Raw genomic sequence first — 88091 nt, 5'->3', positions numbered from 1 at the left:
CACCCGCTACGCCAAACGGGCATCCCTCTACCGAGCCAGCCTGGTCCTCGTCGCCGCTGTCATCTGGCTTCCATGATCGACAGGACAGGCCCTAGACGCTCGAGATAATCGCTCTTCGGGTCGCTCGGTCATTCATGTTCGTGTCCCTCCTGGTGGCGATCAGAACAGAAAGAAGCCGACGACGTACGGCACGAGGGAAGCAGCCAGGCACGCCACCCAGTACTGCACCGTGGACACGGCGGCGGTCCTGCGACGCATCCACACGTTCAGGAGGCCCCAGGCCAGGCCGAACACGCAGATCACCGGTGCGGCGACGATCACCCAGGGAAGCATGCCGTCGTTCTCATTCGGATCCGCCGGGTCCATCCCAAGGCTGCCATCGGGCCGTTCACGACGATGTACCAAACCAGGAACAGCGGCACTATCGCCGGGATACCTAGCAGCAGGTTCACGCCGACGGGCACCGGCAACTTCCACGTCCGCGTACGCGTCAAGTACGAATTCCCTTACTGCGCGGGGCTGTCTCGCTGACGGTGTTTCCGGCGATCTTGGTTAGTGGGTTTCAGCGGCGGGGAAGCGGTCGCTGAAGGTGATGGCGAAGGCGTTCAACGCGGGTTTCCAGCGCATCGTCCATCGGGTTCTGCCTGCTCCGGTGGGGTCCAGGGATCGGGTCACCAGGTGCAGACACTGCAACGCGGCCTGCTCGTTGGGGAAGTGGCCGCGGGCCTTGACCGCCCGCCGGTAGCGGGCGTTCAACGACTCGATCGCGTTGGTGGAGCAGATCACCCGGCGGATCTCGACGTCGTAGTCGAGGAACGGGATGAACTCCGTTCAGGCGTTGTCCCACAGCCGGATCACCGCCGGATACCGGCCGCCCCACTTGTCGGCCAGGTGATCGAACGCGGCCCGGGCGGCGGTGGCGTTGACGGCGGTTCAGATCGGTTTGATGTCGTGCTTCAACTCGTCCCCGTACGTGCGGGAGGTGAGCCGGAACGTGTTGCGGATCAGGTGGAGGATGCACGTCTGCACCATCGTGGCCGGCCACACATTCGTCACCACCTCCGGGATGCCTTTGAGGCCGTCGCAGACGAGGAAGAACACGTCCTTGACGCCCCGGTTACGCAGGTCGGTCAGCACGCTCATCCAGACGACAGCAGATCCCGGCGGAGCGACGAGGGCCGGCCGATGGGCCACACCGCATCGAGCGGCACCCACCCGGGCACCACCGCGTGTGGTGTGGTTCGTCGAGGATCAGCCGCCGTTGCCTCGGGCCGGCGGGACGGTCGGGAAGGGCAGGCCGCCACCGCCGCCGCCCGGCGTGCTCGGCGTCGCGTCGGGTGTGCCGCTCGGCGTCGCGCTGGGGGTCTCCTCGGGCAGCGGCACGTCGACCTCGATGGTCACCGTCTCACCCTTGGCCAGCTTCTTGCCGCCGGACGGCGACTGGCCGCTGACCTTCCCCGCCTGGGCCGGATCGACCTCCTCGCCGTCGACCACCTTGTACTTGTAGCCGGCGTTCGTGAGCTGCTTCTTCGCCTGGTCCTCGGTGAAGCCGCGGACGTCCGGCACCTCGCCGACGTTGCCCTTGGAGACCTCGAGCGTCACCTTGGTGTTCGGGGCCACCGTGCTGCCCTCGTCGGGCGACACCTTGACCACCTGCCCTTCCGGGGCGCTGTCGGCGATGTCCTTGCGGACCACGGTGAGCCCCAGGCCCTCCAGGGTCGCCTTCACGCTGGTGTAGGTGCCGCCCTTCAGGCCCTGCGGGATGGTGACGTCGTCCGGGCCGGCGCAGACCTGGACCGTGACCGCGGTGTTCTTCTCCACCCGCTGGCCGAACGGCGGGTTCTGCTCGACCACGGTGCCCTTCTTGCACTCCGCGTTCTTGACCGGGGCACCGGGGGCGAACCGCAACCCGGCCTGGCTGAGCGCGGTCTGCGCGTCGGCCTGCGTGCGGTCCACCAACTGCGGCACGGAGACCTTCTCCGCCCCGGACTGGTTGAGCCAGAGCGCGGTGCCCAACGCGATCACCGCGAGCACGCCGAGCGCGGCGAACGTGGCGATGACCCAGGAGGAACTGCGGCGCTTGCGCGGGTCACCGACCCGGGCCGGCGCCTGCTGCTGGGTCTGCGGGCCCATCATCTGGGTCTGCTGCGCCGCCTGGTAGCCACCCGCGGCGGCCGCCATCGGCATGGTCTCCTCGGCCGGCATCACCGGCGTGGCCAGCACCGGCCGGCCGGCGGCGGCGCGGAGCAGGTCCGCCCGCATCTCGCCGGCGCTCTGGTAGCGGTTGAGCGGGTTCTTGGAGAGCGCCTTCAGCACGATCGCGTCGACCGCGGGGTTGACGTCGGGGTTGATCGTGCTCGGCGTCGGCGGCTGCTCGCGGACGTGCTGGTAGGCGACGCTGACCGGGCTGTCCCCGACGAACGGCGGGTGACCGCAGAGCAGCTCGAACAGCACGCAGCCGGCCGCGTAGACGTCGGACCGGGCGTCGACCGCCTCACCGCGCGCCTGCTCCGGGGAGAGGTATTGCGCGGTGCCGATGACCGCGCTCGTCTGCGTCATCGTGGTGGCGCCGCTGGCGAGCGCCCGGGCGATGCCGAAGTCCATCACCTTGACCTGGCCGGTCTGGGTGAGCATCACGTTGCCGGGCTTGATGTCCCGGTGGATGATCCCGTGCCGGTGGCTGAACTCCAGCGCGGCGCACATGTCGGCGCAGATCTCCAGCGCCCGGCGCGGCTGGAGCCGCCCCTCGACGCCGAGGACCTCCTTCAGGGTCCGCCCGTTGACGAACTCCATCACGATGAACGGCAGTGTCTCGCCGGTCGGGGCGGTCTCCTCGCCGGTGTCGTAGACGGCGACGATGGCCGGGTGGTTGAGCGAGGCGGCGTTCTGCGCCTCCCGGCGGAACCGCATCTGGAACGTGGCGTCGCGGGCCAGGTCGGCACGGAGCATCTTGATCGCGACGTCTCGCCCGAGCCGGAGATCGCGACCGCGGTGCACCTCCGCCATGCCGCCGTAGCCCAGCAGCTCGCCGACCTGGTACCTGCCACCGAGCAGGCGGGCCTGCGCTGTCATCGCGTCTCTCGTCCTTCGCTCGTCGTCGAACCGCCGCCGGCCGGCTGGAGGCGTACCTCACGACGGTACGACGTGCGGACCGGATAGTCGCCCCCGTACGCCCGCACCGCGCCGGAGGTCACGGTCACACTCACCGAACCGGGTGCGCCGGCGGCACCGGCCCCGTACTTCCGGTACCAGAACGAGATCACCCCCGAGCAGAGGATGACCAGCACGGCCACCAGGATCGCGGTGGTCCAGAGCCCGGAACGGGAGCGGCGGGGCGGTGCCGGCGGCGGCGCGGCCGGCGGGCGACCGTACCCCATCGGGTTGGGGGTGTGCGGGGGGCGCGGTTGCGGCACCGGCGCCGCACCGCGCGGACCCACCGGTGGGCGGGCCTGCGGGGCGGGGTGCGCGACCATGGTCGGGCGCGGCCCCACCGGTGGGCGGGCCGGCGTCACGGGCGGGCGGGGCTGCGGGCGGGGTGCCGGGGTCGGCACCTGCGCCCGCGCGGAGGGCGCGGCCGGCGAGGCCGGTACGCCGGAGATCGGGCGACCGCCGCGCGCCTGCTGGGAGAGGGCCAGCTTCGCCTGCCGGGCGACGATGGCCAACGCGGCGGCGCTGGGCCAGCGGGCCGCCGGGTCCTTCGCCATGGCCCGCTCGACGATGGCCCGCACCTGCGGCGGGATGTCACCGGGAAGCGCCCGCGGATTGTCGCGTACGTGCTTCATGGCGATCTCGAGGGGATTCTCCCCCTCGAAGGGGCGCCGACCGGCCAGGCACTGGTAGGCGACCACGCCGAGCGCGTACACGTCCGAGGCGGGGGTGGCGACCGCGCCGGTGGCCTGCTCGGGCGAGATGTAGGAGGCGGTGCCGAGCACCGAGCCGGCGGCGGTGAGCTGGCCGACCAGCTCCGAACGGGCGATGCCGAAGTCGGTGAGCACCAGCGTGCCGTTCGGTCGGACCAGCAGGTTGCCGGGCTTCACGTCGCGGTGCACGATGCCCTTCTCGTGCGCCGCGTGCAACGCGTCCGCGGCCTGGGCCAGCAGCGCCATGGTGCGGGCCGGGGTGAGCCGGCCGACCCGGCCCAGGGTGGCGGAGAGCGCGTCGCCCTCCACGTATTCCATGACCAGGAACGCGATCTGCTGGTCGCTGCCGAAGTCGTAGACGTCGACCACGCCCGGGTGGTTGATGGTCGCCATGGTCCGCGCCTCGCCGCGGAACCGCTCGGCGAAGCCCGGCTCGTCGAGCAGCGCGGGAAGCAGGCTCTTGACCGCGACCGTCCGGCCCAGCACCTGGTCGGTGCCGCGCCACACGTCGCCCATGCCACCGCTGGCGATCCGTTCGTCGAGCCGGTAGCGGTTGCCGAGCTGCACCCCCGGGCTGAGCACGTCAGCGCCTCCCGGAGTCCGCGATGGCCGCCGCCATGATCCGACCGGCGATCCGGGCCGCCTCGGCGCTGCCGCCGCTGCCGGCCTGCTCCAGCTCCACGCAGACCGCGGAGAGCGGGGTGCCGTCCTTGTCCAGCGCGAAGCCGATGAACCAGCCGTGGTCCGGGGTGTCCGGGCCGGACTGGGCGGTGCCGGTCTTGCCACCGACCACGTAGCCGTCGATGTCGGCCCGGCGGCCGGTGCCTTCCTTCACCACGTTCTGCATCATCGAGCGCAGGTCTGCGGACACCTGGCTGCTGACCGGACGCCGCAGCTCGCGCGGCTTGGCGGCGTCGTAGACCGTGGTGCGGTCCGGCCCGAGGAGCTGCTTCACCAGGTAGGGACGCATCTGGCTGCCGCCGTTGGCCACCGCGGCGGCCATCATCGCGCCCTGCAACGGCGTCATCCGGACGTTGTTCTGGCCGATCGACGACTGCGCCAGCGCGGCCTGGTCGGTGCTGCCGTCCGGGTTCTGCATGTCGCCGGTGCGGCTGGCGGCCACCGACAGGCCACCCCCGCCGGTCTGGCCGACCGTCAGGTCCTCCTGCTCGAAGCCGAACTGCTTGGCCTTCTCCTTGACCTTGTCCGCGCCGAGCCGCACGCCGAGCTGGGCGAAGCCGGTGTTGCAGGACTCGGTCACCGCCTCCCGGAGCGTCACCTGCGACTCGGGGCAGATCGACGGCGCCGCGTTCTTGATCGGCTTGCCCGCGCCGGGCGCGGTGTAGCTCGACCCGGCCGGGATCTCGGTCTGCTGGCCGATGCCGTTCTCCAGCGCGGCGGCGGCCATGATGACCTTGAAGGTGGAGCCGGGCGGCAGCGTCTCGGCGAGCGCCCGGTTGGCCAGCGGACGGTCCTTGTCCTTCTCCAGCGCGTTGTAGGCCCGGTCGGCCTCCGTGCTGGAGTGGCTGGCCAGCGGGTTCGGGTCGAAGCTCGGCATGGAGACCAGCGCCTGCACCGCGCCGGTACGCGGGTCGATCGCGATCGCCGCGCCCTTCTTCGCCCCCACCTGGTTGTCGTTGAGCTGCTTGTAAGCAGCCTCCTGAGCGCGCTTGGAGAGGGTCAGCAGCACGTTGCCGCCACCGGTCTCGTCACCGGTGAACATGTCCTTGATCCGGTTGGCGATGAGCGCGTCGCTGGTGCCGGCGAGGAAGTCGTTCTCCACCCGCTCGATGCCGCTCGCGCTGCCGTTCACCGGCTTCCAGCCGAGCACGTGCGCGTACATCTCCCCCTCGGGGTAGGTGCGCAGGTACTTCAGCTCGCCACTGGTCTCCTTGCTCAGCGCGTACGCGGTGCCACCGACCTCGATGTTGCCGCGCTTGCGGTCGTACTCGGCGACCTGGACCCGGCCGTTGTAGTCGCTGGTGCGGTATTCGTCGGCCTTGTAGGCCTGGATCCAGTTGAGGTTCGCGAAGAGCAACCCGAAGAGGATCATCACGACCACACCGACGCGGCGCAGGGGTGCGTTCACGGCCGGATCACCTCCGTGGGGGCGCCGTGCAACTGCTCGGGCGGGCCACCGGCGGGCCGGGCGGTCGGACCGCCGCCGGTCACCGGTCGGCGCGCGCCGTCGGAGACCCGCAGCAGCACCGCGATCAGCAGCCAGTTCGCCATCAGCGACGAGCCACCGGCGGACAGGAACGGGGTGGTCTGGCCGGTCAGCGGGATGAGCTTGCTGATGCCGCCGACGATGACGAAGACCTGCAGGCCGAGGGTGAACGCCAGACCGCCGGCGAGCAGCTTGCCGAACGAGTCCCGCACCGCCAGCGCGGCGCGCAGGCCCCGCTCCACGATCAGCAGGTAGACCACCAGCAGCGCGGAGAGGCCGAACAGGCCGATCTCCTCGCCGATGCCGGCGAAGATGAAGTCGGTCTGCACCTCGGGCAGCAGCGTCGGCTGGCCGCCGCCCGGCCCGGCCCCGAAGAGGCCACCGGTGCCGAGCGTGAGCAGGCCCTGGACGAGTTGGTAACCCCTGTCGTACGGCTCCGCGAACGGGTCGAGCCAGATCTGCGCCCGGTCGTAGAAGTTGGCGAACGGTCCACCCACGGTGCTGCCCAGCACGTAGGCCAGGTAGGCGCCGCCGAAGAACAGGAGCAGACCGATGAGCAGCCAACTGACCCGTTCGGTGGCGATGTAGAGCGTCACCACGAACATGCCGAAGTAGAGCAGCGACGTGCCGAGGTCCTTCTCGAAGACCAGCACCATGAGGCTGATCAGCCAGACCACCAGGACCGGGCCCAGGTCGCGCCCGCGCGGGAAGTCGATGCCCAGCACCCGCCGGCTCGCCAGCGAGAGCACCTCGCGCTTGCGCACCAGGTAGTAGGCGAAGAAGGTGAGCAGCGCCAGCTTCGCGAACTCACCCGGCTGGATCTGCCCCAGCCCGGGCACGATGATCCAGAGCTTCGCGCCGTTGATCTCGGAGAACCGACCGGGCAGCACCGCCGGGATCATCACCAGCACGATGCCGGACAGCCCCAGCGTGTAGGCGTAGCGGGACAGCGTGCGGTGGTCCCGCAGGATCGCCAGCAGCCCCGCGGCGAGCACTACCGAGGCGAGCGTCCAGGCCAGTTGGCGACCGCCGGTGCCGGCGAAGATGGCCAGGTCGGCCCGCTCCGCGGGCGGTGCCTGGGCCAGGTCGAAGCGGCGCAGGAAGCCGACCCCGATGCCGTTGAGCAGTGCCACCGCCGGCAGCAGCGCCGGGTCGGCGAACGGCGCCAGCCACCGGATCACCAGGTGCAGGCCGAGGAAGACCAGGCCCAGCGCGGCGGCCGGGATCCAGAAGTCCGCGGTGATCGTGTCGAGCGCCTTCGCCTCGATCATGGCCGAGTAGGCCGCCACCAGCACCATGGCGAGCAGGAGCAGGGACAGCTCGGCGTTACGCCGGGACCGGGCCAGGCGTACGCCGGACTGCTCGCCCGTCGAGGCGGGCGAGGCTGCCGGTACGGCGGCTGCGGTCACGGATGCGTCCTCGGGATCGAGCCGGCGCTCACTCGGGCGACCGGCAACCGGCGGGGTCCGCCGGCGGAACGGTGTCGGAGGGTACGGCGTCGGCGGTGGTGGTCAACGTCGGCGCGGGCGTCGGCGTGCCCGCCACGCCGGTCGGCGCGACGGGAGTGCCGGTGGCCGCCGGGCTCAGCGCGCCGGCGGTCGCCACCGCTGTGGGACTGGGCACGCCCGGCGTCGGGCTCGGCGGGCAGAGCGGCTTGAGGTTCGGGTTGGCCGGGTCGTCGCTGGTCAACTCCGCCAGTCGGCGCTCGGCATCCGGTTCGCTCTTGGCCTGGATGCCCTGCTTCACCCGCTCCTGCGCGGCGAGCGTGAGGTCGTCGAGCCGCGACCCGCTGCGCTCGTGCACGTCCGACAGGTCGAGACCGGCCACCTGGCCGGGCACCCCGCGGAAGACCGCGAGCTGGCCGTCGTCGGTGGCGCCGACGTAGTACTGCCGCTGGGTGTACGTCCAGCCGCCGAAGACGCCACCGCCCACGATGACGGCCAGCGCGAGCGCCATGGCGATCGTCCGCAGCGGCCGACGCCGACGCTGGTCGACCTCGTCGTCGCGGTTGTCGGCCGGCTCCTCGGGAGCGGGCGGGCGCGGGGCGGACAGCGCCGAGGCGCGGGCCGCCGGCGTGGAGTCGTCGGCCGACGTGGCCATGCCCCGGTCCCGGGCGGCGGCGCCGCCGACGATCGGGGACGCCTCGACGATGTCCTGGTCGGTCGCGTCGGCGATGATCACGGTGATGTTGTCCGGCCCGCCGCCGCGCAGCGCGAGCTGCACCAGACGCTCGACGCACTGCTGCGGGTCGGGATATTCCCGCATGGTGTCGCCGATGGTGTCCGCGCTGACCACGCCGGAGAGGCCGTCGGAGCAGATCAGGTAGCGGTCGCCGGGCAGCACCTGGCGGACGCTGTACTCCGGGTCGACGTCGCGGCCGTCGAGCGCGCGGGTGAGCAGCGAACGCTGGGGGTGGCTGCTCGCCTCCTCGGCGCTGATCCGCCCCTCGTCCACGAGCATCTGGACGTAGGTGTCGTCCTTGGTGATCTGCGCGAACTCGCCGTTGCGCAGGAGGTAGGCCCGGGAGTCACCGATGTGGACCATGCCGAGCTTGCTGCCGGAGAAGAGGGTCGCGGTGAGCGTCGTGCCCATCCCCTCCAGCTGCGGGTTGGCGTCCACGGTGTCGCGGAGCTGCTGGTTGGCGGTGCCGACGGCGGATCGGAGCGCGTCGACCAGGGCGTCACCGGGGACGTCCTCGTCGAGTGGCGCCATGGCACCGATGACGATGTTGCTGGCGACGTCACCGGCGGCCATGCCGCCCATGCCGTCGGCAACGGCGAGCAGCCGCGGTCCGGCGTAGACGGAATCCTGGTTGCCGTCTCGGATCAGACCGCGGTCGCTGTGGGCCGCGTAGCGCAGGGTCAGAGTCATGGCCGTAATTCGAGGGAAGTGCGGCCGATCCGGATCGGCACGCCGAGGGGGACGGGGGTTGGTCCGGTGACCTTAGCGCGATCGAGGTAGGTGCCGTTAGTCGATCCGAGGTCCTCCACGTACCACTGCCCGTCACGCGGAACCAGCCGGGCGTGTCGCGCCGACGCGTAGTCGTCGGTGATCACCAGCGTCGAGTCCTCCGCCCGACCGATGGTGATCTGAGCCTCCCCGAGGGTGATCCGGGTGCCGGCCAACTGACCGGCGGTGACCACCATCTGATGGGCGGCGCGACCCCGCTTGGCCTTCGCCGGCTTGCCGGGTGGCGCGGGCTGGTTGGTGGACGCGCCGACCCCCCGTGGCGCGGCCACCAGCCGACCCGACCGGGCCCCCGCGAAGAGGTCCCGGCGGATCACGCCGACCACCGTGAAGACGAAGATCCACAGCAGGATGAGGAACCCGAACCGGGCGACGGTGATGACGAGCTCCGGCAACGGGGATCAGCCGTCCACGCGGAAGGTCAGCGTCGTGGTGCCGAGCTGGATCATGTCGCCGGGGTTGAGGGCCACCGCCGAGACCCGCTGGCCGTTGACCATCGTGCCGTTGGTGGAGCCCAGGTCGGTCAGCACCACCTGGCCGCCGTCGAAGTCCAGCCGGGCGTGCCGGCGGGAGATCCCGACGTCGGGCAGGCGCAGGTTGGCCTGGTCGCCGCGGCCGATCACGGTCGAGCCCATCTGCAGCGGGTAGGTCCGGCCGTCGCCGGAGACCAGCCGCACGTTGCGGCCGCCGCCGTGGCCGGGCGGCGGGCCGTAGCCGCCACCCTGGTCGTAGGCCGGGTACGCCGGGCCGGCGTCGTAGCCGCCGCCCTGGTCGTAGCCGCCGGGCGCGGAGACCGGCGCGACGTCGCCGCCGGTGTAGACCTCGGCGGTCACCCGGAACATGCCGGTGTCCAGTCCCTCACCACGCTCGACCTCGACGATCACGTCGCCGTAGACCGTCCAGGCCTGCTCGCCGATGAACTCCGCCTGCGACTGGGCCAGTTCCTGGGCCAGCGCGGCGGCGTACGGCGCCAACCGACTGTGGTCGTAGGGCGAGAGATCGATCACGTAGCGGTTGGGCACCAACGTGCGCCCACCGGCCAGGATCGCCTTGTGCGCCTCGGCCTCCCGCTGCATGGCGTTGAGGATCTCCACGGGGTGGACCACCCCTTTGAAGACCTTGGCGAAGGCCCCCTCGACCAGGCCTTCCAGACGCTTCTCGAAGCGTTGCAGCACGCTCACCGGCTCCTCCTCGGGTCCCGAGGCAATGATGGTATCCGGACACCGCCTCCGCAGCTCACACGCCGCTCGGCCGGCTACCGTCGACCCGTTCGTGACCAGGCCCGCGAGCGTGTTACAGTTTCGCCCGCCACGAGCGGTGATCGCTCGTGGCGTGACCAGTGGACAGCGTAGTATGTCCCGACACCTGCCGCAGATGGCGGGCGAGGGATGCGATATGGTGTTCCGGGTCGTGCCACGGGGATGTGGCGGAATGGCAGACGCGCACGGTTCAGGTCCGTGTGTCCGAAAGGACGTGGGGGTTCAACTCCCCCCATCCCCACCAGAACGAGGGCTCCGCAGGCTGCGGGGCCCTCACGCCGTATCGGGGCGTACCGGACGTCACGCTATGCTCCGATGGTTTCCCTGCCTCCCATGGACCAGGAGTGGCGTGTGAGTGTCGCGTTGGTGACCGGTTCCGGCGGTCTGATCGGCTCCGAGGCGGCCCGGCACTTCGCCGGCCTCGGCCTCGACGTGGTCGGCATCGACAACGACATGCGGCGGTACTTCTTCGGTGAGGACGGCTCGACCGCCTGGAGTCTCGACCGGCTCGCCGCCGACCTCGGGTCGGCCTACTCCCACCACGCCGTGGACATCCGTGACCGCGACGGCCTGGAGAAGGTGTTCGCCCGCTACGGCCGGGACATCGCCGTGGTGATCCACAGCGCCGCCCAGCCGAGCCACGACTGGGCCGCCAAGGAGCCCTACACCGACTTCGACGTGAACGCCGGCGGCACGCTCAACGTGTTGGAGAACACCCGGCGGCACGCGATCGACGCGCCGTTCATCCACTGTTCCACCAACAAGGTCTACGGCGACCGGCCGAACACGCTCCCGCTGATCGAGCTGGAGACCCGCTACGAGCTGCCCGAGGACCACCACTGGTACGGCGGCATCACCGAGGACATGTCGATCGACGAGTCGCTGCACTCGATCTTCGGCGCCTCGAAGGTCGCCGCGGACGTGATGGTCCAGGAGTACGGCCGCTACTTCGACATGAAGACCGCCTGCTTCCGGGGCGGCACGCTGACCGGCCCGGCGCACTCCGCGGCCGAGCTGCACGGCTTCCTGGCGTACCTGATGCGGTGCGTGATGGAGGGCCGGACCTACAACCTCTTCGGCTACAAGGGGAAGATGGTCCGCGACGCCATCCACTCCCACGACGTGCTCACCGCGTTCGAGGCGTTCTTCCGCGAGCCGCGCTCCGCCCAGGTCTACAACCTCGGCGGCGGCCGGCACTCGAACACCTCGCACATCGAGGCGTTCCGGATCGCCCAGGAGATCACCGGTCGCGAGGCGCGGATCAACTACGTCGAGCAGGCCCGCACCGGCGACCACCAGTGGTACGTCAGCAGCATGGCCCGGTTCGAGGAGCACTACCCGGCCTGGAAGATCACATACGACGTGCCGATGATCCTCCGCGAGATCCACGAGGCGAACGCCGACAAGTGGGTGCCGAAGGCATGACCGTCGACACCAAGCGCAACGTGCTCGGCGTCGGGGTCGACGCCACCGACTACGCCCGGGCCACCGAGGCGGTGGTCGACGCCGCCCGCGAGCGTCGCCCGCTGGCGCTGACCGCGCTCGCCGTGCACGGCGTGATGACAGGCGTGCTCGACCCGGCGCACAACGCCCGGCTCAACTCGTTCGACGTGGTCACCCCGGACGGGCAGCCGGTGCGCTGGGCGCTCAACCTGCTGCACGGCGCCAACCTCACCGACCGCGTCTACGGCCCGGAGCTGACCCTGCGGGTGCTGGCCCGGTTCGCCGACGAGGGGCTGCCGGTCTACCTCTACGGCTCCACCGAGGAGACCCTGGCCCGGCTGATCCCGGCGCTGGAGCGCAGGTTCCCGGCGCTGAAGATCGCCGGCGTGGAGCCGTCCAAGTTCCGGGCGGTCGCCCCCGGCGAGGACGCCGAGATCGCCGACCGGATCCGCGCCAGCGGCGCCCGTCTCGTCCTGGTCGGACTGGGCTGCCCCCGGCAGGAGGTCTTCGCGTACGCGATGCGGCCGCTGCTGGACATGCCGCTGATGGCCGTCGGCGCGGCGTTCGACTACCACGCCGGCCTGCTGCGCAATCCGCCGCCGTGGATGCAGCGCGCCGGGCTGGAGTGGTTCTGGCGGCTCGGGCTGGAGCCGAAGCGGCTGTGGCGCCGCTACGTCATCCTGAACCCCGCCTACCTGGCCCGGCTGGCGGCGCAGAAGACCGGCCTGTGGAAGGCCACCCCGCCGCCGCCGGCCACCGGGCGTCCGGCCACTTTCGACGTCTGACCCGACGTCCCCTACGGGAGAACGTTCCGGGTCGACCGGGGTGGCGTCCCGGATTCGCCGCGCGTCGAACTGGGCAACGCTGGGCCCATGGATGACCGTCTCGCCGTGCTGCTCCCCGTCGCCGCCGTCTGGCTGGCCGCCGCCCTGATGGCGGAGGGCCTGCCCGGGCTGGACCGCGCCCGGGCGCTGCGCCGGCGTACCGGATGGTTGTCCGCCCTGGTGCTGACCGGCCTCGCGGTCACCGTGGGGGCGCTCGCCGCGGGCCTGCAGAGCGCCGGTGACACCGCGCTGGACCGGGCCGCCGCCGGGCTCGCCGTCGCGGCGGTCCCGGCCACGCTCGTCGCGGTCTGCACGGTACGCCGGGTCCGCCGGCTGCGGGCCGGCGCGGGCGCCTTCGCCACCGCGCCGGGAACCCCGGCGCCGCACGGACTGCGGGCGGCCGCCGCCCACCCGCTGATCGCCCTGCCGTTGCACGCGACAACGCTCGCGGTGCTCGCGGCGATGCTCCCGGCCGTCGGGCTCGACCTGTTCGCCGCGCCGGGCGTGGCCGGACCGGCGATCACCGTCGCGGTGCTCGGTGTCGCCGCGATCGGGGTACGCCACGCGCTGCGGCACAACCGTCTCGCCGAGCGGGCGATGCCGCCGGCCGGCGGCGTGCCGGCGGTGTCAGCGCGTCCGGCTCGCGCCCTGCACGTATAGCAGTTCCAGGATCGCCCGGGTCGCCTCGAACCACCGGTCCAGCCAGCCGGGCGGGGGGATGCTGCCCTTGGGCGGCAACTCCAGCAGCAGGCCGCGCAGCAGGGGATGGTCCACCAGGGACTCCTGCTGCTCGACCGGCCATCCGCTGGGCGGGAAGGACGGCTCGGTGAGCGGGTTCGGGTCGAGCGACGGCAGGGAGAGCGCCGGTGCGGTCTGATCCGGCACGCCCGGCTCCCGGCCGGCGATCTCCTCGCCGTCACCGGAGACCACCTCGGTCAGCACGGTGTCCCGGCGCGCGCCGCGGTACTTGCCACCGAACCGCTCGGGCTTGCCCGGGCCGTTGGTGAGATTCTCTGAACCGATCGTCGTCATCCGTCTCGCCTGCCTCGTTCGGTTGCCGATCCGTGCGGTTCAACGAGGCGGAACGAAACTGGCGACGGGTGACGGGCACCTGTGGTACGGGGGACGAAACGGTCCCGCCCGGCGACGCTGCCGGGCGGGACCGTGCTCCGTCGGGCCGATCAGCTCCGGCCGAAGGCCTCGCCCCTGGCGCCGGCGACGAAGGCGTGCCAGTGCCCCGGGGCGAAGACCAGGGCCGGACCGGCCTTGTCCTTCGAGTCCCGGACACCGACCGCCCCGGTCACGTAAGCGACCTCAACGCAGTTGTCGCAGTTCGGCCCGCTCTTCGAGCTCTTGAACCACGACGCCTGCCTCAGGTCCACGGGGAACTCCTTGGTCGCCATTTCCACAGCGGCTCCTCTGCCAGTTTCGCGATGTGTGCGACGGACTCCTCCGGTCGTATGGCCGCTGCTCGAATGTGATCGAAGATGAAGCTGTACTTCTGCAGTTCGTCGCTCTTCTCCAGGAAGAGCCCACCCGTGGCGTTCTCCGCGTACACGACATCCGGATCACTCGGTTCGGGGAAGCTGAGGATCGTGAAGGTCCCGTCCATGCCGGCGTGCGCACCCACCTCGAAGGGCAGGACCTGCACCGTCACGTTCGGCAGTTCGGCCACCTCCACCAACCGCTTGAGCTGGCCACGCATGACCGCGTCGCCGCCAACCGGCCGGCTCAGCACCGCCTCATCGAGCACCACCCACAGATCGACCGGATCGTCCTGCGTCAACAACGACTGACGGCCCAGTCGGACACGCACCCGTTGTTCGATCTGTTCGGCGGTGAAGTCCGGCCGGGCGGCGCGGATCATCGCCCCGGCGTACTCCTCGGTCTCCAACAGGCCCGGCACGACCTGCTGCTCGTACGCCCGGATCTGGCTGGCCGCGGCCTCCAGGCCGACGTACGCGCCGACCAGCACCGTGCTGTACGGGTGCCACCAGCCCTTCTGTCGCGCCTCGCGGGCGATCTGCACCAGCTCGTCGCTCTCTGCGCCGACCACGCCGTAGATGCGGAGCATGTCCCGCACGTCGCGGGGCGTCGCGGTGGTGTGCCCGGTCTCGATCCGGGAGACCTTGGACGCCGAGCACTCCAACTGCTCGGCGACCACCTCGATGGTGATGCCGGCGGCTTCCCGCTGCCGGCGGAGTTCGGCCCCGAGGCGGCGCCGGCGGATGGTCGGGCTGCGCCGTTCGCTCACGAGCACTCCTCGATTCGCGGCTGCGGGGCCGGCGGGCAGGCGTTCGCGGCGGGGGTGGTGCCGGTCGTCGACCGGCCGCGTCGGGCGAAACCGGCGTCCAGTGTGCCGTCCCGACACCTGAGGCTTCAAGCGTCCCGTTCACGTGTCCCACTCACCTATCGGCAAAAGTCGACGTGCAACTTGCATGACGCACGTCGCTGATGCACTCTGTCCGTATGGCACGGGTTACTCACCGTCTTCGCTTGATCTCCGGGCGTGGTCGCACCACGGTTCGTGGGACGGCCGGAGGGGAGCCGTCCCGCGCCGTGAGACCTGCCCCGGAATGAAGACCCCGCCGCTGCATGCCGGCTCGGCTGCGGCGGCGGGAGCGGTAACCGGGAGCAGCCGGGTGATGGTCGGGTGGCGGTTCGCCACCGCGGGTACGGCCCGACCAGCACCGCCCCACCGACCGTCGGTCCACGAGGCAGAACCCCCGTCACCGGACCGCACCCGACCCCCGTTCAGCCTCGCCGGCCCCACCGCCGGCCGAACCTTCCCAGGAGCCCATGTGCTTCCCCGCTCCGGTGACGTACTGCACGTGACGCGCGCGGCGAGTGTCCAGTTCCTCCGACCGATCATGTTCCGGATGATCCGGGTGCTCGACTGGCCGACCTACGACGGTTGGCTCTGGCTCGACGGCTACGAGTTGAACGCGGCGGGGGACGCGGTCAACCGGCGGTCGATCTTCGTACAGCAGGAGGGGCTGCGGCAGGTCCAGGCCGCGCCGGTCCCTCGTCAGCACACCGTCCGCACGGCCCGCCGGCCGATCGCCCGGACCCCGGTCCGGGTGGGCTGACCTCACGATTCCCGGCCGGGTGGGCGTGCCGACGCCATAGAATCGGTACGCCCACCCCGGCACGTTCCACCCCGCGCGCCCCGGACCCTGAACCAGGGATGGTCATGGTCAAACTGCCCGCCGCGCGGCGGCACCACCGGTCCCGCATCGGCTACGCCCTCGGGCTCTTCGTGTTCCTCGGGGTCGCCACCGTGCTCGCGCTCGTGGTCCGACACCCGGCCTTCTCCGCCACCCAGCAACTGGCCGAGCCGGTGCCCGCCCCGGAGATCACCGTCGCCGAGGGGGACGCGGGGTCGGCCGACGAGCCGACGCCGGACGAACCGGACGAGGACGAGCCGGTGGCGCCCACGCCCGATGCGGCAGGCGCCGGCGCCGGGGAGGTGGCGCTGGCCGACCCTCCCGCCGAACCGGCCGAGCCCGGCCGGTCGCTGTTCTACACCGGCCTGCTCGGGCTCGGCATCTCACTGGCTGGGCTCGGTCTGGTCGGCACCCGCCGCCGACAGTGGTGACCGTCAGGGCGTGGCGGTGGCGGACGGCGTGGCACCCGAGGTGGTCCGCGTGGTGGTCGGCGCGGCGGTGGTGGACGCCGGCGGCGCGGCCACCACGAGCGTGACCCGCTCACCCTCGCCCACCGAGTAGCCGGCCTCCGGATCCGTGGCGATCACCGTGCCGGCCGGCCGGTCCGACGGCCGGCGCTGCACCCGGTAGTCGATGTCGAGCCGGTCCAGCGCCGCCCGGGCGGCCGCCTCGGGCAGCCCCACCAGCGGCGGCATCGGCACCTCCACCGCCGCGCTCGTGGTCGGCGGCGCGCTCGACGGCGAACTGCTCGGCGACTCGCTTGTCGGCGTGGCGCTCGTCTGCGCGGAGGTGGCCGGCGCTGCCGACGGGGACGTCCCCGAACCGGAGTCGCGGTCCGCGGCACGCAGCGCGAGCCAGACGCCGGCCGCGATGAGCCCGATCAGGACCAGCGCGACGATGCCCAGCAGGATCGGCATCCACCAACGGCGACCGGACTGCTCGTCGCCGTACCACTCGGCGCCGGGCTCCGGGTAGCCGGCCGGCCGTGGTGGCGGCACCCCGGCCCGACCGGACCAGGCCGCGCCGCCGACCGGCTCCTGCCGGCTGGTGGCGTCGAGCGGCCGGGACGCCCCGCCCGGCAGCGGCCGGGTGGCGTCGGCGGCCGGCTCGACCCGCGTCGCGTCCGCGCCACGGTCCCGTGGCATCGCGCGCGTCGCGTCCGGGTCCTCCGTTCCGGCCGCGTCGCGGGGCATCGCGCGCGTCGCGTCCGGGTCGGCGGCGTGGTCGGGGCGCGCGGTGGGGGTGGCGTCGGCGCGACGGTCCGGCGGGAGCGCCCGGGTCGCGTCCGCGTCACCGGCCGGTGGCTCCTGACGGTCGTCGCTCATGACACACGTCCTTCCCCACCCGGGACGGGGCACGCGGCCCTCGAACGTCCACGGTAACGGGCCACGGCCACGCCGGCCGGGATCAGCGCGCCGGCCCGGCCGGTCGGCGTACCGTCAGGGGGTCGGCGGATCGATGCCGGACGGCGCGGCGCCGCAGGTCAGCGTGACCTGGTCGTTCCAATGGACGGCGCCCCCGGCGAGCGGATCCTGCCCGCCGACCGGCCCCTGCCTGCCGGTGCGGTAGCGGGGGTAGAGCCCCGCCTCCACCAGCTCGTCGGCGGCGTCCGAACAGGACCGCCCTGCCAGGTCGGGCACGGTGACTGCCGGCGCCGGCCCGGCGACCCAGACGGTGACGGTGACACCGCGCCGGACCGTTGCGCCGGGGCTCGGTGACGTGCGCTCCACCGCCCGGCCCGAGCCGCTCCCGAACACCAGTCGCCAGCCGAGTCGTCGGTCGCGCAGCTCCCGCCGGGCCTGCTCGAAGTCGGTGCCCACCAGCTCCGGCACGGTGAGCCCGGCCGGGGTGGTCGACCGGGAACCGGTCGGGCGATCGTCGGCGGAGCGGGTCGCGGTGGGCGTGACCGGGGTGGACGTGACCGGAGTGAGGCCCGACGGCACCGCGGCCGGCGGCGGCGCGGCCTCGGGCGATGCGGTCGAGCGGTCGGGGTCGCCGGCCAGCACCCAGCCCCCGCTGGCACCGATCACCGCCAGCAGGACAGCCGCCAGGCCGCCGCCGACCACCAGCCGGGTCCGGCCCGGACCGGTCTCGTCGCGTACCGGATGCCGATCGTCCGTCATCGCGCTCCCCGCCTCAGTCACCGGCGACCGTAGCCGGTGCCGCCAAGCCGGTCACGCCCGGTCGGCCGCTCCCACGACTCGCCGGGCCGACCTCGGGACGCTACGCTGCCCGGCATGGCCAGACGGGGCTGGGGAGGATCGACCGCCGCCGCGCTCGGCGTGGCTGCCGGCGCGGGGGCCGCGCAGCTCGGCTTCGGCTACGGGCTGGGCATCATCAACTGGGCGCCCACCGGCAGCGTACGGATCGAGTCGGCCTGGGTGGCGAGCCTCGCCTGGGCCACCTGGATCGCCGCGACCTCGGTCGTCGTCGGTGCCGTCTGCGCCCAGCGCCTGCGCGGCGGCGGGGACGAACCGGTCGGTGCGTTGCCCCGGCTCGGTCTCGCGCTCGCCGCCGGTGTCGGCGCGCTGGTCACCGTGCTCCTGGTGGCCGTGCCGGCCCGGTCGGCCCGGGTGCCCGACACCTCCTCGCCGCAGACCGTCGCCGCCGCGTACGCCGCCGCCGGCCTGGTGCTCGGCGTGCTGCTGGCGGCCTGGGCGCTGACCACCCGCGCCGCCGCTACCAACCTGATCGCCACCACCGGCTGGCTCTGGCTGCTCGCCGTGGTGTCGGTGGTGGACGGAGTGCTCTCCGGCCGCGGGCTGACCACCGCCCAACTGGGCATCTGGCAGATCAGCGCGGACCGGGCCGGGTTCTGGATCCGTGACTACTTCTACTGGCCCGGCGCGCTGCTCTCGCTCGGCTCCGCCCTGCTGATCGGCGTGCTGGCCGCCCGACGTGCGACCCGCTCGCCGCAGGCACGTGTCGGCGCGGCCGCCTCCGGGGCGGCCGGTCCGCTGCTTGTCGCGCTGGCCTACCTGCTGGCCGTACCCCGGCTGGCCGGGATCGCCGCCGAGCAGTTGTCGGCCCACCTAATCGCCCCGTACGCGGTGATCGCCGGCGTGGGTGGCTCGGTCCTGGTGGCCGCGCTGGCCCAGCGCGCCGACCGCCGGGCCGCGGACCGCACGCCGACGGTGGTGCCGGAGCAGCGCCACGGCGAGCCGGATTCGACCGGCCCGCGACCGGACGTCGACGGGCAGCCGAGGGTCGACGGACGGCCGCAGACGACTGCCGACGGACCGCCGCGCCCGGGGATCGACGGACAGCTCCGGCCGACGGCCGACGGGGAACAGCCGTTGACGACTGCCGACGCGCAGGCGGGGGCGCCGAAGCCGGGGCGGCGGTTCTTCGGACGGCGGGCCGGTCGCGCCGAGGCGGACTCCGGCGCCGACGCCGAGACGACCGCTGCCGTGGAGCACATCGTCATGCCGACGGAGGCGCCGGCCGGCGGCGAGACGCGCGCGACCGACCGCGACGCCACGCCACGGGCGGGCCGCGTGACGACGCCGGATCGCGACCCGGCATCCGGTCCAGGCCCCGACGTGGCGGCGGACCCCGAGGTGACGAGCCGTGCCGGCCGGGCGGCAGGCGCACAGGCGGGGTCGGCCGGCGCCGCGCGGACGAGCGCCGGTCGCCGCAACCGGGCCGTGCCCCAGCAGCGGCAACCCGGGGGCGACTCGTCGAGCGGCGAGCCCGCCGACTCGCCCGACGTCGACGAGCCGGCCGCCGAGCCCAAGCCCCGCCGCCGCACGCGCTGATCGCGGTGGCAGTTGTTAAGAAGGGGCCCCGCCTCTACCGGAGGCGTTAACAAGGGGCCCTTCCTTACCTCTCAGTCGACGGGCCAGGTGTGGACGGGCTCGTTGGTGCGCTGGAGTTCGGCGTAGCGCTGGACCATGTGGTGCAGCGCGGCCTTCCGGTCCAGGCCACGGTGCCGCTCGGCCGCCCACACCGCCTCGGTCTGCCAGACCGCGCCGTTGCGACCGGTGCGGCAGCGTCCCTCGATCACGCCGAGGAGGCGGTCGCGCTCGGCCGGGTCGACGCCGAATCCGTCCAACCCCTGCGCGGCCACCGGCAGCAGCGTGTCGAGCACGAGCGTGGTGACCGGCACGTCGCCGAGCCGGGGCCAGTGCAGCACCGCGTCGATGCCGCGCCGGGCGGCGGCGTGGAAGTTCTCCTCGGCCGAGCTGAACGTGAGCTGGCTCCAGATCGGGCGTTCCGCCTCGGCCAGCCCCCGGGCGAGACCGAAGTAGAGCGCGGCGTTGGCGAGCATGTCCACCACGGTCGGGCCGGCGGGCAGCACCCGGTTCTCCACCCGCAGGTGCGGGCGGCCGTTCATGATGTCGTAGACCGGGCGGTTCCAGCGGTAGACGGTCCCGTTGTGCAGCCGCAGCTCACCGAGTTGGGGCACGCCGCCGGCGTGCAGCACCTCGACCGGGTCCTCCTCCTCGCAGATCGGCAGCAGCGGCGGGAAGTAGCGGACGTTCTCCTCGAAAAGGTCGAAGATCGAGGTGATCCAGCGCTCGCCGAACCAGACCCTGGGGCGTACGCCCTGGGCCTTCAGCTCGTCCGGCCGGGTGTCGGTGGCCTGCTCGAACAGGGCGATCCGGGTCTCCGCCCAGAGCTGGCGGCCGTAGAGGAACGGCGAGTTGGCGCCGAGCGCCACCTGGACCCCGGCGATCGCCTGGGAGGCGTTCCAGTGGTCGGCGAAGCTGTCCGGCGCGACCTGGAGGTGGAACTGGAGGCTGGTGCAGGCCGCCTCCGGCGCGATCGAGTCGGTGTGCGTACGCAGCCGCTCGACGCCGTTGATGTCCAGCTCGATGTCCTCGCCCCGGGCGCCGACGATCTGGTCGTTGAGCACCCGGTAACGCTCGTCCGTGGAGAGGTTGTCGGCGACCAGGTGACGCTCGGTGAGGGTGGGCAGGATGCCGACCATCACGATTGTGGCGTCGGACTTGGCGGCCCGCTCGTCGGCGCGGCTGAGGCTGCTGCGCAGATCCTGCTCGTAGTCGGTGAACCCGGTGCCCTCGATCAACCGGGGTGACGCGTTGAGTTCGAGGTTGAACCGGCCCAGCTCGGTCTGGAAGAGCGGATCGGCGATGTCGGCCAGGATCTGGTCGTTGCGCATGGCCGGCTCGGCAGCGGCGTCGACGAGGTTCAGCTCGATCTCCAGCCCGGTCATCGGCCGGTCGGCGTCGAAGCCGAAGTCGTCAAGCATCAGCGCGAAGACGTCCAGGCACCGACGGACCTTCTGCCGGTAGCGGACCCGATCCTCGCGGGAGAAGGCGCCCTGCTCGACGTCTCTGCCCATGTGTCCTCCCGGCGCCGGCGCTGCGGAACCGTTGGCGTTCCGCAACGCATTGTGAACCATCCACGTGATCTGCGTAAGTGCGTCCGACCCTGGTGGGGCGCGGGTCGGAGGTAGGTCTGCACCTGTACCCCGTCGCCACCTCGCGCAGCGCGTGTAACCAGCGAACAACACGTGACAATCCGCACGACCCCGGGTACGGCGACGGGCCCGCCCCGTCGGATGCGACGGTGCGGGCCCGTGGGGCCGTGGCGACGGGTCAGCCCTGGCGGATGGCCTCGCCCTCGATCTCGATCTTGACCTTGCGGCCGACCAGGACGCCACCGGTCTCCAGGGCGACGTTCCAGGTCAGGCCGAAGTCCTCCCGGTCGATCTCGGTGTGCGCGGAGAAGCCGAAGATGTCCTGACCGAACGGGCTGCGACCGACGCCCTCGAACTCGACCTGGAGGTCGACCGGACGGGTCACGCCCTTGACGGTCAGCTCGCCGGCGAGCACGAACTCGTTGCCCTCGCGGGACTTCACGCCGGTGCTGCGGAACTCCAGCGTCGGGAACTGCTCGGCGTCGAGGAACTCCGGGCTGCGCAGGTGCGCGTCGCGGTCCGCCTGCGCGGTGTTGATGCTGGCGGCCTGGATGCTGGCGGTGACCGTGGACTGCAGCGGGTCCTCGCTGACGGTGATGGTGGCCGTGGCGTCGGCGAACTCACCGCGTACCTTGCTGACCATCATGTGCCGCGCGACGAAGCCGACCCGCTTGTGCGCGGCGTCCAGGAGGTAGGTGCCGGGGGCCGGGATGGTGAGGCCCTCCCAGTCGCGGGTAGTCGCCTCGGTGCTGCTGGTCATGATGCTGTCCTCCGGAGAAGATTGTTTAGTAGCCCAACGACTGACTGAGCAACTATAACTACGGCAATATTCCCTCTGTCAAGTGCTGCTAGGATGGTGCCGTGGACCAGAACGTGTTCGACGACCCCCGGATCACCGCCGTCGGCCTCCTCTACGAGGCGCACGCCGGGCTCTCCGCCCGGTTCGCCGCCCAGTTCGAGGAGCACGGGCTCTCCCCGGTCGAGTTCGAGGTGCTCACCCGGCTCGCCCGGTCGCCCCAGAACCAACTGCGGATGACCGACCTCGCGGCGCAGACCTCGCTCTCCACCAGCGGCGCCACCCGGGTGGTCGACCGGATGGAGCGGGACGGGCTGATCCGCCGCCGCGCCTGCCCCTCGGATCGGCGCAGCTCCTTCGCGGTCGTCACCGCCGCCGGTCTCGGCCGGCTGGACGAGATCCTCCCCGGGCACCTGAAGATCATCGAGCAGTGGTTCACCGGCCAGCTCGCCCCGGCCGAACTGGCCGGCCTCCTGGACGGGCTGCGCCGGGTGCGCGACGCCGTCCACCCGGGCGCCACCGCCGGCAGCACCGAACCGGCCGGCAGCACCACCTGCTGAGCCGCCCACTACCCGCGGGTCACCGGCAGAACGACCGGCAGAACCGCTCCTCCGTGGGGATAAATGCGACAAGCACCGCCGAACCGCTCGACGCGCCTGGATAGGCTGCCGAAAGCGGGGGGCACCGGGGGGTGCTGGCGCGAGCGTGGAGCGAGGGGCAGCACCAGGGGGCTACTTCGCTCGCGCCACCCCCGCGCCCTCCTGGATCCCCCGGTCCCACTCACGCCCGCCGCGCGCGTTCCCGCTGCGCCGCAAGCGAATAGAGCAGTTCCTCCTCCCGAGGCAGCAGGCTGACGCCGGTGACCTGCCGCGCCCGGTCCAGCCGGTCCAGCACGGCCACGTCGCCGGTGCTGGCCGCCAACCCCACCAACGCCTCGACCAGATCCCGCCGGTCCGCGCCGCCGGCCGCCGCCTCGGCCGCCGCGGCGAACCACTCGGCCGCCAGCTCCCGGTCACCCCGGTTCAACGCCACCTGGCCCTCGATCAGCGCGCGGAGCGGGTCCTCGGTGCGAATGTCCCGGCCCGCCACCGGCGGATCCCACCGCTCGGCAGCAGGCGGGCGACGCGGACGCGGCACCCGACCCGACGGCCACAGCTCGGCCACCACCGCCAGCGCCTCGTCGTCCCGTCCGTGCAGCGCGAGCGCCAGCCCGACGCCGCCGATCGTCCGGCGGCGCCGCCCCGGGTCACCCAGCTCGACGAGTGCGGTCGCCGCCCGTCGCCCCTGCTCGGCCGCCTCGGCGTAGCGGCCCTCCAGCCGGGTCAGCTCGGCCAGGTCCGCCCGCGCCAGCAGGCGGAGTCGCTGGTCGCCGCACTGCGCGGCCAACCGGTCGACCGTGGCCAGCCGCCGGCGGCCGCCGGCCAGCTCCCCCACGCGTACGTCGTGCCAGGTCAGGTGGTGCTGGGCGACCGCCATCTCGCGTACCCGGCCGTGGCGGGTGGCCAGCGCCAACGCCGCCTCGGCCTGCTCCCGGGCCTCGTCGTGCGCGCCGAGCCCTCGCAGCACCGCGCAGAGCACCGACCGGGCGGACAACTCCCCGGTCACGTCGCCGACCTCGGCGAAGACGGCAAGCGCCGCGCGGGCCGACGGCAGCTCCTCCGGCCCCGCCCCGTGCTCGGCGGCCAGCCGGGCCGAGCCGAGCAACGCCCACGCCCGCAGCACCGGCGGCGCGCCGGCGGTACGCGGATCGGCAAGCAGCCGGCGCAGCCACGCCCGACCCGCGACGTCCCGCCCCCGCAACCGCCACCACCGGGGCAATGCGGCGGCCAGCAGCAACGCGATCGCGGGCGCGTCCTCGGCGGCGTACGCCAGCGCGGCGCTGATGTCGCCGGTGGCCTCGTCGAGCAGGTGCACGGTGCCGGGCAGCTCCGCGCCGACCAGGCCGGGCGCGGTCCGGCGGACCAGGCCGGCGATCACCGTGGCGTGCCGCAGCCGGATGCCCGCCGTCTCGAACTCCAGATCGGCCTGCTCGGCGGCGAAGTCCCGGACCGCGTCCAACAGCCGGAACCGGAACGGGCCGGTGCCCCGGACACTCAGCAGGCCCAACTCGCGGAGGCGGTCCAGCAGCGGCACCGCGTCCCAACGGTGGCCGCCGTCGGCGAGCAACTCCTCGGCCAACTCGACCGACCAGCGGTTGCGGAACGCGGAGAGGCGGCGCAACGCGGCGCGATCGGCGGCGGCGAGCAGGTGATAACTGGTCGCCACCGCCTCGCGCAACGTGACCGTGCCGGCGGCCGGGTCGACCGGCTCCCAGCCGGGGCGCACGCCGGCCAGGTCGAGGACCCGGTCGCCGTACCGGTCAAGCAGTTCGGTGACGTCGAGGATGCGCCCCCGCGCGGCCATCAGCTCGACGGCCAGCGGCAGCCCACCGAGCCGGCGGACCAGCGCGGCGAGCGCCGGCAGCTCGGCCCGGGTGGGTGGCGCGTGCCGGGCCTGGGTGAACCGGGCGGCGAACAGCGCCGCGGCGGGCCAGCGGTCCAGCTCGGCCCGATCCGCCGGCTGCACGCCGGCCGGCGGCACGTCCAGCGGCGCCACCGGCCGAACCAGCTCGCCGGGCAGCCCGACCGGCCGGCGGCCGGTCACCAGCACCCGCAGGCCCGGTGTGGCGTCGGTGAGCGACCGCAGCGCGTCGGCCACCGACCCGGGCGCCCGGTCGACGGCGTCGACGAGCAGCAGCGCCGGTCGGCCGGCGAATCGGCACGCGAGGTCGGCGAGCCGGCTCACGCCGAACACCGACGTCGAGGCGGCGAGCACGTCGGCGGCGTCCGAGCCCTCGCCGACCAGCACCCCGGCCACGCCGCCCGGGTGCCGGGCCGCAACCGCGTGGGCGACGGTGAGCGCGAGCGCGGTCTTGCCGACGCCGGCCAGCCCGACCAGGCTGACCACCGGGTACGCGTCGAGCAGCGCGGACACCTCGGCCACGTCGCGCTCCCGGCCGAGCAGCGGCACGGGCTGGGGCAGCGCGACAGGCGTACCCGGATCGGGCGCGGCCTCGACCGGCGCGGATGCCGGCGCGGCGGGCGGCGTCGGTCGGGCGGTGGCGACGAACTCCCGCCGGGCGGCGCCGGTCAGGTCGAGCGCGTCGGCGAGCAGGTCGACCGTGGTGCGTTGGGGCCGGGTCGCCCGGCCCCGCTCCAGATCGCGCACGGTCCGCACGCCGACGCCCGCCCGGTCGGCCAGCTCGGCCTGGGTCAGGCCGGCGGCGAGCCGGTGCCCGCGCAACAGATCGGACAGCGGCGGCCGACTGTCCGACCTCCGCGAACGATCATGGTCGGGAGTCATGGGCTCGAAGAGTACGGACGGGATCCGACGCTCCACAGCCGATCGTCAACCACCCGACCGTATGACGCCGATATCCGACAGACGGCCTATGCGGGTCCGGTTCACATGCCGAGGTCGCGCGCGATGATCATGCGCTGCACCTCGCTGGTGCCCTCGCCGATCTCCAGGATCTTGGAGTCGCGCCAGAAGCGGGCGACCGGGTATTCGTTCATGAAGCCGTAGCCGCCGTGGATCTGGGTCGCCTCCCGGGCGTTGTCCACCGCGACAGTGCTGGCGTGCAGCTTGGCGATCGCCGCCTGGCGCTTGAACGGCTCGCCGGCGAGCATCCGGGCAGCCGCGTCGTAGTAGGCCAGCCGGGCGGTGTGCGCCTTCATCTCCATGTCGGCGATCTTGAACTGGATCGCCTGGTAGTTGCCGATCGGCTGGCCGAACGCCTGACGCTCCTTGGCGTACTTGATCGACTCGTCCACGCAGCCCTGGGCCAGGCCGACGGCGAGCGCCGCGATGGCGATCCGGCCCTCGTCCAGGATGCGCAGGAACTGGGCGAAGCCCCGACCGCGCTCACCGAGCAGGTTGGCCCCCGGCACCCGGCAGTCGTCGAAGGTCAACTCGTGGGTGTCCGAGGCGGTCCAGCCGACCTTGGAGTAGCCGGGCGCGACGGTGAAGCCCGGCGTCCCGGACGGCACGATGATGGTGGACAGCTCCTTGCCGCCGTCCGGCCGGGTGCCGGTCACCGCGGTGACGGTGACCATCGCGGTGATGTCGGTGCCGGAGTTGGTGATGAACGCCTTCGAACCGTTGATCACCCACTCGTCCGTCGCCTCGTCGAGCACCGCCCGGGTCTGGGTGCCGCCGGCGTCGGAGCCGGTGCCCGGCTCGGTCAGCCCGAAGCCGGCCAGCGCCTCGCCACTGAGCAGCTTCGGCAACCAGCGCGCCTTCTGCTCCTCGGTGCCGAAGCGGTAGATCGGCATCGCGCCCAGCGACACCGCGGCCTCCAGGGTGATCGCCACGCTGGAGTCGACCCGGGCCAGTTCCTCCAGGGCCAGGCAGAGCGCGAAGTAGTCACCACCCATGCCGCCGTGCTCCTCGGCGAAGGGCAGGCCGAACAGGCCCATCTTGCCCATCTGCCGGATGACCTCGTACGGGAAGGTGTGCTTCTCGTAGTGCTCGCCGATCACCGGGGCGACCACCTCGCGGGCGAAGTCCCGGACACTCTCCCGCAGCGCCTGCTGCTCCTCGTCGAGCCGGAAGTCCATGTCGATCCTCCTGGGAAGGGGCGGGCCGCCGGCGCTCGTGACACCGGGAGCGGCTGAAGCGTTAAGCGGGGCCCCCTCCTATGCACCAGGCGTTAAGCGGGGGCCCTTCCTTACGGTCAGACGGGGGTGACGCCGTGGCGACGGTGGGAGAAGTCGCGGTTCTTGGTGCGGGCGGCGGTGAAGCGGCGCACCAGCTCGGAGCGCAGCTCGTGCGGCTCGACGATCGCGTCCACCACCAGCTCGCTGGCGAGCCGGACGACGTCGATGTCGCGCTCGTACTCCTCGCGCTTGGCGGCGACGAACGCGGCCCGCTCGGTCTCGTCGGCGATCGCGGCGATCTTGTTGGCGTAGACGGCGTTGACCGCCGCCTCCGCGCCCATCACCGCGATCTTCGCGGTGGGCAGCGCGATGGTGGCGTCGGGCTCGAAGCCGGGACCGGCCATCGCGTAGAGGCCCGCGCCGTACGCCTTGCGGACCACCACGCAGATCTTCGGCACGGTCGCCTCGGAGATCGCCGTGATCATCTTCGCGCCGTGCCGGATGATGCCCTGCTTCTCCACCGCGCTGCCGACCATGAAGCCGGGCACGTCGCTCAGGAACAGCAGCGGCACGTTGAACGCGTCGCAGAGCTGCACGAACCGGGTCGCCTTGTCGGCCGAGTCGACGAAGAGCACGCCGCCCTTGAACATCGAGTTGTTGCCGACCACGCCGACGACCTCGCCGTTCAGCCGGCCGAAGCCGATGGTCAACTCCTTGGCCCAGAGCGCCTGGATCTCGAAGAAGCTGCCCTCGTCGACCAGGCCCTTGACGTAGCGCCGCATGTCGAACGCCTGCCGCTCGCTCGCCGGCACCAGCGCGGCCAGGTCGGCCTTCTCCGGCGCGGGCCTCGCCTCGGCGGCCGGCGGCGTCTCGGTCCAGTTGGCCGGCAGGTAGGACAGGTAGGTCCGCACCACGTCGAGCGCGTCGGTCTCGGTCTTGCAGAGGAAGTGGCCCACGCCGGACTCGGTGCAGTGCACCTTGGCCCCGCCCATCGCCTCCAGCGTGGTCTTCTCGCCGGTGACCATCTCGACCATCCGGTCGGAGCCGAGATACATGCTGGCGTTGCCGTCCACCATGGCCACCACGTCGCAGAACGCCGGAATGTACGCCCCGCCGGCCGCGCTCGGCCCGAAGAGCGCGCAGACCTGCGGGATCGCGCCGGAGGCCCGGACCTGGTTCCAGAAGATCTTGCCGGCGCCGCGCCGGCCGGGGAACAGGTCGACCTGGTCGGTGATCCGGGCGCCTGCGGAGTCGACCAGGTAGACCATCGGCACCTTGGTCGCGTAGGCCCGCTCGATGATCCGGATGATCTTCTCGACGGTGCGCGCGCCCCAGCTCCCGGCCTTGACCGTGGAGTCGTTCGCCATCAGGCAGACCGGCCGGCCGTCGATGGTCGCGGTGCCGGTGACCACCCCGTCGGCGGGCAGCCCGTCGGCCATCGCGTTGGCGTAGAGCCCGTCCTCGACGAACGAGCCCCCGTCGACCAGGTGCGCCACCCGCTCACGGGCGAACAGCTTGCCCTTCGCGGCGTTCGCCGCGTGGTATTTGTCCGCACCGCCGGCACGGGCGCGCTTGCGTAGCTGCTCCAGAGCCTCACCGTCGAGCGTCACGCCGACTCCCTCGCCACCCCACCGACCTGAACGATCGTTAGGCTACCCCACGCCCGCCCCCTCCGGCGACCCCGGAGGGAGCGGGCAGCGCGGTCAGCCGGGCAGCGGGGTGAGGCGGGTACGCGGCCCGGCGCGGAGCACGCCCGACGGGAGCTTCTTGCCGACCAGCCGCTCGGCCAGCTCCGCCGCCTCGATAAGGGCGTCCAGGTCGATCCCGGTGTCGACGCCCATGTCGTGCAGCATGTGCACCGCCTCCTCGGTGGCCAGGTTGCCGCTGGCGCCCGGCGCGTACGGGCAGCCGCCGAGGCCACCGACGCTGGCGTCGAACTCGGTGACACCCAGCTCCATCGCGGTAAGCATGTTCGCCAGCGCGGTGCCCCGGGTGTTGTGGAAGTGCAGCAGCACCGGCAGGTGGGCGTTACTGTCCCGGACCGCGGTGACCAACTCGCGGACCCGCCGGGGCGTACCCATGCCTGTGGTGTCGCCGAAGGCGACCCGGTCCGCGCCGTCGCGGGCGACCCGGTCGACGATCCCGGCGACGCGCCGCGGGTCCACGTCACCCTCGTAGGGGCAGCCGAAGCTGGTCGCCACGATCACCTCGGCGGTCGCGCCCGCGCCGTGCAGCAGGTCGATCAGCTCGGCGATGTCGTCAAGCGACTCCTCCGTCGAGCGGTTCACGTTGCGCCTGTTGTGCGTGTCGCTCGCCGACACCACCACCTCGATCTCGGTGAACCCGGCGGCCAGCGCCCGCTGCGCGCCCCGGGTGTTCGGCACCAGCGCCGAGTAGCGCACCCCGTCGACCCGCGCCGCCCGCTGCCACACCTCGTCGGCGTCGGCCATCTGCGGGATCGCCTTCGGGTGCACGAACGAGACCGCCTCGATCCGCCGTACCCCGGTGCGGGACAGCGCGTCGAGCAGCCGCACCTTCGCGTCGGTCGGGATCGGCTCCTCGTTCTGCAGCCCGTCCCGCGGGCCGACCTCACGGATGCTCACGGAGCCTGGCAGTTCCGCCATCAGAATCACCTCACTTGGGTCGAGCGGTCGGGTCAGCGCATCCGGCCGACGATGCCGGTGTCGTAGTCGCCGGAGAGGAACTCCGGGTTCTCCAGCAGCTCGGCGAAGAACGGCAGGTTGTTCTTCGGGCCGGCGATCTCGAACTGGGCCACCGCCGCGCGGGCGCGCCGCACAGCCTCCTCACGCGTGGCGCCGCTGACGATCAGCTTGGCCAGCAGGCTGTCGTAGAACGGGGTGACGGTGTTGCCCTCCACGTAGCCGGAGTCCACCCGCACGCCCTCGCCGGACGGCTCCACCCAGGTCCTGATCGCGCCCGGGCCGGGCAGGAACCGCTTCGGGTCCTCGGCGTTGACCCGCAACTCGATCGCGTGCCCGCGCGGGGCGAGCGCGTCCGGGTCGAACGTCGGCGGCAGGCCGGCCGCCACCCGCAACTGCTCCTCGACCAGGTCGACGCCGTAGACGTACTCGGTGACCGGGTGCTCGACCTGGAGACGCGTGTTCATCTCCAGGAAGAAGAACTCCTGCGTGGATGGGTCGAGCAGACATTCGACGGTGCCCGCGTTGCGGTAGCCGACCGCCTCGCCGGCCCGGACCGCCGCCGCCAGGAACCGCTCCCGCAGCTCCGGCGAGACCGCCGGGGACGGCGACTCCTCGACCAGCTTCTGGTTGCGCCGCTGCACCGAGCACTCGCGCTCGCCGAGCGCCACCACCCGACCGTCGGCCAGGCCGAGGATCTGCACCTCGACGTGGCGCACCCGGGGGAAGTAGCGCTCGATCAGCACCGAGCCGTCACCGAACATGCGCTCCGCGAACGCGCGGACCTTGTCGTACTCGGTGCGCAGCCCGGCCTCGTCGGCGGCCACGCCCATGCCCATGCCGCCGCCGCCCGCCGCGGCCTTCACCATCACCGGGTAGCCGATCCCGGCGGCGGCCGCGACCGCCGCGTCCAGGTCGGCCGCCGGCTCGGTGGTGCCCGGCGCGACCGGGACACCGGCCGCCGCCATCAGGTTCCGGGCATTGATCTTGTCGCCCATCGCGGTGATCGCGTCCGCGCCGGGCCCGACCCAGATCAGGCCGGCCCGCTCGACGGTACGGGCGAAGTCGGCGTTCTCCGACAGGAAGCCGTAGCCGGGGTGGATCGCCTGCGCGCCGGTGCGCCGGGCGGCGTCGAGGATCGCCTCGACGTTCCGGTAGCTCTGCGCCGGATTGGCGGGCCCGACACACACCGCCTCGTCGGCCTCGGTCACGAACGGCAGGTCGGCGTCGGCCTCCGAGTGCACCGCGACCGCCCGCACCCCCAACCGCCGCGCCGTACGGATGACGCGGCGCGCGATCTCCCCACGATTGGCCACCAGCAGCGAATCAAACATGTTCGGCAAGGAAGGGCCCCTTCTTAACGCCTGGTGTATAGCCGGGGCCCCTTCTTAACACGCGTTAAGGTCCGCGCGGCGTGTCAGGTGGGGTCGGTGGGTGCCAGCAGGGCCGCCAGGGCGGCGCCGCGCAGCAACTCGGCACGACGGCGGCGGTCCACCTCGCCGCCGAGGAACGGGGTGGAGTTCATCAGGCCGAACGCCGCGTGGGCGAGCACCCGGGCGGCGCCGTCCGGCAGGCCCGGGTGCAGCGCGGTCAGCACGGTGACCCACTCCTCGACGTACATCCGCTGGAGCCGGCGGATGCGGCGGCGCGGCTCGTCCGGGAGACGGTCCAACTCGTGCAGGTGCAGCGCGATCACCGCCGGGTTGGCCAGCGCGAACTCGACGTGGAAGTCGATAAGCGACTCCAGCGAGCCGCGCGGGTCGTCCGGGTGGGCGGCGGCGCGCTCCCGCCCACCGGCCAGCAGCCCCTCGCTGACCGGGATCAGCGCGGCGGCCAGCATCGCCTCCTTGCCGGCGAAGTGATGGTAGAGCGCCGGCCCGGTGACGCCGGCGGCCGCGCCGATGTCGTCCATCGACACCCCGTGATAGCCCCGCGCCGCGAAGAGGCCGACCGCGATCTCCAGGATCTCGTCCCGCCGGGATCGGCGCCGGGCCGTGCCCGCCGCACCCCGTGCCTGCTGTTCCACCGCCACCGGGCCAGCCTAGACCGCCCCTCCCAGCCGAGGGACCCGCGGTTACTCGCCAGTTCACCCCGCCGACCCCCGGGACCTGCCGATCCTGCACGTCCGGCCCGGGCGGAACGGCAGAAAGCGGACCAGACGGGGACCACAACCACAAGATCGTCGAGGGTCACGGGGCCGGAGAGGGGGTGGGCGGGGGCTCGAAGCCGGCCAGGCGGGACGCCAGGCGGTGTCGGGTGGGGGGCAGCGCGGAGACCGTCCGGAGCAGCAGGTTGCGCAGCGGGCGCAGGGCCGGTGGTGCGGCGGCGAGGCGGGTCAGGCCGGCGGCGAAGCCGAGCACCTCCTCGGCGCGGGGGCGGCGGTCCGCCGCGTACCTGTCGAGGGCCCCGGGGCCGCCGACGAGCGCCTCGCCGAGCGCTACCGCGTCCCGCAGCCCGAGGTTCATCCCCTGCCCGCCGGCCGGGCTGTGCACGTGCGCCGCGTCGCCGGCGAGCAGCACCGCGCCGGACCGGTAGCGGTCCGCGATCCGGTGGTGGATCCGGAACCGGGACGCCCACGCCACGTCGAGGACCCGGTCCGGCCGCCGGGCCGGGCCGCGCTCGTCGAGCAGCGTCTGGAAGTGCCGCGCCTGCGGCTCGCGCGGCGCGTCGTCGACGGTGGCGACCAGCCGGACCGTGCCGTCGGGCAGCGGCGCCCAGACCAGCGGCCCGCGCCGGGACAGGAACAGGGTGACCTGGTCACGCGGGAGCGCGCTGTCCACCCGCACGTCGGCGAGCAGGAACGACTCACCGGGGTCGGCCGGGCCGCCGAAGCCGATGCCGGCCAGCTCGCGGACCCGGCTGTGCATCCCGTCCGCGCCGACCACCCAGCCGGCCCGGACCGCGCCGCCGTCGGAGAACCGGGCGGTCGCGCCGGCGCCGTCGAGCTCCAGGCCGGTCAGCTCGTACGGGCGCAGCACCCGCCCGCCGAGCGCGGTGAGGCGGTCGGCGAGCACCGCCTCGGTCTCCGCCTGCGAGATCAGCAGCGCGTACGGGTAGCGCGACGGCAGCCGGTCGAATCCGACGGTGGCCAGGACGCGGTCCCGGTCGCGGACGGTGAACCGGGCGGAGCGCAGCCCTCGGGCGGCGAGTGGTTCGGCGATCCCGATCCGGTCGAGCACCTCCAGCGTGCCGGCGTGCACGACCGCGGCCCGGGAGGTGACCGGCGGCTCGGCCAGCTTCTCCACCACTGTCACCGCCACCCCGTGCCCGGCCAGCGTGACGGCCACGGCCAGGCCGGTCGGCCCGGCTCCGACCACCAGGACGTCCGTGTGTTCGGGCAGCATCACTCCACCTCCGGCTGGGCCAACAGACGTTTGCCAACAATTGTTGACCTGACACCACCGTCGATGTCAACGTGTGTTGGCCTACAGTCGTGGACATGACCGAACCGCCCGCCCGCACCCGCCGCTCCGACGCCACCCGGGCCGCCATCCTGCACGCCGCCCGGGAACGCTTCGCCGCCGACGGCTACGACCGGGCCACCATCCGGGCCGTCGCCGCCGACGCCCGGATCGACCCGTCGATGGTGATGCGCTACTACGGCAGCAAGGAAGGGCTCTTCGCGGCGGCGGCCGAGTTCGACCTGCACCTGCCCGACCTGGCCCAGGTGCCGTCCGAGCGGCTCGGCGAGACGCTGGCCCGGCACTTCCTGTGCCGGTGGGAGGCCGACGGCACGCTCGTCGCCCTGCTCCGGGCCGCCAGCACCAACCCCGGGGCGGCGGAACGGATGCGCGGCATCTTCGCCGGGCAGCTCGCCACGGCGGTGGCCCGCTCCGGCGCCGACCCGACCACCGCCGCGCGCCGCGCCGGCCTCGTCGCCAGCCAGATCCTCGGCCTCGCCCTCACCCGGTACGTGATCCGGCTGCCCCCGGTGGTCGAACTCGACCCGGACGAGCTGGCCGAATGGGTCGGCCCGACGATCCAGCGCTACCTGACCCAACCTTTTCCACCCTCCCAGGCGTCTGCCGGGTGACGGAGGGAGCAGCCGGATGGGGCGTGCCGCGGATCACGGGCGGGCGGACTACCTCGCCTTCGTCGAGGCGCACCAGCACCGGCTGCTGCGCGCCGCGTATCTGGTCTGCGGCAACCGCCACCAGGCCGAGGATCTGCTCCAGGACGCGTTGCTGAAGGTGGCGCTGCGCTGGTCCACGGTGCGCGACGGCGACCCGGCCGCGTACGTGCGCGCCATCCTCTACCGCGACGCGGTCTCCTGGTGGCGGCGCCGGCGGCGGGAACGGCTCAGCGCGTACCCGCCGGAACGAGCGGGCGCGGACGCCGACGACGCGCTGCGCCTGACCGTACGGGCCGCGCTCGACCGGCTGCCCCCGCGCCAGCGGGCGGTCCTGGTGCTGCGCTACTTCGAGGACCTCACCGAGGTGGCCACCGCCGAGGCGCTCGGCGTCACCGTGGGCACCGTCAAGAGCCAATGCCACGCGGCGCTGCGTCGGCTCCGCGAGGTGGCGCCCGAGCTGGGCGACGCCGACGACGGCCTGGTCACCGGGATGGAGGCGAACCCGTGAACGAACCGCATCTGACCCGGCTGCTGACCCGGGCGGCGGAGGACGTCCGGCCGACCCGACCGGCCACCGCCGGCTGGGAGCGGGCCGGACGGGTCCGCCGCGCCCGGCGGGCCGCCGGCGCCGCCGCCGTGGCGGTCGCCCTGATCGGCGGCGGCACGACGGCACTGCTGCACCGCGCCGGGCCGCCCGCCCCGGCCCACCCGGTGGTACGCCCGAGTGCGTCACCGGTGCGGCAGCCCCCGCCCGTGCTCGACCTGATCGACGACCCGCTGGGCCGGCTCGGCGACCGGGTCGCCGCCCCCCTCTCCGTCCGGCCGGTCGACCGGGCCCTGGCCCTCCGCCAACCTGTCGACCCGAAGACCGGCGAGGCCGGTCCCGTCCGGGTGCTCGGTGACGACGGACTGGTCCGGGAACTCGACGTGGTGACGCTCGCCCCCACCCGGGACGCCAGCGGCAACGAGACCGCGCCGCTCAAACCGGGCAGCCTGTCACCGGACGGCCGGACCGCCGCGTTCGCGCAGGTCGGCGAGGTGGTCGTGGTCGACCTGACCAGGGCTGCCGTACGCCGCTATCCGCTCGCCGGCTATCTGGAACACGTCGTCTGGGCCGGCGACCGGCTCCTCGTCGGTGACAACGACACCGCGTACGAGGTGGACCGGGGCAGCGGAAAGGCCCGGAAGCTGCCGGTCGACCCGCGGGGACTGGTCGTGCCCGAGCCGGCTCGTCCCGGGGACCTGCTCACCCTCGGCGGCGCGGAGGACGGGTTGTCCGTACGCCGGTTCCCCGCCGCCGGCGGCGCACCGCAGCAACTGCCGGTCGGCACCGGCGGCCTTCCGCCCGGCTACCGGCTGGACGAGGTCTACGGACGGGGCTGGCAGCGCGGCGACCGGATCGCCCAGGCGGGCTGGACCACCACCGGCAGCATGGGCGGGGCCGAGGGCGTGGCCGTGGTCGACGCCCGCACCGGAGCGGTGAGCCACCTGCTCGACCTGGGCCGCGAGGACCGGGCGAAGGCCTGCTGCGAGGTGCTCGGCTGGTCGGCCGACGGTGCGGTGCTGTTCCGTGCCGACCCCACCGCTCTGGCCCGCTGGCGCCCGGAGACCGGCGAGGTGGACCGGGTGGCCCGCGACGTGACCGGTCCGGTGTCGCTGCCCGCGAGCTGACCGGCCGGTCCCGGCCACGCGGCGGGGACCGGCCGGAACGCTCAGCGGGTCAGGCCGCCCGGCTGGTCGCCCTTCACGACGGGCGCCCGGACCAGGTTGCCCCACTCGGTCCACGAACCGTCGTAGTTGCGCACCTGCGGGAAGCCGAGCAGGTGGTGCAGCACGAACCAGGTGTGGCTGGACCGCTCGCCGATCCGGCAGTAGGCCACCACGTCGTCGGCCGGGCTCAACCCAAGCTGGTCGGCGTAGATGGCGCGCAGCTCGTCGGCCGACTTGAACGTGCCGTCGTCGTTCGCGGCGGACTTCCACGGCTTGCTCACCGCGCCCGGGATGTGGCCGCCGCGCAGCGCGCCCTCCTGCGGATAGTCCGGCATGTGCAGCATCTCACCGGTGTACTCACCGGGGGAGCGCACGTCGACGAGCGGCCGGCCGGCCGCCACGTGCGCCATCACCTGCTCCCGGTAGGCCCGGATCGGCGCGTCGTTGCGCTGCGACACCGGATAGTCGGCCCGGGGCCGGCTCACCTTGTCGCGGGTCAGCTCCCGCCCCTCGGCGATCCACTTCTGCCGGCCGCCGTCGAGCAGCCGCACGTCGGCGTGGCCGAAGAGGGAGAACACCCAGAGGGCGTACGCGGCCCACCAGTTGAAGTTGTCGCCGTAGAAGACGACCGTGTCGTCGCGGCCGATGCCCTTGGCCGCGCACAGCTCGGCGAAGCCGGCGGCGTCCAGGTAGTCGCGGGTGACCTGGTCGTTCAGCTCGGTGTGCCAGTCGACCTTGACGGCGCCGGGGAGGTGGCCGGTGTCGTACAGGAGCACGTCCTCGTCGGACTCGACCACCACGAGCCCCTCGTCGCCCAGGTGCTCGGCCAGCCACTCGGTGGTGACCAGGCGCTGCGGGTCGGCGTACGACTGGAGGTGGGGATGCGGATCGCTCGGCACAGGCATGATCCCCAAGGTACGCCGGGTCGCCCGCGGTGGATGTGACACCGGCCCCACCACCTCGGAAAAGGTGGTGGGGCCGGTGTGATCGGGTGCTCAGCCCTCGACGACGAACCACTGGTACGCGGGGTCCGACTGGTTGCCGGCCTTGTCGATCGCGTACACCGTGAGCGTGTGCCAGCCGGCCTCGGTTGGCGTGAGGGTGACCGAGGCGGACCCGTCCGCGCCCGCCGGCGTGGTGGTCTCCGGCCCGTTGTCGAACTGGTAGACGTACCGGTCGACGTCCGGCATCCCCGGGGTGAACGTGAAGACGCTTGGCACCCCCGGACCGCCACCCGACCCGCCGATCGGATAGGTCGTCGAGCTGACCCCCGGCACGCTGCTGACCAGGAAGGAATAGCTCGCCTCCGGGGACAGCTCCCCGGACGCCGAACGGGCCCGGACGGTGAGCATGTTACGGGAGACCCGGTCCGGGGTGATGGTCAGCTCGGCGGCGGGACCATCGTTGGTCTCGACGGTCTGCTCCGGCCCGTCGTTGAGCCGGTAGACGTACGCCACGGTGTCGGGCAGGTCCGAGTCGAAGCGGAACGTACCCGGCACCCCGATGCCGCCGCTCGCGCCCCACTCGCTGTACAGGTACGAGATCACCCGCGGCATCGGATCGCGGACCGTGAACTGATACTCACGCTGCTCGGTACGCGTGCCGTCGGCGGTCTCCGCGATCACGATCAGCATGTGCCAGCCGGCGCTCCGCGGGGTCAGGGTGACGGTGGCGCTGCCGTCGGACGCGGCGTCCACCGTCGTCATCTCCTCGCCCTCGAACGAGTAGTGGTACCTGACGACGTTCGACCGCTGCGGTGTGAAGGTGAAGGTGCCGGCGACTCCGGGCAGGCCGCTGCTCCGGTACTGCGGGTACTCCGCCGAATCGACCAGCGGGGCGTCGTTGACCAGGAAGGTCCAGACGCGCTCGGGCGACAGGGTGCCGTCCGCGGCGACCCCCCGAACCGTGAGCGTGTGCTTGCCACCCTCGTCGGGCGTCCAGGTGACCGCAGCCCGGTCACCCGTCTCGACGCTCTGCTCGGCGCCGTCGTCGAACCGGTAGCGGAAGGCCACCGTCTCCGGCACCTCCGAGGTGAACCGGAACTCGCCCGGCTGGCCCGGACCGCCCATCGGCCAGTCGGCGCGGTACGGGTCGCCCGAGACGGCAGGACGCAGGTCCCGCACCCCGAAGAACCAGGTCGCCGGGTCCGACTCGGTGCCGTCCCGGCTCACGCTCCACACGGCCAGGTCCACCCAACCCGGGTCGGTCGGCGTCCAGGTCACCGATGCGGTGCCGTCGGCCTTCGCGGTCACCGTGCCCTGCTCCCCGTTGAACTGGTAGCGGTAGCTGACCGTGTCGGGCAGGCGGGGGGCGAAGGTGAAGACGCCCGGCACGCCCGGTCCACCGGCGGGGGTGTACTCCTCGTAGACAGTCGCCGAGATCTTCGGCTCGGTGGGCAGCCGGAACTCCCGCGTCCCGGCGACCTCCACGCCGCCGGCGGCAACCGCGGTGACGGTGAGCGTGCGGTTGCCGCCCCGGGTCGCGGTGACGGTGAATGAGGCGGTGCCGTCGGCCGCGGCGTCCACGGTCCGCTCCGGCTCGCCGTCCAGGCCGTAGCGGTAGCGGACCACGCCGTCGAGCTGCGAGCGCACCTGGAACGTGGCCGGTGCCCCGATCTGGCTGATCGTCCCGTCGATGATCGGCGACACGTCGCTGGCGAAGAACGTGTAGTCGGTGGTGGTCGAGCGGTTGCCGACCGCGTCGAGGCTCCACACCCGCAGCGTGTTGAGGCCGGATTGCGGCGTCAACGTGACCGTGGCCGATCCGCCCGCCTGGCCCGGGGTGACCGTCTTCTCCGCGCCGTAATTCAACGAGTAGCCGTACGTCGCGACGTCCGGCGCGCCGTTCGCGGCGAAGGTGAACTCACCGGGCAGGCCGGGGTGGAACTCGCGGTCGTCCGGGAACGCGGTGGAGGTGACCGTCGGCGGCTTGTCCGGGCCGCGGAAGTCGGTCCGGAAGTAGCAGGTCGGGCTCCAGTCGCCGGTGGCCCGGCTGTCCGCCGCCCGCATCTGCCAGGCGTACGTCCGGTCGTGCTCGAACGGCGACGGGTAGATGTGGTCGAAGCGGCCGAGGGCGCGCTCGCCGTCACGGGCGTAGTCCGACTGCTCGATCCGCGCGTCCGGCTGGTCGACCGGCCAGACCGCGAAGGTGACGTCGAGGTTGTCGGTGCCGCCGGTGTCGTTCCGGTCCCGGTCGTGCACCACGCCGGACAGGGACACGGAGCGCACCACCTGGTGCGGCTCAGCGGTGGTGCACGCGGTGCCGGTGGTGGTCTGGAGGTCGGTCGGCACCCCGGGGCGGAAGTTGTAGTCGACGGAGATGCCGGCCCGGCTGGCGTACTTCCGGGCCCAGGTCGGATCCTGCTCCAGGTCGGCCGGCAGTCGCAGCGACATGGTCAGCGTGGAACGGCCCTCGGCGAGCGCCTGGCGCAGCCCCTCGGCCGCGTCGAACTCGACCCGGGGCGCCGGGCAGACGTACTGGTCGGTGAGCTGCCGGCTGTCGACCAGGCCCCGGTCGGCCGGGGGCTTACGCCAGCTCGACGTGGCGGTGTAGGTCGCGGTGCGCCACAGCTCGATTTTCGGCCGCTTGGCGCAGTCCGCGCCGGCCGTCTCCTTGACGTCGAGGACCGCCGACGTGATGTCGGCTCCCCGGTAACGGGAGATGTCGAACGTGAAGTAGGCGCGCGAGGTGTGCGGGTGGCCCTTGGCGTCCTTCCACGTGCCGACCGGCAGATCGCCCGGTCGGTTCAGGTTGTTCTTGTCCGGCGTCTTGGAGTCGGTCCAACCCCAGGAGGTGTTGGTCTCGTACCGGACGTCGTACGCGGCGGCCGGCGCCGCGGTGGCGACGACCGTGCCGGCGGCGACCATCACGGACAGCGCGGTGGCGAGCAGGGTACGCGCACCGGTCCGAAGTGGATTCTTGTCAGGCATGAGGGTCATCCCTCATCCACCTTTCCCCGAATGTCACCCCGTACTGGATCGACGGGGGCAGCGGATGTTATCCAGCCGGGCGGACATCGGGCGATCCCGATTCCCGGTGAACGACCACACCGGACGGAACGGTCAGGCAGGCCGGTCCGTACGGTTGACCAGGAGGACGCGAAGACCGGATGCAGCGGATCCGGTCGGTCGGACGTGACAGTGGCGAACACCGCCGACCGCAGAGGACCGCGATGACCCCACGGCAACAGGACCGGCCGCCCCGGGCCGGGACCGCACCGGTGGACTTCACCGAGTTCTACCGGGCGCACTTCCACCGGATCGCGGTGCAGCTCTACGCCTACCTGGGCGACCACGGCGAGGCGCAGGACCTGACCCAGGAGGCGTTCTGCCGGGCGCTGGAACGCTGGCCCCGCATCGCCGCGTACGACGACCCGTCCGCGTTCGTCCGCCGGGTCGCCTGGAACCTGGCCACCAGCCGGCTGCGCCGGGTGCGTACCGCCGTGCGGCACCTGGCCCGGCAGCGGGAGGAGCACGTGCCCGGCCCGGAGCCGGACCGGGTGGTGCTGCTGAGGGCGTTGGCCGCCCTGCCCGCCGACCAGCGACGTGCGATCGTGCTGCACCACCTGGCCCACCTGAGCGTCGCCGAGATCGCCGCGCAGGTCGGCGCGCCGGAGGGCACCGTGCGCTCCCGGCTCTCCCGGGGGCGGGCCGCGCTCGCCGGCCACCTCACCGAGACCGGATCGGAGCTGCGCCGTGCCTGACGTCGAGGACCTGTTCGTCGAGTTCGAGGCAGCAGCCGTGCCCACCTTCCGCCCGCCGGGCGTGGCCGACGCGCAACGCCGGATCCGGGACCGCCGACGGCGGCGCGGCCTGCTGGCCGGCCTGCTCGCGACGATGCTGGTCGGGCCGGCCTCGGCGTTGGCGGTCGCCCAGCGCGCCGACCGGCCGGAGCCGCGGCCGACGCCGTCGGGCTCACCGGGTCCGACCGAGCGGCTCACCGTCCGCAGGGTCACCCTGCCCGGGGTGCCCGGTGAGCTGGTCGACCTGCGCTTCGTCTCCGCCCGCGCCGGCTGGTCGCTCTTCGACACCTGCGTCGAGGCCGGCGAGTCGTCGCAGGATTGCCGCCGTACCGTCGCCCGGACCGTCGACGGCGGCGTGACCTGGCAGCGGACCGGCCTGCCGGCGGTGCCGGACGGCCTGGTGCAGCTCCTGCCCGTGGACGCGGACACGCTGGCCGTGACGACGCGCACCGGTTACCTCGTCACGACGGACGGCGGGATCAGCTTCACCCGCCACCCGTACCAGGCGCCGCCGGCGGCGGTCCGGCGCGCTTTCGCCACCCCGAGTGGGCTCTACCTCGGCTGCCCTCCGAACGGGGTGTCGACGACCTGTGACCGGCAACGCGTGCTGCGGGTGAGCGGCGGCCTGCACTTCCACCAGCCGCCGGTCACGCTCCGGTCGGACACCGAGAACGTCCTGGTCGAGGGCGCCGACGGCCGGCTCTGGCTGACCGTGCTGGACGGTGCTCGGCTGACCGTGCTGAACAGCGCCGACCAGGGCACCAGTTGGCGGGAACTGCCGTCGGTCGCCGGCCCCCGGCAGCTCGCGCTGGCCCCGGACGGACGTGACGTCTGGCTGGTCGGGACGGCGCGACAGACACGGGTGTGGCGGCTGGCCGGCGACCGCTGGCAGGCCGGCCCGGACCTGCCGTCCGACACCGAAGGGGTCGCCGCGCCCGGGGCCGGCCTGCTGGTGGTCACCAGCGCGTACGGCGGCTTGGGCTTCGTCACCGGCGGTGGCTACGTCGAGGTGCCCGAGCTGCGCGGGCCGTTGCGGACGCCGGACCTGGACACGTCGGTGGGCGTCCTGCCGGACGGCGCGGTCGCGGTACGGCACGGCCGGACGTGGTTCCTCGGCGTCGGTCGAGGGGTGGACCGGAGCTGGCTCCAGTTCTCCTGAGCCGGCGGCGGGTCAGGCGCGGCGGTGCACCAGCCGGCCGGCGACCACTGTGGCGCGGCAGGAGCCGTCCGGGTCGAACACCGCGAGGTCGGCCCGGCCGCCGACCACCAACGCCGCCGGCCGGGCGGCGGGCAGGACCGCCACCTCGCTGCGGGCGGCGGCAGCCCGCAGCGCCGGGTCGGTGACGTGCCCGTCGAGCACCGCGGCGGCGCCGAGCCGGAACAGCGCGTGCACCCGCTCACGCGGCGTCGGCGCCGGGGGCAGCGGGCCGTCGTGCACCGGCGCCGGCCCGAGCGTGCCGGCCCACCGCCGCACCCGCACCCCGGGGTACGCGGCGGTCAGCTCGACCAGCGGCGCGACCGCCTCCACCCGACCGTCGCCGACCAGGACCGCCAGCCCGGCCCGGGGCTCGCCGTCGAGCGTGAGCCGCAGCAGGTCGGCGGTGTGGACGGTCCGCACCGGTCAGCCGTCGACCGGACCGAGGACCGGCCGCTTGGCGGTGACGAAGTCGCCCGAGGAACGGCCGGTCATCCGGCGCTTGATCCACGGGGCCAGGTGCTGGCCGGCCCAGCGCAGGTCGGCGGCGCGGGCGGCCAGCCACGGGGTGGGCGCCGGGTGCGGCGGCACCATCAGCCACTCCTCGTCGCAGCCGACGCCGAGCGCGGCGAGCACCTGCGCGGCGACCCGCCGGTGCCCGGCCGCCGACAGGTGCAGCCGGTCGGTGCTCCAGAGCATCGGGTTGAGGTAGGCCTCGTCGGAGTAGAGGTCGACGAGGATCGCCCCGTGCCGCTCGGCGACCTCGCCGACCGCCCGGTTGAGCAGCGTCACCCGGGGGGCCACCAGCCGCTGCCCGGGCAACCGGGCCATCACGTCGGCGAACCGGAACAGCACCACGTCGCTGCCGCCACCGCGCAGCCGCTCGACCACCTTGTCGAAGCGCGGGACGAAGACGTCCGGGTCGAAGCTGCGCCGCAGCACGTCGTTGCCGCCGGCCGCGAACGTGATCAGGTCGGGCTTCATGGCCAGCGCGGACGGCACCTGCTCGGCCACGACGTTCGGGAACAGCCGGCCCCGGATGGCGAGGTTGGCGTAGCCGAAGTCGGGACCCGCCTCGGCGGCGAGCCGGGTGGCGACCAGATCGGCCCAGCCCCGATAGCTGCCGTCCGGATACGCGTCGTCCATGCCCTCGGTGAAGCTGTCGCCCACCGCCACGAAGCTGCGCCAGCGCACGGCGCCTCCCTCCGACGTCCCCGCGGAAATGCGTCGCTCAGTCTTCCACCGCGCGGGCCGATCCCGCCCGCCCCGGGGGCCGGACGTGGTGGACGTCTCGACGTCCGGTTCCCGACAGCCGCCCGCCCGGACAAACCCCCCGGCACGGGCGGGTGGGGCAGAATCCGCCGGCCGGACCGGGAATGATGTCTGCCGTCATCCGGTCGGGTCCGGCCCGTCCGGTTCCGCGGACCGCACGAGCGAGGATCCACATGACGCAGGGGCACCCACCGGCGCCGGGCTGGACCGGCGGCCCACCTCCCGCACCCGGGCAGCCGTGGCCGGCGTACCCGCCACCGCCACCGCGGTCGCGCCGGAAGCTCTGGATCGGGCTCGCGGCCGGCGCGCTCGCGCTGGCGGTCGGTGCCGGCGCGCTCGTCGGTGTCGGGCTGGGCCTGCGCGACGACGAGGAGGGCGCGGCACCGAAGGCGGCGGCCGCGGCCAACGGTGTCACGGTCACCGACGCCGAGTTGACCGCCCTGCTCGACCGGCACGGCAGGGCGCTGGCCGCCAGGGACCTCGACGGCTGGCTGGCCGCATTCGACCCGGCCCGCCGGGACCTGGTCGCCGCCCAGACCCGGCTCTTCCGCAACCTCGGCAAGCTGCCGTTGTCGGTGGCCCGCTACGAGACAGTCGAGAGGCAGGGCCGGGCCACCGACGCGTTCGGCCAGGGCGTCACGTTCCAGCTCGACGTCTCCTTCGTGCACCAGCTCGACGGCTTCGACCTGGCCCCGGTCACCGAGTGGTACCGCTGGACGGTCGTCCGTCCGGCGAAGGACGCGCCGATCCGGGTCACCGCGGTCACCGGCGCGCCGGCCGCCGCCGACGGCAGCTCGAAGACCGTCTACTACCCCGGCCCGTGGGACAGGTGGCCGGAGATCCACGTCGAGCGGACGCCGCACACCCTGGTCATCGCCGACTCCGACCGGGCCGCGCTGGCGAAGCGGTACGCCCCGGCCGCCGAGGCCGCCGCCGTCCACGACCTGGCGGTGTGGCGATCCGGCGGCCTGCCCGGCCCGGCGCCGAGGGGCGTCGTCATCGCGCTCGCCGAGGGCCGGGACGAGATGGGCTCGCTCTATCGCATCGGCACCCGCAAGGCCACCGAGGCGGGCTTCTCCATGCCGATGGTGGCGGCCGAACGCCGGGACGGGCGATTCACCATCGGCGGCAGCCGGGTGGTGGTGGACACAGAGACGCCGTACTTCGCCCGCACCGGCGGCGCGAACGACGCCGGCATGGTGTTCCGGCACGAGGTGGCGCACTCACTGGTGACGCCCCGGACCAACCTGACCGAGGTCGACGCGTTCGACACGCTCGACGAGTGGGTGGTCGAGGGCTTCGCCGAGTACGTGGCCTTCCACAGCCGGCCGCTGGGCGACAGCGAGCGCACGGCGGCGGCCCGGCGGCTGCTGCGCTCGTGGAACGGGAAGCTGCCGGACGACGGCGACTGGGACAACCCCGACCTGGTGAGCTTCCACTACTGGCTCGGGCACACGGCGATGAACCACCTCGCCGAGACGTACGGCGAGCCGAAGCTGTTCCGCTTCGTCGACGCCGTCTACGCGGGTACCCCGACCGACCGGGCCGCCCGGGACGTGCTGGGCGTGTCACTCGACGAGTTCCAGGCCGGCTGGGCCGACGACGTCCGCGCCCAGGCGCGCTGGACGGGATCGGAGACGACGCAATGACGTACCAGCACCAGCATCGGCCGCCGCCCGCGTACCCCCCGGTGGGGTCGCCCGGACCGGCGCCGAGGCGGCGCGGACGCCTCGCGCTGCTCGCCGCCGGCGGCCTGGTGGCCGTGCTGGCGGTCGCCGCCGGCACCGCCTACGCCGTGTCGCGGTTGGTCGGCGGCGGTGACGAGGGCGGGCGGAAGCTGCGCGCCGCGTGGGTGCTCGACTTCCCGGAGCGGCAGCGCAACGGCCTGAAGACGTTCGACGGGCAGGACATGTTCGGCGCCTGGCTGGTCGGCGACGCGGTGGTCCGGGCCCAGCCCGACGGCGTCATCGCCTACCGGCTCGGCGACGGCGGGCAGGCGTGGGGCGTGCCCGCGCCGCAGGGCAGCTCTCTGTGCGGCGCGGCGCAGACCCTGACCGAGGGACGCGGCGTCGTGGCGCTCGGCTCCGCCGACTCCTGCGACACGCTCGTCGGCTTCGACGCCGCCACCGGCGTCCGGTCCTGGCAGGCCACGTTTCCCGCCGAGCGTCGGGAGGGGCGGGATACGCTCGCCGCGCCGGACCTGTCGGTGGCCGGCGACCAGGCGGTCGTCCGCGCCGACCAGCGGATCCTCGGCTACGCGCTGGCCGACGGCCGGCGGCTGTGGCAGACCGACGCCGACCGGCTGCTGCCGGGGCGGGACTGCCGGCTCGCCGACACCCGGGCCGCAGGCGACCTGGCCGTGGTCACCGTGCGCTGCGACGGCGACCGGGGCGCGCTGCTCGGCCTGGACCCGACCACCGGAAAGGCGCGCTGGCAGCAGCGGCTGCCCACCGCGAGCGCCGGCGTGCTCAGCGTCGACCCGCTGGTCAGCCTGCCCGGTCTGAACGACGCGACGTTCGCCGTGCGGGACGCCGCCGGGAAGCCGCGGGCCACGTTCGGCAACCCCGTCGACGGTACGCGGTTCAGCGACCTGCCGGTCAACCGTTCCAACTCGGTCGAGGGCCCGGCCGTGCGGCCCCACCTGGCCGACGCCGACACGCTCTACCTGCCCACCGAGGCGGCGACCGTGGCCGGGAAGATGCGCCAGGCCAACCAGGTGGTGGCGATCGACCTGGCCACCGGGAAGCGGCGCTGGGTCTCGGCCGGGCACACCGACAGCGAGGTCGAGCTGATCCGCGTCGACGACGCCGGCCTGCTCGCCTGGGAGGTCGGCGACCGGCGGGATCTCGCGCCGCGGCTGGTCCGGATCGACCGGGCCTCCGGGAAGGTGTCGGTGCTGGCGGGGGGCCCGAGGTCGGCCGGCACCGAGGGCAGCGGCGCGACGGTGCTGGAACGGGACGGGACCGTGGTGCTGGTGCCGTGGAAGCACGTCGGCGCGGACGCCGCGATCACCGTGCTTCGCTGAACGGCCGCGGGGCGGGCCACCTCCCGGCGGCCCGCCCACGCGGTCGATCGTCAGCCGACGACCTGAAGAATCTGCTGGTCCTTCAGCATTGCCGGCTCCCGGATCTCGCTGACCTTGCGGCCGTCCGCGCCGATCAGCACGAGCACGTTGTGGTCACTGGCGCTCACCCGGGCCACCAGCCTGCCGTCGGCCCCGAACCAGGCCTGGAGCAGCGTCCGGCCGTCGAGCGGCAGGTCGACCTGCCGGCCGGTGCGGGTGTCGATCACCGCGTTCGCGTCTAGTTCCCGTGCCACGTCACCGGCCGGCTCGTCCGGCTTCCGCAGCAGGAGCGCCAGCCGAGACCCGTCCGGGGAGATGCTCGCGACGTCGAAGGACGGACGGCCGCCCGACACACTGACGCCGGGGATCATCTTCTCCGCCGACCCGTCCGGGCGGTTCACCGCCACCCGACCCTCCCCGTCCGCGTAGGCGAGGACCTTGCCGTCGGCCGACCACAGCGGGTGGCAGCCCTTGAGCCCGGCGATCCGGGTGTACGTGCCGGTGTCCAGGTCGAGGATGGCCGTCTCCGACATCGGAGTCGGCTCGGTCTGCAGGTGATACATGATCTTTCGGGTGTACGCCTCCGCGTTGCCGCTGTCGTGCAGCCGGCTCCACGAGCGGTGGGTACGGGCCAGCGCGGACTGGACGAGATCCTCGGCCAGGTGCTGGTCGCCGGTGAGCAGGTAGGCCGAGCGCAGGAGCGCCGGTGTGCGGGTGCGCACGAACGAGTCGAACTCACTCAGGAGAGGGTCCACACGAGCCGATCCTTCGGGTCAGTGGTGCGTCTGTTGATGCCCCTCCAGACGTCACCTCGCCGCACGATGGTTGCCGTCGCCGGCTGTCGGTTTTCCCCGGCTCAACAGTCGAACGCCGACCAGCAGATGTCGTTGCGTAGCCGCTGGTCGTCGAGGACCAGCTCACGGATCTCCGGCGGGAGCCGGTCGCGCTGCCAGCGGCACTCGGCCCGCCCCGCCTCGTCGCCCCGACCGTCCGGCGCCGCCGCCCGTACCGCCTTGATGGCGTACGCGGCGGCGCCGAGTTCGTGCGCGGCGACGTGGGCCACCGCGCCGGCCTGGCCGGCGGCGTACGCGGCATGGCGCGCCGCCCCGCGCAGGTCCCGGGCCGCGCCCATGGCGTGCCCGCCCGCCGCGCGGGACACCATCATGGTGACCTCGCCCCGCACCCAGGCCCGGATGTGCGCGATCGCCTCACGCGGACGCGGATCGTCGGGCCGGACCGCCTCGAACAGGTGCAGGACGTGCTCGGCGCAGGTGGCGGCCCAGAGCGCGAGCAGCCGGTGGTCGTCGTCGGTGAGCGTCCCGCCCCGACGGATCGTGATGAGGCGCGGGTCCCGCACCTTCGGCAGGATCACGAGTCCTCCTCGTCCACGGGAAGCGTTCGCCGCAGCGCGTCGTCCAGGGTGCTCATCAGCCGGGCGACCCGACTGCTGCCACCGGTCACCGGCGGGTAGCGGCGGAGCACGTCGAGGAGCACCGGGTCGGCGAGCCGTCGCGAGCGGTCCAGCAGCGCGTCACCGACCGCCGGGTCGCCGCCCGCCGCCAACTCCCCGATCCGCGCCGCGCTCGCGGCGGCCCGCAGGATGTGGCCGACCTGGCTGGCCTGGGCGAGGGGATGGAGGTACGCCGCCGCGGCCGCGTCACCGGCGGATCGCGCGGCCAGGCGGGCCGCCTCGTCGGGCGCGGACCGGGCCGCCCGGTGCGCGTCGACCGACGCGACCCGTTGCAGCTTCGTCCGGTCGGCGCCGTCGGCGAACGTCCGGGCCGCCTCGATCGCCGCGCGGGGACGCGGATCGTCGGCTACGGCCCGCTCGAAGACCGGCAGGACGTCCTCCGCGTGCCGGAGCACGTAACGCGCCACCACGCGCAGTTCGTCCATCGTCAGGTCGAAGTCCCCGGACACCACGTGTCTGCGCGCAGCCATCGCGACGAATCCTATCGACGGAATCCGTCGACACCGTGCGCGACGGTCAGCCCGGCCCGGCGAGCCCGCGTCGGTAGGGGCCCCAGCCGACGAACCGGTCGAACAGATCGCGTGGGGTCGGACCGTCGTGCGGATTGAGCCGGAACAGGTCGTGGGTCGCCTCGTGGTAGAGCCCGGAGAGGTAGACGGCCAGGTCGACCGGGTGGTCGGCGTACTCGACCTTGAGCAGCAGGCGGGCCTGCGCGCAGGGCCACGGTGCGCCGCAGGCACGGCAGAGCCACAACGGCCGGATCGGCATATGCGCCGGGTGGTCGGGCGGGTAGGGGTGGGGCCGGTTCGGGTACGGCCCGAGCCGTGGCACGGGAAGGTTCATGCGTGACAGTCTGCTGAGGCCACGGCTACGCTCGGAAGTTGTCGGGGTCAGTCCCGGAACGGGCGGGGAACTCAGCGGATGTCCGAGGAGACCGGGTGGAGAACGAGCCGACAGCCGAGCTGATCCGGGCACAACTGCGGCGTCTGCGACTCAAGGCCGAGCTGAGCCAGGAGGAGTTCGGGAGGCTTGTGCACTTCTCCAACTCGCAGGTGTCGGCCGTGGAGCTGGGCCAGCGGCCGTTGGACCGGTTCTTCCTGAAGCGGGCGGACGACGTGCTGGGCACCGGCGGCTTGCTGACCTCGCTGCTCAAGCTCGCCGAGCGTGACGGCCAGCCGAGCTGGTTCCGCCCCTGGCTGGAAGCCGAACGCCAGGCCCAGCAGTTACGTTGTTATCAGCCGAGCCTCATCCCGGGTCTGTTGCAGACCGACAGCTATGCCCGGGCGATGATTCAGACCGATGACATGCTCGGCACCGAGGAAGCTGATCGACGCTTGGCGGTCCGGCTCGACCGGCAGTCCGTGCTCACCCGCCCTGATCCACCCAAGTTCGTCGCGGTGATCGAGGAAGCGGTGCTGCGCCGGGCGGACGAGTCCTTCCGCGGCGTGATGAGCCACCAGGTCACGCACCTGATCGACGCGAGCGGGCTGCCCCACGTAGCCGTTCATGTGGTTCCCGCTGACGTCAGTCTGCACATCGGACTGACCGGGCCGTTCACGCTCGCGCGCGGCGGAGACGGGGGCTGGATCGGCTACCTCGAGAATCAGCTCGGCGGAACGGTGATCGACAACGATGAAGGTGTGGCTATTCTGCTGTCCAGGTGGGAAAGCGTCCGGAGTGAGGCACTGTCTCGCCGCCAGTCGATCGAGCTGATGAAGGAAGTGGTCGGGTCATGGAACTGACCGGCGCGATCTGGCACAAGTCCACGCGCAGCGGCCAGAGCGAGTGCGTCGAGGTGGCCGACAATCTGGTCGGCGTGGTCGGGGTGCGCGACAGCAAGGATCCGGCCGGACCGGTCCTCACCTTCACCCCCGACGCCTGGCGCGCCTTCGTCCGGGTCAACGGCTGTCGCGCACCGCGCTGACCAGCACCGTGTGCTTGCGTACCCGGAAGGCGCCGTCCGCCTCGATGCGGGCCTGGACCACGTCCCGGGCGGCCGACTCCTGTGCGGCGGTGAGCGGGCCGACCATGCTGGCGACGTAGGCGAGGACCGGTGCCACGGTGGGCACCGCCAGCTCGTCGGGATAGCGCTCGACAGTCACGTCGGTGAAGTGGGCCGCGACCCGGGCCGGCGCGGTCTCGGCGGTGACGCCGTTCAGGTGGGAGCCGACAGCCATGTCGGGCCGGTCGATGACCGGGCCGAGCGCGTCCAGCTCGGCGAGGTGGTCCCGGCCGTTCACGGCGACGGCGAGCCGCCCGCCGGGGCGCAGCACCCGCGCGAACTCCGCCAGCGCCGCGTCCGGGTCGTCCAGGTGGTAGAGCATGTGGTTGGCGATGACCGCGTCGAATGCGGCGTCGGCGTACGGCAGGCGGGCGGCGTCGCAGCGCTGCACCCGCGCGCCGGGCACCTCGCGCAGCCGGTCGCACATCGCGGGCGAGAAGTCGGTGAGGGTGAGCCGGAGCCCGCTCGCCGGACGGTCCACCCGTCGCCACAGCTCGCCGGTGCCGGCACCCACCTCCAGCACGTCCCCGACCAGCGGCAGCCGCGTTCCGAGCCAGGCGAACCAGCCCTGCGGGTTGGTGCCGTGGGCGTGCAGCGCCATCCGGGCGGTGAGGTTGCCTGTCGTCGTCGCGTACTGGCTCACTGCGCGAGCCGACGGGGTGGCGGTCACCCTGGCAGCCTAACGCCACGGACCCCGCGCCATCGGGTTTGCATGCAGAATGAATGCATGGTTGCGCTGCAGATCCGGGATGTGCCGGAAGACGTGCGGAACGCGCTCGCCGCCGAGGCCAGGGCACGTGGTCAGTCGCTCCAGGCATACCTGCTGGAGTTGGTGGAGACCCAGGCCCGACGGCTGCGTAACGCCGCGATCCTTGACGGCTTCGGCGGGCGGTCCGACGGCACGCGGTCGTTGCCCGGGGAGAGCGCGGCCGACCTGGCCGACGATCGCGGAAGCGAGCGGAGCCGGCGCGAGAGCCGGGGCGACGCCGCATGATCGTGGTGGACGCGTCCGCCCTTGCCGACGCCCTCGTGGACGACGGTCCGATGGGCGACGCCGCACGATCCGAGCTGATGGCTGACCCGCACTGGGCAGCGCCGGGTCACCTGTTGATCGAGGTCATGTCGGTGATCAGGGGTAAGGCGTTGGGCCGAAAGCTGGCGGCCGCACGGGCGCAGGAAGCCGTCGATGCCCTGCAATGGCTGGTCATCGACGAGATCCCGGCCGCCATGGTTGTCGAGCGGATGTGGCAGCTCCGAGGAAACCTCTCCGCCTACGACGCGGCCTACGTCGCGGCGGCGGAGACGTCGGCCTGCCCCCTGGTCACCGGTGACGCCCGACTCGCCAAGGTGGGCGGGGTCCGTTGTGAGATCCGGGTGATCGGTCAGAGGTAGAGGCAGAACGGGTGGCCGACCGGGTCGAGGTGGACGCGTACGTCGTCCTGGGGCTGGTATTCGGCCACCGTCGCCCCGAGCGACACCGCGTACGCCGAGGCCACGTCGAGGTCGTCCACCTTGATGTCCAGGTGGAGCATCATCGGCGGATCACCCGGCCCGGCGGGCCACACCGGACGGACGTACGCCGGCTCGTCCTGGAACGCCAGCGTGGCGCCGCCGTCCGGCGGGGCCAGCACCACCCAGTCGTGCTCGTCCTCGCGTCTGGGCCAGTCCAGCAGCCGCTCGTAGAAGACGGCGAGTTCCTGAGCGGACGGCGCGTCGAGGACGGTGGACGTCAACGAGAACCGGGGACGATCTTCCATACGACAGTCATACCCCGGGAAGGCCGAAACGGATCGCCCGCGCGCCGGTCGTCGCCGTACGCTGCGCCCATGTTGCTACGCGTGTCCACTCTGCTGCTCCGGACCCTGCGCGAGGACCCGGCCGACGCGGAGGTGCCGAGCCACCGGCTGCTGCTCCGCGCCGGCTACGTGCGTCGCGCCGCGCCGGGCGGCTACACCTGGCTGCCGCTGGGCAAGCTGGTGCTGGACCGGATCACCGCGATCGTCCGGGACGAGATGACCGCGATCGGCGACCAGGAGGTGCACTTCCCGGCGCTGCTGCCGGCGGAGCCCTACCGGACCAGCGGGCGGTGGACCGAGTACGGCGACGACATCTTCACCCTGGCCGACCGGAAGGGCGCCGAGCACCTGCTCGCGCCGACCCACGAGGAGTTGGCCGCGCTGCTGGTAAAGGACGTGTTCACGTCGTACCGGGACTTCCCGGTGACGCTGTTCCAGATCCAGACGAAGTTCCGGGACGAGGCGCGTCCCCGGGCCGGCCTGCTGCGTGGACGCGAGTTCCTGATGAAGGACGCCTACTCCTTCGACCTGGACGCCACCGGTCTTCAGGCCGCCTACGACAGGCACCGGGAGGCGTACCGTCGGATCTTCACCCGGCTCGGGCTGGACTTCACCGTGGTGCGCGCGATGTCCGGCGCGATGGGTGGCTCGGCGTCGGAGGAGTTCCTGGCCGCCACGCCGGTCGGTGAGGACACCTACGTCGGATGCACCCGTTGCGACTACGCGGCCAACACCGAGGCGGTGGTGACCGGCGCGCCGGCCGCCGGTGACCCGGACGCGCACCCGCCGGTCGAGGTGCACGACACCCCGGAGACGCCGACCATCGCGTCCCTGGTCGACCTGGCCAACGGGCGCGCGCTCGCCGGCCGCACCGGCTGGACCGCCGCCGACACGTTGAAGAACGTGGTGCTGACCGTCCGGCAGCCGGGCGCGGAGCGGGCCGAGCTGCTCGTCGTCGGCCTGCCGGGCGACCGCGAGGTGGACCTGAAGCGGGTCGGGGCGGTGCTCGCCCCGGCCACCGTGGCCGTGTTCGACGACTGGGCCGCGCACCCGGAGCTGGTCCGCGGCTATCTCGGGCCGCAGGTCCTGGCCAAGCACGGGGTCCGCTATCTGGTCGATCCCCGGGTGGTCACCGGCAGCGCCTGGTTGACCGGCGCCAACGAGCCGGGGCGGCACGCCACCGACGTGGTGTGCGGGCGCGACTTCGTGCCCGACGGCACCATCGAGGCCGCCGAGGTGCGCCCGGGCGACCCCTGCTCGGCCTGCGGCGACGGCGAGCTGACCCTGCGGCGCGGCATCGAGGTGGGCCACATCTTCCAGCTCGGCCGGCGCTACACCGACGCGTTCGTGGTCGACGTGCTCGGCCCCGAGGGCAAGCCGGTCCGGCCGACCATGGGCTGCTACGGCATCGGGGTGTCCCGGGCGGTCGCCGCCGTGGCCGAGCAGCACCACGACGACCGGGGGCTGGTCTGGCCGGCCGAGGTCGCGCCGTGCGACGTACACGTGGTGTCGGCCGGGAAGGGGCCGCAGCTCGACGCGGCGCTGGAACTCGGCGGTCGCCTCTCCGCCGCGGGTCTGCGGGTGCTCGTCGACGACCGTTCCCACGTCTCCGCCGGGGTGAAGTTCACCGACGTCGAGCTGATCGGCATCCCGCGCGCCGTCGTGGTCGGCCGCCGGCTCGCCGACGGGTACGTCGAGCTGCGTGACCGGGCCGGCGGCGAGCGGACCGAACTGTCCGTGGCGGACGCCGTGGCACGACTGCTCGACGAGGTGGGCGCGACGCGCCGCAACCGGGTGTAGCGATTGCGCCACCGGGTACCGCAGAAGGATCGACCGAGGCGTTTCGGAGGCTCTCATGTACCGCGTCAACGACGTGATGACCAAGCAGGTGGTCTATCTTCCGGCGGAGACCCCGTTGGACGAGGCGGCCCGGGTGATGAAGGAGTCCGACATCGGCGACGTGGTGGTCACCGACGGCGCCACGCTCGCCGGTGTGCTGACCGACCGCGACATCGTGGTGCGGGCGGTGGCCGAGCGGGCCGACCCGGGCACCACCACGATCGGGTCGATCATCACCCGTGAGGTCGTCATGATCGAACAGCACTGCACGGCGAGCGAGGCGGCCGCGTTGATGCGTGAGCGCAACATCCGGCGGGTGCTGGTCTGCGACAACGAGCGAAAGCTGGTTGGCATCGTCTCCCTGGGCGACCTGGCCATCCGGATGGACCCCCGGTCGGCGCTCAGCGACATCAGTCAGGCCGCGCCCAACTCGTGAAAGGCGGGGCCCCTTCTTAACGCCTCAGGTAGAGAAGGGGCCCCTTCTCACCACCAGCGCCGGGTGGTGCGGACGGGACGGCTAGCCTCGACGCATGCCCGAGATGCCGACCAAGCTCGCCGAGATCGTCGACGAGTTCGCCGCCGCCCCGCGCGACGTCGTGCTGGAGATGTTGCTGGAGTTCGCCGACGTGATCCCGCCCCTGCCGGAGGGCGTCGACCGGGAGGCGCTGGAGCAGGTCCCCGAGTGCCAGACCGCGTTCTTCCTGCGCGCCGAGGTGAACGCCGACAAGACCGTGAGCACGGTCTTCGACTGCCCGCCTGAGGCGCCGACCACCCGGGCGTTCGCCGGCATCCTCGCCGACGGGCTGGCCGGCGCGAGCGCCGAGGAGGTGCTGGCCGTGCCGGACGACCTCTACCAGCGGATGGGCCTGGCCCAGGCGATCAGCCCGCTCCGGGTCCGCGGCGGCACCGCCATCCTGGCCCGGCTCAAGCGACAGGTTCGGGAACAGATCGCCTGACCTGCGGGTTGTCGCTGGTCATGGAGATCGAGATCTACGCCGACGTCGCCTGCCCCTGGTGCTGGATCGGCAAGCGCCGCCTGGAGCAGGCCATCGAGTCGTACGACGGCAAGGTGACCGTCCGGTACCGGCCGTTCCAGCTCGACCCGACGCCGGTCACCGAGCCGAGGCCGTTGCTCGACGCGCTTGGCGACAAGTTCGGCGGCCGGGACAAGGCCGACCAGATGGCCGCCCACGTCTCCGGGATCGCCGCCGGCGTGGGCCTCGACCTGCGCTTCGACCGGGCGGTGGCGGCGAACACGTTCGACGCGCACCGGCTGGTGCGGTTCGCCGCCGAGCGGGGGCGCGCCGACGAGATGGTCGAGCGGCTCTACCGGGCGCACTTCGCCGACGGTCTCGACGTCGGATCGATCGACGCGCTTGTCGCGCTCGCCGCCGAGGTCGGGCTGGACGAGACCGAGGCGCGCGGTTATCTGGAGTCGAACCTCGGCCGCCGCGAGGTGGCCGCCGAACTGACCGCCGCGCACCAGCTCGGCGTCTCCAGCGTCCCGACCTTCGTGCTGGCCGGGAAGTACGCGGTCACCGGCGCCCAGGAGCCGGAGACGATGCTCGCCGCGCTTCGCGAGGTGGCCCAGCGGGAGGCGGCCGGCTGATGTTTCACGTGGAACAAGATCGATGCGGATGAGGCGCTAGGCCGGCCTGGCCAGATCCTCGACCACCCTCGCCCCGGGCAGCGCGCCGAGCGCCGGCCCGGGCAGGGCGATCTTGCTGTGGCGTACGCCCGATCCGATGATCACGTGTGGTGTGGCGATCACCCGTGAGTCGACCAGGATCGGCCACTCCTCGGGCAGCCCGATCGGGGTGATCCCGCCGTATTCCATGCCGGTCAGCTCCACCGCCTCGGCCATCGGCGCGAAGCTCGCCTTGCGGACGTCGAGCAGCTTGCGGACCACGCCGTTCACGTCGGCGCGGGTGGTGGCGAGCACGATGCAGGCGGCGTAGCGGGTCTCGCCGCCCCGCTTGCCGGCGACCACCACGCAGTTGGCCGACTCGTCCAACCCCACCTCGTACGCAGCGCAGAAGGCGGCGGTGTCGGCCAGCTCGGCGTCGATCGGGGCGACGAGCACCTCGTCCACGTCGACAGGCGCCTCGTCCGGCCAGCGCTCCACGGCCGCGGCGACCGGCGGTGCCAACAGGTCCAGCCGGACCCGGGCCGGCTCCGTCTTCAGCGTTCCCATCACGGGTGCGATCCTCGCACCTGCGCCGGCCGCCCGCTCGCCGCCCGGTTAGGAGGGGCCCCTTCCTCTACCGAATCCGTTAAGCGGGGGCCCGGCCTTTCTCCGCCAGGTGGTCCGCCCAGGTGCGGGTGCCGGTCGGGGTGGCGGTCGTGGTCAGGGCGCCGGCGCGCAACTCGCGGCCGAGCCGCCCCGGGATCCGGACCGGCAGCAGCGGCCGGCGGGACCGGCGGGCCGCCAGCCAGGCTCGGGCGGCCTCGTCGAAACGAAGCACCTCGGGGCCGCCGAAGTCCTCCACCCGGTGCGACGGGCCGGCGCGCAGCAGCACCGCGAGCCGGTCGGCCACCTCGCCGGGGTCGACCGGCTGGGCGAGCACCGCCGGGTCCCCGACCACCGGGCCCAACCGACTCGCGCCGGCCAGCAACTCCGCCAGGAACCCGGGGAACTGGGTCGCCCGCAGCACGCTCCACGGCACCTCGCCGGCGGCGACCACCTGTTCCGCGGCGAGCTTGTGCCGGTAGTAACCGAGCGGCACCCGGTCCACGCCGACGATCGAGACGTACACCAGGTGCCGGACCCCGGCGTGCCCGGCGGCCACGGTCAGCCGGCGGGTGCCGAGCACGTCGATCTCGTGGGTGTGCCGCTTCGGCGAGGAGGCCAGGTGCAGGATCGCGTCCATCCCCGCGACCACCTCGGCCAGTCCGGCGCCGCTGGCCAGGTCGGCGGTCATCCACTCGACACCCTCGCCGGCACCGGGCCGGCGGCTCACCGCCCGCAGCGTGAATCCCTCGTCCCGCAGTCGCGGCACCGCCACCCGCCCGAGCCGCCCGGTCGCCCCGGTCACCAAGACCCGCATCGCCCCATCCTCCCGCTCGGTCGCCGCGTGGCCGCCCGCTCCACGCGAATCAGGTTCCCGGGCCGGTCGAGTCCGGCCCGACAAGGACGGAGCACCGGGAGGGATCGTGACCGCCCGCGCGGAAACGGGCCGCCGGCTCGGCCGAATGCGGAGGCACCCCAAGGCGGCGAGTCGCGCCGAGCAGGTCGCGACCTGGGACGACGCGAGGGCCGGCCCGCTCCGAAGAAGGGTCTGCTTTTCGTCCTTATACCTCTGAGGCATAAATATGACTGAGAGGCATGACGTCGAAAAGTGGTGCCTTCTTCCGATCGCGTCACGCTGCGTGAAACGCTCGCCTCCTGGCACGCCACGCCGCCGTCACCCCGCCGGCCGGAGCACCACCCGGCCGGCGAGCAGCAGGCCGAGCAGGCCGCACCCGGCCGCCACCGCAAGCGTGGCCGCGTAGCTCGCCGGGCCGGGCGAACCGCCGCCGGCCAGCACCGCCCCGGTCAACGCCAGCACGGTGGCGGCCGCCAGCGAGTCACCCAACTGCAACGCCGAGGAGTTCCGGCCCTGCTCGGCCGGGGCGGACAACTCCAGCGTCAGTACCGACAGCGACGGGTAGAGCAGGCCCATGCCCAGGCCGGCGACCGCCCAGGCGAACACCGCCGGCGCCACCGGGATCCCCGGCAGCAGCGCCGACGCGACGCCCGCTGTGCCGGCGGCGATGCAGGCCAGCCCGGCCCGGGGCGGGGTGGCTGCGGAGCGGGGCGCGGCGATCCGGCCCTGGATCCACGAACCCGCCGACCAGGAGAGCGCCCCGACGGTCAGCACCAGCCCGGCGCCGGTGGGCGAGAAGCCGCGCTCCCTGGAGAGCATCAGCGGGATCACCACCTCCGCGCCGACGAACGCCGCCGACGCCAGGCCACGCAGGCCGATCACCGTCGGCAGCCCGCGCGCCGCCCGCAGGAACCCCGGCGGCAACAACCGGGGTACGCAGACGAGCAACCCGGCCAGCGCCGCGGCGACGAAGCCGGCGGCGAGCGCGCCGCGCTGCTGCCCCCCGTGGTGCAACAGTGCGGCGCTCGCCCCGGCCCCGCAGGCCCAGCCCACCCGGGCCAGCGCCCCGGCCGGTGGGCGGGTCGGCACGGTGCCGGCCAGTGACCGCAGTCCCGGCTGGATCAGCAGCACCGCCGGCACCGCGACAGCCGGCACCGCGAGGAACACCCAGCGCCAACCCAGGTACTCCACGATCAGGCCGGCCAGCGCCGGCCCGACCAGCGACGGCACCACCCAGGCCGCCGCGAACGCGGCGAACATCCGCCGCCGCAGCCGCTCCGGGTACGCGTGCCCGACGATCACGTAGAGCGCCACCGACAGCAGCCCCGAGCCGAAGCCCTGCACCACCCGGCCGGCGACCAGCACACCCATGCCGGTGGCGGCGCCCGCCAGCGCCAGCCCGACGACGAACCAGGCCACGCCGTGCCACATGGCCGGGCGAGGGCCTCGCGCGTCGCACCAGATGCCGGAGGCCACCATCGCCACCACGCCGGAGGCGAACGGGCCACCGAACGCCAGCGCGTACAGGCCGAGGCCGTCCAGGCTGCGTGCCACCGTCGGCATGGCCGTGCCCACCGCGAGGGCCTCGAACGCGAGCAGCGACACCAGGGCGACGCTGCCCACGGTCATGGCCCGCAGGCCCGGCGACCACAGGCCGTCGGCGGAGGTCCCGGGTGCGGTGGCGACGATCGTCATGGGCTCCAGCCTGGTTCCTCAACCGTGGTTGAGGTCAACTGTGGGCCCGGTCTCGTCAGGCGGTCTCCAACGCCTCGCCGATGCCCTTCGCCAGGCCGGAGGCATGCTGGTCGGCGAGGACGTGCCCGGCGGTGATGACCAGGGCGAGCGGCCACTCGATGACCTGCAACGCGGCGAGCACCCCGACGCCGGCGTAGTAGGCCAGCTTGTCCGGCGGCGGCACGGCCACCTCGCCCAGCAGCGGGACGTCCACCCGCCGGCTGTACGCCCGGACCGTCTCCCGTGCTCCGCTCAGGTGTCGCGTCAGCGTGCTCATCCCTGCCTCCCCGGTAACGACGACGCATCGACCCCACCGGCATTCCACCGCCCCCGGCGTCCATGCCCCGGGCAGCGGGGGAAACTTCCCCCGCCGCGGGGGCATAACGGACGTCGCGCCGGGAAGTCGGGCCGCCGGGACGAATCCGGGAGGCGAGATGGCGTACGGCTTCGCCGGTCTCCTGCTGTCGCCGGCCGCCGTGCCGGACGCCGTGGCGCGGGTCGCCCGTACCGTCGGGTCGGCCCTGCCGGGCGCGGCCGTGCCGACCGGCGTCACCGAGGCGGCGGGGACCGTGGGTTCCGCGGCCACCCGCCTGGCCCGGCTGGCCGGCCTGTCCCGGCGGCGGGTGTGGTCGCGTGACGGCCGGCACCACATCGAGGTGCACGGCGTCTGCCAGGACGGCGGGGACCGACTCGCCCGGCAGGTCGAGGCGGCGCTGGAGGCGGTGCCGGGGGTGACCTGGGCACGGGTGAACGCGCCCTCCGGCCGGGTGGTGGTGGCGACCGGTGAGCCGAAGCCGAAGCTGCGCGACCTGATCGACACCGTGACGCGCGCCGAGCGCGTCTGCCCGTACGAGCCGGACCCGGAGATCCCGCCGCCGCATCCACCCGAGGAGGGCCCGCGCACCCCGCGTACGCTCGGCGCGCTCGCCTCCGACGCGCTCGGTCTCACCATCTCCGCGGCCACCCGGATCCTGCCGTTCACACCGGTCCCCGGGGAGGTGGCCGGCCTGCTCAACGCCGTCGACCTGCACCCGAAGCTACACGCGCTGGCCGATCGTGGCCTGCGCGCCGACCCGCGCGCCGAGGTGCTGTTCCCGCTCGCCGAGGCGGTCGTGCAGGGCCTCACCGGCGGTTGGGCCGGCATCGTGCTCGACGGCGCGCAGCGGGTGGTGCAGTGGGGTGAGGCGCGGGCCCAGCTCGCCGCCTGGAGCCGGGCCGAGCCGAAGCTGACCGGCGACCCGGACCGGGCGGTCGCGCGGGTGCCGGACGGCGAACGGCCCTGCCCGGTGCCGGACGGGCCGGCGGAGCGCTACGTCCAGCGGATGCTCGCGGCCGGCGCGGTGGCCGGCGCCGCGGCGATCCCGGTCGCCGGGGGCAAGCGGGCCGCCGCGCTGGCGCTCTCCTCGTTGCCCAAGGCGCCGGGCAGCGGTCGCGAGGGGTACGCCGCACAGCTCGGCCGGATGCTGGCCCGGCGCGGGGTGATCGCCATGGACCGCAGCGTGCTGCGGGAGCTGGACCGGATCGACACGGTGCTGCTGGACGCCGCGGTGCTCGGCTCCGACCGAGGTGTGCTCTCCGACCTGGCCCCGCTGCCCGGAGCGGAGACCAGGCAGGTGGCGGCGCGCGCGTTCGCGTTGTTCGACCCGGCCGACCCGGACGCCGTACGGTCCGACGACGGCTGGCGGCTCGGGCCGCTGGACCGTCTCGACGCCGAGGATCCCGGGGACACCCCGGACAGCGCGCGGCTGCGCGCCGACGGGGGTCGGCTGCTCGGGCTGTCCGAGGGCGGCCGGCTCGCCGCCGTGCTGCGGGTGGAACCGGAACCCGCGCCCGGGGTGGACGCGCTGGTGTCCGCCGTCCGGCGGGCCGGATTCCGGCTGGTGATCGGCGGCGCCGAGGACGGCCGGTACGACGTCGCCGACCGCCGGGTGCCGGGCGGCGACCGGCTCGGCGACGCGGTCCGGGATCTGCAACGCGAGGGCGCCGTCGTGCTGGTGGTCTCCGGGGAACGAGCCGCGCTCGCCGCCGCCGACTGCGGCCTCGGCGTGTCCGCGCCGGACGAGCTGCCCCCGTGGGGCGCGCACCTGCTGGTCGGCGACGACCTGCGGGTCCCCGCCCTGCTCGTCGACGCCGCCGGGGTGGCCCGCCGGATGACCGGGCAGAACATCCGCATCGCCATGGCCGGCAGCGGGCTCGGCGCGCTCGGCGCGTTCACCGCCGAGCGGCGGCAGCTCCCCGGCCGGACCATGGCGGCGGTGAACGGCGCCGCCGCGGTCGCGTTCGCGCACGGCGTCTTCCGGGCCCGTCGGCTGCCGGACCGCACCGGCACCCCGACACCCGCGCTCACCGCCTGGCACCTGATGCCTGTGGAGACGGTCCTGGACCAGCTCGGTACCCGTCCCGGCGGGCTGACCGACGAGGAGGCCGGTCGTCGGCGGGGCGCGGCGGCCGGCGACGGGCACGGGCCGGCCGGGCTGCTCCGCGCGTTCGTCGACGAACTGTCGAACCCGCTCACCCCGGTGCTGGCCGCCGGGGCGGTGCTGTCCGCCGCGTTCGGCTCGCTCGTCGACGCGGCGCTGGTCGGCGGCCTCGTCGGCGGATCCGCGCTGATCGGCGCCGTGCACCAACGCAACACCGAACGCTCCCTGGCCGAACTGCTGTCCCGCTCGGCGATCACCGCCCGGGTCCGGCGCGACGGCGCGGAACGGGTGGTGCCCGCCGAGGAACTGGTGCCCGGCGACGTGATCAGCGTCGGTTCCGGTGACGCCGTACCGGCGGACTGCCGCGTGCTGACCACCGACGGCCTGGAGGCCGACGAGTCGTCGCTGACCGGCGAGTCGCTGCCGGTGGCGAAGAACCCGGACCCGGTGGTGGCGGCGGCCATCGCCGAGCGGCACTCGATGCTCTTCGAGGGCACCACCGTCGCCGCCGGGCACGGCACCGCGGTGGTGGTGGCCACCGGTGCGGAGACGGAGTCGGGCCGGAGCCTGGCCCTGGCCCGGCAGGCCCCGCCGGCGAGCGGGGTGGAGGCGCGGCTCGGGAAGCTGACCCGCTCCGCCGTACCGCTGGCGGCCGGGTCGGCGATCGCGGTGGCCGGGGCGGGACTGCTCCGGGGCGTACCCCTGGCGGAGACGGCGGCGACCGCCGCGAACCTGGCCGTGGCGTCGGTGCCGGAGGGGCTGCCGTTCCTGGTCAGCGCCGCGCAACTGGCGGCGGCGCGCCGGTTGGCCGAGCACGGCGCGCTGGTCCGCAACCCGCGCACCATCGAGGCGCTGGGCCGGGTGGACGTGCTCTGCTTCGACAAGACCGGCACGCTCACCGAGGGGAAGCTGCTGCTGGCCGGCGTGGGCACCGGCGACGACAGGTACGCACCGGCGGACCGCCTGGACGACGCGCTCCGGTCGACGCTGGCGGCGGCGTTGCGGGCCACCCCGGCCGCCGACGACCCGGACGAGTTGCCGCAGCAGACCGACCGGGCGGTACGCCGGGGCGCGAACGCGGCCGGGGTCACCGAGCGCACCGGGGCGGTGGAGTGGACCGCGACCGGCGGGCTGCCGTTCGAGCCGTCGAGGGGCTACAGCGCCACGGTCGGGCGCACCGCGGACGGGTCGCTGCTCAGCGTGAAGGGTGCGCCGGAGTCGGTGCTGCCGCGTTGCGCGTCCCGGCGTACCACCGGGGGCGACCGGCCGTTGGACGCGGCCGGCCGGGACGAGGTGCAGGCCATGCTTGCCGCCCGGGCCGGCGCCGGGCACCGCATCCTCGCCCTGGCCGAGTGCCGCGTCGCCACCGACGCGGTCACCGACGAGCAGGTCGACGGCCTGGTCTTCGTGGGTTTCCTGACGCTGGCGGACGGGGTGCGGGAGAGCGCCCGCCCGGCGGTGGAGCGGATCCGGAAGGCCGGCGTGCACACCGTCATGATCACCGGGGATCATCCGGCGACCGCCGAGGCCATCGCCGCCACGATCAGCCCCGATCACGGGCAGCAGCGGGTGGTGACCGCCACCGACCTGGACCGCCTGGACGACGCGGCGCTCGCCGAGCGGCTGATGGCCACCGACGTGGTGGCCCGTTGCACGCCCGCGCACAAGGTGCGGATCATCCAGGCGTTGCAGCGTCGGGGCCGGACGGTGGCGATGACCGGTGACGGCGCCAACGACGCACCGGCGATCCGCCTCGCCGACGTCGGCATCGCGCTCGGTCAACGGGGCACCCCGGCCGCCCGCGCCGCCGCCGACCTGGTGGTCACCGACGACCGGCTGGAGACGATCATCGCCACGCTGGTCGAGGGGCGGGCCATGTGGTCGTCGGTCCGGCACGCGCTGAGCATCCTGGTCGGCGGCAACCTCGGTGAGATCGCGTTCAGCGTGCTGAGCGCCGCGTCGACGGGCCGGTCCGCGCTGACCGGGCGGCAACTGCTGCTGGTCAACCTGCTCACCGACCTGGCGCCGGCGCTGGCCATCGCGGTCCGGCCGCCGGCCGAGGACCGCGCCGACCACCTGCTGCGGGAGGGGCCGGACTCGTCGCTCGGCGCGACCATGACCCGGGAGATCGGGCTGCGCGCGGCGGCGACCACGCTGGGCGCGACCGCCGGTTGGACGCTGGCCCGCTGGACCGGTACGCAACGCCGGGCCGGCACCGTGGCGCTCGCCTCGCTGATCGGCACCCAGCTCGGTCAGACCGTGCTGGCCGGCGGCACCAGCCCCACCGTGCTCGCGGCCACCGCCGCGTCGGTGGGCGTGCTCGTCGTGGTGGTGCAGACACCCGGGGTCAGCCAGTTCTTCGGCTGCACCCCGCTGGGGCCGGTGGGCTGGACCATCGCCACCGGCTCGGCGCTCGGCGCGACGTTCGCGAACGGCGCGTTGACCAGGCTGGTGGACCGCCTGCCGCAGCCCGGCTCGTCCTGATCGGCGCTCAGTGCCAGGTCGCGGCGGCCCGGCGCAGCCTGTCGTTGACGGCCCGACCGACCCCTTCGTCGGGCACCGGCTCGGCGACGATCGCGGTCACCCCGGCGGCGTCGAGCCGGTGCAGCGCGTCGAAGAGCCGCGCCGCCGCCGCGGTCAGGTCGCCGTCGGGCGAGAGCACCTCCACCGCCGCCCAGTCGCCGTCCGCCGGTGGCTCCCGGAAGGCCAGGAATCCCCGCCGGCCGCCGTCGTGCTCGGCCGCCGTGCCCAACCGCAACGGGGTACGCGGCGCATAGTGCGCGGCAAGCGTTCCGGGCGCGACCGGCTGGCCGGAGCTGCCCTGGCGTACCTCGACCGGCCCGACCGCCTCGACGAGCGCCTCCACCGGCAGCGCGCCGAGCCGGAGCACCACCGGCCGTTCGCCCCGCGCGTCCACGATCGTCGACTCGATGCCGCAGCGGGTGGGCCCGCCGTCGAGCACCACGTCCACCGCACCGCCCAGCCCGGCCACCACGTGCTCGGCCCGGGTGGGGCTGAGCTGCCCGAACCGGTTGGCACTCGGCGCGGCGACCGGCACCCCGGCGGCGGCGATCAGCGCCCGGGCGGCCGGTTCGTCGGGGACCCGGACCGCCATGGTGTCCAGGCCGGAGGTGACGATCGGCGGGATCGCGGCGGGCCGGTCCACGATCAGCGTGAGCGGGCCGGGCCAGAACCGCTCGACGAGCGCGGCCACGGCCGGCGGCACCGCGCCGACGAGCGCCGGCAGGTCGGCGGCGTCGGCCAGGTGGCTGATCAGCGGGTCGAAGCTGGGCCGGGCCTTCGCTTCGAAGATCCGCGCGGCGGCGCGGGCGTCCAACGCGTTCGCACCCAGCCCGTAGACCGTCTCGGTGGGGAAGGCGACCAGCCCGCCGGCGCGCAGGACGGCGGCGGCCTCGTCGATGCCGCCGGCGGCGGGCAGGACGCGGGGGGATCCGGTGCTCACGCTCCGACGCTAGCCTGCTCCCGGCCACCGCCTCGGCGCGGCCCCGGGCGGCCTCGCCGATTGGCCGGCGGTTCGCGGTGGGAGCCAGGGGGACTGGCCGCGCTGCCCCGGCGGGAGACCTGTCGGCGTGTCGCGGCTCCGGCGCGTCGCAGCTCATAGGCTGATTCGCAGTGAGCGATATACCTGTGAGACATAATTATGCCTGAGAGGCATATCGCGCTCACGGTCAGGTCTGCGGGTCGGGCGCGGGGGCGTCCGGGTCGGGCAGGGTGGGCGCGTCGGTGGGGTAGAGGCCGGCGGCGAAGCCGTACACCTGGTCGCCGGCGCGCGGTATCTGCGCGAACCGTCGGGCCAGCGCCTGCACCTCGGTCCAGAACTCGCGTACGTCCTCGATCGGGATGCGGGCGTGCACCAGCGTGCACCGCAGTTCGTCGGCGGCGTGCGCGGCGGCCGCCTCGGCCGCCGCCTCGGCGAGCCCGTTGATCCGCGCGACGGTCTGCTTGTCCTCCGGCCGGTGGAGCGCGCCGACGTAGAAGGTGCGGGCCACGCGGCCGTAGAACCGCTCCTCGATCGCCCGGACCCGGCGGGTGCGCACCACCCGCAGCAGACCGGCGTCGACCAGTTGGTTCACGTGGTAGGCCACGCTGCTCTTCGGCCGGTCGACGGCGGCGGCGAGTTCGTTCACGGTGGCCGCGCGCTCCAGGAGCAGCTCCAGGAGGGTGCCGCGCAGCGGGTCGGCGAGCGCCTTCAACTGCTCCGGGGCGGTGACCACGAGCAGGTCGTCGAGGTCGTAGTCCGGGATCCGCTGATTGACCGACATTTCTCGACCGTTCTAAGATTCTGGTTCGTTCGATGATTCTGGTCCGACAGTCAGGAGTCTAGAGATGGCCGAGATCCTCCTCTTCCACCACCTGCAGGGGCGTACCGACGGCGTGCGCGCCCTCGCCGACGCGCTCGGCGCCGGCGGGCACACCGTGCACGTCCCCGACCTGTTCGACGGCGAGCTGCCGGCCAGCCTCGAGGAGGGCTCGGCGCTCACCAAGCGGATCGGCGGCGACACCCTCGACGAACGCGCCGACCGGATCGCCGCCGACCTGCCTCCCGACCTCGTCTACGCCGGCGTCTCCTGGGGTGCGGCCATCGCCCAGCGGCTCGCCCAGACCCGGCCCGGCGCCCGCGCCGCCCTGCTCTACGAGGCCTGCCTGCCGGTGACCGGCGAGTGGGCGATCGGCCCCTGGCCCGACGGCGTCGCGGTGCAGGTCCACGGCATGGAGCGGGACCCGTTCTTCGGGCTGGAGGGCGACGTCGACGCCGCCCGTGAGCTGGTGTCGATCGTCGGCCCGGAGCGCGGCGAGCTGTTCGTCTACCCGGGCGACCGGCACCTGTTCACCGACCGCTCGCTCCCGTCGTACGACGCCGAGGCGACCGCGCTGGTGGTGAGCCGCAGCCGCGACCTCCTCGACCGACTGGGCTGACGCCCTACTTGTACTGCGCGATCTGGATCAGGTTGCCGCAGGTGTCGTCGAACACCGCGGTCGCCACCGGGCCCATGTCGACAGGCTCCTGGGTGAACAGCACCCCGAGACCGCGCAGCCGTTCGTGCTCGGCCGCGACGTCGTCCACCGCGAACTGCGTCAGGGGGATGCCGTCGCCCGCCAGCGCCTCCTTGAACGCCTTGGCCGCCGGATGCGCGTCGGGCTCCAGCAGCAGCTCGACGCCGTCCGGCGCGTCCGGCGAGACGACTGTCAACCAGCGGTGCTCGCCGGTCGGCACATCCGTCTTCGCCACGAAGCCCAGCACCTCGGTGTAGAAGCGCAGCGCCTTCTCCTGGTCGTCGACGTACACGCTGGTCAGGTTGATCCTCATGGCGTCTCCTGTCGAGGTTCGGCACCGAGCCATCGCTCGGCGACAGCACGCAGCGGCCGGGTGTCGAGATGGTGGAACTTGTAGCGGCCCTGCCGGCGCGTGGTGACCAGGCCGGCGGCCTCCAGCACGTCGAGGTGCTGGGAGATCGCCTGCCGGGACGAGGTGACCCGGTGGCGCGTGGCCAACCGGCCGCAGATCTCGAACAGGGTCTGACCGTCGCGTTCGGTCAGCTCGTCGAGGATCAGGCGGCGGGTGTGGTCGGCCAGCGCCTGGTACAGATCACCCACGCCGACCACGATAGGCAAGTCGCTACTTGCCTACAAGGAGCACGGCCAAGATCGTTCGGACGCCGACCGGAAGCGACGACCCGCTACCATGACGGACGTCGATCGGGGACTCCGTGGCCAAGGACATCGAACCGAGGGCGACCACACAGCCGAAAGGGCTCGGCGCCGCGTACTCGACGCTTGTCGGGATCCTGGGTCTGCTGACCTCGGTCCTCGGCCTGGTCCAGCTCTTCACCACCAGGAACGTGCTGCTCCTCACGGTGCTGTTCGCCGGCGTGCTCGCGGTGGCCGGCGTCGCCGGCCACCACACCTGGCAGGCCGGCGACATAAGACTGAGGTGGCTGGGCACACTCACGGTCGCCGCCCTGGTCCTGGCGAGTCTTGCAGCGGGTTACGGCATGGGGAGGGCGACCGTGCCCACCACACCGGCCACGGAGACCACGTCGAGGCAGAGCGCGACATCGGGCACCGACGGGAACCCGACATCGTCGGCGGCCACCCCGAGCGCCGACGGCACCACCTCACCCGCGAGCACCCGATCGACCGATGCCTTCCAGTTCGCGCGCGTCACCCCGGCGAGCACGGACAACTTCGGGTCGTCGGGATTCGACTTATGGACGACCGAGTCGGTGTCGGTCGAGGCGATCGAGTACGACGAGGCCATCGTTCTCTCGATGATCGACTGTAAGCCGGACCCGCCCCTTCGCGTCGAGTACGTACTCGGCCGCAGGTACAAGCGACTGGCCGGCAAGGTGACCCTGGTCGACGACTCGCCGACGACGACGCCTGTGCCCTTCGTCGTCGTGCTCGACGACAAGCCCCAGAAACGGATGAGAATCACCACGACGCCCTTGGAACTCGGCATCGACCTCACCGGCGTCAACCGGATCCGCTTCGAGTTCACCCCACCCGGAAACACCTGCTCGAAATACAGCAAGGTGGCGTTCGTCGGGATGATCGCCCAGCCCTGAGCGCCCTGCCCGGCCTGCCGTCACGCGAGCTGAGAACCCCGACCTCGGATTCGAGATCAACCAGGGAAAGTGCTGGTGGAGCCCAGGGGACTCGAACCCCTAACCCCTGCCTTGCAAAGGCAGTGCTCTGCCAGTTGAGCTAGGGCCCCGTGTCGGGCGGAGACCGCCCGAGGTCGCGCTCAGCGCAGGTCGGGTGCGGTGGTGGCCTCGTGCCACAGGGCGCGCTCGTCGTTCGAGGCCTTGACCTTCTTGGCCACGACGGCGGCCACGCCGACGATGCCGGCAAGGATCAGGAGCTTCTTGAACATGGGCTTGACCCCTCGCGCTCGACTGGCGTCGGACGATGTGCGGTGGGGCTAGCTGGAATCGAACCAGCGACCTCAGAGTTATCAGCTCTGCGCTCTAACCGACTGAGCTATAGCCCCGCGTAGCGACGAGCAAGGTTAACCCATCGTCGCCAGCGCGCCCAAATCGGGGGGCCCGTGGCGGAAACACCCTGTCGCCACCACGAACCTACCCGGACGCGCGACGCCGGGGCGACCGCTTTACGCGGTGCCCCGGCGCCGTCGAATCAGTCCCGTTCGGCGAGCGTCAGCTCGATCCCGCCGACCAGGTCGGCGCAGACGTTGTAGACGAACGCGCTCAGCGTGGCCAGCGCGGTGAACAGCACGACGTTGACCAGGCCGATCAACGCGGACGTCAGAATCACGCCCTTGGCCGTGACGCGGAAGCCACCGCCGCCGCTCTGGCCGCCGGCGTTCACCAGGTCGGTCAGGCTGTCGTTGACGCTCTTGAACACCCCCATCGCGTCGAGCGCGAGGTAGAGCACCGAGGTGGCCACGACCACCACGATGAAGAGCACCACCGAGACCGCGAATGCGAACTTCATCACGGACCACGGGTCGATGCGCTTCAGGTTCAGCCGGGCCCGGCGCGGTCCGCGCGAGGCGGCCGAGCTGACCGAGGTACGCGCGGCGCGTACCGCCTCGCCCACGCGCGCGGCGCCGACCGCCGCCGCTCCACCGATGCCCGGCGGCAGGCCCCCGCCGTTGGCGGGGCGGCCCTGGGCGGTGCCGGCGCCGCCGGTCGGGCGGGCGGCTTCCGGCGCCATCTTCGGCGCGGTGCCCAGGCCGCCGCCGATGCGCGGCTGCGTGCCTGTCGTGCCGGTGGACGCGCGGCCGGCCGCGGTCGCCTTGGTCGGCGGTGTGCTCGTGGCGGGCTTCGCCGCGACCGGGGCCGCCAGGCCGTCGGCCGAGGTCGGCGCGTCGACCTTGGTCTCGGTCGACTCACGGGATCCGGAGTCCTCGCCCGGCTTGTCGGGAGGCGGGGCCATGCCGGGGGCCCGGGTGAACTTCGGGGCAGGCGCGTCGGCGGGGACCGTGGCCCGGCCCACAGCCGCGCGGCCGGTCGCTGGTGTGCCGCTCTGGGCGGATTCCTCCTCGACCGGGGTGGCCGAGGTCCCCTTGTTCCCCGACTTCGCCTGTGTCTCCGTCATCAACTAGTCCTGTTCGTCAGGCTCGTCGGCATTGCGAGCAATCGCCACGATAGTCACGCCGTCCGGGAGGTCCATCAGCTTGACCCCCATTGTGTTCCGGTCACGCGTACGGCGTACAGGCTTCACCGGAGTCCGGATGACGCCGCCGTTGCTCGTGATGGCGAACAGCTCGTCCTCCGGATCGATCACGGCCGCGCCGACCAGACCACCCCGTCGCTCGGTGATCTTGGCAGTCAACACGCCCTTACCTCCCCGGCCCTGGACCGGGTATTCCTCGATCGGGGTACGTTTCGCGTAGCCCCCGTTCGTCGCGACCAGGACGTCCAGACCCTCCCGCACGACCTCGACGGCGAGCAGCTCGTCCTCGCCGCTGAAGCGCATGCCGATCACCCCCGAGGTGGCCCGGCCCATCGGACGCAGGGCCTCGTCGGTGGCGTTGAAGCGGATCGCCTGCGCGTTCTTGGAAACCAGCAACAGGTCGTCCTCCGGCGCCACCAGGACCGCGCCGACCAGCTCGTCCTCATCGCGCAGGTTCACCGCGATGATGCCGCCGGACCGGTTGGAGTCGAACTCCTCGAGCCGTGTCTTCTTCACCAGGCCGTTCTTCGTGGCCAGTACCAGGTAGGGCGCCACCTGGTAGTTCGGGATTTCGATGATCTGCGCGATCTGCTCGTCCGGTTGGAACGCGAGCAGATTGGCCACGTGCTGGCCCTTGGCCACCCTACTGGCCTCGGGAAGCTCGTACGCCTTCGCCCGGTAGACCCGACCCTTGTTCGTGAAGAACAGGATCCAGTCGTGGGTAGAGCATACGAAGAAGTGGCTCACGATGTCGTCCTGCCGGAGCGTCGCCCCGCTCACGCCCTTGCCGCCACGGCGCTGCGACCGGTAGAGGTCGACCTTGGTCCGCTTCGCGTACCCGGTGCGGGTGATCGTCACGACCACGTCCTCGCGGGCGATGAGGTCCTCCATCGAGACCTCGCCGTCGAACGGGATGATTTTGGTGCGCCGGTCGTCGCCCCACTTGGCGACGATCTCGCCCAGCTCGTCGGAGACGATCTTCCGCTGCCGCTCCGGCTTGGCCAGGATGTCCTTGAGGTCGGCGATCTCCACCTCGAGCTTGGCCAGGTCGTCCAGGATCCGCTGCCGCTCCAGCGCGGCCAGGCGGCGCAGCTGCATGTCCAGGATCGCGGTCGCCTGGACCTCGTCGATCTCCAGCAGCCGGATCAGGCCCTGCCGCGCGTCCTCCACCGTGGGCGAGCGCCGGATCAGCGCGATCACCTCGTCGAGGGCGTCCAGCGCCTTGGACAGACCGCGCAGGATGTGCGCCCGCTCCTCCGCCTTGCGCAGCCGGAACGCGGTCCGCCGGCGGATGACCTCGATCTGGTGCTCGACGTAGTAGCGGATGAACTGCGCCAGGTTGAGCGTGCGCGGCACCCCGTCGACGAGCGCCAGCATGTTGGCGCCGAACGTCTCCTGGAGCTGCGTGTGCTTGTAGAGGTTGTTCAGCACCACCTTGGCGACCGCGTCGCGCTTGAGCACCAGCACGATCCGCATGCCGGTACGCCCGGAGGACTCGTCCCGGATGTCGGCGATGCCGGCGAGCTTGCCCTCCTTGATCAGCTCGGCGATGCGCTCGGCGAGGTTGTCCGGGTTGACCTGGTAGGGCAGCTCGCTGACCACGAGCGCCGGCCGGCCCCGCTTGTCCTCCTCCACCTCGACCACCGCGCGCATCCGGATCGAGCCGCGCCCGGTCCGGTAGGCGTCCTGGATGGCCTGCTGGCCGACGATCAGGCCGTGGGTCGGGAAGTCCGGACCCTTGACGATCTCCAGCAGCGCTTCCAGCGTGGTCGCCTCGTCGGCGTCCGGGTTCTCCAGGCACCACTGCACCGCCGCGCCGATCTCGCGCAGGTTGTGCGGCGGGATCTTGGTGGCCATGCCGACCGCGATGCCCTCGGAGCCGTTGATCAGCAGGTTCGGGATGCGCGACGGCAGGATGGTGGGCTCCTTGGCCCGGCCGTCGTAGTTGTCCTGCAGGTCGACGGTGTCCTCGTCGATGTCCCGCAGCATCTCCATGGCGAGCGGGTCGAGCTTGCACTCGGTGTATCGCATGGCCGCGGCCGGGTCGTTGCCCGGCGAGCCGAAGTTGCCGTTGCCGTCGACGAGCGGGTAGCGCAGCGACCACGGCTGCGCCATCCGGACCAGCGCGTCGTAGATGGCCGAGTCACCGTGCGGGTGGAACTGGCCCATCACGTCGCCGACGACGCGGGAGCACTTCACGTAGCCGCGGTCCGGCCGGTAGCCGGAGTCGAACATGGCGTAGAGGATCTTGCGGTGGACCGGCTTGAGCCCGTCCCGGACGTCCGGCAGGGCGCGCCCGACGATGACGCTCATCGCGTAGTCGAGGTACGAGCGCTGCATCTCGACCTCGAGGCCGACCGGCTCGATCCGGTCGTGCTGGACGACCGCGGCCAGGGTCTCCGGGGTCTCCGGCTCGTTCGGGGTGGACTCGGGAGTATCGGTCACTGTTAACCCTTATCAGACTCAGAGTCGTGATCTAGCTGTGGATAACGGCTGTGGAAAGCGGCCAGACTGTGGATAACTCTGTGGACCGCCGGGCCGGCCGGTGGATCTCCGGCCGACCCGGGCGCGCGTCCGTCAGATGTCCAGGAACCGCACGTCCTTGGCGTTGCGCTGGATGAACGACCGGCGTGCCTCGACGTCCTCGCCCATCAGCACGCTGAACAGCTCGTCCGCGGTGGCGGCGTCGTCGAGCGTGACCTGGCGCAGCGTGCGCGTCGCCGGGTTCATCGTGGTCTCCCAGAGCTCGGGGTAGTTCATCTCACCGAGACCCTTGAACCGCTGGATGTCGTCCGGCCTGGCGTTGGCCTTCTTCTGCTGGCGCAGCGCGATCAGCCCGTCGCGTTCCCGGTCCGAGTACGCGTACTGGGCGTCGTCGCCCTTCTTGTTCCACTTGATCTTGTAGAGCGGCGGGGCGGCCAGGTAGACGTGGCCCAGCTCGACGAGCGGCCGCATGAAGCGGAACAGCAGGGTGAGCAGCAGCGTCTGGATGTGCTGGCCGTCGACGTCGGCGTCGGCCATCAGCACGATCTTGTGGTAGCGCAGCTTCTCGATGTCGAAGTCGTCGTGGATGCCGGTGCCGAGCGCGGTGATCAGCGCCTGCACCTCGTTGTTCTTGAGCACCCGGTCGATCCGGGCCTTCTCCACGTTGAGGATCTTGCCGCGGATGGGCAGGATGGCCTGGGTGCGCGGGTCGCGACCCTGCTTCGCCGAGCCGCCGGCCGAGTCACCCTCGACGATGAAGACCTCGGACTCCCGCGGGTCGGTCGACTGGCAGTCGGCCAGCTTGCCCGGCATCGAGCCGGACTCCAGCAGCGACTTGCGCCGGGCCAGCTTGCGTGCCTGCTGGGCGGCGATGCGGGCGCGGGCGGCCTGGGACGCCTTGGTGATGATCGTCTTGGCCTCGGCCGGGTTGCGGTCGAACCAGTCGACGAGCGACTCGTTGCAGACCCGCTGGACGAAGCCCTTGACCGGGGTGTTGCCCAGCTTGGTCTTGGTCTGCCCCTCGAACTGCGGGTCGGTCAGCTTGACCGAGATGATCGCGGCCAGGCCCTCACGGATGTCCTCCCCGGAGAGGCGCTCGTCGCCCTTGAGCAGCTTCTTTTCCGTGCCGTAGCGGTTGACCACGCTGGTCAGCGCCGCCCGGAAGCCCTCCTCGTGGGTGCCGCCCTCGTGGGTGTTGATGTTGTTGGCGAAGGTGTAGACCGACTCGCCGTAGGACTCGTTCCACTGCATGGCGATCTCGACCGACATGCCGGTCTCCTCGGAACCGAACTCGACCACCGTCTTGTGGATCGGGCTCTTCGAGGCGTTCAGGTGCCGGACGAAGTCGGCGATGCCGCCGTCGTAGTGGAAGGTGACCTCGCGGGTCTTGCCCTCCTCGTCCTCCGGCACCCGCTCGTCGAGCAGGTGGATGGTGAGGCCGCGGGTGAGGAAGGCCATCTCCTGCAGGCGCCGGTAGATGGTGTGGAAGTCGAAGTCGACCGTCTCGAAGACGTCCGGGTCGGGCCAGAAGGACACCGCGGAGCCGGTGCGGTCAGTCGACTCGCCCTTCTCCAGCGGGGTCGGCTTGGAGTGGTCGTAGCGCTGCCGCCAGACGAAGCCGTCCTTGTGGATCTCCACGGCCATCCGGGTGGAGAGCGCGTTGACCACGGAGACGCCGACGCCGTGCAGGCCGCCGGAGACCGCGTACGCCTTGCCGTCGAACTTGCCGCCCGCGTGCAGCACGGTCAGCGCGACCTCGACACCCGGCTTCTTCAGCTTGGGGTGCAGGTCGACCGGGAAGCCTCGGCCGTTGTCGGTGACCCGGACGCCCCCGTCGGTCAGCAGCACCACGTCGATGGTGTCGCAGTAGCCGGCCAGCGCCTCGTCCACCGCGTTGTCGACGACCTCCCACACCAGGTGGTGCAGGCCGCGTTCGCCGGTGGACCCGATGTACATACCGGGCCGCTTCCGGACCGCTTCCAGGCCCTCGAGCACGGTGATGGACTCGGCACCGTACTTCTTGTTGTCCTCCGCTGCCACGCTCGGCCACTTTCTCGCACCGACCGCGCCTGGGCGCGGGGCGCGGGTTCGGCGGACAGGACGCGACGTCGGCCCGCCCGGACCGCCCCGGGATCACCGGGTCACGGATCGTGCGCGCCGGGCGCCGCGGATGCCCGCGGATCGCGATCGGCTCGGACCCGATGTGGGACAATGATCAAGGGCCCTGCGGGCCCATGTCCGTCGCTCCGTGTCGGGTCTTTCGTCTCGCCTCCAATCTTACTGTGCGCAGCCGACCAAACCGCCACTCGGCACCCCTTGAGGGCGGCTGAGAATGCCGTAGCCGGACGAACCTCGCTGCCCGCGACTCCCCCTACACGCCAGCGACACCGTGCCGCGCCACCGGCCACCGTGAGCGGCGGAGGTCCCCGGCCCATGATCCACCGCCGCCCGTGACCGGGGGTCGCGGCGGAACCCGACGTGCCGTACCTTTTGCGGCGCCGCCGTTGCGGTCTTGATCTTTCACGCCCGGACCGGGGACCATCGGCGGAGACGGTCCGACAGACGCTTGGTGAGAGGTGACGCAGATGGGGCTGGACAACGTCGCGGTGCACTGGCCGCGTACCGGCCGCTTCTACGATCCGGTCGCGCCGGCCGAGTTCGTGGACTTCGGCGAGATCGTGGACGTGCCCCGCATCTCCGCGCCGACCGCCGCGCTCGCCGAGCTGATCGCGAAGACCGGCACCGTGCGGGCGACCGCCTACACGGAACTGGTCGACCTGATCCTCGGGCTGGAGAATGTGCTCTACGCCACGGAGAACGCGGCCGAGGACGAGGACCCGGTGATCGACCCGGACGGCTGCGCCTGGATCGCCGAGGGCGTGGAGAAGTTCGTCACCCGGCACCGGCCCTACGGCGAGACGGTGACGTTCGAGTCGGTGAGCGAGGTGCTGCGCGCGCTGCTCGGCGACGGTCGGCTGGCCGAGCAGCAGCTCCGCTGGCTGGACAGCCGGCTGGACAAGCTGCGCGACGACAGCGGCGAGCCGCCGCAGTGGAACTTCACCTGCGCCGAGCTGAGCGTGCTGGCCGCGTTCTACCGGCGCTGCGCGGATCGCGGCTTCGCCGTCTACGCGGACGTGTGACGCCCGCTCAGCCGTAGGTGTCGCGCGGGCCGCGCCCGCGTACCCGCCGGGGGCCGCGCGACCACGACGGCGCGGCCGGGCCGTGGATGTGCAGCTTGCGCACCACGTTGTGGCCCACCTCGCTGGCGATCTGCTTGAGCAGCGAACCGGCCAGCAACCGGAGCTGGGTCGCCCACGCCGTCGAACGCGCCTCCACGGTCAGCTCGCCGTTCTCCAGCTTGACCGGGCGGCTGTGCTGGGCGACCTCCGGGCCGACCACCCTCTCCCATGCGCCGAAGACGGTCGCCTCGGCCGCCGGCTGCTGCCAGCCGCGCGCCTTGACCAGCTTGTCGAGCACCGCCCCGAGCGGCTGCGGGTCGCGCGGGTCCGGGCCCGGGCCGGAGTAGCCGCGCAGCCGCTTCTCGCCGTCGCCCCGCACCGCGCTGCGCCGCCGGGTGCCGGCCGCGGCCTGACGCCTGGCCTTCGCCGCGTCCAGCACCGCCCGGGCCAGCTCCGGCCCGGCCGCGCCCTCCGGCGCCGCGCCCGGCTCGCCGTCCGCCGGCTTCCCGGGGGTACGCGCCGCGGCCCGCTCGCCGTCCGCCGCTTTCCCGGGGGTACGCGCGTCCGGCCCGCCCCGGCCCGACGTCCCGCCGTCGCGCCCCGGCCCCAGCCGGGCCGGCGGGAGCCGCACCTCGTCGTCATTCGGCACGTCGTACCGTCCCCTCGCCGACCGTCCAGCGGGTGCCGCGCAGCGTCGCCGGCACGTCGTCGTCCACCGCGCAGGTGACCAGGAGCTGACTGGCGCCACCTACCAGCTCGGCCAGGCGTTCGCGCCGGCCGGCGTCCAGCTCCGCGAACACGTCGTCCAGCACCAGCACCGGCTCGATCCCGTCGGCACGCAGCAGGTCGTACCCGGCCAGCCGCAGCGCCAGCGCGTACGACCAGGACTCGCCGTGGCTGGCGTACCCCTTGGCGGGCAGCGGGCCGAGCGTGAGCGCCAGGTCGTCGCGGTGCGGGCCGACAAGCGTGGTGCCCCGTTCGATCTCGGCGGAGCGGTTCGCGGCCAGCGCGGTGGCCAGCGCCTCGGCCAGCGCGGCCCGGTCGGCGGCCGGCTCCGGCAGCTCGACCGAGGGCCGGTAGGCTATGCCGGCCGCGCCCCGGCCGGCCGCCACCGCGTCGTACGCCTTCGCCACGTGCGGGGTGAGCGCGGCGACCAGTTCCAGCCGGCCGGCGAGCAGGTCGGTGCCGTGCTGCGCCAGGTGGGTGTCCCAGACGGCGAGCGTGGACAGGTCGCCGCCGCGCGAGCCGCCGGTCTTGCGGGCGAGGTAGGACGTGCGCAGCAGCGCGTTGCGCTGCTTGACCACCCGCTCGTAGTCGGCGCGCACGCCGGCGTAGCGGGGTTGCCGGGTGACCAGCAGGTCGTCGAGGTAGCGGCGGCGCTCGGCCGGGTCACCCCGGACGAGTTCCAGGTCCTCCGGGGCGAAGAGCACCAGCCGAAGCGCGCCGAGCACGTCCCGGGCACGGCGGGCCGGGGATCGACCGAGCCGGGCCCGGTTGGCCTTGCCCGGGACGATCTCCAGCTCGACCAGCAGCTCCCGGCCCTCGTGCACCACGGCGCAGCGGATCACCGCCGAGCTGGCACCCATCCGGACCAGCGGGGCGTCCGTGGCGACCCGGTGCGAGTCCAGGGTCGCCACGTAGCCCAACGCCTCGACCAGATTGGTCTTGCCGACGCCGTTGGCGCCGACCAGCACGTTCGGGCCGGGCTCCAGATCGACGCCGACCCGCTCGTACGAACGGAAGTCGACCAGTTCGAGCCGGCGGACGTACACAGGCTGTGGATACCGGTCAGCGCTTGTGGACGGCGTGACCGCCGAACTGCTGGCGCAGCGCGGCGACGGCCTTCATGGCGGGCGAGTCGTCCTGCCGGGAGGCGAACCGGGCGAAGAGGGAGGCGGTGATGACGTTGAGCGGCACGGCGAGCCGGACCGCCTCGTCGACCGTCCACCGACCCTCGCCGGTGTCCTCGGTGTAGCCGCTCAGCTCGGCCAGCTCCGGGTCCTCGTCGAGCGCCCGGTCGAGCAGGTCGAGCAGCCAGGACTGGACGACGGTGCCCTTGCGCCAGGACTTCACCACACCGGGGACGTTCGTCACCAGTTCGGACGCGGAGAGCAGCTCGAAGCCCTCGGCGTAGGCGTGCATCAGGCCGTACTCGATGCCGTTGTGCACCATCTTGGCGTAGTGGCCGGCACCGACCGGGCCGGCGTGCACGAAGCCGAACTCGCCCTCGGGACGCAGTGCGTCGAAGATCGGCATGAGCCGTTCGACGTGCTGCTGCGCGCCGCCGACCATCAGCCCGTAGCCGTTCTGCCGGCCCCAGACGCCACCGGAGACGCCGACGTCGACGTAGCCGATGCCGTGCTCGTTCAGGCGCTCGGCGCGCGGGGCGTCGTCGCTGAACCGGGAGTTGCCGCCGTCGATGATGATGTCGCCCTCGCCGAGCACGCCGGCGAGCTCGTCGATGGTGGCGTCGGTGACGCCGGCCGGGACCATGACCCAGACCGCGCGCGGCGACTCGAGCTTCTCGGCCAGCTCCGCGAGGCTCGCGGCGTCACTGAGCTCCGGGTTGCGGTCGTAGCCGACCACCTCGTGCCCGGCGGCGCGCAACCGCTCGCGCATGTTGCCGCCCATCCGGCCGAGTCCTACCAGGCCGAGCTGCATGTGCTGCTACCTCCGTACGTGGGGTGGTGCTGCCTGCGATCAGCGGGAGACGCGGATCGGCATGATGAGGTACCGGTACCCCGGAATGACCTCGCCATCCTCGCCGGCCGGGGAAAGGACCGCGGGCTTGAACGCGTCGACGAAGCGCAGCAGGGCGAACTGGGCGCCCAGGTTGGCCAGGCCGTCGATCAGGTATTGCGGGTTGAAGCCGATGGTGAGCGGGTCGCCGCTGAAGGTGGCCTCCATGGCCTCGCTGGCCCGGGCCTCCTCGGTCCCGCCGGCCTCCACCACGAGGCCGTCGGAGCTGAAGCTGAGCAGCACCGGGGTGGTGCGCTCGGCGACCAGCGCCACCCGCTTGACCACCTCGATGAGCGTGGCGACCGGGACGCGGGCCTCGGCGTTGTGGTCCGCCGGGAACAACGAGCGCACCGGCGGGTAGTTGGCGCCGTCGAGCAGGCGGCTGGTGGTCCGGCGGGTGCCGCCGGAGAAGCCGATCATGCCCTCGCCGGCGCCGCCGGACGAGAGCGCCATGGTCACGTGGCCACCGAGCGGGCCGAGCGCCTTGGCGGTGTCGTTGAGCGTGCGGGCCGGCACCAGCGCGTTGAGGCTGATCTCCGGGTCGTCCGGGTTCCACTCCATCTCGCGCAGCGCGAGGCGGTAGCGGTCGGTGGCGAGCATGGCCATCGTGCCGCCGGACAGTTCGAGCCGGACGCCGGTCATCATCGGCAGCGTCTCGTCACGCCCGGCGGCCACGGCGACCTGGGCCACGGCGGCGGCGAAGGCGGCCGCGTCGACGGTGCCGGCGCTCTCCGGCATCTCCGGGAGGGTCGGGTAGTCCTCCACCGGCATGGTGGGCAGCGTGAACCGGGCGCTGCCGCAGACCAGCTCCAGGTGGGCGCCGACGGCGGCGATGTCCACCGGCTTGGCCGGCAGCGCCTTGGTGATCTCGGCGAGCAGTCGACCGGAGACCAGCGCGGCGCCGTCCGCGTCACCCTGCACCTCGACGGTCACCTGGCTGGAGACCTCGTAGTCGAAGCCGGAGACCTGCAGGTTGCCGTCGGTCACCCGGAGCATCACCCCGGCCAGCACCGGGACGGAGGGCCGGTTGGGCAGGCTCTTGGCGGTCCACGCGACCGCCTCGGCGAGCGCGTCGCGCTCCACTCGGAACTTCATCAATGCCTCCGCGTCGACGTCAGCGACAACTCTCTCATGCCGACCGCTGCCACCCGCCCCGCCCGACCGTGCGGGTACCCCTCGAACCTTAGGGCGCGAGGGCATCGGCTGTGCGCCCGACCCCGGTGGATCCAGGTGCCCGGGCGACTGCCGACGGCAGTGCACGACCCGATCCACAGGAAGTCCAACGGTGATGATTGGTTTTTGTTGTTTAGAAGAGATAACTCATCGTCTTCATCGCACCTGTGCAAACTGTGGAGAACCCGCGTCTGCCCAGGTCAGACAGGTTATCTACAGGTGGTTTCGCTGTGGAGAACCAGGGGTACAACTCGTGCCCCGGTCCACAGCCGTCGCCAGTCGCCGGGTTTTCCACCGCTGTCCACCGGTTGTCCACCGGTTATCCACGGGGTTTCTCCCCAGTGCTGTGGACGGCGCGGGCGACGCCGAGCGCCGTCATCCCCAGAACCTTCAACAGGTCGCCCACAGGCCGACCGTCGTCGGTGGACAACGGGCACGTTGTCCCCAGGCGTCCACAGGCTCGTCCCCAGGAGTTGTCCACAGTCTGTGGGTAACCGGCCGGATGCAGACGGTGGTTATCCACCGCCTGTGACACAGGGGGTGTGGACAACCGGTACGAGTTGTGGACGAGCACGACACCGATCCTGCGCCCTCCACCGGGTCGAGGGTCAACCGGCGGCGTCGACCGGGCCACCGCCGGCCCGCACCGAAGACGAAGAAACCCGGCCGGAGGCGTCCGGCCGGGCTGTCGTGACGGGGTACGGGGAGACGAGCGTCTCAGGTGTTCTGCTTGATCCGGTTCGTCAGCTCGGCGATCTGGTTGTAGAGCGAGCGCCGCTCCGCCATCTGCTGACGAATCTTCCGGTCGGCGTGCATCACCGTGGTGTGGTCGCGACCGCCGAACGCCTGCCCGATCCGGGGCAACGACAGGTCGGTCAGCTCACGACACAGGTACATGGCCACCTGACGGGCGTTGACCAGCACCCGGGACCGGGAGTGGCCGCGCAGGTCCTCCAGGCTCACCCCGAAGTACTCGGAGGTGGAGGCCATGATCTGGTCGGCGTTGATCTCGGGGCCGGCGCCGTCCGGCATGAAGTCCCGCAGCACCTCCTCGGCCAGCGACAGCTCGACCGAGGACCGGGTGAGACTGGCGAACGCGGTGACCCGGATCAGCGCGCCCTCGAGCTCCCGGATCGAGTTCGACACCCGGGAGGCGATGAACTCCAGCACGTCCGGCGGGGCGTACATCCGCTCCTGCGCCGCCTTCTTCTGCAGGATCGCGATCCGGGTCTCCAGGTCCGGCGGCTGGATGTCGGCCAGCAGCCCCCACTCGAACCGGGTCCGCATCCGGTCCTCCAGCGTGGCGAGCTGGCGCGGCGACCGGTCGGACGTGATCACGATCTGCTTGTTGGCGTTGTGCAGGGTGTTGAAGGTGTGGAAGAACTCCTCCTGCGTCCGCTCCCGGTTCTCCAGGAACTGGATGTCGTCGATCAGGAGGATGTCCACGTCCCGGTAGCGGCGCTGGAACGCGCTGGTCTTGTCGTCCCGCAGCGAGTTGATGAAGTCGTTGGTGAACTCCTCGGTCGAGACGTACCGGACCGAGCGGGCGTTGCCCAACGTGGTGGCGTAGTGCCCGATGGCGTGCAACAGGTGGGTCTTGCCCAGCCCGGAGTGGCCGTAGATGAACAGCGGGTTGTACGCCTTGGCCGGCGACTCGGCCACCGCCACGCTCGCCGCGTGGGCGAACCGGTTGGACGAGCCGATGACGAACGTCTCGAACATGTACTTCGGGTTGAGTCGGTTGCCGCCGCTCTCCGTACCGCCGGGCAGGCGGCGGTCGCCCTGGCCGCCGGGACGGTGGTGGTCGAGCGCGCCGCGACCGGGGCCGTTGTCCGTCGCGCCGTCCCGCGGCAGGCCGCGCAGGGGCGGGGGGTCGGCCGGTCCGGGCGCCTCCCGGTAGCGCGGCTCGTAGCCGCCGGCGGCGGGGGCGGGTTGCTCGGCCCCGGGGCGCTCGTCGAAGCCCCGGCGCTCGGGCGCGGCGCGGCGCGGTTCGGCGAAGACGGCGCCGAAGAGCGTGTCCTGACCGTCCCGGCCCGCCGGGATCAGGTGCGGCCGGCCGCCGTCGGCGTGGCGCTGCCGGGGGGCCGGCTCCTCCGCCTCGTGCTCCGGCAGCGGCTCGGCGTACCCCGGTTCGGGCCGTGGGGCGGGAAAAGTCGGCGGGGCCGGCGCCGGGCCGCCCCGGTCGAACCCGGGCAGCAGGTCGGCCGGGCCGTTCGGCTCGGGCAGCGGCTCCGGGTTGCTGCGGTAGACCGTGCCGGCCGGTCGACCGGCCGGGTCCTCGGCCACCCGGACGGTGACGGCCACCTGGATGTCGCGGCCGAGCCGGCGGCTCAACGCCTCGGTGATGGCCGGGCGGAGCCGGGACTCGATCACGTCCCGGGTGAAGGCGTCCGGGACGGAGAGCAGCGCGGTGTCCTCGACGATCGCCCGCAGCCGGGTCAGGCGCAGGTACGCGCGCTGCTGCGCGGAGATGATCTCGTCGGCGAGTTCCTCGGTGGCCGCCGCCCACACCGCGGCAAGGTCTGTCGCTCCGGTCACGTCGTGCCACCCCCTCGCCTGATCCTCACGCCCGCCCGGACGGCTGACCGGTCGTCATCCACAAGTTATCCACAGCCTGTGTGTACCGACCGATTGTGGCCGCCCACCGGACGCGGGTCGGACCTGCCCCCTGGATTCGCGGAGGCTTGAAGCGGGTTCACCGTGCCGAACGATTCAACAGCTTGTCCGGTCTTGCCGGCCGGCGACAAACCCGTACCGACGCCGACCGCAATCGCGCACGCTAACAGCGCGAACCCCGCGCCATCAACCGTCGACACCCGGCGGGCGTCCACGACATCCGGGAAATCCGCCCCCCCGGTCACCGTTCCGGCGCAGGTCGGGGACCGGAGTGGGAGGTTTGACGGTCATTGCGCCCCTGCGTAGGCTGGATCGGATGCTCTCTCGCCCTCTGCTAGGGTGATAGATGCTCGCTGTCCGTGGCCGCCTCCCGCACCGTCGGGGGCCGGGTCACCGGACAGCACCGATCGGAGGTCACCGTCGAGGTGATCTGGACCAGCACAGGACCCCGGGCGATCCGCCGCGCGGGGCGTACCACAACGGAGAGCCTGACGTGAGCAAGCGCACCTACCAGCCGAACAACCGCCGGCGCGCGAAGACCCACGGCTTCCGGCTGCGCATGCGCACCCGTGCCGGCCGCGCCATCCTGTCGACCCGTCGCGCCAAGGGCCGCACCCGCCTGGCGGCCTGAGGCCGTCCGGTCCGGTACGGGGACGTGGGCAGTCGTGCTGGCCGCCGCACAGCGACTGCGGCGCAGTAGCGACTTCGCCGCAGCGGTTCGCGGTGGCCGACGCGTCGGCCGCGGTGTCGTCGTGGTCCACCTGACGGTCCCCGGGCCGACCGACGCCGTGACACCCTCGCCGGAGCCGGCGCGGAGCAGCGGTGCGGAGAACTCCGCACCCCGCCGCGCCGGCTTCGTCGTGTCCAAGGCCGTCGGCGGCGCGGTGGTCCGCAACAAGGTCCGCCGCCGGCTCCGGCACCTCGTCCGGGAACGCCTGGCCGAGCTGCCCGCCGGGACCACCCTGGTGGTACGCGCCCTGCCGCCGGCCGCCGACGCGACGTACGCGCGGCTCGGCGCCGACCTGGACGCCGCCCTCACCGCCGCACGCGCCCCCCGGGGACGGCGGCCGCGATGACCGGTGGGACCACTGATCCGTCGCCGACTACCGGTGCCCGCATGCTGCTGGCGCCCATCATCGCGTACCGTCGGTGGATAAGTCCGGCACTGCCGGCCCGCTGCCGGTTCTACCCGTCGTGCAGTGCCTACGCCGTGGAGGCGGTGTCCCGGCACGGTGCGCTGCGGGGGGCCTGGCTGACGGTCCGGCGGCTGTCGCGCTGCCACCCCTTTCACCCAGGTGGACACGACCCGGTGCCGGAGCCGGGCGGTCGCCGCCGTGCCGACGTGACTGGAGCCTGAGAATTGAGTCTCGACTGGATCTACTACGCGATCTCGTGGATCCTGCTGACCTGGCACTCGGCCTGGGACGCCATCGGGGTGCCGGTCGGCGCGGTCATCGGCACGAACTGGGCCTGGATCCTCGCGATCATCTTCCTGGTGGTGACGGTCCGGGTGATCCTGTTCCCGGTCTTCGTCAAGCAGATCAAGTCCCAGCGTGCCATGCAGGCGCTCCAGCCGAAGGTGAAGGAGCTCCAGGAGAAGCACAAGGGTGACCGGGAGACGCTCCAGAAGGAGATGATGGAGCTCTATCGGAAGGAAAAGGCCAACCCCCTGATGGGCTGCCTTCCGATGTTCCTCCAGATCCCCGTCTTCCTGGGCCTGTTCCACACGCTCAAGCGGCTCAACCCGGAGAACGGCGGCAAGACCCTCTACGGCTGGACCGTCGACCAGTTCAACAGCGCCTCCAGCGCGAAGCTCTTCACCGCCCCCATCTCCGGCCGGTTCGGCTCCACCGCCGCCGACCTGGCCCCGCTGGGCGCGAACACCGGCACGGTGAAGGTCATCGCCGGCGTGCTGGTGCTGATCATGATCGCCACCACCTACCTGACCAGCCGCCAGATGATCCTCAAGACCGGCTGGGCGGAGGACCCGCAGCAGCGCATGGTGCAGCGCCTGATGCTCTACGGCATCCCGGTCTCGCTGCTGGTCTCCGGTTCGATCTTCCCGATCGGTGTGATCATCTACTGGGTGACCAACAACCTCTTCACCCTCGGCCAGCAGCAGTGGGTGCTGCGGAAGTTCCCGCCGCTGGTGCCGCCGAAGAAGGCCACCACCGCCGGCGGCAAGAGCCCGGTCCAGCCGGCCAAGACCGGCCTGCTGGGCCGCAAGACCGCCCAGCCGGCGGTCAAGGCGCCGGCGGCCGCGCCGAAGGTGGCCGGCCCGAAGCCGGGCGCCAAGCCGGTCAACCCGAAGAAGGCCGGCAACCGCCCCGCCAAGCGACAGGGCTGAGCACTCCGGGCCACCGCCGCGACCGGCGGTGGCCCGTCCGGTCCCCGAGCTGCCCTCCGAGGAGTAGGCGCCGGGCCGGAACCGCCGCGCACCGCGCGGTCACGGGCGAGACTGGCCCGTACGGACGTGCCCGAGAGGCAACCGGCGAACCTCCCGCCGGCTCCCGGGAAACCAGCGGACCTCGACGGTCCGGCCGAGCGAGTACGGAGATGAGACCGTGACCGACACCAGCATCCCCAGCGCCGACCAGTCCGTGGACGACGACGAGACCTCGGCCACCACCGAGACCGGCGAGGGCACCCCCGAGGCGCGGGAGAAGAAGGCCCCGGCCGACAGCGACCTCTTCCGGCAGAGCGAGATCGCCGCCGACTACGTCGAGGGCCTGCTGGACATCCTCGACTACGACGGCGACATCGACGAGCTGGTCTCCGGCGGCCGGCCGGTCGTCGAGGTGGTCGGCTCCCGCCTGCAGAACCTGGTCGGCCAGCGCGGCGCCACCCTGGAGGCGCTCCAGGAGCTGACCCGCCTCGCGGTCTTCCGGCAGACCGGGACGCCGAGCCGACTGCTGCTCGACGTCGGCGGCTACCGGGCGGCCCGGCGCAAGGAACTGGCCGCGGTCGCCAAGAACGCGGTCGAGAAGGTCAAGGAGCACGGCGAGGCGGTACGCCTGGAGCCGATGTCCGCGTTCGAGCGCAAGTGCGTGCACGACGTGGTCAACGCGATGAGCGGCGTGGAGAGCGAGTCGGAGGGCGTGGAGCCGAACCGTCGCATCGTCGTCCGACCGGTGACGGACTGAGGTCAGTGGCTTCCGGCGACACGACGGCGGACGCCGTGGCCGGCCCGGGTGGCACGCCGCCCGGGCCGGCCGCTGTGCGCCCCGACCCGATCTTCTCCGACGAGCAGCAGCCGACCGAGCCGCCGCACCTGCCCGAGAGCCCGGTGGACCCGGACTTCTCCGCCGAGCCGTCGACGGACGCGAGCGGAATCGAGCCGGCCGTGGCCCCGGTGACACCTGCCTTCTCCGGCGAGCCGGCGGAGGAAACCGACCCGGTTGAACCCGACGCGCCGGCCGGCGCGGCCGACCCGTTCTTCGCCGAGCCGGACGCGGTGGCCGAGCCGGCGTTCGCCGAGGCGTCCACCGTGGACGGCACCGACGCGCCGGTGACCGGCGTGCACCCCGACCCGGCCGACGCGTCGCTCCCGGCCGAACTGGCCGAGGCCGCCCGGACCCTCTTCGGCGACCGGCTCGACCTCGCCGCCGCGTACGCCGAACTGCTGGCCACGGAGGGCGTGGTCCGGGGCCTGATCGGGCCCCGCGAGACGCCCCGGCTCTGGGACCGGCACCTGCTCAACTGCGCGGTGGTGGCGGAGCGGATTCCGGAGGGCGCCAGCGTGATCGACGTCGGCTCCGGCGCCGGACTGCCCGGCCTGGTGCTGGCGATCGCGCGGCCCGATCTCACCGTGACGCTGGTGGAGCCGCTCGCCCGGCGGGTCTCGTTCCTGGTCGAGGCGGTGCAACGCCTCGGGCTGACCCGGTCGGTCCGGGTCTTCCGGGGACGGGCCGAGGAGGCGGCGGCCGGGTCCCGGGACCGCGACCCGCTGACCGCCGACGTCGTCACCGCGCGCGCCGTGGCCGCGTTGGACCGCCTCGCCACCTGGTGCCTTCCCCTGACGGTGCCCGGCGGCCGGTTGCTTGCCCTGAAGGGCGCGTCCGCGGCCGAGGAGATCACCGAGCACGCCGACGTCGTGGCTCGGCTCGGTGGTGGAGAGCCCGAGCTGCACCGGTGCGGAGTCGGGGTGATCGAGCCCGCCGCCATCGTGGTCGAGGTGGTTCGGGAGCGGGTGGTCCGACAGCCGAAGGCGAAGGGTGCGAAGCGCTCGCGCGGCGGTCGCCGGCGCGGCGGCCGGAATCGGGATCGCTGACCGGGCAAGGCTTCCGGACGGCGCCCCGGTCGTTGGACCGGGCAGGGAAGTGACCGGATCGATCTCAACCCGACATGGACCCGCCGCGCCCGTCGGCCGTAGGCTGACCGCGCGTCGATAGTGTGGAGCGGCGGTGCCGGGCGGCACCCGAACCCGACCGTTTCCGCCGGGCCGGTGACGCCGCGAAGAGCGGGGCCTGATTGACGGGCGCGGGCCGACATCCGGAGCGGGTAGGGATGACAGGTGCATGACGACGGCAGGTACGACGATCCACGGCTGACCGGACCCGGCGGGCGATCACCCGGCGATCCCGTTTCACGTGAAACCAACTACCAGGAGTGGGCGGTGAACGATCCCCGAGACGCATCCCCGCACCAGCCCGCCGATCCGACCCCGCGACCGGACGCGTCGCCGACCGGCGCCGTCCGGCCGGTCTCGTCCGCGCCGGCCAACGTACCGCCGGTCCGAGACCCGCACGACCCGAGCGACGGCCCGGTGAACGCCCCGACTCCCCGCCCGGCGGTGGCGCGCGCGAACGCCGCGGTTCCCGCCCGCTTCGAGCCGCAGCCACCGGTCTCCGCCGTGCCGCACCAAGCTGGCGCTCCGGACGCCGTCGAGGTACCCACCGACACGCCATTGGCGGCCGGGTTCGAGGCCGAGACCGACGCCGCCACGTACGTTTCACGTGAAACCCCGACGCGCGAAGAGGATGACCCACCGTTGGCTATGGAGGCGATGCGCGCCGTGCAGATCCTGAATCCCAGTGGCGAGGTCTCCATGCCCCGCCCCGACCGGACCCGGGTGATGTGCGTCGCCAACCAGAAGGGTGGCGTGGGCAAGACCACCACCACCGTGAACCTCGCGGTGGCGCTCGCGCTGCACGGCAATCGCGTGCTCGTGGTCGACCTCGACCCGCAGGGCAACGCGTCGACCGGGCTCAACGTGCCGCACCACACCGGTGTGCCGGACGTCTACGACTGCCTGATCGACAGCGTGCCCCTCGCGGAGGTGGCCCAAGCGGTCGAGGGCATCCCCAACCTGTGGTGCGTGCCGGCGACCATAGACCTGGCAGGTGCCGAGATCGAACTGGTCTCGGTGGTCGCCCGGGAGTCCCGCCTGTCCCGTGCGATCGAGGCGTACCCGGGTCACTTCGACTACGTCTTCATCGACTGCCCGCCCTCGCTCGGCCTGCTGACCGTCAACGCGCTGGTGGCCGCGCAGGAGGTGCTGATCCCGATCCAGTGCGAGTACTACGCGCTGGAGGGCCTCAACCAGTTGATAAACAACATCAACCTGGTACGCCAGCACCTGAACCCCAAGCTCGACGTCTCCACCATCCTGCTGACCATGTACGACAGGCGTACCCGGCTGGCCGACGCGGTGGAGCAGGACGTCCGGAACCACTTCGGCGACAAGGTCCTCCAGGCAGTCATCCCCCGCAACGTGCGCGTCTCCGAGGCACCGAGCTACGGCCAGTCGGTGATGACCTACGATCCCGGTTCGCGGGGTGCCACGAGCTACTTCGAGGCCGCCCAGGAGATCGCGGAGCGAGGGGTCAAGGAGCCGGTGAGCCGGAATGCGTAGCACGGAGAAGTCGCTGGGAGGCGTCGCATGAAGAACCGTCCCCGCGGCGGCCTCGGCCGAGGGCTCGGCGCCCTCATCCCCACCGCCCCACCGCCCGATGCGACGACGGCGGACGCGGAGCCGGAGGCGGCGCCCACGGCTCCTCCCTCCCCGGCTCTCCCGGCCGCCGGTTCCGCCACCGCCGGAACCGGCACGGTAGGCGCTAGCGCGGCGCCGGCTGTCGAACCCGAGATCGAACTGAGCCCGGTGCCCGGTGCGCGCTTCGCCGAGATCTCGGTCGACTCCATCGTGCCGAACCCGAAGCAGCCCCGGCACGTCTTCGACGAGGAGGCGCTGGAGGAGCTGAAGACCTCGATCCAGGAGGTCGGCTTCCTCCAGCCGATCGTCGTCCGCCAACTCGACAGCGAGAAGTACGAACTCGTCATGGGCGAGCGGCGCTGGCGCGCCGCCCAGGCGGTCGGCCGGGAGAGCATTCCCGCCATCGTCCGGGACACCAAGGACGACGCGATGCTCCGGGACGCGTTGCTGGAGAACATCCACCGCGCGAACCTGAACCCGCTCGAAGAGGCGGCGGCCTACCAGCAGCTCCTGGAGGAGTTCGGCGCCACCCATGAGGAGCTGGCGCGGCGGATCGGCCGCAGCCGTCCGCAGATCTCCAACACCATCCGCCTGATGAACCTCCCCCCCGTCGTGCAGCGGCGGGTCGCCGCCGGGGTGCTCTCCGCCGGACATGCCCGAGCACTCCTGAGCCTCGACGACGCCGAGGCTCAGGAGAAGCTCGCCACCCGCATCGTCGCCGAGGGCATCTCCGTACGCGGCACCGAGGAACTGGTTGCTCTGGCGCTCGCCGACGGGCCGGCGAAGGCCCCGGCCGCGAAGCGCCGCGCCAAGGCCCACGCGCCGGCCCTCTCCGATCTCGCCGACCGGCTCTCCGACCGGTTCGACACCCGGGTGAAGGTGGACATCGGCCGGAGCAAGGGCAAGATCACGATCGAGTTCGCGACGGTCGACGACCTGGAGCGGATCGTCGGCATCATCGGGGTGAGCGAAGAGGAGCAACTCAAGGAGGAGTGATCCCCGATCCGACCGCTTCCGGCCGCACTCCCTCTCGGGGTGCGGCCGGTGCCATTCCCGGCCCCTGGGCGTAGCGGCGTGGAACTCATCCGCGCGAACGCTGCGGCAGGCTCCTGCCCCTGGTGCATGACGAGCGACGGTGGAGCCAACGGGCACCCCGTTTCACGTGAAACCGGCCTGTTCCACGAGCCTCCGTCGGCCCGGTTGTCTGAGGTCCGTCCTCGAATCTCGGCGAGACGGCTCAGCTCCACTCTGCGCCACCGAAAGCTCGCACCCGTCGGTCCGGGCGCCACCCCGGTTCTCGGGCCGCAGGAGGCGATCTGCGGCCCTCGCCGGGGCGCGGCTTCTGGTCCGTCGGCCGGAACTCGTCGCCGGACTGTTGGCCCACCGGATCGCAGGGCTTGCAATCACGGCAGGCGCGATGTCCATCCGCCCGCTTGTGCAGGCGACGTCGTTCTTCACGAGGCCGGCTCTTCACGAGGCCGGCACCGAGGCGCCGCAAAGATGGCCGACCGGTGCGACGGTGGCTGCCCGGCGACACCCTGGCGGCCCGAACCCTTGGCAGGCTGGGGTGCAAGGGGTGCTGCTCGTTGCAGAAGAGTGGGCGAGACCGTAATCGCGCGCAGCGTCGCCCGCCGCACCAATGCCCTGTGCCTCCGCCGATGTTCCTTGCCTCCGCAGACCCTTCGCGCACGCCCCTCATCCGACTCCCGGGCACTCGCCGGTCGGATGGCCGGGGCATTGTCTCGTGTCGTTGCCGCCGTCACTTGAACCGTCGCCCTACCACCCGCACCCTCATCCACCTACCGGACACCCGCCGGCCGGGAGTCGGGACGGCCGGCGGGTGCCTCGGCGACCTGGGCCGCCCCGGACAGCCCCGGGGACTCGCCGCTCTGCGGCCCGAGTCGTCCGGCCGCTCCACCGCCTTGCCGGTTTTCAACCGCGCTCCCGGCCTCGACGCGCTGCCGTCTCCTTGGCCATCTCCGCCGCGCTACGGTCGCCGTCTCACCGCCCTGCCACCGCGCCACTCCTTGCGGGTCCCCTCGCCACCCCGTTCGCCGCTGCCGTCAAGCCGCCCGTCGTCCGCCAACGCCATCGCCCCCGAACCGCCTCACCCACTGGCCGGCGGAGTGGCAACAGCAGCTTCGGCCAAGCGAGCGGTATCGAGATCGCCGAGCCCGACGCTCCCTAGACTCCGGGGCCCCGCCAACCGCAACGGTCCTGGCACACAATCAGCCAGCCGC

General features: G+C 72.8%; 82 protein-coding genes, 3 tRNA genes and 2 pseudogenes. 35 read left to right on the top strand and 52 right to left on the bottom strand.

The features are described 5' to 3' along the window. Positions 1 to 159 precede the first annotated feature (159 nt). From ACIA5A_RS12420 to ACIA5A_RS12380, 9 genes and pseudogenes are all read right to left on the bottom strand, one after another. Positions 160 to 333 (bottom strand): hypothetical protein, encoded by a 174-nt coding sequence (locus ACIA5A_RS12420; protein ID WP_396760137.1) that lies wholly within the window; start codon positions 331 to 333, stop codon positions 160 to 162. Between the two features lie 219 nt (positions 334 to 552). Continuing rightward, positions 553 to 1155, bottom strand: a pseudogene (locus tag ACIA5A_RS12415) (transposase); the annotation flags it as partial. A 96-nt stretch (positions 1156 to 1251) separates the two neighbouring features. Beyond that, the gene (gene pknB, locus ACIA5A_RS12410) at positions 1252 to 3072 is read right to left on the bottom strand and encodes a Stk1 family PASTA domain-containing Ser/Thr kinase (protein WP_396760134.1); all 1821 of its coding nucleotides are present in this window, start codon (positions 3070 to 3072) and stop codon (positions 1252 to 1254) included. Further along, positions 3069 to 4442 carry a serine/threonine-protein kinase gene (locus ACIA5A_RS12405; protein WP_396760131.1) on the bottom strand — a complete coding sequence of 458 codons (1374 nt, stop codon included), beginning with the start codon at positions 4440 to 4442 and terminating at the stop codon, positions 3069 to 3071. Before ACIA5A_RS12405 ends, pknB begins: the two co-directional genes overlap by 4 nt. 1 nt (position 4443) lies before the next feature. Further along, positions 4444 to 5949, bottom strand: a complete 1506-nt coding sequence (locus ACIA5A_RS12400) for a peptidoglycan D,D-transpeptidase FtsI family protein (RefSeq protein ID WP_396760128.1) — start codon at positions 5947 to 5949, stop codon at positions 4444 to 4446. After that, positions 5946 to 7436, bottom strand: coding sequence for an FtsW/RodA/SpoVE family cell cycle protein (locus tag ACIA5A_RS12395; protein WP_396760126.1), 1491 nt, complete (start codon positions 7434 to 7436; stop codon positions 5946 to 5948). Before ACIA5A_RS12395 ends, ACIA5A_RS12400 begins: the two co-directional genes overlap by 4 nt. 28 nt (positions 7437 to 7464) lie before the next feature. After that, positions 7465 to 8898: a protein phosphatase 2C domain-containing protein gene (locus ACIA5A_RS12390; RefSeq protein ID WP_396760124.1), complete on the bottom strand. Its 1434-nt coding sequence runs from the start codon at positions 8896 to 8898 to the stop codon at positions 7465 to 7467. After that, a complete protein-coding gene (locus ACIA5A_RS12385; protein WP_181571056.1) occupies positions 8895 to 9389 on the bottom strand; it encodes an FHA domain-containing protein in 495 nt (164 codons plus the stop codon). The genes ACIA5A_RS12390 and ACIA5A_RS12385 overlap by 4 nt, the downstream gene beginning before the upstream one ends. Before the next feature lie 6 nt (positions 9390 to 9395). After that, positions 9396 to 10202: an FhaA domain-containing protein gene (locus ACIA5A_RS12380; protein ID WP_393515847.1), complete on the bottom strand. Its 807-nt coding sequence runs from the start codon at positions 10200 to 10202 to the stop codon at positions 9396 to 9398. A 209-nt stretch (positions 10203 to 10411) separates the two neighbouring features. Between ACIA5A_RS12380 and ACIA5A_RS12375 the strand changes: the two genes are divergently transcribed. The 4 genes from ACIA5A_RS12375 to ACIA5A_RS12360 all read left to right on the top strand — a co-directional run bounded on the left by ACIA5A_RS12375 (position 10412) and on the right by ACIA5A_RS12360 (position 13180). Next, positions 10412 to 10497: transfer RNA gene (locus ACIA5A_RS12375), tRNA-Leu, on the top strand. A 71-nt stretch (positions 10498 to 10568) separates the two neighbouring features. Continuing rightward, positions 10569 to 11678, top strand: coding sequence for an NAD-dependent epimerase/dehydratase family protein (locus ACIA5A_RS12370; protein WP_396760121.1), 1110 nt, complete (start codon positions 10569 to 10571; stop codon positions 11676 to 11678). Next, entirely contained in the window at positions 11675 to 12481 is an 807-nt protein-coding gene (locus ACIA5A_RS12365; protein WP_396760119.1) for a WecB/TagA/CpsF family glycosyltransferase, read from the top strand. The genes ACIA5A_RS12370 and ACIA5A_RS12365 overlap by 4 nt, the downstream gene beginning before the upstream one ends. 87 nt (positions 12482 to 12568) lie before the next feature. Further along, positions 12569 to 13180: a hypothetical protein gene (locus ACIA5A_RS12360; protein WP_396760116.1), complete on the top strand. Its 612-nt coding sequence runs from the start codon at positions 12569 to 12571 to the stop codon at positions 13178 to 13180. On the opposite strand, the gene ACIA5A_RS12355 is transcribed toward ACIA5A_RS12360, so the two are convergent. The 3 genes from ACIA5A_RS12355 to ACIA5A_RS12345 form a co-directional block, all read right to left on the bottom strand. After that, a complete protein-coding gene (locus ACIA5A_RS12355; RefSeq protein ID WP_396760113.1) occupies positions 13148 to 13552 on the bottom strand; it encodes a hypothetical protein in 405 nt (134 codons plus the stop codon). The genes ACIA5A_RS12360 and ACIA5A_RS12355 overlap by 33 nt on opposite strands. Before the next feature lie 149 nt (positions 13553 to 13701). Then, a complete protein-coding gene (locus tag ACIA5A_RS12350; RefSeq protein ID WP_396760110.1) occupies positions 13702 to 13923 on the bottom strand; it encodes a DUF397 domain-containing protein in 222 nt (73 codons plus the stop codon). Continuing rightward, complete coding sequence (locus tag ACIA5A_RS12345; protein ID WP_181571050.1) at positions 13893 to 14774, bottom strand: helix-turn-helix transcriptional regulator; 882 nt, start codon at positions 14772 to 14774, stop codon at positions 13893 to 13895. Before ACIA5A_RS12345 ends, ACIA5A_RS12350 begins: the two co-directional genes overlap by 31 nt. Positions 14775 to 15321: 547 nt before the next feature. On the opposite strand from ACIA5A_RS12345, the gene ACIA5A_RS12340 reads away from it, so the two are divergent. Further along, a complete protein-coding gene (locus ACIA5A_RS12340) occupies positions 15322 to 15609 on the top strand; it encodes a hypothetical protein (protein ID WP_278108744.1) in 288 nt (95 codons plus the stop codon). 98 nt (positions 15610 to 15707) lie between these two features. Next, a complete protein-coding gene (locus ACIA5A_RS12335; protein ID WP_396760107.1) occupies positions 15708 to 16118 on the top strand; it encodes a hypothetical protein in 411 nt (136 codons plus the stop codon). 3 nt (positions 16119 to 16121) lie between these two features. Here ACIA5A_RS12335 and ACIA5A_RS12330 read toward each other — a convergent pair whose 3' ends face one another. Beyond that, the gene (locus tag ACIA5A_RS12330; protein ID WP_396760105.1) at positions 16122 to 17012 is read right to left on the bottom strand and encodes a PASTA domain-containing protein; all 891 of its coding nucleotides are present in this window, start codon (positions 17010 to 17012) and stop codon (positions 16122 to 16124) included. 114 nt (positions 17013 to 17126) lie between these two features. Continuing rightward, complete coding sequence (locus tag ACIA5A_RS12325; RefSeq protein ID WP_396760103.1) at positions 17127 to 17810, bottom strand: PASTA domain-containing protein; 684 nt, start codon at positions 17808 to 17810, stop codon at positions 17127 to 17129. 114 nt (positions 17811 to 17924) lie between these two features. Between ACIA5A_RS12325 and ACIA5A_RS12320 the strand changes: the two genes are divergently transcribed. Further along, the gene (locus ACIA5A_RS12320; protein ID WP_396760101.1) at positions 17925 to 19445 is read left to right on the top strand and encodes a hypothetical protein; all 1521 of its coding nucleotides are present in this window, start codon (positions 17925 to 17927) and stop codon (positions 19443 to 19445) included. A gap of 71 nt (positions 19446 to 19516) precedes the next feature. On the opposite strand, the gene ACIA5A_RS12315 is transcribed toward ACIA5A_RS12320, so the two are convergent. Together ACIA5A_RS12315 and ACIA5A_RS12310 are read right to left on the bottom strand one after the other, a co-directional pair. Then, positions 19517 to 20995, bottom strand: a complete 1479-nt coding sequence (locus ACIA5A_RS12315; RefSeq protein WP_396760099.1) for a glutamate--cysteine ligase — start codon at positions 20993 to 20995, stop codon at positions 19517 to 19519. A 256-nt stretch (positions 20996 to 21251) separates the two neighbouring features. Beyond that, on the bottom strand, positions 21252 to 21833 hold the full coding sequence (locus tag ACIA5A_RS12310; RefSeq protein ID WP_396760096.1) for a YceI family protein: 582 nt from the start codon (positions 21831 to 21833) through the stop codon (positions 21252 to 21254). A gap of 101 nt (positions 21834 to 21934) precedes the next feature. Between ACIA5A_RS12310 and ACIA5A_RS12305 the strand changes: the two genes are divergently transcribed. Then, positions 21935 to 22429: a MarR family winged helix-turn-helix transcriptional regulator gene (locus tag ACIA5A_RS12305; RefSeq protein WP_396760093.1), complete on the top strand. Its 495-nt coding sequence runs from the start codon at positions 21935 to 21937 to the stop codon at positions 22427 to 22429. Between the two features lie 220 nt (positions 22430 to 22649). On the opposite strand, the gene ACIA5A_RS12300 is transcribed toward ACIA5A_RS12305, so the two are convergent. From ACIA5A_RS12300 to ACIA5A_RS12270, 7 genes are all read right to left on the bottom strand, one after another. After that, the gene (locus ACIA5A_RS12300; RefSeq protein WP_396760090.1) at positions 22650 to 25211 is read right to left on the bottom strand and encodes an ATP-binding protein; all 2562 of its coding nucleotides are present in this window, start codon (positions 25209 to 25211) and stop codon (positions 22650 to 22652) included. A 101-nt stretch (positions 25212 to 25312) separates the two neighbouring features. After that, positions 25313 to 26467 (bottom strand): acyl-CoA dehydrogenase family protein, encoded by a 1155-nt coding sequence (locus tag ACIA5A_RS12295; protein ID WP_396760087.1) that lies wholly within the window; start codon positions 26465 to 26467, stop codon positions 25313 to 25315. A gap of 116 nt (positions 26468 to 26583) precedes the next feature. Next, positions 26584 to 28116 carry an acyl-CoA carboxylase subunit beta gene (locus ACIA5A_RS12290; RefSeq protein ID WP_396760084.1) on the bottom strand — a complete coding sequence of 511 codons (1533 nt, stop codon included), beginning with the start codon at positions 28114 to 28116 and terminating at the stop codon, positions 26584 to 26586. Positions 28117 to 28209: 93 nt separating this feature from the next. Further along, positions 28210 to 29121, bottom strand: coding sequence for a hydroxymethylglutaryl-CoA lyase (locus tag ACIA5A_RS12285; RefSeq protein ID WP_396760170.1), 912 nt, complete (start codon positions 29119 to 29121; stop codon positions 28210 to 28212). 41 nt (positions 29122 to 29162) lie between these two features. After that, positions 29163 to 30500: an acetyl/propionyl/methylcrotonyl-CoA carboxylase subunit alpha gene (locus tag ACIA5A_RS12280; protein ID WP_396760081.1), complete on the bottom strand. Its 1338-nt coding sequence runs from the start codon at positions 30498 to 30500 to the stop codon at positions 29163 to 29165. An 83-nt stretch (positions 30501 to 30583) separates the two neighbouring features. Next, on the bottom strand, positions 30584 to 31198 hold the full coding sequence (locus ACIA5A_RS12275) for a TetR/AcrR family transcriptional regulator (RefSeq protein WP_396760079.1): 615 nt from the start codon (positions 31196 to 31198) through the stop codon (positions 30584 to 30586). Positions 31199 to 31355: 157 nt separating this feature from the next. Then, positions 31356 to 32510, bottom strand: coding sequence for an FAD-dependent monooxygenase (locus ACIA5A_RS12270; protein WP_396760076.1), 1155 nt, complete (start codon positions 32508 to 32510; stop codon positions 31356 to 31358). Positions 32511 to 32605: 95 nt separating this feature from the next. On the opposite strand from ACIA5A_RS12270, the gene ACIA5A_RS12265 reads away from it, so the two are divergent. Genes ACIA5A_RS12265 through ACIA5A_RS12255 form a run of 3 tightly spaced genes read left to right on the top strand, consistent with a single transcriptional unit; the run spans position 32606 to position 34909 of the window. Further along, positions 32606 to 33199 (top strand): TetR family transcriptional regulator, encoded by a 594-nt coding sequence (locus ACIA5A_RS12265; protein WP_396760073.1) that lies wholly within the window; start codon positions 32606 to 32608, stop codon positions 33197 to 33199. Between the two features lie 16 nt (positions 33200 to 33215). After that, positions 33216 to 33746, top strand: coding sequence for a SigE family RNA polymerase sigma factor (locus tag ACIA5A_RS12260; protein ID WP_396760070.1), 531 nt, complete (start codon positions 33216 to 33218; stop codon positions 33744 to 33746). Beyond that, positions 33743 to 34909: a hypothetical protein gene (locus ACIA5A_RS12255; protein ID WP_396760067.1), complete on the top strand. Its 1167-nt coding sequence runs from the start codon at positions 33743 to 33745 to the stop codon at positions 34907 to 34909. The genes ACIA5A_RS12260 and ACIA5A_RS12255 overlap by 4 nt, the downstream gene beginning before the upstream one ends. A gap of 41 nt (positions 34910 to 34950) precedes the next feature. On the opposite strand, the gene ACIA5A_RS12250 is transcribed toward ACIA5A_RS12255, so the two are convergent. Both ACIA5A_RS12250 and ACIA5A_RS12245 read right to left on the bottom strand, forming a co-directional pair. Then, positions 34951 to 35853, bottom strand: coding sequence for a sulfurtransferase (locus ACIA5A_RS12250; protein WP_396760064.1), 903 nt, complete (start codon positions 35851 to 35853; stop codon positions 34951 to 34953). Positions 35854 to 35943: 90 nt separating this feature from the next. Next, entirely contained in the window at positions 35944 to 38877 is a 2934-nt protein-coding gene (locus ACIA5A_RS12245) for a hypothetical protein (RefSeq protein WP_396760061.1), read from the bottom strand. 242 nt (positions 38878 to 39119) lie between these two features. Here ACIA5A_RS12245 and ACIA5A_RS12240 point away from each other — a divergent pair, with 242 nt between their 5' ends. Next, positions 39120 to 39650 (top strand): RNA polymerase sigma factor, encoded by a 531-nt coding sequence (locus ACIA5A_RS12240; RefSeq protein ID WP_396760057.1) that lies wholly within the window; start codon positions 39120 to 39122, stop codon positions 39648 to 39650. Beyond that, on the top strand, positions 39643 to 40848 hold the full coding sequence (locus ACIA5A_RS12235) for a hypothetical protein (protein WP_396760055.1): 1206 nt from the start codon (positions 39643 to 39645) through the stop codon (positions 40846 to 40848). The genes ACIA5A_RS12240 and ACIA5A_RS12235 overlap by 8 nt, the downstream gene beginning before the upstream one ends. Positions 40849 to 40860: 12 nt before the next feature. On the opposite strand, the gene ACIA5A_RS12230 is transcribed toward ACIA5A_RS12235, so the two are convergent. Together ACIA5A_RS12230 and ACIA5A_RS12225 are read right to left on the bottom strand one after the other, a co-directional pair. Continuing rightward, entirely contained in the window at positions 40861 to 41307 is a 447-nt protein-coding gene (locus tag ACIA5A_RS12230; protein WP_396760052.1) for a hypothetical protein, read from the bottom strand. Positions 41308 to 41310: 3 nt separating this feature from the next. Further along, positions 41311 to 42078: an SGNH/GDSL hydrolase family protein gene (locus ACIA5A_RS12225; protein ID WP_396760048.1), complete on the bottom strand. Its 768-nt coding sequence runs from the start codon at positions 42076 to 42078 to the stop codon at positions 41311 to 41313. Between the two features lie 251 nt (positions 42079 to 42329). Here ACIA5A_RS12225 and ACIA5A_RS12220 point away from each other — a divergent pair, with 251 nt between their 5' ends. Together ACIA5A_RS12220 and ACIA5A_RS12215 are read left to right on the top strand one after the other, a co-directional pair. After that, a complete protein-coding gene (locus tag ACIA5A_RS12220; RefSeq protein ID WP_396760045.1) occupies positions 42330 to 43805 on the top strand; it encodes a hypothetical protein in 1476 nt (491 codons plus the stop codon). Beyond that, on the top strand, positions 43802 to 45181 hold the full coding sequence (locus ACIA5A_RS12215) for a PQQ-binding-like beta-propeller repeat protein (RefSeq protein WP_396760042.1): 1380 nt from the start codon (positions 43802 to 43804) through the stop codon (positions 45179 to 45181). The genes ACIA5A_RS12220 and ACIA5A_RS12215 overlap by 4 nt, the downstream gene beginning before the upstream one ends. Positions 45182 to 45768: 587 nt before the next feature. Here the strand turns inward: ACIA5A_RS12215 and ACIA5A_RS12210 are convergent. From ACIA5A_RS12210 to ACIA5A_RS12195, 4 genes and pseudogenes are all read right to left on the bottom strand, one after another. Then, positions 45769 to 45975, bottom strand: a pseudogene (locus ACIA5A_RS12210) (sigma factor); the annotation flags it as partial. A gap of 101 nt (positions 45976 to 46076) precedes the next feature. Next, positions 46077 to 46592, bottom strand: coding sequence for a putative immunity protein (locus ACIA5A_RS12205; protein ID WP_396760039.1), 516 nt, complete (start codon positions 46590 to 46592; stop codon positions 46077 to 46079). Next, positions 46589 to 47161, bottom strand: coding sequence for a putative immunity protein (locus tag ACIA5A_RS12200; RefSeq protein WP_396760037.1), 573 nt, complete (start codon positions 47159 to 47161; stop codon positions 46589 to 46591). The genes ACIA5A_RS12205 and ACIA5A_RS12200 overlap by 4 nt, the downstream gene beginning before the upstream one ends. A 46-nt stretch (positions 47162 to 47207) precedes the next feature. After that, positions 47208 to 47534 carry a hypothetical protein gene (locus tag ACIA5A_RS12195; protein WP_396760035.1) on the bottom strand — a complete coding sequence of 109 codons (327 nt, stop codon included), beginning with the start codon at positions 47532 to 47534 and terminating at the stop codon, positions 47208 to 47210. A gap of 95 nt (positions 47535 to 47629) precedes the next feature. Between ACIA5A_RS12195 and ACIA5A_RS12190 the strand changes: the two genes are divergently transcribed. Next, the gene (locus tag ACIA5A_RS12190) at positions 47630 to 48433 is read left to right on the top strand and encodes a helix-turn-helix transcriptional regulator (protein ID WP_396760032.1); all 804 of its coding nucleotides are present in this window, start codon (positions 47630 to 47632) and stop codon (positions 48431 to 48433) included. Continuing rightward, positions 48424 to 48615 carry a DUF397 domain-containing protein gene (locus ACIA5A_RS12185; protein WP_396760029.1) on the top strand — a complete coding sequence of 64 codons (192 nt, stop codon included), beginning with the start codon at positions 48424 to 48426 and terminating at the stop codon, positions 48613 to 48615. The genes ACIA5A_RS12190 and ACIA5A_RS12185 overlap by 10 nt, the downstream gene beginning before the upstream one ends. Here ACIA5A_RS12185 and ACIA5A_RS12180 read toward each other — a convergent pair. After that, a complete protein-coding gene (locus tag ACIA5A_RS12180; protein WP_396760026.1) occupies positions 48590 to 49363 on the bottom strand; it encodes a class I SAM-dependent methyltransferase in 774 nt (257 codons plus the stop codon). The genes ACIA5A_RS12185 and ACIA5A_RS12180 overlap by 26 nt on opposite strands. 57 nt (positions 49364 to 49420) lie before the next feature. Here ACIA5A_RS12180 and ACIA5A_RS12175 point away from each other — a divergent pair, with 57 nt between their 5' ends. Both ACIA5A_RS12175 and ACIA5A_RS12170 read left to right on the top strand, forming a co-directional pair. Beyond that, positions 49421 to 49687 (top strand): FitA-like ribbon-helix-helix domain-containing protein, encoded by a 267-nt coding sequence (locus tag ACIA5A_RS12175; RefSeq protein WP_396760023.1) that lies wholly within the window; start codon positions 49421 to 49423, stop codon positions 49685 to 49687. Beyond that, entirely contained in the window at positions 49684 to 50085 is a 402-nt protein-coding gene (locus ACIA5A_RS12170) for a type II toxin-antitoxin system VapC family toxin (protein ID WP_396760020.1), read from the top strand. The genes ACIA5A_RS12175 and ACIA5A_RS12170 overlap by 4 nt, the downstream gene beginning before the upstream one ends. Here ACIA5A_RS12170 and ACIA5A_RS12165 read toward each other — a convergent pair. Continuing rightward, a complete protein-coding gene (locus ACIA5A_RS12165; protein WP_396760018.1) occupies positions 50076 to 50450 on the bottom strand; it encodes a VOC family protein in 375 nt (124 codons plus the stop codon). The genes ACIA5A_RS12170 and ACIA5A_RS12165 overlap by 10 nt on opposite strands. 69 nt (positions 50451 to 50519) lie before the next feature. Between ACIA5A_RS12165 and ACIA5A_RS12160 the strand changes: the two genes are divergently transcribed. From ACIA5A_RS12160 to ACIA5A_RS12145, 4 genes are all read left to right on the top strand, one after another. Next, positions 50520 to 52289 carry a proline--tRNA ligase gene (locus ACIA5A_RS12160; protein ID WP_396760015.1) on the top strand — a complete coding sequence of 590 codons (1770 nt, stop codon included), beginning with the start codon at positions 50520 to 50522 and terminating at the stop codon, positions 52287 to 52289. Between the two features lie 55 nt (positions 52290 to 52344). Next, a complete protein-coding gene (locus ACIA5A_RS12155; RefSeq protein WP_396760012.1) occupies positions 52345 to 52764 on the top strand; it encodes a CBS domain-containing protein in 420 nt (139 codons plus the stop codon). Between the two features lie 94 nt (positions 52765 to 52858). Next, the gene (locus ACIA5A_RS12150; RefSeq protein ID WP_396760010.1) at positions 52859 to 53284 is read left to right on the top strand and encodes a SufE family protein; all 426 of its coding nucleotides are present in this window, start codon (positions 52859 to 52861) and stop codon (positions 53282 to 53284) included. 20 nt (positions 53285 to 53304) lie between these two features. After that, a complete protein-coding gene (locus ACIA5A_RS12145) occupies positions 53305 to 53937 on the top strand; it encodes a DsbA family protein (protein ID WP_396760007.1) in 633 nt (210 codons plus the stop codon). Between the two features lie 36 nt (positions 53938 to 53973). Here ACIA5A_RS12145 and ACIA5A_RS12140 read toward each other — a convergent pair whose 3' ends face one another. The 4 genes from ACIA5A_RS12140 to ACIA5A_RS12125 all read right to left on the bottom strand — a co-directional run bounded on the left by ACIA5A_RS12140 (position 53974) and on the right by ACIA5A_RS12125 (position 57425). Continuing rightward, on the bottom strand, positions 53974 to 54522 hold the full coding sequence (locus ACIA5A_RS12140; RefSeq protein WP_396760168.1) for a YbaK/EbsC family protein: 549 nt from the start codon (positions 54520 to 54522) through the stop codon (positions 53974 to 53976). Positions 54523 to 54601: 79 nt separating this feature from the next. Continuing rightward, positions 54602 to 55375, bottom strand: a complete 774-nt coding sequence (locus ACIA5A_RS12135) for an SDR family oxidoreductase (protein ID WP_396760005.1) — start codon at positions 55373 to 55375, stop codon at positions 54602 to 54604. A 357-nt stretch (positions 55376 to 55732) separates the two neighbouring features. Continuing rightward, entirely contained in the window at positions 55733 to 57109 is a 1377-nt protein-coding gene (locus tag ACIA5A_RS12130; RefSeq protein WP_396760002.1) for an MFS transporter, read from the bottom strand. A gap of 55 nt (positions 57110 to 57164) precedes the next feature. Continuing rightward, positions 57165 to 57425 carry a hypothetical protein gene (locus tag ACIA5A_RS12125; RefSeq protein ID WP_091061923.1) on the bottom strand — a complete coding sequence of 87 codons (261 nt, stop codon included), beginning with the start codon at positions 57423 to 57425 and terminating at the stop codon, positions 57165 to 57167. Positions 57426 to 57582: 157 nt separating this feature from the next. Between ACIA5A_RS12125 and ACIA5A_RS12120 the strand changes: the two genes are divergently transcribed. Next, a complete protein-coding gene (locus ACIA5A_RS12120) occupies positions 57583 to 62052 on the top strand; it encodes an HAD-IC family P-type ATPase (RefSeq protein WP_396759999.1) in 4470 nt (1489 codons plus the stop codon). A 7-nt stretch (positions 62053 to 62059) separates the two neighbouring features. On the opposite strand, the gene ACIA5A_RS12115 is transcribed toward ACIA5A_RS12120, so the two are convergent. After that, a complete protein-coding gene (locus ACIA5A_RS12115; protein WP_396760166.1) occupies positions 62060 to 63007 on the bottom strand; it encodes an L-threonylcarbamoyladenylate synthase in 948 nt (315 codons plus the stop codon). Between the two features lie 250 nt (positions 63008 to 63257). Then, positions 63258 to 63851, bottom strand: a complete 594-nt coding sequence (locus ACIA5A_RS12110) for a helix-turn-helix domain-containing protein (RefSeq protein ID WP_396759996.1) — start codon at positions 63849 to 63851, stop codon at positions 63258 to 63260. Between the two features lie 64 nt (positions 63852 to 63915). On the opposite strand from ACIA5A_RS12110, the gene ACIA5A_RS12105 reads away from it, so the two are divergent. Next, complete coding sequence (locus ACIA5A_RS12105) at positions 63916 to 64506, top strand: dienelactone hydrolase family protein (RefSeq protein WP_396759994.1); 591 nt, start codon at positions 63916 to 63918, stop codon at positions 64504 to 64506. Between the two features lie 4 nt (positions 64507 to 64510). Here the strand turns inward: ACIA5A_RS12105 and ACIA5A_RS12100 are convergent, their stop codons facing one another. After that, positions 64511 to 64897, bottom strand: coding sequence for a VOC family protein (locus ACIA5A_RS12100; RefSeq protein ID WP_396759991.1), 387 nt, complete (start codon positions 64895 to 64897; stop codon positions 64511 to 64513). Next, positions 64894 to 65196 (bottom strand): ArsR/SmtB family transcription factor, encoded by a 303-nt coding sequence (locus ACIA5A_RS12095; RefSeq protein WP_396760163.1) that lies wholly within the window; start codon positions 65194 to 65196, stop codon positions 64894 to 64896. The genes ACIA5A_RS12100 and ACIA5A_RS12095 overlap by 4 nt, the downstream gene beginning before the upstream one ends. 101 nt (positions 65197 to 65297) lie before the next feature. Here ACIA5A_RS12095 and ACIA5A_RS12090 point away from each other — a divergent pair, with 101 nt between their 5' ends. Further along, positions 65298 to 66155 carry a hypothetical protein gene (locus tag ACIA5A_RS12090; protein WP_396759988.1) on the top strand — a complete coding sequence of 286 codons (858 nt, stop codon included), beginning with the start codon at positions 65298 to 65300 and terminating at the stop codon, positions 66153 to 66155. A gap of 73 nt (positions 66156 to 66228) precedes the next feature. Here ACIA5A_RS12090 and ACIA5A_RS12085 read toward each other — a convergent pair. The 6 genes from ACIA5A_RS12085 to gyrB all read right to left on the bottom strand — a co-directional run bounded on the left by ACIA5A_RS12085 (position 66229) and on the right by gyrB (position 72252). Next, positions 66229 to 66304, bottom strand: a tRNA-Ala gene (locus tag ACIA5A_RS12085). 30 nt (positions 66305 to 66334) lie between these two features. Continuing rightward, the gene (locus ACIA5A_RS12080) at positions 66335 to 66463 is read right to left on the bottom strand and encodes a DLW-39 family protein (RefSeq protein ID WP_013283222.1); all 129 of its coding nucleotides are present in this window, start codon (positions 66461 to 66463) and stop codon (positions 66335 to 66337) included. 43 nt (positions 66464 to 66506) lie between these two features. Continuing rightward, positions 66507 to 66580: transfer RNA gene (locus ACIA5A_RS12075), tRNA-Ile, on the bottom strand. Positions 66581 to 66726: 146 nt separating this feature from the next. Beyond that, positions 66727 to 67650, bottom strand: coding sequence for a DUF3566 domain-containing protein (locus ACIA5A_RS12070; RefSeq protein ID WP_396759985.1), 924 nt, complete (start codon positions 67648 to 67650; stop codon positions 66727 to 66729). Between the two features lie 3 nt (positions 67651 to 67653). Further along, positions 67654 to 70173 (bottom strand): DNA gyrase subunit A, encoded by a 2520-nt coding sequence (gene gyrA, locus ACIA5A_RS12065; protein ID WP_396759982.1) that lies wholly within the window; start codon positions 70171 to 70173, stop codon positions 67654 to 67656. 132 nt (positions 70174 to 70305) lie between these two features. Beyond that, a complete protein-coding gene (gene gyrB / locus ACIA5A_RS12060; RefSeq protein ID WP_396759979.1) occupies positions 70306 to 72252 on the bottom strand; it encodes a DNA topoisomerase (ATP-hydrolyzing) subunit B in 1947 nt (648 codons plus the stop codon). Positions 72253 to 72797: 545 nt separating this feature from the next. Here gyrB and ACIA5A_RS12055 point away from each other — a divergent pair. Then, the gene (locus tag ACIA5A_RS12055; protein WP_396759976.1) at positions 72798 to 73352 is read left to right on the top strand and encodes a hypothetical protein; all 555 of its coding nucleotides are present in this window, start codon (positions 72798 to 72800) and stop codon (positions 73350 to 73352) included. Between the two features lie 7 nt (positions 73353 to 73359). On the opposite strand, the gene ACIA5A_RS12050 is transcribed toward ACIA5A_RS12055, so the two are convergent. The 5 genes from ACIA5A_RS12050 to dnaA all read right to left on the bottom strand — a co-directional run bounded on the left by ACIA5A_RS12050 (position 73360) and on the right by dnaA (position 79841). Beyond that, positions 73360 to 74040 carry a DUF721 domain-containing protein gene (locus tag ACIA5A_RS12050; RefSeq protein WP_396759973.1) on the bottom strand — a complete coding sequence of 227 codons (681 nt, stop codon included), beginning with the start codon at positions 74038 to 74040 and terminating at the stop codon, positions 73360 to 73362. After that, a complete protein-coding gene (recF, locus tag ACIA5A_RS12045) occupies positions 74030 to 75163 on the bottom strand; it encodes a DNA replication/repair protein RecF (RefSeq protein WP_396759970.1) in 1134 nt (377 codons plus the stop codon). The genes ACIA5A_RS12050 and recF overlap by 11 nt, the downstream gene beginning before the upstream one ends. 16 nt (positions 75164 to 75179) lie before the next feature. Continuing rightward, positions 75180 to 76052, bottom strand: a complete 873-nt coding sequence (gnd, locus tag ACIA5A_RS12040; protein ID WP_396759967.1) for a phosphogluconate dehydrogenase (NAD(+)-dependent, decarboxylating) — start codon at positions 76050 to 76052, stop codon at positions 75180 to 75182. A gap of 39 nt (positions 76053 to 76091) precedes the next feature. Further along, positions 76092 to 77225, bottom strand: coding sequence for a DNA polymerase III subunit beta (gene dnaN, locus ACIA5A_RS12035; protein WP_396759964.1), 1134 nt, complete (start codon positions 77223 to 77225; stop codon positions 76092 to 76094). 795 nt (positions 77226 to 78020) lie between these two features. Then, positions 78021 to 79841: a chromosomal replication initiator protein DnaA gene (gene dnaA, locus ACIA5A_RS12030; protein ID WP_396759961.1), complete on the bottom strand. Its 1821-nt coding sequence runs from the start codon at positions 79839 to 79841 to the stop codon at positions 78021 to 78023. A 571-nt stretch (positions 79842 to 80412) separates the two neighbouring features. Between dnaA and rpmH the strand changes: the two genes are divergently transcribed. The 8 genes from rpmH to ACIA5A_RS11990 all read left to right on the top strand — a co-directional run bounded on the left by rpmH (position 80413) and on the right by ACIA5A_RS11990 (position 86847). Further along, positions 80413 to 80550: a 50S ribosomal protein L34 gene (rpmH, locus tag ACIA5A_RS12025; protein ID WP_091061882.1), complete on the top strand. Its 138-nt coding sequence runs from the start codon at positions 80413 to 80415 to the stop codon at positions 80548 to 80550. Positions 80551 to 80584: 34 nt separating this feature from the next. Continuing rightward, positions 80585 to 80995: a ribonuclease P protein component gene (gene rnpA / locus ACIA5A_RS12020; protein ID WP_396759958.1), complete on the top strand. Its 411-nt coding sequence runs from the start codon at positions 80585 to 80587 to the stop codon at positions 80993 to 80995. Between the two features lie 41 nt (positions 80996 to 81036). Beyond that, complete coding sequence (gene yidD, locus ACIA5A_RS12015; RefSeq protein WP_357332855.1) at positions 81037 to 81276, top strand: membrane protein insertion efficiency factor YidD; 240 nt, start codon at positions 81037 to 81039, stop codon at positions 81274 to 81276. Positions 81277 to 81279: 3 nt separating this feature from the next. Beyond that, a complete protein-coding gene (gene yidC, locus ACIA5A_RS12010; protein ID WP_396759954.1) occupies positions 81280 to 82266 on the top strand; it encodes a membrane protein insertase YidC in 987 nt (328 codons plus the stop codon). Between the two features lie 217 nt (positions 82267 to 82483). Then, positions 82484 to 83062 (top strand): protein jag, encoded by a 579-nt coding sequence (locus tag ACIA5A_RS12005; protein WP_396759951.1) that lies wholly within the window; start codon positions 82484 to 82486, stop codon positions 83060 to 83062. A 374-nt stretch (positions 83063 to 83436) separates the two neighbouring features. Further along, on the top strand, positions 83437 to 84189 hold the full coding sequence (gene rsmG / locus ACIA5A_RS12000; RefSeq protein WP_396760160.1) for a 16S rRNA (guanine(527)-N(7))-methyltransferase RsmG: 753 nt from the start codon (positions 83437 to 83439) through the stop codon (positions 84187 to 84189). Positions 84190 to 84432: 243 nt separating this feature from the next. Next, the gene (locus tag ACIA5A_RS11995; protein ID WP_396759948.1) at positions 84433 to 85773 is read left to right on the top strand and encodes an AAA family ATPase; all 1341 of its coding nucleotides are present in this window, start codon (positions 84433 to 84435) and stop codon (positions 85771 to 85773) included. Between the two features lie 27 nt (positions 85774 to 85800). Further along, positions 85801 to 86847, top strand: coding sequence for a ParB/RepB/Spo0J family partition protein (locus ACIA5A_RS11990; protein ID WP_396759945.1), 1047 nt, complete (start codon positions 85801 to 85803; stop codon positions 86845 to 86847). The last annotated feature ends 1244 nt before the right edge of the window (positions 86848 to 88091 follow it).

Source organism: Micromonospora sp. NPDC051300 (assembly GCF_044455315.1).
Classification (GTDB): Bacteria; Actinomycetota; Actinomycetes; order Mycobacteriales; family Micromonosporaceae; genus Micromonospora; species Micromonospora robiginosa.
This window is presented reverse-complemented; position numbering and strand designations above follow the sequence as displayed.

Bases quoted from the DNA above. Each gene is read 5' to 3' on its own strand.
- ACIA5A_RS11990 (WP_396759945.1), top strand. From the start codon at position 85,801: ATGAAGAACCGTCCCCGCGGCGGCCTCGGCCGAGGGCTCGGCGCCCTC.
- ACIA5A_RS12155 (WP_396760012.1), top strand. From the start codon at position 52,345: ATGTACCGCGTCAACGACGTGATGACCAAGCAGGTGGTCTATCTTCCG.
- ACIA5A_RS12130 (WP_396760002.1), bottom strand. From the start codon at position 57,109: ATGACGATCGTCGCCACCGCACCCGGGACCTCCGCCGACGGCCTGTGG.
- ACIA5A_RS12140 (WP_396760168.1), bottom strand. From the start codon at position 54,522: ATGGGAACGCTGAAGACGGAGCCGGCCCGGGTCCGGCTGGACCTGTTG.
- ACIA5A_RS12265 (WP_396760073.1), top strand. From the start codon at position 32,606: ATGACCGAACCGCCCGCCCGCACCCGCCGCTCCGACGCCACCCGGGCC.
- ACIA5A_RS12100 (WP_396759991.1), bottom strand. From the start codon at position 64,897: ATGAGGATCAACCTGACCAGCGTGTACGTCGACGACCAGGAGAAGGCG.
- ACIA5A_RS12200 (WP_396760037.1), bottom strand. From the start codon at position 47,161: ATGGCTGCGCGCAGACACGTGGTGTCCGGGGACTTCGACCTGACGATG.
- ACIA5A_RS12310 (WP_396760096.1), bottom strand. From the start codon at position 21,833: ATGACCAGCAGCACCGAGGCGACTACCCGCGACTGGGAGGGCCTCACC.
- ACIA5A_RS12390 (WP_396760124.1), bottom strand. From the start codon at position 8,898: ATGACTCTGACCCTGCGCTACGCGGCCCACAGCGACCGCGGTCTGATC.
- ACIA5A_RS12350 (WP_396760110.1), bottom strand. From the start codon at position 13,923: ATGGCGACCAAGGAGTTCCCCGTGGACCTGAGGCAGGCGTCGTGGTTC.
- ACIA5A_RS12160 (WP_396760015.1), top strand. From the start codon at position 50,520: ATGTTGCTACGCGTGTCCACTCTGCTGCTCCGGACCCTGCGCGAGGAC.
- ACIA5A_RS12120 (WP_396759999.1), top strand. From the start codon at position 57,583: ATGGCGTACGGCTTCGCCGGTCTCCTGCTGTCGCCGGCCGCCGTGCCG.
- ACIA5A_RS12270 (WP_396760076.1), bottom strand. From the start codon at position 32,510: ATGCTGCCCGAACACACGGACGTCCTGGTGGTCGGAGCCGGGCCGACC.
- ACIA5A_RS12250 (WP_396760064.1), bottom strand. From the start codon at position 35,853: ATGCCTGTGCCGAGCGATCCGCATCCCCACCTCCAGTCGTACGCCGAC.
- ACIA5A_RS12070 (WP_396759985.1), bottom strand. From the start codon at position 67,650: ATGACGGAGACACAGGCGAAGTCGGGGAACAAGGGGACCTCGGCCACC.
- ACIA5A_RS12145 (WP_396760007.1), top strand. From the start codon at position 53,305: ATGGAGATCGAGATCTACGCCGACGTCGCCTGCCCCTGGTGCTGGATC.
- ACIA5A_RS12330 (WP_396760105.1), bottom strand. From the start codon at position 17,012: ATGAGCGACGACCGTCAGGAGCCACCGGCCGGTGACGCGGACGCGACC.
- ACIA5A_RS12245 (WP_396760061.1), bottom strand. From the start codon at position 38,877: ATGCCTGACAAGAATCCACTTCGGACCGGTGCGCGTACCCTGCTCGCC.
- ACIA5A_RS12300 (WP_396760090.1), bottom strand. From the start codon at position 25,211: ATGACTCCCGACCATGATCGTTCGCGGAGGTCGGACAGTCGGCCGCCG.
- ACIA5A_RS12280 (WP_396760081.1), bottom strand. From the start codon at position 30,500: ATGTTTGATTCGCTGCTGGTGGCCAATCGTGGGGAGATCGCGCGCCGC.
- ACIA5A_RS12260 (WP_396760070.1), top strand. From the start codon at position 33,216: ATGGGGCGTGCCGCGGATCACGGGCGGGCGGACTACCTCGCCTTCGTC.
- ACIA5A_RS12360 (WP_396760116.1), top strand. From the start codon at position 12,569: ATGGATGACCGTCTCGCCGTGCTGCTCCCCGTCGCCGCCGTCTGGCTG.
- yidD (WP_357332855.1), top strand. From the start codon at position 81,037: ATGCTGCTGGCGCCCATCATCGCGTACCGTCGGTGGATAAGTCCGGCA.
- ACIA5A_RS12055 (WP_396759976.1), top strand. From the start codon at position 72,798: ATGGGGCTGGACAACGTCGCGGTGCACTGGCCGCGTACCGGCCGCTTC.
- ACIA5A_RS12365 (WP_396760119.1), top strand. From the start codon at position 11,675: ATGACCGTCGACACCAAGCGCAACGTGCTCGGCGTCGGGGTCGACGCC.
- ACIA5A_RS12150 (WP_396760010.1), top strand. From the start codon at position 52,859: ATGCCCGAGATGCCGACCAAGCTCGCCGAGATCGTCGACGAGTTCGCC.
- ACIA5A_RS12175 (WP_396760023.1), top strand. From the start codon at position 49,421: ATGGTTGCGCTGCAGATCCGGGATGTGCCGGAAGACGTGCGGAACGCG.
- ACIA5A_RS12355 (WP_396760113.1), bottom strand. From the start codon at position 13,552: ATGACGACGATCGGTTCAGAGAATCTCACCAACGGCCCGGGCAAGCCC.
- ACIA5A_RS12215 (WP_396760042.1), top strand. From the start codon at position 43,802: ATGACGTACCAGCACCAGCATCGGCCGCCGCCCGCGTACCCCCCGGTG.
- ACIA5A_RS12320 (WP_396760101.1), top strand. From the start codon at position 17,925: ATGGCCAGACGGGGCTGGGGAGGATCGACCGCCGCCGCGCTCGGCGTG.
- ACIA5A_RS12125 (WP_091061923.1), bottom strand. From the start codon at position 57,425: ATGAGCACGCTGACGCGACACCTGAGCGGAGCACGGGAGACGGTCCGG.
- ACIA5A_RS12105 (WP_396759994.1), top strand. From the start codon at position 63,916: ATGGCCGAGATCCTCCTCTTCCACCACCTGCAGGGGCGTACCGACGGC.
- ACIA5A_RS12325 (WP_396760103.1), bottom strand. From the start codon at position 17,810: ATGACGGACGATCGGCATCCGGTACGCGACGAGACCGGTCCGGGCCGG.
- ACIA5A_RS12185 (WP_396760029.1), top strand. From the start codon at position 48,424: ATGGAACTGACCGGCGCGATCTGGCACAAGTCCACGCGCAGCGGCCAG.
- ACIA5A_RS12370 (WP_396760121.1), top strand. From the start codon at position 10,569: ATGGTTTCCCTGCCTCCCATGGACCAGGAGTGGCGTGTGAGTGTCGCG.
- ACIA5A_RS12170 (WP_396760020.1), top strand. From the start codon at position 49,684: ATGATCGTGGTGGACGCGTCCGCCCTTGCCGACGCCCTCGTGGACGAC.
- ACIA5A_RS12335 (WP_396760107.1), top strand. From the start codon at position 15,708: ATGGTCATGGTCAAACTGCCCGCCGCGCGGCGGCACCACCGGTCCCGC.
- ACIA5A_RS12165 (WP_396760018.1), bottom strand. From the start codon at position 50,450: ATGGAAGATCGTCCCCGGTTCTCGTTGACGTCCACCGTCCTCGACGCG.
- ACIA5A_RS12080 (WP_013283222.1), bottom strand. From the start codon at position 66,463: ATGTTCAAGAAGCTCCTGATCCTTGCCGGCATCGTCGGCGTGGCCGCC.
- ACIA5A_RS12420 (WP_396760137.1), bottom strand. From the start codon at position 333: ATGCTTCCCTGGGTGATCGTCGCCGCACCGGTGATCTGCGTGTTCGGC.
- ACIA5A_RS12110 (WP_396759996.1), bottom strand. From the start codon at position 63,851: ATGTCGGTCAATCAGCGGATCCCGGACTACGACCTCGACGACCTGCTC.
- gnd (WP_396759967.1), bottom strand. From the start codon at position 76,052: ATGCAGCTCGGCCTGGTAGGACTCGGCCGGATGGGCGGCAACATGCGC.
- ACIA5A_RS12195 (WP_396760035.1), bottom strand. From the start codon at position 47,534: ATGAACCTTCCCGTGCCACGGCTCGGGCCGTACCCGAACCGGCCCCAC.
- dnaN (WP_396759964.1), bottom strand. From the start codon at position 77,225: ATGAAGTTCCGAGTGGAGCGCGACGCGCTCGCCGAGGCGGTCGCGTGG.
- ACIA5A_RS12315 (WP_396760099.1), bottom strand. From the start codon at position 20,995: ATGGGCAGAGACGTCGAGCAGGGCGCCTTCTCCCGCGAGGATCGGGTC.
- pknB (WP_396760134.1), bottom strand. From the start codon at position 3,072: ATGACAGCGCAGGCCCGCCTGCTCGGTGGCAGGTACCAGGTCGGCGAG.
- ACIA5A_RS12135 (WP_396760005.1), bottom strand. From the start codon at position 55,375: ATGCGGGTCTTGGTGACCGGGGCGACCGGGCGGCTCGGGCGGGTGGCG.
- ACIA5A_RS12240 (WP_396760057.1), top strand. From the start codon at position 39,120: ATGACCCCACGGCAACAGGACCGGCCGCCCCGGGCCGGGACCGCACCG.
- ACIA5A_RS12220 (WP_396760045.1), top strand. From the start codon at position 42,330: ATGACGCAGGGGCACCCACCGGCGCCGGGCTGGACCGGCGGCCCACCT.
- ACIA5A_RS12295 (WP_396760087.1), bottom strand. From the start codon at position 26,467: ATGGACTTCCGGCTCGACGAGGAGCAGCAGGCGCTGCGGGAGAGTGTC.